The sequence below is a fragment of the Rhodovulum sulfidophilum DSM 1374 genome, assembly GCF_001633165.1.
GTDB lineage: Bacteria > Pseudomonadota > Alphaproteobacteria > Rhodobacterales > Rhodobacteraceae > Rhodovulum > Rhodovulum sulfidophilum.
This window is the reverse complement of sequence record NZ_CP015418.1, coordinates 3,071,740-3,183,884: the sequence shown is the minus strand read 5'-3', so window position 1 is coordinate 3,183,884 and position 112,145 is coordinate 3,071,740. Positions and strand designations below refer to the sequence as shown.

At 65.8% G+C, this 112,145-nt stretch carries 106 protein-coding genes and 6 pseudogenes (2 of these 112 only partly in view); 44 read left to right on the top strand and 68 right to left on the bottom strand.

The window, feature by feature from the left end; translation table 11 throughout:
• The 13 genes from A6W98_RS14915 to A6W98_RS14855 form a co-directional block, all read right to left on the bottom strand.
• Nucleotides 1-138, bottom strand: partial view of a heavy metal translocating P-type ATPase gene (locus A6W98_RS14915; protein WP_042462684.1) — the 5' end (the start) only. It extends 1,782 nt beyond the left edge of the window; the window shows 138 of its 1,920 coding nt (coding positions 1-138); it begins with the start codon at nt 136-138; its stop codon lies off the left edge, out of view.
• A gap of 300 nt (nt 139-438) precedes the next feature.
• Nucleotides 439-1,977: a nitrogenase molybdenum-iron protein subunit beta gene (gene nifK / locus A6W98_RS14910; RefSeq protein ID WP_042462682.1), complete on the bottom strand. Its 1,539-nt coding sequence runs from the start codon at nt 1,975-1,977 to the stop codon at nt 439-441.
• 95 nt (nt 1,978-2,072) lie between these two features.
• Nucleotides 2,073-3,545, bottom strand: coding sequence for a nitrogenase molybdenum-iron protein alpha chain (nifD, locus tag A6W98_RS14905; protein ID WP_042462680.1), 1,473 nt, complete (start codon nt 3,543-3,545; stop codon nt 2,073-2,075).
• Nucleotides 3,546-3,603: 58 nt separating this feature from the next.
• On the bottom strand, nt 3,604-4,479 hold the full coding sequence (gene nifH, locus A6W98_RS14900; RefSeq protein ID WP_042462679.1) for a nitrogenase iron protein: 876 nt from the start codon (nt 4,477-4,479) through the stop codon (nt 3,604-3,606).
• 389 nt (nt 4,480-4,868) lie between these two features.
• Nucleotides 4,869-5,702 carry an SIR2 family NAD-dependent protein deacylase gene (locus A6W98_RS14895; RefSeq protein WP_042462676.1) on the bottom strand — a complete coding sequence of 278 codons (834 nt, stop codon included), beginning with the start codon at nt 5,700-5,702 and terminating at the stop codon, nt 4,869-4,871.
• Nucleotides 5,703-5,707: 5 nt separating this feature from the next.
• Nucleotides 5,708-5,917, bottom strand: a complete 210-nt coding sequence (gene nifT / locus A6W98_RS14890; RefSeq protein WP_042462674.1) for a putative nitrogen fixation protein NifT — start codon at nt 5,915-5,917, stop codon at nt 5,708-5,710.
• Nucleotides 5,914-6,201, bottom strand: coding sequence for a nitrogen fixation protein NifZ (locus tag A6W98_RS14885; RefSeq protein ID WP_042462671.1), 288 nt, complete (start codon nt 6,199-6,201; stop codon nt 5,914-5,916). Before A6W98_RS14885 ends, nifT begins: the two co-directional genes overlap by 4 nt.
• Entirely contained in the window at nt 6,188-6,973 is a 786-nt protein-coding gene (locus A6W98_RS14880; protein ID WP_042462670.1) for a 4Fe4S-binding leucine-rich repeat protein, read from the bottom strand. Before A6W98_RS14880 ends, A6W98_RS14885 begins: the two co-directional genes overlap by 14 nt.
• 7 nt (nt 6,974-6,980) lie before the next feature.
• Complete coding sequence (locus tag A6W98_RS14875; protein ID WP_042462669.1) at nt 6,981-7,175, bottom strand: 4Fe-4S dicluster domain-containing protein; 195 nt, start codon at nt 7,173-7,175, stop codon at nt 6,981-6,983.
• Between the two features lie 33 nt (nt 7,176-7,208).
• A complete protein-coding gene (gene nifB / locus A6W98_RS14870; RefSeq protein ID WP_042462667.1) occupies nt 7,209-8,690 on the bottom strand; it encodes a nitrogenase cofactor biosynthesis protein NifB in 1,482 nt (493 codons plus the stop codon).
• Between the two features lie 265 nt (nt 8,691-8,955).
• Nucleotides 8,956-10,749 carry a nif-specific transcriptional activator NifA gene (gene nifA / locus A6W98_RS14865; RefSeq protein WP_052678084.1) on the bottom strand — a complete coding sequence of 598 codons (1,794 nt, stop codon included), beginning with the start codon at nt 10,747-10,749 and terminating at the stop codon, nt 8,956-8,958.
• 342 nt (nt 10,750-11,091) lie between these two features.
• The gene (locus tag A6W98_RS14860; RefSeq protein ID WP_042462665.1) at nt 11,092-12,135 is read right to left on the bottom strand and encodes a cytochrome-c peroxidase; all 1,044 of its coding nucleotides are present in this window, start codon (nt 12,133-12,135) and stop codon (nt 11,092-11,094) included.
• Between the two features lie 178 nt (nt 12,136-12,313).
• Nucleotides 12,314-12,808 (bottom strand): TagF domain-containing protein, encoded by a 495-nt coding sequence (locus tag A6W98_RS14855; protein WP_052678083.1) that lies wholly within the window; start codon nt 12,806-12,808, stop codon nt 12,314-12,316.
• A 748-nt stretch (nt 12,809-13,556) separates the two neighbouring features.
• Between A6W98_RS14855 and cobT the strand changes: the two genes are divergently transcribed.
• The 3 genes from cobT to cobC are packed head-to-tail and all read left to right on the top strand — an operon-like array spanning nt 13,557 to nt 15,852.
• Complete coding sequence (gene cobT, locus A6W98_RS14850; RefSeq protein ID WP_042462663.1) at nt 13,557-14,564, top strand: nicotinate-nucleotide--dimethylbenzimidazole phosphoribosyltransferase; 1,008 nt, start codon at nt 13,557-13,559, stop codon at nt 14,562-14,564.
• Nucleotides 14,561-15,349 (top strand): adenosylcobinamide-GDP ribazoletransferase, encoded by a 789-nt coding sequence (cobS, locus tag A6W98_RS14845; RefSeq protein WP_155734826.1) that lies wholly within the window; start codon nt 14,561-14,563, stop codon nt 15,347-15,349. The genes cobT and cobS overlap by 4 nt, the downstream gene beginning before the upstream one ends.
• Nucleotides 15,340-15,852: an alpha-ribazole phosphatase family protein gene (gene cobC, locus A6W98_RS14840; RefSeq protein ID WP_042462661.1), complete on the top strand. Its 513-nt coding sequence runs from the start codon at nt 15,340-15,342 to the stop codon at nt 15,850-15,852. The genes cobS and cobC overlap by 10 nt, the downstream gene beginning before the upstream one ends.
• Before the next feature lie 163 nt (nt 15,853-16,015).
• Here the strand turns inward: cobC and A6W98_RS14835 are convergent, their stop codons facing one another.
• Nucleotides 16,016-17,131, bottom strand: coding sequence for a THUMP domain-containing class I SAM-dependent RNA methyltransferase (locus A6W98_RS14835; RefSeq protein ID WP_042462659.1), 1,116 nt, complete (start codon nt 17,129-17,131; stop codon nt 16,016-16,018).
• Nucleotides 17,132-17,269: 138 nt separating this feature from the next.
• Here A6W98_RS14835 and A6W98_RS14830 point away from each other — a divergent pair, with 138 nt between their 5' ends.
• Together A6W98_RS14830 and A6W98_RS14825 are read left to right on the top strand one after the other, a co-directional pair.
• Nucleotides 17,270-18,043, top strand: a complete 774-nt coding sequence (locus A6W98_RS14830; RefSeq protein ID WP_042462656.1) for a hydroxypyruvate isomerase family protein — start codon at nt 17,270-17,272, stop codon at nt 18,041-18,043.
• A gap of 244 nt (nt 18,044-18,287) precedes the next feature.
• The gene (locus tag A6W98_RS14825; RefSeq protein WP_042462655.1) at nt 18,288-19,211 is read left to right on the top strand and encodes a sugar kinase; all 924 of its coding nucleotides are present in this window, start codon (nt 18,288-18,290) and stop codon (nt 19,209-19,211) included.
• A gap of 54 nt (nt 19,212-19,265) precedes the next feature.
• Here the strand turns inward: A6W98_RS14825 and A6W98_RS14820 are convergent, their stop codons facing one another.
• Nucleotides 19,266-20,213, bottom strand: a complete 948-nt coding sequence (locus A6W98_RS14820) for a 2-hydroxyacid dehydrogenase (protein WP_042462652.1) — start codon at nt 20,211-20,213, stop codon at nt 19,266-19,268.
• Between the two features lie 538 nt (nt 20,214-20,751).
• On the opposite strand from A6W98_RS14820, the gene A6W98_RS14815 reads away from it, so the two are divergent.
• Nucleotides 20,752-21,315 (top strand): hypothetical protein, encoded by a 564-nt coding sequence (locus A6W98_RS14815; protein WP_155734825.1) that lies wholly within the window; start codon nt 20,752-20,754, stop codon nt 21,313-21,315.
• A 285-nt stretch (nt 21,316-21,600) separates the two neighbouring features.
• Nucleotides 21,601-23,382, top strand: coding sequence for an IlvD/Edd family dehydratase (locus tag A6W98_RS14810; protein WP_042465218.1), 1,782 nt, complete (start codon nt 21,601-21,603; stop codon nt 23,380-23,382).
• Nucleotides 23,383-24,516: 1,134 nt separating this feature from the next.
• On the opposite strand, the gene A6W98_RS14805 is transcribed toward A6W98_RS14810, so the two are convergent.
• From A6W98_RS14805 to A6W98_RS14775, 7 genes are all read right to left on the bottom strand, one after another.
• The gene (locus A6W98_RS14805) at nt 24,517-25,449 is read right to left on the bottom strand and encodes a 2-dehydro-3-deoxygalactonokinase (RefSeq protein ID WP_042465216.1); all 933 of its coding nucleotides are present in this window, start codon (nt 25,447-25,449) and stop codon (nt 24,517-24,519) included.
• 5 nt (nt 25,450-25,454) lie between these two features.
• Nucleotides 25,455-26,525, bottom strand: coding sequence for an aldose epimerase family protein (locus A6W98_RS14800; RefSeq protein WP_081251958.1), 1,071 nt, complete (start codon nt 26,523-26,525; stop codon nt 25,455-25,457).
• Between the two features lie 174 nt (nt 26,526-26,699).
• Entirely contained in the window at nt 26,700-27,746 is a 1,047-nt protein-coding gene (locus tag A6W98_RS14795) for an L-idonate 5-dehydrogenase (protein ID WP_042462647.1), read from the bottom strand.
• 9 nt (nt 27,747-27,755) lie between these two features.
• Nucleotides 27,756-29,033, bottom strand: coding sequence for a TRAP transporter large permease (locus A6W98_RS14790; RefSeq protein ID WP_042462646.1), 1,278 nt, complete (start codon nt 29,031-29,033; stop codon nt 27,756-27,758).
• Complete coding sequence (locus A6W98_RS14785; protein ID WP_042462643.1) at nt 29,033-29,536, bottom strand: TRAP transporter small permease; 504 nt, start codon at nt 29,534-29,536, stop codon at nt 29,033-29,035. The genes A6W98_RS14790 and A6W98_RS14785 overlap by 1 nt, the downstream gene beginning before the upstream one ends.
• 130 nt (nt 29,537-29,666) lie before the next feature.
• Nucleotides 29,667-30,644 (bottom strand): TRAP transporter substrate-binding protein, encoded by a 978-nt coding sequence (locus A6W98_RS14780; protein ID WP_042462641.1) that lies wholly within the window; start codon nt 30,642-30,644, stop codon nt 29,667-29,669.
• Nucleotides 30,641-31,396: a GntR family transcriptional regulator gene (locus A6W98_RS14775; protein WP_042462639.1), complete on the bottom strand. Its 756-nt coding sequence runs from the start codon at nt 31,394-31,396 to the stop codon at nt 30,641-30,643. Before A6W98_RS14775 ends, A6W98_RS14780 begins: the two co-directional genes overlap by 4 nt.
• 102 nt (nt 31,397-31,498) lie before the next feature.
• On the opposite strand from A6W98_RS14775, the gene uxuA reads away from it, so the two are divergent.
• The 3 genes from uxuA to xylB all read left to right on the top strand — a co-directional run bounded on the left by uxuA (nt 31,499) and on the right by xylB (nt 34,648).
• Complete coding sequence (gene uxuA / locus A6W98_RS14770; protein WP_042462636.1) at nt 31,499-32,704, top strand: mannonate dehydratase; 1,206 nt, start codon at nt 31,499-31,501, stop codon at nt 32,702-32,704.
• A 124-nt stretch (nt 32,705-32,828) separates the two neighbouring features.
• Entirely contained in the window at nt 32,829-33,104 is a 276-nt protein-coding gene (locus tag A6W98_RS14765; protein WP_042462634.1) for a DUF3306 domain-containing protein, read from the top strand.
• A gap of 86 nt (nt 33,105-33,190) precedes the next feature.
• Entirely contained in the window at nt 33,191-34,648 is a 1,458-nt protein-coding gene (gene xylB / locus A6W98_RS14760) for a xylulokinase (RefSeq protein ID WP_042462632.1), read from the top strand.
• A 431-nt stretch (nt 34,649-35,079) separates the two neighbouring features.
• Here the strand turns inward: xylB and A6W98_RS14755 are convergent, their stop codons facing one another.
• On the bottom strand, nt 35,080-38,748 hold the full coding sequence (locus tag A6W98_RS14755) for a PAS domain-containing protein (RefSeq protein WP_081251957.1): 3,669 nt from the start codon (nt 38,746-38,748) through the stop codon (nt 35,080-35,082).
• Between the two features lie 254 nt (nt 38,749-39,002).
• The gene (locus A6W98_RS14750) at nt 39,003-40,094 is read right to left on the bottom strand and encodes an MraY family glycosyltransferase (RefSeq protein ID WP_081251956.1); all 1,092 of its coding nucleotides are present in this window, start codon (nt 40,092-40,094) and stop codon (nt 39,003-39,005) included.
• 590 nt (nt 40,095-40,684) lie between these two features.
• On the opposite strand from A6W98_RS14750, the gene A6W98_RS14745 reads away from it, so the two are divergent.
• The 3 genes from A6W98_RS14745 (at nt 40,685) to A6W98_RS21705 (ending at nt 43,385) form a co-directional block, all read left to right on the top strand.
• Nucleotides 40,685-41,932, top strand: a complete 1,248-nt coding sequence (locus A6W98_RS14745; protein WP_063490938.1) for an ATP-binding protein — start codon at nt 40,685-40,687, stop codon at nt 41,930-41,932.
• 608 nt (nt 41,933-42,540) lie between these two features.
• A complete protein-coding gene (locus A6W98_RS14740; protein ID WP_042462628.1) occupies nt 42,541-42,918 on the top strand; it encodes a hypothetical protein in 378 nt (125 codons plus the stop codon).
• Nucleotides 42,915-43,385 carry a hypothetical protein gene (locus A6W98_RS21705; RefSeq protein WP_052678080.1) on the top strand — a complete coding sequence of 157 codons (471 nt, stop codon included), beginning with the start codon at nt 42,915-42,917 and terminating at the stop codon, nt 43,383-43,385. The genes A6W98_RS14740 and A6W98_RS21705 overlap by 4 nt, the downstream gene beginning before the upstream one ends.
• Nucleotides 43,386-43,673: 288 nt before the next feature.
• Here A6W98_RS21705 and A6W98_RS21700 read toward each other — a convergent pair whose 3' ends face one another.
• Together A6W98_RS21700 and A6W98_RS14725 are read right to left on the bottom strand one after the other, a co-directional pair.
• On the bottom strand, nt 43,674-44,195 hold the full coding sequence (locus tag A6W98_RS21700) for a DUF1972 domain-containing protein (protein ID WP_052678079.1): 522 nt from the start codon (nt 44,193-44,195) through the stop codon (nt 43,674-43,676).
• Nucleotides 44,196-44,309: 114 nt separating this feature from the next.
• The gene (locus tag A6W98_RS14725; protein ID WP_231098452.1) at nt 44,310-44,996 is read right to left on the bottom strand and encodes an NAD-dependent epimerase/dehydratase family protein; all 687 of its coding nucleotides are present in this window, start codon (nt 44,994-44,996) and stop codon (nt 44,310-44,312) included.
• A 968-nt stretch (nt 44,997-45,964) separates the two neighbouring features.
• On the opposite strand from A6W98_RS14725, the gene A6W98_RS14715 reads away from it, so the two are divergent.
• The 5 genes from A6W98_RS14715 to A6W98_RS14695 all read left to right on the top strand — a co-directional run bounded on the left by A6W98_RS14715 (nt 45,965) and on the right by A6W98_RS14695 (nt 54,450).
• Nucleotides 45,965-47,017 carry a polysaccharide biosynthesis/export family protein gene (locus tag A6W98_RS14715; RefSeq protein WP_042462626.1) on the top strand — a complete coding sequence of 351 codons (1,053 nt, stop codon included), beginning with the start codon at nt 45,965-45,967 and terminating at the stop codon, nt 47,015-47,017.
• 9 nt (nt 47,018-47,026) lie between these two features.
• Nucleotides 47,027-47,455, top strand: a complete 429-nt coding sequence (locus A6W98_RS14710) for a low molecular weight protein-tyrosine-phosphatase (RefSeq protein ID WP_042462623.1) — start codon at nt 47,027-47,029, stop codon at nt 47,453-47,455.
• Nucleotides 47,452-49,674, top strand: a complete 2,223-nt coding sequence (locus A6W98_RS14705) for a polysaccharide biosynthesis tyrosine autokinase (protein ID WP_042462622.1) — start codon at nt 47,452-47,454, stop codon at nt 49,672-49,674. Before A6W98_RS14710 ends, A6W98_RS14705 begins: the two co-directional genes overlap by 4 nt.
• A gap of 931 nt (nt 49,675-50,605) precedes the next feature.
• A complete protein-coding gene (locus tag A6W98_RS14700; RefSeq protein WP_052678076.1) occupies nt 50,606-53,830 on the top strand; it encodes a PAS domain-containing protein in 3,225 nt (1,074 codons plus the stop codon).
• A complete protein-coding gene (locus A6W98_RS14695; RefSeq protein ID WP_237399086.1) occupies nt 53,827-54,450 on the top strand; it encodes a LuxR C-terminal-related transcriptional regulator in 624 nt (207 codons plus the stop codon). Before A6W98_RS14700 ends, A6W98_RS14695 begins: the two co-directional genes overlap by 4 nt.
• A gap of 358 nt (nt 54,451-54,808) precedes the next feature.
• Here the strand turns inward: A6W98_RS14695 and A6W98_RS21530 are convergent.
• Nucleotides 54,809-55,952 (bottom strand): annotated as a pseudogene (locus A6W98_RS21530) (IS3 family transposase).
• Nucleotides 55,953-56,607: 655 nt separating this feature from the next.
• Between A6W98_RS21530 and A6W98_RS14680 the strand changes: the two are divergent.
• On the top strand, nt 56,608-58,695 hold the full coding sequence (locus A6W98_RS14680) for a TonB-dependent receptor plug domain-containing protein (RefSeq protein WP_081251951.1): 2,088 nt from the start codon (nt 56,608-56,610) through the stop codon (nt 58,693-58,695).
• Here the strand turns inward: A6W98_RS14680 and A6W98_RS14675 are convergent.
• The 7 genes from A6W98_RS14675 to A6W98_RS14645 all read right to left on the bottom strand — a co-directional run bounded on the left by A6W98_RS14675 (nt 58,683) and on the right by A6W98_RS14645 (nt 64,530).
• A complete protein-coding gene (locus A6W98_RS14675; RefSeq protein WP_081251950.1) occupies nt 58,683-59,516 on the bottom strand; it encodes an ABC transporter ATP-binding protein in 834 nt (277 codons plus the stop codon). The genes A6W98_RS14680 and A6W98_RS14675 overlap by 13 nt on opposite strands.
• Entirely contained in the window at nt 59,504-60,496 is a 993-nt protein-coding gene (locus A6W98_RS14670; RefSeq protein ID WP_042462618.1) for a FecCD family ABC transporter permease, read from the bottom strand. The genes A6W98_RS14675 and A6W98_RS14670 overlap by 13 nt, the downstream gene beginning before the upstream one ends.
• Nucleotides 60,489-61,535 carry an iron ABC transporter substrate-binding protein gene (locus A6W98_RS14665; RefSeq protein ID WP_196760188.1) on the bottom strand — a complete coding sequence of 349 codons (1,047 nt, stop codon included), beginning with the start codon at nt 61,533-61,535 and terminating at the stop codon, nt 60,489-60,491. The genes A6W98_RS14670 and A6W98_RS14665 overlap by 8 nt, the downstream gene beginning before the upstream one ends.
• Entirely contained in the window at nt 61,532-61,993 is a 462-nt protein-coding gene (locus A6W98_RS14660; RefSeq protein ID WP_042462616.1) for an SAM-dependent methyltransferase, read from the bottom strand. The genes A6W98_RS14665 and A6W98_RS14660 overlap by 4 nt, the downstream gene beginning before the upstream one ends.
• Nucleotides 61,994-62,699: 706 nt before the next feature.
• The gene (locus A6W98_RS14655) at nt 62,700-63,614 is read right to left on the bottom strand and encodes a hypothetical protein (protein ID WP_155734824.1); all 915 of its coding nucleotides are present in this window, start codon (nt 63,612-63,614) and stop codon (nt 62,700-62,702) included.
• Nucleotides 63,599-64,006 carry a DUF6950 family protein gene (locus A6W98_RS14650; protein ID WP_042462612.1) on the bottom strand — a complete coding sequence of 136 codons (408 nt, stop codon included), beginning with the start codon at nt 64,004-64,006 and terminating at the stop codon, nt 63,599-63,601. The genes A6W98_RS14655 and A6W98_RS14650 overlap by 16 nt, the downstream gene beginning before the upstream one ends.
• The gene (locus A6W98_RS14645; RefSeq protein ID WP_063491320.1) at nt 64,006-64,530 is read right to left on the bottom strand and encodes a hypothetical protein; all 525 of its coding nucleotides are present in this window, start codon (nt 64,528-64,530) and stop codon (nt 64,006-64,008) included. Before A6W98_RS14645 ends, A6W98_RS14650 begins: the two co-directional genes overlap by 1 nt.
• A 93-nt stretch (nt 64,531-64,623) precedes the next feature.
• On the opposite strand from A6W98_RS14645, the gene A6W98_RS14640 reads away from it, so the two are divergent.
• The 4 genes and pseudogenes from A6W98_RS14640 (at nt 64,624) to A6W98_RS14625 (ending at nt 65,964) form a co-directional block, all read left to right on the top strand.
• Nucleotides 64,624-64,809 carry a type II toxin-antitoxin system HicA family toxin gene (locus A6W98_RS14640; RefSeq protein ID WP_211138697.1) on the top strand — a complete coding sequence of 62 codons (186 nt, stop codon included), beginning with the start codon at nt 64,624-64,626 and terminating at the stop codon, nt 64,807-64,809.
• A 16-nt stretch (nt 64,810-64,825) separates the two neighbouring features.
• The gene (locus tag A6W98_RS14635; protein ID WP_042461682.1) at nt 64,826-65,218 is read left to right on the top strand and encodes a type II toxin-antitoxin system HicB family antitoxin; all 393 of its coding nucleotides are present in this window, start codon (nt 64,826-64,828) and stop codon (nt 65,216-65,218) included.
• Between the two features lie 174 nt (nt 65,219-65,392).
• Nucleotides 65,393-65,743: pseudogene (locus A6W98_RS14630) on the top strand (hypothetical protein); the annotation flags it as partial.
• Nucleotides 65,743-65,964: a zinc finger-like domain-containing protein gene (locus A6W98_RS14625; RefSeq protein WP_042462606.1), complete on the top strand. Its 222-nt coding sequence runs from the start codon at nt 65,743-65,745 to the stop codon at nt 65,962-65,964. The pseudogene A6W98_RS14630 and the gene A6W98_RS14625, both read left to right, overlap by 1 nt.
• Nucleotides 65,965-66,050: 86 nt before the next feature.
• On the opposite strand, the pseudogene A6W98_RS21205 reads toward A6W98_RS14625, so the two are convergent.
• A pseudogene (locus tag A6W98_RS21205) lies at nt 66,051-66,179 on the bottom strand (integrase core domain-containing protein); the annotation flags it as partial.
• A 126-nt stretch (nt 66,180-66,305) separates the two neighbouring features.
• On the opposite strand from A6W98_RS21205, the gene A6W98_RS21525 reads away from it, so the two are divergent.
• Nucleotides 66,306-67,136 (top strand): hypothetical protein, encoded by an 831-nt coding sequence (locus tag A6W98_RS21525; protein WP_042462605.1) that lies wholly within the window; start codon nt 66,306-66,308, stop codon nt 67,134-67,136.
• A 31-nt stretch (nt 67,137-67,167) separates the two neighbouring features.
• Nucleotides 67,168-67,455 (top strand): annotated as a pseudogene (locus A6W98_RS22375) (hypothetical protein); the annotation flags it as partial.
• A gap of 81 nt (nt 67,456-67,536) precedes the next feature.
• On the opposite strand, the pseudogene A6W98_RS14615 reads toward A6W98_RS22375, so the two are convergent.
• Nucleotides 67,537-68,043, bottom strand: a pseudogene (locus tag A6W98_RS14615) (phage terminase large subunit family protein); the annotation flags it as partial.
• Between the two features lie 13 nt (nt 68,044-68,056).
• On the opposite strand from A6W98_RS14615, the gene A6W98_RS14610 reads away from it, so the two are divergent.
• Nucleotides 68,057-68,695, top strand: a complete 639-nt coding sequence (locus A6W98_RS14610) for a hypothetical protein (RefSeq protein ID WP_063491318.1) — start codon at nt 68,057-68,059, stop codon at nt 68,693-68,695.
• A gap of 21 nt (nt 68,696-68,716) precedes the next feature.
• On the opposite strand, the gene A6W98_RS14605 is transcribed toward A6W98_RS14610, so the two are convergent.
• Nucleotides 68,717-69,004 carry a hypothetical protein gene (locus tag A6W98_RS14605; RefSeq protein WP_081251948.1) on the bottom strand — a complete coding sequence of 96 codons (288 nt, stop codon included), beginning with the start codon at nt 69,002-69,004 and terminating at the stop codon, nt 68,717-68,719.
• Between the two features lie 413 nt (nt 69,005-69,417).
• Between A6W98_RS14605 and A6W98_RS14600 the strand changes: the two genes are divergently transcribed.
• Complete coding sequence (locus tag A6W98_RS14600; RefSeq protein WP_063490936.1) at nt 69,418-70,557, top strand: tyrosine-type recombinase/integrase; 1,140 nt, start codon at nt 69,418-69,420, stop codon at nt 70,555-70,557.
• Nucleotides 70,558-70,901: 344 nt separating this feature from the next.
• Here A6W98_RS14600 and A6W98_RS14595 read toward each other — a convergent pair whose 3' ends face one another.
• Both A6W98_RS14595 and A6W98_RS14590 read right to left on the bottom strand, forming a co-directional pair.
• Nucleotides 70,902-71,156: an NUDIX hydrolase gene (locus A6W98_RS14595; RefSeq protein WP_052678075.1), complete on the bottom strand. Its 255-nt coding sequence runs from the start codon at nt 71,154-71,156 to the stop codon at nt 70,902-70,904.
• A gap of 58 nt (nt 71,157-71,214) precedes the next feature.
• Complete coding sequence (locus tag A6W98_RS14590) at nt 71,215-71,967, bottom strand: SDR family oxidoreductase (protein ID WP_042462597.1); 753 nt, start codon at nt 71,965-71,967, stop codon at nt 71,215-71,217.
• A 370-nt stretch (nt 71,968-72,337) separates the two neighbouring features.
• Between A6W98_RS14590 and A6W98_RS14585 the strand changes: the two genes are divergently transcribed.
• Together A6W98_RS14585 and sigJ are read left to right on the top strand one after the other, a co-directional pair.
• Nucleotides 72,338-72,790 carry a carboxymuconolactone decarboxylase family protein gene (locus A6W98_RS14585; RefSeq protein ID WP_231098271.1) on the top strand — a complete coding sequence of 151 codons (453 nt, stop codon included), beginning with the start codon at nt 72,338-72,340 and terminating at the stop codon, nt 72,788-72,790.
• On the top strand, nt 72,777-73,730 hold the full coding sequence (sigJ, locus tag A6W98_RS14580; RefSeq protein ID WP_052678018.1) for an RNA polymerase sigma factor SigJ: 954 nt from the start codon (nt 72,777-72,779) through the stop codon (nt 73,728-73,730). Before A6W98_RS14585 ends, sigJ begins: the two co-directional genes overlap by 14 nt.
• 240 nt (nt 73,731-73,970) lie before the next feature.
• Here sigJ and A6W98_RS14575 read toward each other — a convergent pair whose 3' ends face one another.
• From A6W98_RS14575 to A6W98_RS14565, 3 genes are all read right to left on the bottom strand, one after another.
• Entirely contained in the window at nt 73,971-74,867 is an 897-nt protein-coding gene (locus A6W98_RS14575) for an alcohol dehydrogenase catalytic domain-containing protein (RefSeq protein ID WP_042465190.1), read from the bottom strand.
• A gap of 496 nt (nt 74,868-75,363) precedes the next feature.
• On the bottom strand, nt 75,364-76,605 hold the full coding sequence (locus A6W98_RS14570) for a glycosyl hydrolase family 8 (RefSeq protein WP_231098287.1): 1,242 nt from the start codon (nt 76,603-76,605) through the stop codon (nt 75,364-75,366).
• A gap of 328 nt (nt 76,606-76,933) precedes the next feature.
• Nucleotides 76,934-77,440: a ClbS/DfsB family four-helix bundle protein gene (locus tag A6W98_RS14565; RefSeq protein ID WP_042458029.1), complete on the bottom strand. Its 507-nt coding sequence runs from the start codon at nt 77,438-77,440 to the stop codon at nt 76,934-76,936.
• 795 nt (nt 77,441-78,235) lie between these two features.
• Here A6W98_RS14565 and hxsB point away from each other — a divergent pair.
• The 4 genes from hxsB (at nt 78,236) to A6W98_RS14560 (ending at nt 82,178) form a co-directional block, all read left to right on the top strand.
• On the top strand, nt 78,236-79,645 hold the full coding sequence (gene hxsB, locus A6W98_RS20440) for a His-Xaa-Ser system radical SAM maturase HxsB (protein WP_072071701.1): 1,410 nt from the start codon (nt 78,236-78,238) through the stop codon (nt 79,643-79,645).
• A complete protein-coding gene (gene hxsC, locus A6W98_RS20435) occupies nt 79,594-80,739 on the top strand; it encodes a His-Xaa-Ser system radical SAM maturase HxsC (RefSeq protein WP_319801174.1) in 1,146 nt (381 codons plus the stop codon). The genes hxsB and hxsC overlap by 52 nt, the downstream gene beginning before the upstream one ends.
• The gene (gene hxsA / locus A6W98_RS22370; protein WP_072071699.1) at nt 80,736-81,287 is read left to right on the top strand and encodes a His-Xaa-Ser repeat protein HxsA; all 552 of its coding nucleotides are present in this window, start codon (nt 80,736-80,738) and stop codon (nt 81,285-81,287) included. The genes hxsC and hxsA overlap by 4 nt, the downstream gene beginning before the upstream one ends.
• A 438-nt stretch (nt 81,288-81,725) precedes the next feature.
• Entirely contained in the window at nt 81,726-82,178 is a 453-nt protein-coding gene (locus A6W98_RS14560) for a hypothetical protein (RefSeq protein ID WP_207759075.1), read from the top strand.
• A gap of 164 nt (nt 82,179-82,342) precedes the next feature.
• On the opposite strand, the gene A6W98_RS20425 is transcribed toward A6W98_RS14560, so the two are convergent.
• The 10 genes from A6W98_RS20425 to A6W98_RS14515 form a co-directional block, all read right to left on the bottom strand.
• The gene (locus tag A6W98_RS20425; protein ID WP_081251947.1) at nt 82,343-83,197 is read right to left on the bottom strand and encodes a restriction endonuclease; all 855 of its coding nucleotides are present in this window, start codon (nt 83,195-83,197) and stop codon (nt 82,343-82,345) included.
• Nucleotides 83,198-83,629: 432 nt separating this feature from the next.
• Nucleotides 83,630-84,205 carry an HNH endonuclease family protein gene (locus A6W98_RS14555; protein ID WP_081251946.1) on the bottom strand — a complete coding sequence of 192 codons (576 nt, stop codon included), beginning with the start codon at nt 84,203-84,205 and terminating at the stop codon, nt 83,630-83,632.
• A 62-nt stretch (nt 84,206-84,267) separates the two neighbouring features.
• Nucleotides 84,268-85,074, bottom strand: a complete 807-nt coding sequence (locus A6W98_RS14550) for a DNA adenine methylase (protein WP_063490990.1) — start codon at nt 85,072-85,074, stop codon at nt 84,268-84,270.
• 369 nt (nt 85,075-85,443) lie between these two features.
• Nucleotides 85,444-85,773: a bacteriophage spanin2 family protein gene (locus tag A6W98_RS14545; RefSeq protein ID WP_042464309.1), complete on the bottom strand. Its 330-nt coding sequence runs from the start codon at nt 85,771-85,773 to the stop codon at nt 85,444-85,446.
• A complete protein-coding gene (locus tag A6W98_RS14540) occupies nt 85,770-86,279 on the bottom strand; it encodes a lysozyme (RefSeq protein ID WP_042464308.1) in 510 nt (169 codons plus the stop codon). Before A6W98_RS14540 ends, A6W98_RS14545 begins: the two co-directional genes overlap by 4 nt.
• A 4-nt stretch (nt 86,280-86,283) precedes the next feature.
• Nucleotides 86,284-86,496 (bottom strand): DUF7940 domain-containing protein, encoded by a 213-nt coding sequence (locus A6W98_RS14535; protein WP_042464306.1) that lies wholly within the window; start codon nt 86,494-86,496, stop codon nt 86,284-86,286.
• Between the two features lie 25 nt (nt 86,497-86,521).
• Nucleotides 86,522-86,809 (bottom strand): hypothetical protein, encoded by a 288-nt coding sequence (locus tag A6W98_RS14530; RefSeq protein ID WP_042461673.1) that lies wholly within the window; start codon nt 86,807-86,809, stop codon nt 86,522-86,524.
• A 70-nt stretch (nt 86,810-86,879) separates the two neighbouring features.
• The gene (locus tag A6W98_RS14525; RefSeq protein ID WP_042464304.1) at nt 86,880-87,725 is read right to left on the bottom strand and encodes a hypothetical protein; all 846 of its coding nucleotides are present in this window, start codon (nt 87,723-87,725) and stop codon (nt 86,880-86,882) included.
• Between the two features lie 7 nt (nt 87,726-87,732).
• A complete protein-coding gene (locus A6W98_RS14520; protein ID WP_063490935.1) occupies nt 87,733-89,919 on the bottom strand; it encodes a phage tail protein in 2,187 nt (728 codons plus the stop codon).
• 90 nt (nt 89,920-90,009) lie between these two features.
• Entirely contained in the window at nt 90,010-90,378 is a 369-nt protein-coding gene (locus A6W98_RS14515; RefSeq protein WP_042462583.1) for an HNH endonuclease signature motif containing protein, read from the bottom strand.
• Between the two features lie 206 nt (nt 90,379-90,584).
• Between A6W98_RS14515 and A6W98_RS14510 the strand changes: the two genes are divergently transcribed.
• The gene (locus A6W98_RS14510; protein WP_081251945.1) at nt 90,585-92,627 is read left to right on the top strand and encodes a pentapeptide repeat-containing protein; all 2,043 of its coding nucleotides are present in this window, start codon (nt 90,585-90,587) and stop codon (nt 92,625-92,627) included.
• 71 nt (nt 92,628-92,698) lie between these two features.
• Here A6W98_RS14510 and A6W98_RS14505 read toward each other — a convergent pair whose 3' ends face one another.
• The 8 genes and pseudogenes from A6W98_RS14505 to A6W98_RS14480 all read right to left on the bottom strand — a co-directional run bounded on the left by A6W98_RS14505 (nt 92,699) and on the right by A6W98_RS14480 (nt 96,836).
• A complete protein-coding gene (locus A6W98_RS14505; RefSeq protein ID WP_042462581.1) occupies nt 92,699-93,358 on the bottom strand; it encodes a hypothetical protein in 660 nt (219 codons plus the stop codon).
• A complete protein-coding gene (locus A6W98_RS14500) occupies nt 93,355-93,927 on the bottom strand; it encodes a hypothetical protein (RefSeq protein ID WP_042462578.1) in 573 nt (190 codons plus the stop codon). The genes A6W98_RS14505 and A6W98_RS14500 overlap by 4 nt, the downstream gene beginning before the upstream one ends.
• 258 nt (nt 93,928-94,185) lie before the next feature.
• The gene (locus A6W98_RS14495) at nt 94,186-94,803 is read right to left on the bottom strand and encodes a hypothetical protein (RefSeq protein ID WP_042462576.1); all 618 of its coding nucleotides are present in this window, start codon (nt 94,801-94,803) and stop codon (nt 94,186-94,188) included.
• A gap of 36 nt (nt 94,804-94,839) precedes the next feature.
• The gene (locus tag A6W98_RS14490) at nt 94,840-95,376 is read right to left on the bottom strand and encodes a hypothetical protein (RefSeq protein WP_063490934.1); all 537 of its coding nucleotides are present in this window, start codon (nt 95,374-95,376) and stop codon (nt 94,840-94,842) included.
• Nucleotides 95,376-95,648 (bottom strand): DUF2312 domain-containing protein, encoded by a 273-nt coding sequence (locus A6W98_RS22230; RefSeq protein WP_042465182.1) that lies wholly within the window; start codon nt 95,646-95,648, stop codon nt 95,376-95,378. Before A6W98_RS22230 ends, A6W98_RS14490 begins: the two co-directional genes overlap by 1 nt.
• A 138-nt stretch (nt 95,649-95,786) precedes the next feature.
• Nucleotides 95,787-95,984 (bottom strand): annotated as a pseudogene (locus A6W98_RS22225) (DNA translocase FtsK); the annotation flags it as partial.
• A gap of 433 nt (nt 95,985-96,417) precedes the next feature.
• Nucleotides 96,418-96,558 carry a hypothetical protein gene (locus A6W98_RS21510; RefSeq protein ID WP_168161834.1) on the bottom strand — a complete coding sequence of 47 codons (141 nt, stop codon included), beginning with the start codon at nt 96,556-96,558 and terminating at the stop codon, nt 96,418-96,420.
• Nucleotides 96,555-96,836: a hypothetical protein gene (locus tag A6W98_RS14480; RefSeq protein ID WP_042462572.1), complete on the bottom strand. Its 282-nt coding sequence runs from the start codon at nt 96,834-96,836 to the stop codon at nt 96,555-96,557. Before A6W98_RS14480 ends, A6W98_RS21510 begins: the two co-directional genes overlap by 4 nt.
• Nucleotides 96,837-97,384: 548 nt before the next feature.
• Here A6W98_RS14480 and A6W98_RS21690 point away from each other — a divergent pair.
• From A6W98_RS21690 to A6W98_RS14440, 9 genes are all read left to right on the top strand, one after another.
• The gene (locus A6W98_RS21690) at nt 97,385-97,552 is read left to right on the top strand and encodes a hypothetical protein (RefSeq protein ID WP_196760187.1); all 168 of its coding nucleotides are present in this window, start codon (nt 97,385-97,387) and stop codon (nt 97,550-97,552) included.
• A 237-nt stretch (nt 97,553-97,789) separates the two neighbouring features.
• Entirely contained in the window at nt 97,790-98,050 is a 261-nt protein-coding gene (locus A6W98_RS14470) for a hypothetical protein (RefSeq protein WP_042462568.1), read from the top strand.
• Nucleotides 98,051-98,107: 57 nt separating this feature from the next.
• The gene (locus A6W98_RS21190) at nt 98,108-98,260 is read left to right on the top strand and encodes a hypothetical protein (RefSeq protein WP_155734823.1); all 153 of its coding nucleotides are present in this window, start codon (nt 98,108-98,110) and stop codon (nt 98,258-98,260) included.
• Nucleotides 98,260-98,487, top strand: coding sequence for a hypothetical protein (locus tag A6W98_RS14465; protein ID WP_042462567.1), 228 nt, complete (start codon nt 98,260-98,262; stop codon nt 98,485-98,487). The genes A6W98_RS21190 and A6W98_RS14465 overlap by 1 nt, the downstream gene beginning before the upstream one ends.
• Entirely contained in the window at nt 98,484-98,744 is a 261-nt protein-coding gene (locus A6W98_RS14460; protein ID WP_042462565.1) for a hypothetical protein, read from the top strand. Before A6W98_RS14465 ends, A6W98_RS14460 begins: the two co-directional genes overlap by 4 nt.
• Nucleotides 98,745-98,762: 18 nt before the next feature.
• Nucleotides 98,763-99,053: a hypothetical protein gene (locus tag A6W98_RS14455; RefSeq protein ID WP_042462562.1), complete on the top strand. Its 291-nt coding sequence runs from the start codon at nt 98,763-98,765 to the stop codon at nt 99,051-99,053.
• A 5-nt stretch (nt 99,054-99,058) separates the two neighbouring features.
• A complete protein-coding gene (locus tag A6W98_RS14450; RefSeq protein ID WP_042462559.1) occupies nt 99,059-99,772 on the top strand; it encodes a hypothetical protein in 714 nt (237 codons plus the stop codon).
• The gene (locus tag A6W98_RS14445) at nt 99,769-100,062 is read left to right on the top strand and encodes a zinc finger-like domain-containing protein (RefSeq protein WP_042462558.1); all 294 of its coding nucleotides are present in this window, start codon (nt 99,769-99,771) and stop codon (nt 100,060-100,062) included. Before A6W98_RS14450 ends, A6W98_RS14445 begins: the two co-directional genes overlap by 4 nt.
• 147 nt (nt 100,063-100,209) lie before the next feature.
• Nucleotides 100,210-101,349: a tyrosine-type recombinase/integrase gene (locus A6W98_RS14440; RefSeq protein ID WP_063490933.1), complete on the top strand. Its 1,140-nt coding sequence runs from the start codon at nt 100,210-100,212 to the stop codon at nt 101,347-101,349.
• Between the two features lie 373 nt (nt 101,350-101,722).
• Here A6W98_RS14440 and A6W98_RS14435 read toward each other — a convergent pair whose 3' ends face one another.
• A complete protein-coding gene (locus A6W98_RS14435) occupies nt 101,723-102,625 on the bottom strand; it encodes an AraC family transcriptional regulator (protein ID WP_042462556.1) in 903 nt (300 codons plus the stop codon).
• 140 nt (nt 102,626-102,765) lie between these two features.
• On the opposite strand from A6W98_RS14435, the gene A6W98_RS14430 reads away from it, so the two are divergent.
• Nucleotides 102,766-103,521, top strand: coding sequence for an SDR family NAD(P)-dependent oxidoreductase (locus A6W98_RS14430; protein WP_042462554.1), 756 nt, complete (start codon nt 102,766-102,768; stop codon nt 103,519-103,521).
• 370 nt (nt 103,522-103,891) lie between these two features.
• On the opposite strand, the gene A6W98_RS14425 is transcribed toward A6W98_RS14430, so the two are convergent.
• From A6W98_RS14425 to A6W98_RS14400, 7 genes are all read right to left on the bottom strand, one after another.
• Entirely contained in the window at nt 103,892-104,308 is a 417-nt protein-coding gene (locus A6W98_RS14425; protein WP_042462552.1) for a DUF1284 domain-containing protein, read from the bottom strand.
• Nucleotides 104,305-104,895, bottom strand: a complete 591-nt coding sequence (locus tag A6W98_RS14420) for a biotin transporter BioY (protein ID WP_042462550.1) — start codon at nt 104,893-104,895, stop codon at nt 104,305-104,307. Before A6W98_RS14420 ends, A6W98_RS14425 begins: the two co-directional genes overlap by 4 nt.
• 483 nt (nt 104,896-105,378) lie before the next feature.
• Nucleotides 105,379-108,003, bottom strand: coding sequence for a pentatricopeptide repeat-containing protein (locus A6W98_RS14415; protein ID WP_063490932.1), 2,625 nt, complete (start codon nt 108,001-108,003; stop codon nt 105,379-105,381).
• A complete protein-coding gene (locus A6W98_RS21185; protein WP_155734821.1) occupies nt 108,000-108,317 on the bottom strand; it encodes a hypothetical protein in 318 nt (105 codons plus the stop codon). The genes A6W98_RS14415 and A6W98_RS21185 overlap by 4 nt, the downstream gene beginning before the upstream one ends.
• A gap of 390 nt (nt 108,318-108,707) precedes the next feature.
• The gene (locus A6W98_RS14410) at nt 108,708-109,325 is read right to left on the bottom strand and encodes a glutathione S-transferase family protein (RefSeq protein ID WP_042462542.1); all 618 of its coding nucleotides are present in this window, start codon (nt 109,323-109,325) and stop codon (nt 108,708-108,710) included.
• 246 nt (nt 109,326-109,571) lie between these two features.
• The gene (locus tag A6W98_RS14405) at nt 109,572-111,584 is read right to left on the bottom strand and encodes an ATP-binding protein (RefSeq protein WP_042462539.1); all 2,013 of its coding nucleotides are present in this window, start codon (nt 111,582-111,584) and stop codon (nt 109,572-109,574) included.
• A protein-coding gene (locus A6W98_RS14400) for an SIR2 family protein (protein ID WP_042462536.1) crosses the window boundary here: on the bottom strand, nt 111,571-112,145 show its 3' end. It continues 715 nt past the right edge of the window; only the last 575 of its 1,290 coding nucleotides appear in the window; the start codon falls outside the window, past its right edge — the gene reads right to left on this strand; it ends in the stop codon at nt 111,571-111,573. The genes A6W98_RS14405 and A6W98_RS14400 overlap by 14 nt, the downstream gene beginning before the upstream one ends.

Genomic DNA, 112,145 nt, shown 5'->3' with positions numbered 1-112,145 from the left:
CAGCGCGGCCGTGGCGGCCATATGCGGCCAGCCGGTCGCGGGGAACGGTCCCCAATGCAGCGCGGCGGCTGTCAGCATCCCGGCCAGGGTCACCCCGGTCAGGATCAGGCGGCGGGCATCCTCGGAGCGCGTCGGCATCGCGGTCGTCTTTCGATCTGGCTGGCGTCTGGCCGGATAGGCGCTCCGGTCCGGACACGGGCTGGCGGGGCTGCGTCTGCGGTATATCCGTTTGCGGTATATCCCTTTGCGGGGCATCGCGTCAGGCATCTTGAGCGGAACGCGACCATGCGCCTCTGTCGGCGTCCGGAGCGGGGTGCGCAAAGACATGCGGCCGGCCCGTAAGGACCGGCCGCAGGCCGGGGAGACGCTCCCGGGGATGCACGGAGCCCGGCGAGGGACCTGGCTTGGGACAGGATCGCCGGGGCCGTTCGGGATGCGTCAGCGGGTAAGATCGAACGAGATGTCGGTCTCGCCCAGGGTCCCCGTATTGGTGTCGAGCTTGTCGAAGATGGTGTCGAGGATCTTGACCAGAACCGTCAGCCCGCCCTGATAGCCGAAGGTCGGGAAGCGGTGGTGGTGGTGGCGGTCGAAGATCGGGAAGGTGAGCCGGATCAGCGGAATGTTCAGGTCACGCTCGATATACTTGCCATAGCTGTTGCCGATCAGAAGGTCGGCGGGTTCGGTCGCGAGGATCGAGCGCAGGTGCCAGAGGTCCTTGCCGGCCCAGACCTGGCAGCCCTTGCCGAAGGGCGAGCTGTCCAGCAGCGCCTGCATCTTCTTGGCCCAGGCCTTCGACCCGTTGGTGGCGAGGCAATGGGTGGGCTCGCCGCCGGTTTCCATCACGAACTTGGCCATCGCATAGACGAAGTCGGGATCGCCGTAGATCGCGTAGGTCTTGCCGTGCAGATAGGCCTGGCTGTCGGCCATCGCATCGACGAGGCGGCCGCGTTCCAGCGTCAGGCTGGCGGGAACCTCCTTGCCGGTCAGCTCCGAGACCGTCATCAGGAACTCGTCGGTGCCCGCGACGCCCATCGGGTAGTGGAGCGCGGCGGTCTTCTGGCCGACCTCCTCGCAGAATTCGAGCGTCCGCTTGGTGCAATATTCCTGCAGTGACAGCGTGGCCTTCGCGTTGACCGCGGCCTTGACGTCATCAAGCTTCGTGCCGCCGGCATACATCTGGAAATTGCCGTCCGAGGGGGTGTCGTAGACATCCGATACGTCGCACAGGACGGTGTAGTCGACGCCCATCTCGCCCAGCATCCGGTTCATCTCGCGGATATTGGCGACCGCGAAGCCGTCGAAGCCGGGGATGATGTTGATGCTGTCGGTCTCGCTCCGCTCGGCCCCCTTCCAGAAATGGGTCAGGATGCCCTTCTGCATGTTGTCATAGCCGTCCACGTGGCTGCCCACGAAGGCCGGGGTATGGGCGAAGGGCACGTCGAATTCCTCGGGGACCGAGCCCTTTTCCTTGGCCTGGATGATGAACGAGTTGAGGTCGTCGCCGATCACCTCGGCCATGCAGGTGGTCGAGACGGCGATCATCTTGGGCTGGTAGAGCGCGTAGGTATTGGCGAGCCCGTCGACCATGTTCACCAGCCCGCCGAAGACCGCCGCATCCTCGGTCATCGACGAGGACACCGCCGAGGCCGGTTCCTTGAAGTGGCGCGACAGATGCGAGCGGTAATAGGCGACGCAGCCCTGCGAGCCGTGCACGAAGCTCATGGTGCCTTCATAGCCCGCCGCCGCGAAGACCGCGCCCAGCGGCTGGCAGGCCTTGGCGGGGTTGATGACCAGAGCCTCGCGGGCGAGGTTCTTCTCGCGGTAGTCCCAGGACTTGGTCCAGTCGAGGATCTCGGTCACCTGGGGCGCGGTCGGCGCATTCTCGAACGTCGCCCGCTTGTTCTTGAACATTTCCTTGTATTCGGGCTCGTGGAACAGCTTGTTGTGGTCGAGCACCTTGTCTGCCGATTGGGGCATGGCTTGGGATCCTTCTTCGGGCCGTCCGCATTCCGAGACGCGGCCGAAAGGGTTGAGGGAGCGGGCGGGAGGTCTCGGCCCCCCGCCGAAGGGCGTCAGGCCGATTTCTTCCAGGGCGCGTCGAACAGGCCCCAGACCGGGTTGTTGATCGCGAGATCCATGTCGCGGGCGAAGATCGCGAAGCCGTCATAGCCGTGATAGGGGCCGGAATAGTCCCAGCTGTGCATCTGGCGGAACGGGATGCCCATCTTCTGCACCGGGTATTTTTCCTTGATGCCCGAGCCCACGAGGTCGGGGCGCATGCCTTCGATGAACTTCTCGAGCTCGTAGCCCGTGACGTCGTCGTAGATCAGCGTGCCTTCCTTGATGTATTCGCCGGTCCGCTTGTAATCGTCGCCATGGGCGAATTCGTAGCCGGTGCCGCAGATCTCCATGCCGAGATCGTGATAGGCGTCGACCACGTGGCGCGGCCGCAGCCCGCCGACATAAAGCATCACCTTCTTGCCTTCGAGGCGGGGCTTGTATTTGGCCAGCACCGCGTCGACCAGCGGCTGGTACTTGGCGATGACCTCCTCGGCCTTGTCCTGGACGGTCTTGTCGAACTTGGCGGCGATGGCGCGCAGGCTCGCGGCGATCTGCGACGGACCGAAGAAGTTGTATTCCATCCAGCCGACGCCGTAATTCTCTTCCATGTAGCGGCAGATGTAGTTCATCGACCGGTAGCAGTGGATGAGGTTCAGCCTGGCCTTCGGCGCGTTCTCGATCTCGGCCAGCGTCGCATCGCCCGACCAGGAGCCGACCACGTTCAGCCCGATCTCTTCCAGCAGCATGCGCGAGGCCCAGGCGTCGCCGCCGATATTGTAGTCGCCGATGATGTTGACGTCATAGGGGCCGGGCTCGTAGCTCGATTCCTCGCCGCCGTTGAACACCCAGTCGCGGATCGCGTCATTGGCGATGTGGTGGCCCAGCGATTGCGAGACGCCGCGAAAGCCCTCGCAGCGGACGGGAACGATGGTCTTGTTCACGTCCTTCTTCTTTTTCCTGGCCACGGCCTCGATATCGTCGCCGATCAGGCCGATCGGGCATTCCGATTGCACCGTGATGCCCTTCGACAGCGGGAACAGCGCGTTGATCTCGTCGATCGTCTTTTCCAGCTTCTTGTCGCCGCCGAAGACGATGTCCTTTTCCTGGAAATCGGTCGTGAACTGGAAGGTCACGAAGCTGTCGACGCCGGTGGTTCCGGTATAGTAGTTCCGGCGTTGCGACCAGGAATAGTGGCCGCAGCCGACGGGGCCGTGGCTGATATGGACCATGTCCTTGACCGGCCCCCAGACCACGCCCTTGGAGCCTGCATAGGCACAGCCGCGGATGGTCATCACGCCGGGGACCGACTTGATGTTCGATTTGACCGTGTCGCATTTTGACGCGATCTCGGTCTCGCCCTCGGGAGCGGGCGCCGCCACGTTCAGGTGCTTGGCGCGCTTCTTCTGGGCTTTGGCGGGGTAGGCCGAAAGGACCTCTTCGATCAGCTTTTCGGGCGCGATCGGATCGGGAATGTCTTTTGCCATCTGGCTGGCTCCTTGGGGCGGGGTGGGGGGGCCGATCTGCGTGCCGGCCCCGCGATACTCAGGCCTCGGCTTCGGCGATGGCGGCGAGCCGGTCTTCCTCGGACTGCATGATGCCGAAATCCATCAGCATCTCTTCCAGCTCTTCCATGGTGATCGGCGTGGGCACGACGCCCTGGCCCGAATTACCATGGATCTTGGTGGCGAGCTGGCGGTATTCCTCGGCCTGCTGGCTTTCGGGGGCGTATTGGATCACGGTCTCGCGCCGCAATTCGGCATGCTGCACGATATTGTCGCGCGGCACGAAGTGGATCATCTTGCAGCCCAGCTTGCCGGCCAGCGCCTCGGCCAGTTCCAGCTCGCGGTCGGTCTGGCGTTCGTTGCAGATCAGCCCGCCCAGCCGCACGCCGCCGGAATTGGCGTATTTCAGGATGCCTTTCGAGATGTTGTTGGCGGCGTAAAGCGCCATCATCTCGCCCGACATGACGATGTAGATTTCCTGGGCCTTGTTCTCGCGGATCGGCATGGCGAAACCGCCGCAGACCACGTCGCCCAGCACGTCGTAGGAGACGTAGTCCACGTCTTCGTAGGCGCCGTTCTCTTCAAGGAAGTTGATCGCGGTGATCACGCCGCGACCGGCGCAGCCGACGCCCGGCTCGGGGCCGCCGGCCTCGGTGCATTTGATGCCCTTGTAGCCGATCTTCATCACGTCCTCGAGCTCGAGATCCTCGACCGAGCCCGCTTCGGCAGCGAGGTGCAGCACGGTGTCCTGCAGCTTGGTGTTGAGGATCAGACGGGTCGAGTCCGCCTTGGGGTCGCAGCCGACGATCAGGATCTTCTGACCCATCTCGACCAGGGCGGCCAGCGTGTTTTGCGAGGTGGTCGACTTGCCGATCCCACCCTTACCGTAGAAGGCGATCTGTCTCAGAGAGCCCATGGGGATATCCTTTGTAGCTAGGTTCGTTTCCGTGTCGTGTCGCGAGAAGGCATCGCGGCCGCTCTCGGAAGAAACCAAGCAGGAAGCGTGCCAAGCGGGTGAGAAAATCAGAAGTTCATAAAAACAATGGGATATGCGGAAGGTCCCGGCCTTTCGGGGATGTGCCGAACGCGACAAAGCCCCGACAATTCCGCCCCGCTTCCGGCCGCGCGCCCGCATCCGGCGTTCTGTCATGGGTATTTGGGCCAAGAAGAACCAGAGGAGGGAGCTACCGGGGCCCGTTTCTTCTTGGCGGAAATACCCCAGACGAGGACGGCCCCCGAAGGGGCCGTCAGCTGAAACCATGCGCGCGGCACGCGCGCGCCGCAGAACCTGTCGCGGAACTGGGGTCAGGCGGTCGCGGCGAGCGCCTCGGCGACCCCGGCAAGCGGCAGGTCGAGCCGCTCGATCCCGAGTTCCTCGAGAAAGCGCGTCTCCATCCGGGTCAGCTTGCCCTCGATCACCGCGGCATGGCCCGGGGCCGAGCGTTTCGCGATCTGGCGGGCGAAGGTCCTGAGCATCTGGTCGTCGAAGCGGCAGCCGAGAAACAGGAAGGGCCGGCCGGTGCGGCGGGCCTGCACCTCTTCGGGGATCGGCGACTGGATGTCGATTTCTGTCAGGACCTCGACATAGTCATTGTCGGAGATCAGATAGGCATGGCCCTCGCGGATCAGCCCGTGCGGCTTGTAGATCAGCATCTGCCAGGCGGGATCGGGCTCTTCGCCGATCAGGTTGCCGGCGGCGTCATAGGCGCGGGTCCAGATCTCGGACCATTCGCCATGGCGGCTGACGCCCTGCACAAGGCCCCAGTCGCCGCGGCCCTCGGCGCCCGCGGCGTCGAGAAGCACGCCGTCATACCAGGCATCGACCACCAGCGGCGGACGGACCTGCGCGATCCAGCGATGCAGCGGCCCGGGCTCGGGACGCGCCGCGAAGGTCTCCTGGACGATGGCGTCGAGGGTGCGGCGAAACCGGCGGCCCTCGACATATTGCGCCACGGACCAGAGATTGCCCGAGGCGCGTTTGGGCGCGCGCACCCTGGCCTCGATCGCGGCGCAGAGTGCCTCGGGCGAGGCCGGCTGGTCGCCGCCCGCCATGGCGGCGACACCCGCGCCCAGATAGGGGACGCGGCGCCCGGAAGCGACCTCGTCGAGAAGGTCTGACAGTCGGTCTGCGGCGCCCATATTTCCTACTCCGTCGACAGGCGCCGGGCGTCGATCGTCACCGGCAGCGCGGGAGGGGTGTCATAGGCGGGCATGTCGAACACCCAGCCATTGGTCAGCCTGGCCCAGCCGCCCCAGATGCCGGGATGCTCGGCTTCGACGATGAGCTCTTCGAGGTCCTTCTTGGCGACATAGACTTCCATGCCCTTGGCGGTGTCGCGAACGGTGATCTTCATGCCGGTGTCTCCTTGGCGGGGGTGTCGAGGCTGACGAGTTCGTCGCGGCGCATGCCGACGATGGCGCGGCTGTCGATGAATTCGACCGCGTAGACGTAGAACTGCTGCAGGAAGGTGCCGATGTCGCGGACATAGCCCACCTCGCCCTTGCGGACGACGAATTCGCCGATCTCGCGGCCCGGCACGGTGCCGTCATTGCGGATATGCTTGCGGGCGCGGACCTTCTCGCCGGGCTGGAAGGCGGGCGGGCGGTAGATCTCGATTTCCCTGTCATCGGTCGACATCGCTGTTCCTTTCGGCGGGGGGAGGGGTGGCGAGCTCGGCCAGCCTTTCGGCCGCGGCCTGGCGCACCGGCTCCTCGGGATCGTCCAGCAGCCCGCGGGCAAGATCGGCCCCGGCACGCTCGGCCACGGCATGGCGGACCCTCAGATCGGCATCGCGGGCCAGCGGCGCCAGCCGGCCGGGGGCGATCCGCCGGGCGACGGCGCGGCGCACCTCCGGATCGGGGTCGGCGATCAGTGTCTCCAGCCAGCGCGGCGCCACCCGTTCGGCGACCAGCTTGCGGATCTCGGGGGCGGGGTCATGGGCGAGGATCGGCAGCACGCCGGGATCGGCCCGCCGGGCCGCGACCTGCCGCACGAACGGGTCCGGGTCGCGCAGGAGCGGCACCAGATCGGCAAAGGGCATCCGCCAGGCCAGCGCGATCCGCACCTCGCGGTCTGGATCCTCCAACGCGGCCTTCGACTGCGCGGCGGGCAGGCGGATCGCCGCGACCGCGCGCACGCCCGGGTCGGGATCGCCCAGCAGCGGGCGCAGGCGGAAGATGTTGGCGACCCGCGCGGCATGGGCGCGGGTCTCGGGATAGGGATCGTCGAGGCAGCTTTCGGCGGCCTCGGGGTTCATCATGAAGAACCGCGCAATCCTTGGTGCGTAGCGGTCGAACGCGCAGGACCAGCCGGGGCCGCATCGCCGACGGGCCAAGAGCCCGGCAAACCCGCAGGCGGCGCAGTCAAGCGCCTCTCCCTGCCAGTCGACCGGGTCGGGACCGCCGGCCATGGCGGGCTCAGGCCGGAACGCAGGTGTTCGGCACCGGGCAGACCGCGGCGCATTGCGGCGTGTCGAACTGGCCCTCGCATTCGGTGCATTTCTCGGCGTCGATGATATAGCCTTCGCCCTTGAACTTGATGGCGGCGTTCGGGCATTCGAATTCGCAGGCGCCGCAGACGGTGCATTGCGATTTGACGATTTTCAGGGCCATGGGCTGTCTCCTTCGGGTTGGTCTTGGCAGGGATCAGGCGCGTTCGGCGGACAGGCCGGGGCGCGCGGTTTGTTTCGAGTGCAGAACAGCGGCGATGGCCGTCTCGATATAGTCCTGGGCGAGGCCGTCGATGGCCTCGATACCCGCCTCGGCCAGGCGTTTCCTGGGGCCGTCTCCGATCTTCGAGCAGAGCAGGTAGGGCACGTCGCCCAGCACCCGCAGGATCTCGTCCATGCGGGCGGTGTCGCCATGCCCGCCGAGGCAGTAATTGTCGGCGCGGCGGTGGCCGACGAAGCGGATGCCCCGGGCATCGGCCTCGTAGATCTGGAACTCGGTCGCCTTGCCGAAATGCAGGTTGATGCGCCCCGAGCCGCGGGTGCAGACGGCAAACAGCGCGGGTTTCGCGGTCTCGGCGACGGCGGCCTCGGCCTCGGCCGTGGCGGCGGCGCGGTCGCGGCGTTCCTCGGCGACCCAGTCGCGATAGGCGCTCCGGGCTTCGGTCGCATCCCCGATCTCTTCGGGCAGCTTGTCGAGGGTGAAGTCCTGGCCGCGATCCTCGCCCAGAAGCCCGACCGCATCGGCGCGGCACTGGCGGCAATGGCGCATCAGGTTGGCACCGCCCGCGCAGGCATCCTGCACCTTCTTCAGCTCGGCGCCGGTCGGCCCGCGCTGGCCGGTCAGCCCGAAATGGGTGCCATGCGCCGGGTCCGAGATCAGCGGCATGATGTTGTGCAGGAAGGCGCCCCGGGCCTTCACGGCCTTGTTCACCTCGATCAGATGTTCGTCATTGAGCCCCGGGATCAGCACCGAATTGACCTTCACCAGCACGCCCCGCTCATGCAGCATCTCGAGGCTTCGCAGCTGCCGGTCGCGCAGGATGGTGGCGGCCTCGATCCCGCTGCGGCGTTTGCCGTCATGGAAGATCCAGGGGTAGATATGCTGCCCGATTTCGGGGTCGATGGCATTGATGGTGATGGTGACATGGTCGATGTTCATCGCCACGATCTCGTCGACATGATCGGGCAGGGCGAGCCCGTTCGACGACAGGCACAGCTTGATGTCGGGCAGGTCCTTCGCGACCAGCTCGAAGGTGGCCCTGGTGCGGCGCCAGTCATAGGCCGCGTCCCCGGGGCCGGCGATGCCCAGCACCGAAAGCTGCGGCACCGAGGCCGCGACCGCCAGCACCTTGCGCGCCGCCTGCTCGGGCGTCAGCCGTTCCGAGACCACGCCCGGGCGGCTTTCATTGGCGCAGTCGTATTTGCGGTTGCAGTAGTTGCACTGGATGTTGCAGGCGGGGGCGACGGCGACATGCATCCGCGCGAAGTAGTGATGCGCCTCTTCCGAATAGCAGGGGTGGTCCTTGACCTTGGCCCAGGTCTCCGGGTCCATGTCGGCCGGTCCCTGCGACGACCCGCAGGAGCCCGCGCTGCAGCCGCCGCCTTTGGCCAGCGCCGCGCCCATGTCCTTGCGGGACGCGACCTGCAGGCCGGAAATCGGGATCAGGGTGGCGGACATGGGCACGTCTCCTCGCAGAAATCGGGTTCCGTAAATCGGCTTCCATAAGGGTGGAAGCACAAAGCGTGCCAGGACCGGGCGATGCGGCAGTCCCCTTTTTTTATGGGGGCTGCGGCAGGGCGGTGAGGCGGGCAAGGAACATGGGGGGGCGACAAACGTATGAAACCCGACATTCGATGTCGGGGCGGATCGGTTTGCCGGTCCGGAATATATGACGGGCGGCACCGGTCCCGGGCCGCCCGTCATCCGCCTTGCGCGGTCAGGATCAGAATTTTCGAAGCGGGATGTCGTGTTTCTTCAGCGCATAGCCGATCTGGCGCGGGGTCAGGCCCAGCAGCCGCGCGGCCTTGGCCTGGACCCAGCCCGCGCGCTCCATCGCATCGATCAGACGCGCGCGCTCGTCCTGCGGCTCGGGGGCGAAGGCGGCCGGGGGGCGACCGGCGGGCGGGGCAACCGGCGGTTCGCCGAAGCCGGCCGGGCAGGCGGCGGCAGGCGGGCACTGGCCCGTGCCGCTGTCGATCACCGGCAGCGGCGTGCGCACCGCGGCGGCCAGCCCGCCGATGGGCGATTGCTCGCCCGTCTGCATCCGCCAGAGCTCGGCCGACAGGCAGGTGCCCTGATGGCAGGCCAGCTCCTGCGCCCCGATCTCGGTCCCCGAGGACAGCGCCGCGACCCGGCTGATGCAGTTCTCCAGCTCGCGCACATTGCCCGGGAACTGGCAGCGCGCCAGCGCCGAGACCGCCTGCGGCGTCATCCGCTTGTTCATGCCGTTCTGCTGGTTGAAGCGGTCGAGGAAGGCCTGGGCCAGCTGCGGCACGTCCTCCAGCCGGTCGCGCAGCGGCGGCAGCAGGATCGGCACCACGCAGATCCGGAAGTAAAGATCGGCCCGGAACGCGCCGCGCGCCACCGCCGCCTCGAGATCGCGGTTGGTCGCCGTCACCAGCCGCACATCGACACGCAAGGTCCGGGTGCCGCCGACCCGCTCGAATTCGCCCTCCTGCAGGATGCGAAGCAGCTTGACCTGAAATTCGGGGCCGATCTCGCCGATCTCGTCGAGAAAGAGCGTGCCCTTGTCGGCCAGCTCGAACCGCCCCTTCTTCTGCGCCATCGCCCCGGTGAAGGAGCCTTTCTCATGGCCGAACAGCTCGGATTCCAGCAGCGTCTGGCTCAGCGCCGCGCAGTTGACCTTGACGAAGGGCTTGTCCTTGCGATCCGACAGCGCATGCACCGCGCGGGCGAACAGCTCCTTGCCGGTGCCGCTTTCACCGCGCAGAAGCACCGGCGTCCGGGTGGTCGCCACCTTGCGGATCTGCGCGATCACCGACTTGATCGCGGGGCTGTCGCCGATGATGCCCTTGATCGGTTCGGCCGGCAGCGGCGCCTCGGCGGCGGCCTTCTCATTGGCCTGGCGCAGCGCCAGCCGCGCCTCTTCCATCAGCCGTTCGCGGTCGCGCGCGACCAGGCGGCGGAACTTGACCGACTGTTCGAGGATGGCGGCGACCATGGTCATCACCCGCTGATCCTCGTCGATATTGGGATAGAGATCCTCGGTCAGGTCGCGCCAGGCGCCGAGCACGCCGATCACATAGGGCGAATGCACCTGTTCGCGGATCGGGACAGCGATGAAGGCGAAGCGGTCATGCGGCGCCTGCGGCGGAAGCGCGTCGGGCCCGAGCTCGCTCGCCACGTCGCAGGACACAAGCGCCACCCCGGTCCGGAACACCGCCCTGGTGGCCCCGACCGGCATCGCGCGGCTGGTTGCAGGCGCGCTGGCCGCGCCCTGCGTCGTGGCCGCGATCGCAAAGGGATTGACCCCGTTCCCGCCGGCCCCGTTCCCGCTGGCCCCTGAGCCGCTGTCGTCAAGCAGGGCCAGCGCGCCCATCCTGAGGCCCATGAACGAGGACAACACGTTCAGCACCGAGGGCATGGCCGCGACCGGGTCGCTTGCGCCGGTCAGGATCTTGGCGGCCTCGCAGACCGTATCGAGCGGAAACCGCTCGTGAATATCGAATTGGGGCAGCGCGGGGCTGCCGCTTTGGGGAATAATGGAGGAAGGCATCGCGCATCTCTATGCTTCTGGTTGCAGAGTCCGATGCATCCCGGCGCTTGTCCATGGTCTTGTCCGAAACGGGACAAAATGACAGCTCATATTCCGTTTTTTCGAACCGGGCTGCCCGAAACGCAGACAGAAGATCTCGCGCTGCCGGATATTTCGGCATTCATGTGAAGTGATTCCGACAAGGCTGTGGCGATTCATGGAATAGGTCGGACCGGCCGCGGCCTGGCCGCCATCCGGGCTACCCGACAGCAAGGGGGCCGACAAAACCGGGGCGACAAAAGACCAAAAGGGGCCGACAAGACTGTCGGCCCCTGCAGGACGCCCCGAGACAGTCGGTCGGGCTCAGCGTTGCAGCACCTCGGCGGTCGGCCGCGGCGTGGTGGCGGTCTCGGGCGGCAGCACCGGTGTGGTGATCGCGGGCATGGTCCCGGTCAGGCTGTCGAGGAAGGCCACGATCCTCTCGGCCTCGGCATCCGAGACGTCCTCGCCGAGCTGGGCCGTGCCCATCACCTGTACCGCGGTTTTCAGGTCCCAGACCTTGCCCGAATGGAAATAGGGCGCGGTCAGCGCGACGTTGCGCAGGGGCGCGGCGCGGAACACGTATTCGTCGCTGGCCGTCGCCGTCACCGAATAGCGGCCCTTGTCGCCCTCGGGCAGGATGTCGGCGCCGGGTTTCTCGACCAGACCGAAGGGGAAGTAGCCGTTGCCGCCCAGGTTGACGCCGTTGTGGCAGGTCACGCAGCCCTTGTCGACGAAGAGCTGAAGCCCCTCTTTCTGGGTTTCGTCCAGCGCCATCTCGTCGCCGTTCAGGAAGGCATCGAACGGGGCGGGGGTGATCAGCGTGGCCTCGAAGGCCTCGATGGCGCGGGCCATGTTGTCGAAGCTGACGGCATCGGCCTCGCCCGGGAAGGCGGCTTCGAACCAGTCGATATACTGGCCCATGGATGTCAGCGTCGCGACGACATTGTCGGGCGTGTTCGCCATTTCGACCCCGGCCTGAACCGGCCCCTTGGCCTGGGCCTTCAGGTCTTCGGCGCGCCCGTCCCAGAACTGGGCGATGTTGAGAACCGCGTTCAGTACGGTGGGCGCGTTCCGCGGCCCCTTCTGCCAGCCATGGCCGATCGAGGTCTCGAGGTTGTCGTCGCCGCCGGTGGTCAGGTTGTGGCAGGAATAGCAGGAGAAGACCCCCGAGGCCGAGAGCCGCGGGTCGAAGAACAGCGCCTTGCCGAGCTCGATCTTCTCGGGGGTGACGCGGTTGTCGGCGATCTGGGGCACGGTCGAGGGCAGCGCCTCGAAATAGTCGAGGGCCATGTCGCGCAGGTCGGAGGCCGCGGCCGGGACGGCCAATGCGGTGGAGAGGAGGGCTGTTGCGATGAGGCGTGTCATGGAATGAACCGTTTTCTTGGATATCGCGCGTTATTGAAGTTGGAATAATTCGAATATTCAGCCTTGACCTGGATCAAGTTGCCGCCCGATTGCGGGGCGCTGCGTCGCTCGGTCGCGCCGGGCCCATGACGGCGGTGCGCGGCGGGGACCGGTGCTCGCCCGGCCAGAGGAAGAGGGCTCAGACCGCACCGATCGGGCCCATCAGATCGGTCAGGATCTGCGCGACCGGCCGGTCTTCCTCCGCAGGCGGGGCGGCGGTCCATAGACCGGGCTCGGGGGCGTCGCCGCTCAGGAGCGGCAGCGCGGCCAGCGCGGCGCCAAGGCTCGCGGGCGAGAGCGCGCCCGCCGTTGCCGCCTGCGCGGTCGGAAGCGCTCCGTCGCACCACCGGTCGGCGGCCTCCCAGTCGAGCCCGGGCATCCGGCAACAGGCCAGGGGAAAGGGCCGCCTCGACCGGTCGCGGCTGGGCAGGATCAGCGCGGTGAGCGTGCCCTTTTCCAGATCGAGCGTTGCCCGCAGCCCGGTCCGGGGCCAGCATCCGGGCCAAGCCGCGCGGGTCGCCAGATGCGCTGTCATCCAGCGTTCGAGCGCAATCCGCACAAGGCCGGGAACCCCCTGCGTGACGACGTTTCCGGCGCTCGGGATCTTTCCGAAATATCCGGTGGTGGGCGTCAAGCTCCCTCCGGTCTGGCGGTTTGCGGGAGGGCCCGGGGGACATTCCAGAGGGCTGACCGGTGCGCGGTCGGCATCCGGGCATACCTCACCGGCAGGCCGTTTGCGCGCGGGGCAGCGACGGTTTCCGCACCGCCGGGCCGCGCTGTTTCGCAAAAGCTGCGGCCGAGCGGGGCGCTGTCGGCGCGGGCGCGCGATGACGAAAGGCGCCGGGCCTTTCCCGACGCAATTTCAGGTGCGATGCCCCGGCCGCGCTTTGTGGCCCTTTTCCCGGCCTGTCTCCGCAACCGGGGCTGTGCCCTCGGGGCGTCGTCCGTACGAGAGCTCGCGGAGGGCAAGCGGGCATCCGGGGGCTGAGGATGCAGCGCAATTCGGGACATGGGGCGCAAAACAGGGCGTGCCCCGCAAGAGGCTGCGTCGCCGCAGAGGGACGCGAACAGGTTCAGATCGACCAATGTCCCGGATCCATGCCTCTGGTTCCAATAACCGGACTGTCTCAGACTCGGCCGGGTCACGCAACGGTTTCGGACCCGTCCTGCCTTGCCGCGCCCCGCCGGATGCCCGACCACGGTGTCCCTGATGCGGTTGCCGTCGGCCGCCCGCGGTCGCGATCACGCCGCGCTGCCCGGATCTCTGCGGCGGGCGGTTCCGGTGCGGCGCCATGCCCGCCATGCCCGGTCGCCGTTGCCGATTGCAGCGTCCGCCGCCCCGGCCTAAGACACGCCGCGACAGAAACGAAAGGTCCCACGGGATGAGCACCGATACCGATTTCGCCGCCGCGCTCCAGCACAAGATCGATTTCAAGACCAAGCCGCTGGGTTCGCTCGGCCGGATCGAGGATCTGGCGACGCTCATCGCTACCGTCCAGGGCACGCTGAGTCCGCAGATGAAGACCTGCGAGCTGACGATCTTTGCCGCGGATCACGGTATCGCGGCCGAGGGCGTGTCGAAATTCCCGCAGGAAGTGACGCGACAGATGGTGCTCAACTACCTGGCGGACGGGGCCGGGGCCAATGCCTTCGCCCGGGCCGTCGGGGCCGAGATGAAGGTCGTCGATGCCGGGGTGGCGGGCGCGCCCTTCGGGGTGGCGGAACTGATCGAACGCCGGATCGGCGCGGGCACGAAAAGCTTCCTGCACGAGCCCGCGATGAGTGCCGCGGAATGCGACCGCGCGCTTGAGGAGGGCCGCAGGCTGGGCGCCGAAAGCCTGGCCGATGCGGTCGCTTACGGCGAGATGGGCATTGCCAATACCGCCTCGGCTGCGGCGCTGGGCCACAAGCTGACCGGTGTCGGGCTGGATGTTCTGGTGGGGCGCGGCACCGGGCTTGACGATGACGGGCTGACGCGCAAGCGCAAGGTGCTGGAGGCCGCCGTCGCGCGGACCGGCGCGCTGGGGCCGAAAGAGGCGCTTGCGGAATATGGCGGTTTCGAGGTCGCGATGATGACCGGCGCGATGATCGGCGCGGCCGCGGCGAGGAAGGTCGTGATCGTCGACGGCTTCATCGCGACCGCGGCCGCGCTCGCCGCCATGCGGATCGCGCCCGCGACACGCGCCGCGATGGTCTTCTCGCACCGCTCCGAGGAACAGGGCCATGGCGCGCTGCTCGACGCGCTGGGCGCCGAGCCGCTGCTGCGTCTGGGGCTTCGGCTGGGCGAGGGCACCGGCGCGCTGCTGGCCTGGCCGCTTCTCAAGGCCGCGGGCGAGATGCTGAACACCATGGCCAGCTTCGACGATGCCGGCGTGACGGGGCCGCAATGACCCCGGCTGCCTCGCTGCGCGAAGAGGCGCGGCTGGTCGTTCTGGCGCTGCAATTCGTCACCCGCCTGCCGCTGCCTGCCGATGCGGGCTATACGCCCGACCGCATGCGCCGGGCGACGCGCTATTTTCCGCTTTGCGGCGCGCTGATCGGCGCGCTTCTGGGGCTGGTCTTCGCGGCGGCGGCGGCGGTCTTTCCTCCGGCGGTCGCGGCGGTGCTGACGCTTGCGGCCGGCGTACGGCTGACCGGGGCGCTGCATGAGGACGGGCTGGCCGACATGGCCGACGGGCTTGGCGGCGGGCTGACGCGCGAGCGCGCGCTCGAGATCATGCGCGACAGCCGGATCGGCAGCTATGGCGCGGTGACGCTGATGCTGGCGCTGGTGCTGAAGCTGGCCGCGCTCGCGGGGCTCGGCGCCGCGGCGGGGGGCTGGGCCGCGCTCGGAGCGCTGGTCGCCGCCCATGGGCTCAGCCGTCTGGCGTCGGTGCTCGTCATGGTGCGCCTGCCCTATGCGCGCGACGAGGGCAAGGCGGCCTTCGCCGCCGCCGGGCCGGGCCGGGACGGCATGGCCATCGCCTGGGCGACGGGCGGAGCGCTGATGTTGGGCCTCTGGATCGGTGCGGGGCTGGCCGCCGCGTTGACGGTGCTGGCGCTGACGGTCGCGGTAACGCTCTTCATGGCGCGGATGATGATGCGCCGGCTCGGCGGTCATACCGGCGACGGGCTGGGTGCGGTGCAGCAGGTGGCCGAGATCGCGGTCCTTCTGGGGTTTCTGGCATGGGCCTGATCCTGCTGCGCCATACCCGGCCGGATGTGGCCGAGGGCACCTGCTACGGTCGTACCGACTACCCGCCCGCGTCGAGCTTTGCCGATGAGGCGGCCGAGGTGCTGGCGGCGCTGCCCGCCATCGACCGGATCCTGACCAGCCCGCTGATGCGCTGCACCCGTCTGGCCGAGCATATCGGCGCGGCGCGGGGTCTGCCTGTCGCGGCCGATCCGCGCCTGATCGAGATCGATTTCGGCGCCTGGGAGGGCATCCCCTGGGCCGAGGTCCCGCGCGAGGGGCTCGATCACTGGGCCGGGCATTTCTACGAGTCGTGCCCCCATGGCGGCGAAAGCGTCGGCATGTTCTTTGCCCGGGTCGTGCCCTTTCTCGAGGAGATGAGCGGACCCGGGCGGGTACTCGCCGTCTCGCATGCCGGGCTGATGCGGGCCGCGCTGCATCATGCCGGTCGCGAAGGCGCCTGGCAGATGAAATTCCCCTATGGGAGCTTCATCGAGCTGCCCTGACGCCGCTTTTTCGTCAGTGGCCAGAGCGCGTTCCGCGCAGGCGTGCACCGGGAGTCTCCGCCGGGATCGTGGTCTTTCGGGTATTTGTACCAAGAAGAAGACGAAACCTGATTTCTTCTTGGCGAAAATACCCATGACGGAACGCTGCTCACGGGCGCACAGGTCAGGGCAGGGGCGCGGTCCGGAAAAGCCGCACCTTCAGCCCGCCATGGGCAACCGGCGGAGCGGGCGGCAGAAAGGGCAGGGCCGTTGCCCGCGCAAGCCCCTCGTCGCTGGTGACCAGTCCGACCCGCCAGCCCGCGAAACGGTCGCGAAGTGTCGCCCCGAGCGCGCCGTAAAGCGCGAAGAGAAGCTTTCTGTCCCCGATCCGCGCGCCATAGGGCGGGTTGACCATCACCAGACCGGCCGGGCCTTCGGGCCGGATCAGATCGCTGACCGCCTGGCGCCGGAAGTCCGTCCGGTCCGCGACGCCCGAGCGCGCGGCATTGGCGGTGGCCATCCGGATCGCGCCGTCATCGCGGTCTGACCCGAAGAAACGGGCCTCGGCCGGGATCGCGGGCGCAGGCGCCTTCATCGCGGTCCAGGCCCCGGCATCGAAGCTGGCGAAGTCTTCGAAGGCGAAGCTGCGGTCGCGGCCGGGGGCGAGGCCTGCCGCGATCTCGGCCGCCTCGATCGGGAAGGTGCCCGAGCCGCACATCGGATCGAGCACCGGTTCCTGCCCGTCGAAGCCGCAGGCGCGCAGGAAGAGCGCGGCCATTGTTTCGCGCAGCGGTGCCTTGCCGACCGCCTGCTTGTGGCCGCGCCGATGCAGCGGTTCGCCCGAGCTGTCGAGGCTGAGCGTCACCAGATTGTCGTCGATCCGGACCTTGAGCGCGATCGCCTCTTCGCCGCCGATGGGCGCGCCCAGCGTCTCTGCGATGGCGCGCTCGATGCGCTGGGCGGCGGCGCGCGCATGGTAGATCTTCGAGGCCCGGCATTGCACCTCGACCCGCACCGGCCGGTCGGGCCTAAGCACCGCCGCCCAGTCGACCTTCCGCGCCCGCTTGTCGAGCTGGGCGAGATGGAAGGCGCGAAAGGCGCCGATCCGGACCAGCACGCGCGAGGCGCCGCGCAGGACCAGATTGGCACGCCAGACCTCGGGCCAGCCCCCGGTCACGGTGACGCCCCCGGGGACCGCCACGGGCGTGGCAAAGCCCGCCGCGCGGGCCTCTTCGGCCAGAAGCGGTTCGAGCCCGGGCAGGGCGGCGAGAAAGATCTCGAAGGGGGCGGCGGCAGTCATCCGGGCTCCGGCACAGGGGGCAAGGCATTCGCGATACACCGGAAGCGGCGGGCAGGGAAGGGCGTGCTTGACAGCTCGGGTGCGGCGCCGCTAGCGATGAGGGCGGAACACGCGGTTCCGGTCGATCCGGAGAGGAACGTGAGGTTCTCTGCCAATCTGGGGTTTCTCTGGCGCGAGCTCGAGCTGCCCGATGCCATCCGTGCGGCCGCCGCCGCCGGGTTTTCCGCCGTCGAATGCCACTGGCCCTATGACACGCCGCGATCCGCGATCCGCGCGGCGCTGGACGAGACCGGTCTGCCGATGCTCTCGCTCAACACCCGTCCCGGCGATCTTGCGGTGGGCGAGTTCGGGCTTTGCGCGTTGCCCGGGCGGGCGGCCGAGGCGCGCGCGGCGATCGATCAGTCCATCGCCTGGGCTTCCGCGCTCGGGGTGCCGCAGATCCATGCCATGGCCGGATGCGCGCGCGGGCCCGAGGCCGAGGCCGCGCTGGCGGCGACACTGGCCTATGCCTGTCTCGAGGCCGCCCCCTATGGCATCGGCATCCTGATCGAGCCGATCAACCCGCATGACGTGCCGGGCTATGCGCTGGCCAGCACCGCCGAGGCGGTGGCGATGATCGAGCGGGTTGCCGCGCCGAACCTCCGGCTGATCTTCGACTGCTACCATGTGCAGCGCGCCGAGGGCGATGTCTCGGTGCGGCTCAGGGCGCTGATGCCGCTGATCGGTCATGTGCAGGTGGCCTCGGTGCCCGATCGCGGCCCGCCCGATCATGGCGAGCTCGACTATGGCCATGTCTTCGGCCTGCTCGAGCGGCTGGGTCACGCCACGCCGGTCGGCGCCGAATACCGACCCGACGGACCCACCGGCGACAGCCTGGGCTGGATGGCACGCTTCGCGGCCAGCGCTGGGTAGGGCGCGCGGCGGTCTGTGTCCCCGGCGTTCGCGGCCTTGCCCCTGGAGACGGTCGCGCGGGGTGTCGAGAGGGGCAAGGCGGCTGGGGTCCGGTCGGGCGCGAGGGCGGGGCTCCGGGGGCCGGTCTTCTGATGCCATGTGCGGCAGGAAATGGCGGGCCGGTCCCTAGCGGAGCGGGCGGAAAAGGGGATAGAAGCTGGATCGTTGCGCAACCGCCGCTTTGGCCAGGGCCGCAGGGAGACAGATGCCGGAACATTCCTTTCTCGCCATTGGCGAATGCATGGTGGAGCTTGCCCCGGACCGGGACGGGCTCTTTCGCATGGGTTTTGCCGGGGATACCTTCAACTGCGCCTGGTATGCCCGGCGGCTGCTGCCCGAAACCTGGTCGGTGGGCTATGCGACCGCCGTCGGGGCGGATGCGGTGTCGGACGACATGCTGGCCTTCATGGCGGCCGAGGGCATCGCGACCCAGGCGATCCGCCGGATCGAGGGGCGCACGGTGGGGCTTTACATGATCGCGCTGAAAGACGGCGAACGGAGCTTTTCCTACTGGCGCGGGCAGGCGGCGGCGAAGGCGATGGCCGACGATCCGGACTGGCTCGACCGCGCCTTTGCCGGACGCGACCTCTTGCATCTCTCGGGCATCACGCTGGCGATCCTCGCGCCCGAGGCGCGCGAACGGCTTTGCGCAGCACTCGGGCGGGCGCGGGCGGCGGGCGCGCGGGTGAGCTTCGACACCAATGTCCGGCCCCGGCTCTGGCGCGACCCGGAGGAGATGCGGGCCGGGCTGATGCTGGGCGCCTCGGTCGCCGATACGGTGCTGCCCTCCTTCGACGAGGAACAGGCGGCCTTCGGCGATGCCTCGCCCGGGGCGACGGTGGCGCGCTACCGCGAGGCCGGGGCGACGACGGTGGTGGTCAAGAACGGCGCCGCGCCGATCCGGCTTTGGGCCGAGGGCGCCGAGGCCGAGATCGCGCCGGTGCGGGTCGCGCAGGTGGTCGACAGCACTGCTGCGGGCGACAGTTTCGCGGCGGGCTTTCTGGCCGCGCGGGCGACCGGGGCAAGCCCGCCCGAGGCGGTCGCGCAGGCGGCGGCGCTTGCGGCCCGGGTGATCGGGCAGCGCGGCGCACTTGCCCCCGGTCTGTTTGCGGATGGGGCGGAGCCCTGAGCCGGCTTCGCCTCAGTTGACCGGGTTCCGTTGACGGGCCTCAGTTGATTGCCCTCAGTTGACGGGGCTCGGCAGCGGTTCGCCATCCAGAAAGGCACGGATATTGGCCAGTTGCAGTTCGGCCATGGCGCGCCGGGTCTCGACGGTGGCAGAGCCCGCATGCGGTTGCCGCACCACATTGTCGAGCCCCTGAAAACGCGGGTCGATGGCGGGCTCGTCGAGATAGACGTCAAGCCCGGCACCCGCGATCCGGCGCTGTTCCAGCGCGGCAAGCAGCGCCCCCTCATCGACCGTCGTGCCGCGCGAGATGTTGATCAGGACACCCGTCGGCCCGAGCGCGGCAATCGCCTCGGCAGAGACGTAATTCCGGGTCTCCTCGCCGCCGACCAGCGCCACGACGAGGAAATCGACCGCTTCGGCAAGGCTGACCGGATCGGCGTGATAGCGCCAGCCTGGGGTCTCCTTCTGTTGCCGCGAATGGTAGTGGATCTCCATCTTGAAGGCGGCAAGCCGGTCGGCGATCTCGCGCCCGATCCGGCCCAGCCCGACAATTCCGGCCCGCGCGCCCGACACCTTCCGGGCAAGCGGCATCTCGTCGTATTTGCCCCAGCGGCCGCTCCGGACCCAGCCGTCGCCGCGCAGAAGACAGCGCGCCTGTGCGAGGATCAGCCCCACCGCCATATCGGCGACATCGTCGTTCAGAACGTCGGGCGTGTTGGTGACGCGGATGTCGCGCGCGGTTGCGGCGGCCAGGTCGATGGCATCGTATCCGACGCCGAAATTGGCGATCAGCCCCAGCCCGGGCAGTGCGGCCATCTCACGCGCGCCGAATGGGGCCTGGCCCTTGTAGGCGACGGCGCGAAGTCGCTTGCGCAGGCCGGGGGCGAGCCCTTCGAGCGCGGCGGGGCTCTCGACCGAGACGGAGGAGACCGCGGTCGACAGTCGGGCGCGCTCGTCCTCGGTGAAGGCGGCGCCGCAGATCAGCAGGGGGGTATCGGTCATGAAGGGGCCTTTCGTCTGGATGGTGCGCGCAGTCGCGCGGGTGGGCGCTGAGGATGGCGGTCGCAGCGGCGCGGGACGGGCGCGGATGCCGGTTTCCGGGCGCGCCGCTGGCGGTCCCGGCGATATGCGGCTCTGCGATTGGTCTCTGCCTCGGCCGAGCCTGTCCCGGAGGCCTTGCTGTCGGGGAGGACGTGGAAGGCATCGCCCGGCGGCTTGGTGCCGTGCAGCCCGGAAGGCCGCGTGCCGGGCGATGGCGCTCACGCAGCAACGGGTCTTGAGGCCGGGCCGTGCCATCTGCGCGAATGTCGGGACCGTATGGCCGATCCGCCAGCCGGTCATTGCCTCGGTTCCGGCAGGGGCCCTTGGCCCTCCATCGGACGGGATCAGCGGGTCGCGAATATCGGGAGATTGTCGCGGGCGGGAGTGGTTCTCGCCCGACAATGCCGTAACATGAGAAAGGACTGAAAGGCATTTGATAATAATATGGTTTCAGGATCGCGATGGAACTCCTCCAGTCGGCCGGGTCGGGATGTTCGGAATGATCGGCCTGGTATGGGTCGGTGATCGGCCCCTGCTCTGCCCCGGTCTCGAGGACACCCCCTCGGCCTTTCTGCAGCGGGAACGCGACCGGGATCGCACCGGGATGGTCGCTGGCGTGTTGATGGGGCGCAAAGCCCGGATCGGGAGAGAGGCTCTGATGCCCGGGCTGGTCGAAGAGCGGGATTGCGAAGAAGGGGCCTGGTTTACCTTGGGGCAGGGGGACCACGGTCTCGGGATCGACCCCGTGGCGGTGCTGCGGGTCGGACGCCTCGGGCTGACGCGGCGCGGTACGGCCGCTGGCCGGAATGGCGTCAGGTGCTGGGAAGCGATGTGCCGGGACGACGGATTTGACGATGGGCATGTGCATGCGGAAATCGGGTTTGCGGAAATCGCTCGGGCGGATGCCGGGATGAACGTTGTACGGCCGCTGCACGGCCAACGCCCGGGCCGCCATCGTGAGGGTCGCGACCGGTCTCTGGCGCGACTGGCTGTCGGCGAATTGAAGATGCGTCATGGGCTTCCTCCCCGGGGCCGGGCCTTGCGGCAGCTTCCGATTGGATAGCCCAAGAGAAATCCCGGGATAAAGGCCTCCGTTCGGCCCGCGCGCCCTGCCTGGCGTTGCCGGGCCCGATCCGCCGGGGATGCTTCTGGAAACGGGGCCAGCCGATTGGTGCGGTCGGGACCTCTCCGGCCTTCGGGGCCGATTGGTCTTGCATCCGGCATGGCGTATCGGAATGCTTGTGCCGAGGGCCGCGACCGGCTTCCGGTCCGGGGCAGGCCCGCCGCCTTTGATGTCACGCATGGCGTCACGACCGGGGGCGCAACAGAGGACAAGCGGAGGATGGGCATGGGCGATACGCGCGCGAACAGACGGTTCCGGTCGCAGGAATGGTTCGACAACCCGAACAACCCCGGCATGACCGCGCTTTATGTCGAGCGCTACCAGAACCAGACCTTCACCCGGGGCGAGCTGCAATCGGAGCGTCCGGTGATCGGCATCGCCAATAGCGGCTCGGATCTGGTGCCCTGCAACAAGATCCACATCTTCCTGATGGACCGGATCAAGGCGGGCATCCGCGAGGCGGGCGGCGTGCCGATGGAATTTCCGGTGCATCCCCTGCAGGAGACCGGCAAGCGCCCGACTGCCGCGCTGGACCGCAACCTTGCCTATCTGGGGCTGGTCGAGATCCTGCATGGCTATCCGCTGGACGGGGTGGTGCTGACCACCGGTTGCGACAAGACCACGCCCGCGATGCTGATGGGGGCGGCGACGGTCGACATCCCGGCCATCGCGCTGAATGGCGGGCCGATGCTCGACGGCTGGTGGCAGGGCAAGCGCGCGGGCTCGGGCACCATCGTCTGGGAAAGCCGCCGCCTCCTGGCCGAGGGCAGGATCGACTATGACGAATTCATGGACCGGGTCTGTTCCTCGGCGCCCTCGCTCGGTCATTGCAACACCATGGGCACGGCCTCCACCATGAACGCGATGGCCGAGGCGCTGGGCATGAGCCTGACCGGCAATGCCGCGATCCCCGCGCCCTTCCGCGAACGGATGGCGATGGCCTACGAGACCGGCAGGCGGATCGTGCAGATGGTGCTGGACGATCTGAAACCCTCCGACATCCTGACCCGCGCCGCCTTCGAGAATGCCATCACCGTCAACAGCGCCATCGGCGGCTCGACCAATGCGCCGCCGCATCTGCAAGCGATCGCACGGCATGCGGGGGTCGAGCTGGACGTGACCGACTGGGAGCGGATCGGCCATGACGTGCCGCTTCTGGTCAACATGCAGCCCGCGGGCGAATACTTGGGCGAGAGCTTCTTCCGGGCCGGCGGGGTGCCCGCGGTGATGGCCGAGCTGGCCCGGGCCGGGCGGCTGCATGTCGGCGCGATGACCGCGACCGGCCGGACCCTGGCCGAGAACCTCGAGCGGGTCCGCTCCGCCGACCCGGACGTGATCGCGACCTATGACGCGCCGCTTCGGGCGCAGGCCGGGTTCAAGGTGCTCTCGGGCAACCTGTTCTCATCGGCGCTGATGAAGACCTCGGTGATTTCCGATGAATTCCGCGCGCGCTTCCTGTCCGAGCCGGGCCAGGAGGGCGTGCATGAGGCCCGCGCCGTGGTCTTCGAGGGGCCCGAGGATTACCATGCCCGGATCAACGATCCCGAGCTCGGGATAGACGAAAGCGCGATGCTCTTCATCCGCAATGTCGGCTGCGTCGGCTATCCGGGCTCGGCCGAGGTGGTGAACATGCAGCCGCCGGATGCGCTGGTGAAGCAGGGCGTCCGGCATCTGCCGACGGTCGGCGACGGGCGCCAGTCGGGCACCTCGGAAAGCCCCTCGATCCTGAACGCCTCGCCCGAGGCGGCGGTGGGGGGCGGGCTGGCCTTGCTGAGGACCGGCGACCGGGTGCGGCTCGATCTGAACGCTTCGCGGCTCGATGCGCTGGTCGACGATGCCGAGTGGGACCTGCGCCGCGAGGCCTGGGAGCCACCCGAAATCGTGAGCCAGACCCCCTGGGAAGAGATCTACCGCGCCAATGTCGGCCAGCTGGCCGAGGGCGGCTGTCTGGAACTGGCCACGGCCTATCGGCGGATCGCCCGCGATCTGCCGCGCGACAATCACTGAGACCAGGATGGCAGGCCGCATCGTCCTTTTTCGGGGCGCGGGGCGGCCGATTTCGGTCCTGTCCCGGTTGCGTTCTGCCCCTTGACGGACAGGATGCCGCGGTCGTGGTCCGATGTGGCGGAAGGAACCGCAGGACGGGCGAACGCTGCGGTCCATCTTGCGCGACAGAAGACATGTGATCGCGGGTCTGGCGCCGGAAGGGCACGGCACAACCGCGTGAGAGGGCCGGGACCGTCCGGGAGGGGGCTCTGCCCCCCGTCCTTCGGACGCCCCCCGGGGTATTTTCGCCAAGAAGAAGGAAACGGCGAGGGTGTTCAGGGTGCCGGACAGGGAGGCTTGCTGTCGGGACGGCTTCATGGGCCGGATAGTGGGGGGAGGGACGGCGCGTGGGTGCGGCGAGGACGATCTGAGGGGCTCCGGCGAGAGCGGCGGCGGCGTCTATAGCCCGACCGGCAGGACGGTGCCCGGTCGGGGTGTTGGTCAGGGCGTCGTCTGTAGGCGCAGGAGCGGCGTCGGCCATTTCGGCAGCGAAAGGCGCGGCGAGGGTGGGGAAGATGCCCCGGTTACCGTCCTTCTAGAGCGTCTGATAGCCGGTGATGTGACCTTTCGGCATCGCGTGGACATCCGGAGAGCGGGCATAGTGGGCGACAGCGCTCCGCCCGATTGCGTGGTCATTCGCGCGGCCGGAGCCGTTGGTCTTCCAGGGGGATCCCGGGCGCCGAGCGGCATAGTTCGTTCGTTTCGTTGGCGGCGACGGGGCGGGCTGGGCTTGTTGCGCAAAGCGTTGAGGAGGAGCCATTGGCGGATCCAGTGTGTTGGATCGGTGCCATGTAGAAGCTTTTGTCCACCCGCTATGGCAGGGTGAGCTGGTCGGACTGTTGCAGGGCGCGCGCCAGCGGGGGCGCTTTCGGTCCGGTTTGATCTTGACTGGGTCCGTGCATGCCGAAAAGAGTGGCAAACGGGGACGGCCTGAGATCACGGCCCATAGGGGGCTTTTCATGACGCCACAGCGGGGCGATGGTGCCCTCATTGGGACGCCCCCGTGTCGTCTGTGTCCCGGCGATGTGAGGTGGGCGGTCGTGGGGCTCCGGCGCCAGGAGGTTGTGGCGGCGGCCCGGGTCGCGCCGGAAAGGCTCAGAGCGTTGACGGCTGTGCGTCGGGCGCGGTCAGGACGACCGCTCCGGTCTGCTCGAATGTCGCGATCAGACCGGCCAGGGTCATCCGGTCATGCGCGATCGTCTCGACCTCGGCCCCCTGTTCGTCGAGCGCGGTGGCATATAGATGCGAGAGGCGTTCGCAGCCCATAACCGCGACCGGGCGCCCCTGCCACATGTCGCGCATCGCCGCGAGCTCGCTACCGATCAGAAGCCCCGACAGCCGGCCCCGGATCTGTCCCGTCGTCGGCGGGTCGAGCAGTGCCCCGGCGCGTAGGGAAAACAGGGTGCCTGCAATCCGCTCGGGGTGGCAGAAGGCCTCGTCGACGGCGGCGTGGAACAGGCGGTCGTTCCAGATGTCGTCGAAGGCGCGGCGCAGGATCGAGCCCCGCACCAGCAGCCGGTAGAGTTCGCCCGTGATCGCGGTACGGAAGGCCAGCACCCTGCCGTCGCAGAGCCGGACCCATTTGGGATGCGTCCCCGGCAGACAGAGCGTTCCGTCGAAATCCGGGCGGATGGTGAGGAAACCGGCAACCCGGGTTTCCTCGCCGCGCATCACGTCGGGCGGCTCGGTCTGGCAGAGCCCCGGCAGGATGCCGACCGAGAGGCGCGGATCGGTGCTGGGCGCGCGCACCGGCCGCCTGGCGCTCGGTCGGCAGGGCAGGCGCGCATAGGGCACCTCGATCCAGCCGCGCCGTGCCCCGGCCACACCGCAGACCAGGACCGGGGTGACCTCGCCCGGGGGCAGCATGCTGTCGGCCAGGGCCAGCAGGGCGGGCTCGAAATCGGCGGGGCCAAGGTGCTCCATGCTGAGATCCGAGGCGCCTTCGGCCTGCACCTCGTGCCCGGTCATCGCCCAGACCCTGAGCGAGGCGGGGCCCCAATCGGCGGCGAGCCAGTGCTCCCCGGCCATTTCCATCACCCGGGCCCGGGCGCGCCGATGCGGCGCGGGTGAAAGCGTGACAGTTGCCGGCAGGTTTCGCCGGGGCGCAACAGGACCGACGGATAATCGGGCCGGTTCGGGGCATCCGGCCAGCGCTGGGGTTCGAGCGCAAGCCCGGCATGGGCGCGATAGGGGCGGCCCTGATGGCCGGGAAAGGGCCCGGTATCGATCCCGCCGCCGTCATAGACCTGCAGGCCGGGCTCGGTGGTCGACAGATCGAGCGCGATGCCGGGCGCCGACAGCCTGCAGGCGGGACGCAGGCGGCTGGGCGCATCGCCGAGGCAGAAATTGTGATCGAGCGGTGCATCGCCGGGGACCCGCACCGGGCGCGGGCGGCGGAAATCGAAGCGGGTCCCGGCCACCGGCGCGGGCGAGCCGAGCGGGATCAGCGCGGCATCGACCGGCAGATAGGTCCCGGCCGCGATCTCCAGCAGATGGGCGTCGAGCGTGCCGCTGCCGTCGAGGCACCAGTAGCCGTGCGGGGCGAGATTGCAGAAGGTGAGGCCGCCGCTTTCGCCCTCGAGCAGGATCTCGAGCGCGCCGTCGTCCTCGATGGAATAGCTGGCCCGGAGCGTCAGCGGACCGGGCAGCCCGCCGGTGCCCTCGGGCAGCGACAGGCCGAGGCGGCAGGCGGTGGTGCTTTCGCTCTCGATCCGCCAGTTGCGGACCGAGCAGCCCGCGGGCCCGCCATGCAGCATGGTTCGGCCGGCCTCGTTGGCCTCGAGCGCCAGCCTGCGTCCCCCGAGCGGGGCCGAGGCCCCGGCGATGCGGTTCGCGACCGGGCCGACCACGGCGCCGAAATCGCGCATCGGGCCAAGATAGGGGGCAAGGTCGGGGCTGCCCAAGACCAGCGAATGGCCAATGCCGTCCAGCCGCAGATCCATCAGCGTGGCGCCCCAGGTCATGATCCGGGCGCGGGTTCCGGCCCGCGCGATCCAGAGCGCCTCGACCGGGCTGCCGTCCGGCGCGCGACCCAGTAGCCCCCGCCCGGTGGCGGGGTCGTCACTGCGTGCGGTGTCGAGGGCCGTATCCGTGGCGGAGGTCATGCGCGGCGCTCCTGGCTCGGCTTCTGCCGTAGCTCAAGCCTCTGCTACAACCGGGCCGTGTGCAAGTCCCTTCTTGCTGGAACGGAAAGAGGCCGGGCGCGCTGTGGCGCCCGTGCCCGTGTCTTGGGCGGATCGGCGACGGCTGCGGGCCGCCGGGAAAGGGGCGCGAAGGGCTCAGGGCGCCTCGAAGCTCAGATGCACCTTGACCGCGCGGGTCCGGTCGCCGGCGGCCTCGAAGGCCGCCTCGGCGTCTTCCAGCGGGAAGCTGGCGCTGATCATCGGGCGCACGTCGATCCGGCCCGAGGAGATCGCCGCGACCGCCTCGGCGAATTCGGGGTGGAAGCGGTGGGTGCCGCGCACCTGGATCTCCTTGCCGACGATCAGGTTCAGCGGCACCGGGGTCTCACCGGCGACGCCGACCTGCACGAAGATGCCGCGCGGGCGGAGCGTCGTGATGGCTTGGGCGATGGCGGGCGCGGCGGCCGAGCATTCGAAGACCACGTCGAACCGGCCCTTGTCGGCGGCATAGGCCTCGAGCGCGGCCGGGTCGCGGGCGATGTTGACGATCCGGCTGGCACCCATCTGCAGCGCGACCTCGAGCGGCACGTCCTGCAGGTCGGTCACCACCACCTCTGCGGCGCCGCCCTCGGTGGCGACGGCGGCGCAGAGCGCGCCGATCGGGCCCGCGCCGGTCACCAGCACCGTCTTGCCGGTCAGGTCGCCCGCGATCCGGCGGGCATGCAGGCAGACGGCCAGCGGCTCGGAACAGGCGGCCTGGCCGAGCGAGATGCCCGGGCCCACCGGCACGCATTGCGCGGCGCCGATGGCGATGCGGTCGCGGAACAGCCCCTGTTCATGCGGGACGCGCATCGCCGAGCCGCGGAAGCGCATCTCGAGGCAGTGATTGAACATGCCCTGCTGGCAATAGAGGCAGGTGCCGCAGGGCTGCGACGGGTTCAGCGCCACCATCTGGCCCTCGGTCAGCCCGCTCACCCCGGCGCCGAGCGCGATCACCGTGCCCGCCGCCTCGTGGCCCAGCACGATCGGTTCGCGCACCCGGACCGGGCCGAAGCCGCCATCATGGTAGTAATGCAGGTCCGACCCGCAGATGCCGCCTGCGCCCACCGCGACCAGCACCTCGCCGGGGGCGGGACCGTTCAGCGGCAGGGTCTCGATGCGGATGTCATGGGGGGCGTGGAGGCGGCAGACGCGGGTGTCCATTGAAGGCTCCTATGGGATCAGGACGGAAGGCAGCCAGGTCGCGATGGCGGGCACGTAGGAGACGAGCAGCAGCACCGCGATATTGGTTGCGAGGAAAGGCAGGACGGCGATCACCACCTGTGTCAGCGGTTGCCGGGCGATGCCCGCGCAGACGAAGAGGCAGACGCCCACCGGCGGCGTGGTCAGCCCGATCATCAGGTTCAGGACCGCGAAGGTGGCGAAATGCAGCGGCTCGATGCCGACCGCCTGGGCCAGCGACAGCAGCGGCACGAACAGGATGATGAGGGCGGCGATGGTCTCCATGAACATGCCGACGAAAAGCAGCAGCAGGTTGATGATGAGGATCACGAGGAACTTGTTGTCGGTGATCGACAGCACGCCCTGGGCGATGGCCTGCGGGATGCGCTCCGACACCAGGATCCAGCCGAAGACATTGGCAAAGCCCACCAGCGCAAGGATGCCCGCCGAAGAGACGGCGCTGTCGATGATCACCTTCGGCACCCGCCGGAACGGCAGGTCGCGATAGATGAAGCAGCCCACGAAGACGGCATAGACGCTGGCGACGATGGCGGTTTCGGTCGGTGTCGAGAGGCCCGAGAGCAGGCCGTAGATGATCAGGAAGGTCATGGCGAGGGCCCAGATCGCGCCGCCGAAGCTGCGCACGACCTCGCCGGCGCCCTGCCAGGGCTGGCGCGGGAAGTTCTTGCGCCGGGCGATGACATAGGCCGTGACCATCATCGCAAATCCCATCAGGATGCCCGGGACGGCCCCCGCCAGGAACATCTTGCCGACCGAGATCCCCGACAGCGCGCCGACGATGATCATCGGCACCGAGGGCGGGATGATCGGGCCGACGGTCGAGGAGGCGGCGGTGACGGCGGCCGAGTAATCGGCCGGATAGCCCGCCTTCTTCATGCCGGGGATCATGACGCCCCCGATCGAGGCGGCATCGGCCACGGCGGTGCCGGTGATGCCGCCGAACAGCATCGAGGCGGCGATATTGGTCAGCCCCAGCCCGCCCCTGATCCAGCCGACAAGGGCATTGGCGAAGCGCACGATCCGGTTGGTGATGCCGCCCTGGTTCATCAGGTTGCCGGCCAGGATGAAGCCGGGGATCGACAGCAGCACGAAGACATCCATGCCGGCATACATCTTCTGCGGCATGACCACCGGCGGAATGCCCGCCAGCAGCAGATAGCCCAGCGATGACAGGCCAAGCGTCACCGCGACCGGAAGGCCGATGACGAGGCCGCCGACGAACAGGCCGAAAAGAACCCAGACTTCCATCAGATATCCTCGGCCTTCTCGGGGGTGCCATCCTCGGTGCCGGTCAGCATTCCCAGCACGCGCAGCGCCGCGAACAGCACCAGCAGCGCCAGCATCAGGAACACGGTGACATGGACATAGCTCATCTTCAGCCCCAGCGCGGGCGAGCTCTGCATCCGGCCGATGCTGACGAAGCGCCAGGCATGGGGCAGCAGGTAAAGCGCCATCCCGCCGGTCGCGAGCGCCGACAGCAGCCGCAGCCGCCAGGGCCATCGCCCGGGCAGGGCCTCGCAGACGATGTCGACATTGACCATGTCGCCGCTGCGCAGCGACAGCCCGGCGCCGAAGGCGATCAGGAACAGCAGGGCGAAGCGGGTCAGTTCCTCGGTCCAGACCGGAGAATTCCCCAAGCTGCGGCCGATCACCTGAAGCAGCACAGCGCCGATCAGGACCGCGAAGGACAGGCCCGCGCCGATGCGGGCGAGGGCGGTGACGGTCGCTATGAAGCGTTCGGTCTTTGGCATGGGACCTCTTGGGCGCTTGAACACTCGGGTTCCGGGGCTCTTGGGGTTCGGGTCCCGGCCGGCCCCATCGCGGGGGGCCGGCCGGTCCTACTCGTTACGGACTGTCACTCGTCAAACAACGCGTGCCGGCTCATTCGGCGAAGATCTGCTCCACCACGGGCCGGATATCGGCGTCGACATTGGCCAGGACCGCGTCCTTGGCCTTTGCCGCGAAGGCGGCATTGTCGACCTCGACGAAGGTCATGCCATGCTCTTCGAGCCAGGCGCGGTCATCGGCGAGGCTCTGTTCGAACAGCTCGCGCTCATAGGCCTGGGCGCGGCTGGCGGCTTCCATCACCGCGGCCTGATCCTCGGGCGAGAGCTTGGCCCAGGTCAGTTCGGAGATGGTCAGGTAGATCCAGGAGCGCACATGGTCGGTGAGGTTGACGTAGTCCTGGACCTCGTTGAAATTGGCCGAGCGGATCAGCGCCAGCGGATTTTCCTGCCCGTCGATGGTGCCGTTCTGCAGCGAGGTGAAGACCTCGGAGAAGGCCATCGGCGTCGGCTGGGCGCCGAGCGATTTCCAGACATCGACGAAGAGCGGCACGTTCGGCACCCGCATCTTCAGCCCGTCCAGATCGTCGGGGCTCTCGATCGGGCGGTTCGAGGTCAGCTCGCGCGCGCCGCGGGCGAAATAGGTGATCGGACGGATCTGGGCGCGCTCGACGATCTGGGCCTCGATCTGCTGGCCGATCTCGCCCGAGGCGACCGCATCCATGTGCTCGATCGACTTGTAGGCATAGGGCAGGGCCAGAAGGGCCGCCATCGGCGCCCAGTTCTGCAGGCTCTCGCCGGTGATCGTCATGTCGACGGTGCCAAGCTGCATGCCGTTGATCAGGTCGATCTCCTTGCCGAGGCTTTCATTCGGATAGACCTCGACCGCGATCCGCCCGTCGGTCAGCGCCGACAGCTCTTCGCCGAATTTCAGCGAGGCCTTGTGCCAGGGATTGTCCTCGTTGGCGAGGTGGCCGAGCTTGAGCGTGATCTCCTGCGCCAGCGTCGGCGTGGCGGCCAGCCCCGCGATCAGCGCGGCCGCAGCCAGCCCGGGCAGTTTCCATGCGGATGTCATATCGGGTCTCCTCCTGTGGTCTCGTTATCGGTATCGGTATCGGTATCGGCCCACGCGCCATCGAAGAAGCCGGGATTGTCGGCCATGATCGTGGGCAGGTCATTCAGGATTTCGCGCAGATGCGCCCGCGTCGCGGCATCGGCGGCGGAGACATCGCCCTTGGCGATGCCCTCGACGATGGCCTCGTGCTGGGCGATCAGCTTGTCGACCGGAAACCGCCCCAGCGCCAGGAAGCGGACCCGGTCCATCTGCGATTTCAGCCCTTCCATCAGCGTCCAGGCCCCGGACTTGCCCGCCGCCTCGGCCAGCGTCCGGTGAAACTGCTCGTCGAGCTGGATGAAATCGCGCGGCGCGGTTCCGGCCACGGCGCGCTGACGCTCGATCTGCGCCCGCAGCCGGGCGATCAGCGCGGCATCGGCGGGGCGGCGGGCCAGCAGCCGGACGATATCGGCCTCGATCGCCTCGCGCACGAAACGGGCGTCGAGAACGGTGGAAAAGGCGATGGTGGTGACGATGGTGCCGCGTTGCGGACGGATCGACAGCAGCCCCTGTTCCGAAAGCTTGATGAAGGCCTCGCGCACCGGCTGGCGGCTGACCTCGCAGCTGCGCGCGATCTCGGCCTCGGACAGCCGGTCGCCCGGCCTGAGCACATTCCGGATGATCCGGTCGCGCAGGAAATGATGCAACTGAGGCGTGATCGGCCGGCTCGGATCGAGCACGCAGCGCATGTCCCTGTCGATGTGCTGATCCATGATTCGCCTCCCTCACCTCCAGAGCTACCATACTGCCATACTAGTCAGCAATCGTTCCGGCTGCTACACGTGGCCGCGAATGCGACTCGGAAAGGCAATGCAATGCGGCAGACATGGCGGTGGTTCGGCCCCAGGGACCTGGTTTCGATCGATGACGTTCGGCAGGCGGGGGCCGAGGGCATCGTCTCGGCGCTGCATCACGTGCCGACCGGCGCGGTCTGGACCCCCGAGGAGATCGCCCGCCGCAAGGCCGAGATCGGCACCATGGCGGATGGGACGGCTTCGGGCCTGACCTGGGACGTGGTGGAAAGCCTGCCCGTGTCCGAGGACATCAAGAAGCAGACGGGCGACTGGCGCGCGCATATCGAGGCCTATCGCGACAGCATGCGCAACCTCGCCGCTGCCGGGATCGAGGTGATCTGCTACAATTTCATGCCCGTGCTCGACTGGACCCGGACCGATCTGGCCTGGAAACAGCCCTCGGGCGCGACCTGCATGCGCTTCGATCTGACCGATTTCGTGGCCTTCGATCTCTTCATCCTGGGCCGTCCCGGCGCTGCCGAGGCCTATGACGACGCTCTGCGCGAGGCCGCACGGGCCCGGTTCGCCGAGATGCCCGAGGCGGCGCGCGACGCGCTGGCGCGCAATGTTGTGTTCGGTCTGCCGGGCGCGGCCGAGCGCTTCACGCTTGAGGATGTGCGCGCGCATCTGGCCGAATATGCGGACATGTCCGAGGCCACGCTGCGCGGCCATCTGGTCGATTTCCTGTCCGAGATCGTGCCGCTGGCCGAAGAGCTGGGCCTGCGCTTCTGCTGTCATCCCGACGATCCGCCGGTGCCGCTGCTGGGGCTGCCGCGGATCATGTCGACCGAGGCCCATTACGCCGAGGTGCTGGCGGCGGTCGACAGCCCGGCCAATGGCGTGACGCTCTGCTCGGGCTCGCTCGGGGCGCGGTCCGACAACGACCTGCCCGGGATGATGGAGCGGCTTGGCGACAAGGTGCATTTCCTGCATCTGCGCAATGTCACGCGCGAGACCGGTGCCACCTTCGGCTCGTTCCACGAGGCCGAGCATCTGGGCGGCGATACCGACATGGTGGCGCTGGTCGAGGCCGCGCTTCGCGAGGAGGCCCGGCGCCGTGCCGCGGGCCGGGCCGACTGGTCGATCCCGTTCCGGCCCGATCACGGCCAGGACATCCTCGACGATCTGGGCCGCCACGCCCAGCCCGGCTATCCGGCCATCGGGCGGCTGAAGGGGCTGGCCGAACTGCGCGGCATCATCGCGGCGCTCGGCCCCCGGATCGGCTGACGGACCTCCCGGCCCGGATTGCCAGACCGGCCCTTCTCGGGCAGTCCTGACGCTGGGGAAGGGGCCGCATGCGGCCGCCGGCCCCAGGCCGGGACGTGCACCGCCATGGGCGAAGGGGGCAGCGATGGCGCGGGAGGAGAAGACGGGGCCGGGCCATGTGCCGCGGCCCCGGATGCCCGACATGAGCCGCCCGCCGCCTCCGACGCCGCGGGCGGGCAAATCTTCGATGGCGCGCGATGCGGCGGCTGCGGGGCCGCTCGGGCTTGGCGCCGATGTCTCGGCCTTTCTCGATACGGGCGTGCCCGGCCAGCTTCATCGCGAGGCGATGCGGCGGCACTGGCATTCCGACCCGATGCTGGCAAGCCTCGGTGCCTGCGATCCCGATAAGGACAAGCCCTGACCCGGAGGCCCCGGCGCGGCCCCGAAGCGCCGGGCTGGAAAGGCCGGTTCGGGGCGGCTAGGCTCGGCCGATCAGGGGAGGGTGGCATGGTCTTCTCATTGGGGCTGGATCTGGGCACGACCGGGCTCCGGGCGCTTTTGCTCGATGACGAGGGACAACCGGCCGGATCGGCCGAGCGGCCCTGCGCGGTCGCGCATCCGCATCCGGGCTGGTCCGAGCAGGACCCGGCCGACTGGATCGCCGCGCTCGAGGGCGCCATGGCCGAACTGGCCGACCGTTTCCCGGAGGCGCTGGCCAGGGTGCGCGGCATCGCGGTGTCGGGCCAGATGCATGGCGCGACGCTGCTCGATGCCGGGCTTGCCCCGATCCGTCCCTGCATCCTCTGGAACGACACCCGCAGCCATGCCGAGGCGGCGCGGCTCGACGCGCTGCCGGGGATGCGCGAGATTTCGGGCAATATCGTCTTTCCGGGCTTCACCGCGCCCAAGCTCGACTGGGTCCGCCGCCACGAGCCCGAGGCCTTCGCCCGCATCGCGAAGGTGCTGCTGCCCGCGGGCTTTCTCAACCTCTATCTGACGGGCCGGGCAGTTGCGGACATGTCCGACAGCGCCGGAACCTCGTGGTTCGATACCGGCCGTCGCGATTGGTCGGATGCGTTGCTGGAGGCCGGGCATATGCGGCGCGACCAGATGCCCGAGCTGGTCGAGGGCTCGGCCCCGGCGGGGAGGCTGCGGCCCGAGCTGGCGGCGCGCTGGGGCATCGCGCCCGGCGCCGTGGTGGCGGGGGGTGCGGGCGACAATGCCGCTGCCGCCTGCGGCACCGGCGCGCTGGCCGAGGGGCAGGGGTTCGTCTCGCTCGGGACCTCGGGGGTGTTGCTGGCGGCGCGGGACGGTTACCGGCCCGAAGCGGGCAAGGCGCTGCACACCTTCTGTCATGCGGTGCCGGGGCGGTGGTATCAGATGGGCGTTATGCTGTCGGCGACCGACAGTCTCAACTGGTTGTCGCGGATCACCGGCCAGGGCCCGGCCGAACTGACCGCCGCGCTTGGCGAGACCTTGCGGCCGCCCGGGCGGGTGCGGTTCCTGCCCTATCTCTCGGGCGAGCGGACGCCCCATAACGATGCCGCGATCCGCGCGGCCTTCACCGGGCTCGGGGCCGAGACCGGTCGCGACGATCTTGTCCGGGCGGTGCTGGAGGGCGTCGCCTTCGGGCTGCGCGACAGTGCCGAGGCGCTGCGGGGGGCGGGGGCCGCACCCGCGCAGCTGCTGGCGATCGGCGGCGGCGCGCGCTCGCGGCTCTGGCTGCGGATGATCGCGACGGTGCTGGGCGTGCCGCTCGAGGTGCCCGAGGGCAGCGAGCTTGGCGCGGCGCTGGGCGCGGCGCGGCTGGGGCGGGTGGCCGCGACCGGCGCGCCGCCCGAGACGGTGATGACCCCGCCCGTCATCGCCGCGACCATCGCCCCCGACGAGACCCTGGCCCCTGCCTTCGACGAGGCCTACCGGCAGTTCCGGGCCGCCTATCCGGGGCTTCGGGCAATTCAGTAAGCCGGAGCAATCCCCAAGGTGCGTGCCGCTCGGACCCCGCGCAGACATCCGGCGGGGACGGGGGCAGAGACCGGAACAAGGCTGCAAAGGAACCGTCTCGTCCGCGCCAGCCCGGTGTGAGCAATGGGCGTTCGCGACTAGGGGGAAGGATGCAGGGTCATGTGCCGACAAGGCGATGCCGGTCCTGTCGCCTGGCCGCCGGTTTAAGAAACGCGGATCCCGGACACGGGCGGAGAGAGCTGCTTCGTGCCGGGAGCGGTGGGGGCATGCCCGGGAAAGGCAGCCCGGCGGAGGCAGCCGGGCGGTGTCGAGCGGCCCGGGCCGCGGCCGGGGATGAACGGCTATGCCGCGGTCGGGCAGGCGCCGCCGGTCCGATTCTGCCCTTGTCAACACGGATCTGTCTTCGCGACCGGTTGTCGCCGGGCGGGGGCTCAGCGGTCGAGAATGGCGGCTTCGGCTGCGGCCAGAAGATCGGCGCTCGAGATCGGCTTGCCGAGGACGGCGGCGAATTCGCGTCTGCTATGGCCCTCGCCATGTGTGCGCCAGTCGGTATGGGCGGTCATCAGCAGAACCGGAAGATCCGGGACATGGGCATGCACCTCCCGTGCCAGCCGCGCGCCGCTCATGCTCGGCATCGCGTAATCCGTGACCAGCAGATCCCAGTGCCGGGGATCCTCGCTCACCGCCTCCAGCGCGTCCTCGGCCATGGTGCAACTGGCGACCTCGGCCCCCGCATTCTCGAGAATGGCCGAGATCACCCGCAGCACGTCGGGATTGTCGTCGGTCACCAGGACCATATGGCCGTCGAGCCGTCCGCTCAGCGGTCGGGACCGGCGCCGGGAGCCGTCCGGTGCCGCAGGCGCGGCGTTCCTGTCCGAGTCGAGCGGCCAGAACACCGAGAACCGCGCACCCGAGGTGCCGTCACTGGTCAGGGCGATGGCGCCGCCATTCTTGCCGACGATGCTCGGCAGGATGGCCAGCCCGCTTCCGCAATCGACCGCGCTTGGGCTGAAAAGGCGCGGGGCGAAGACCCGGCTGCGGGCATCGGTGTCGAGGCCGGGGCCGTCATCCTCGACCTCGAGCAGGCAATAGGCGCGGGCCGGGTCAAGGCTGCCGAATGCGAGTGGCGGCTTCAGCTCGGCGTCGCTGGCGATGCAAAGCGCGATCCGGATCCGGCCGCGTCCGGTCGGGTACTCTTCGGACAGGATCGAGTCGCGGGCGTTGGTCAGCAGGTTCAGCGCGACCTGCATCATGTCGGTCTGGACCGCGTCGACCATTACCGGCCGGGCGGGCAGGTCGAGCTGCAGCTCGACCGCGCCGCTGCCATCGGCCAGCAGCAGATCGACCGCCGCGCGCACCGGCCCGCGCATGTCGACCCTCTCCCGCAACGGGGGGCGCATGCCGAAATCAGACAGCCGCCTGAGCAGCCCGCTGGCCTGCCCGACCGCAAGCTGGATGCGCTGGACATTGGGTCCGACGATGCCGCTGTCCGCGATCAGGCTGGCTGAGCCCGAGATCGCGGCCAGAAGGTTGTTGAAATCATGCGTGAGCCCGATCGAGAGATGTCCGATCAGCTCGCGCTGGCGCGCCACCTGCAGGTCGTCGCGAAGCCGAGCGAGTTCCCGGTTTGCGCGCACCCGTTCTGAGAGATCGCGCGCGATGCACAGGATGCCGCCGGCATGGCGCCGGGTCAGCGAAAGCTCATGCAGCACCCGGCTGCCATCGGGCCGCCGGTACCAGACCTCGCCGCGCCAGTTGCCCCGGGCGTCGAGCGCGGGCAGCGCCGTTCCGGTCATCAGCTCGGGCGTCTCGCCATCGTAAAGCTCGGTCCAGGTCCGCTCGCGGCATCCCTCCGTGGCGTCGAGCCCGAACATGTCGCGATGGGCGGGGTTCATGTACAGGAAATGACCGTCCGGTCCGGCGATGGCGATCGCGTCGCGCGAGAGGTCCATTGCCGCCAGACGGTCGGCCTGGGCGCGTTGTGCGAGCTGCTTGAGTTCGGTGATGTCGCTGCGCAGCCCGACATAGCCGCCATCGGGGGTGCGGCGCTCGATCACCCGCAGCCAGCGCCCGTCGGCCAGGTGCTGCTCGCTTTCGTCATAGGGGCGCCGGTGGCGGGCCAGCCGTTCGGCCAGCATCGCCTCGCCATTCCGCGAGTCGCTCGGATACTCGCCATGTGCGAGCCCGTAGCGCAGGATGGCCTCGAAGGTCTGGCCGAGCTCGATCGCGGGGGCGCTGTGCGGGTAAAACTGGCGGTAGCGGTCGTTGAAGAGGATCAGCCGATCCTGGCTGTCGAAGAAGGCGAAGGCGTCGGGTAATGTCTCGATGGCCTGCACCACCCGCTCTTCGGCCTCGCGCGCCCTTCGCGCGATCTGCGCCAGGCGGTCCTTGTCGCGGCGGCGTTCGGTGATGTCGGACAGGATCCACATCCAGCCGTCGCAGAGCGGCGTCACCGCGACATCGAACCAGACCTTGGTGCCGCCATGGTCGAGAAACGCGGCTTCACCGGCGAATCCGTTGTCTGCCTCAAGCTGCTCGCAGACCTGATCGAGGCGCGTTGCATCGGACCAGACCGCCCCGAAGGCCTGCCGCGGCGACAGCCCGGCCAGCCTGTCCGCCGGGCGTCCGATGTGCTCTTCCGTCGCGCGGTTGGCCCAGGTCAGGCGGTGCGAGCTGTCGGTCAGGAACACCTCCCTGGTCATGTGCTCGACAACCCGGCCGAGCCGGTCGCGCTCGCGGCGCTGCGCGATTTCCTGGGTCACGTCCCTGATGAGCAGCACATAGCCGGGGGAGCCCTGCGCGCGGGCGGGTGCATGCGTCGCGGCCGAGAGGGTGTAGATTTTCTGTCCGGCGGCCGGCACCGGGGGGTGGACCAGTTCCGGGAGGGCCGCAAAGCCCGCGGCGTCGGCCCGGTCGAGAAGCGCATGGATCGCCTCGGCGGTGGCCGGGGGCAGGCAGTCCTCGGGCCGGAAGCCGAGCAGGCCTTCGATGCGGCCACGGACCGACCTGCGGCTATGCGAATGGATATGGGTGTAGCGCCGTGTGGCATCGAGCTCGATCACGGTGTCGGGCAAAAGGTCGAACACCGCCCGCATCCGGTTGCGTTCGCCTTCGAGAAGGGCGCGTTCCGCTTCGGCCAGACGGCGTGCTTCCTGTTCGCGCACCAGCAGTCCGACCGCGTCGGTCAGGCAGGAAAGCGCCGCGATGTCGCGACGGGCGAAGGGGCGCTGCCCGGCTGCGCGGTCGATGCAGAGCACCCCGCCGAGCTCTGCGCCGTTGCGGAAGGGCAGGATCAGCCTGGCGCCTATCCCGAGCCGCCCGAGCGCCGCCTTGTCCTCGAGCGCGACCGGCCGCATGGAGGTGAAGGTCTCGATCCGCCTGGCGAGAAAGGCCGCCATCTCGGCATCGGCCGGTATCTGCGCCGGGCCGGCCTGCGTATCGGGCGGTTTCCAGATCAGGACGGGCCGGACCGTTCTTTTGCGGTACTGCCATAACACGCAGCGCGAGGCGCCGAATTGGGTGCCGATCGAGGCGATGATGCCGGCCGCGGCGGTATGGCCACCTTCCGCCGCGGCCGGCATCGCGCTATCGCACAGCCCGAAGGCTGCGTTGAGGGACGTCTCGGGGGGCGCGGCGGGTCTGGTCTGGGCTCTGGCCATGCGGGCATCGGGGCTGCCCGGTAGAGCATGGACCAATGCCCTGCCGGTGTGTTCGAGAAACGGGATCTGGGTGTCGGTGAAGACGCCCGGCCTCGGGTCGAGGCAGAGCAGCGCGATGTCGCAGGGGCCCGACGGGCAGGGCCGGACCAGCAGCAGGCTGGACATGCCGGGCAGCAGGGCGGCCATCTCGGTCAGTCCGGGGTTCTTTTTCAGGTCGTCCTGGCGCCATGCCCCAAGCAGGCCCCATTCGGCGGGAAAGCTCCGCCCCTCGAGGCCGACCGGAGCTGCGGCGGTCACACGTAACCGGCCGTTGGCAGCCGGATCGGGGCAAACCAATGCCACTTGGCCGCAGCCGAGAACGGCCGCGACGCCTTCCAGGAACGCGCGTTCGGGCAGGGCTTCGGGGCCAGTCTGGGCCTGATCTTCGGGTGTCGGTTTCATTGCGGACCGTGGAAACGGTCGGCCCGCTCTAAAGGCATGTCGGCCTTTGTTGCGGGACAGGGTCTATAGGGGCATGAATGCGCGGATGCACCGGGTGAGATGGACGCGGACGGTGCGAATCTGTTCATCAAGAAAATCTAGACCTGCTACCGCGGGGCACGCAAGGTGCCTGTCCGAACAGTTGGCCCCCGACTGTGCGCGACCTTCCTCGGCCGGGTTCGTGTGATCGAGGCCCACAGGGTTGGGATCGGCGGTCAGATCCGAGCGCCGGGAGTTGCAGGCCCGCTCGTGCCGGCGATCCGCTTTGGGCGCTTGAGCATCCGGATGCCCAGAATGTAGGTCAGTGCGAAGAGCAGCGCGTAGAAGCCCAGTGCCCGTGCCGCCGCGCCAGGCGCGTTCCACAGCACGACCCCGGTCAGGACCGGCGCCGAGGCCAGCACCCAGATCACTACGCTGGTCGCCGGGTTCGAGACAAAGCGCCGTTGCCGCCCGAGCCAGAGGATTTCCAGAGCGCGCATCGTGAACTGGTGGAAATGCAGCCGGTCCGGCTGATCGGTGCGCCGTCCCGCCAATGTGCGGCGCAGCATCGCGAGGAATGTGTCTGCCACCGGCCAGAAGAAGATCAGCAGCATCGCCCAGGCCGAGGCCTCTTCGACCCGGTCGAGCAGCAGGATCGACATCCAGGCCAGCAGGAAGCCGGTCACATAGGCGCCGCTGTCGCCGAGGAAGATCGCGCCGAAGGGAAAGTTGAAGACCAGAAACCCGAGCAGCGCGGCTGCGATGAGAAAGGCGGCCTGGGCAAGATCGGCCTGGCCCGCGTGCAGAGCGACCAGCCCCAGGCCCATGGCGGTCAGGCTGCCGATGCCGGAGGCCAGCCCGTTCATTCCGTCGATCAGGTTGAAGGCGTTGACGATGCCGACGACGGCGAAGCTTGTGAACAGGATGGCGACCGGTGCGAACCGCAGCAGCGCATCGGCAGCCGCGAGATCGACCCGCTCGATCCAGAGCCAGAGCAGGGCGGTTGCAAGCAGGCTCGAGGCCGCGGCCGCGGCCAGACGCCGCAGCGGCGTCATCGGATGTCCAATATCCTCGAGCAGTCCGACTACGAACAGAGGAAGCGCAGCGGCGATCAACGCGGCATAGGCCGGCAGGATGTCACCGGGCAGGGTGGCCGCCCCTGCGGCAAGCGCGAGGTAGACTGCGATGCCACCGCTGCGCTGGGTCGGACGGCGATGTGAGGCCTGCACGGCGGCGATATCATCGCGACGGGCGGGTGAGAGCGCGCGCGGTCGGGTGAGCAGCAGCGCGGCGCAGCAGAACGCGGATAGCAGGAATACTAGGAACATGAACAGGATTGCTTTGGGGGGAACAGACTTGGGAAAGGATACCGGAGAAGCACAGCGCGTTTTGGTCCTGCCGGGAACCTGGGCAAAGGAGAGTGGGGGGCGCAAATGGCCCTCTCTTGGAACAAAATTGCTGCAATGCCGACGCTCGGGCGTTTGGATGAGGTGGCGACACTACTGATTGTCTTTATGTGATCCGAAAGGTACGGTATCCGTCATCGGGTGATCCGTTTGGCGGATATATTTCCGGCTAACTGCATCAAAAGGGCATGTGCTGATTGTTTCTCATAGCTAATGGGTAGTATGAGATACCAACGCGCCATCCGGACTGCCGGCCGGGTCGGTGACCGCGCAGGTGTCTGCCTCTAAGGTACGGGTATACCTACCTTGACGGGCCAATTGCCCGCGGAGTTGTCCCGATCTGTCGTTTGGAGCCCGAAGCCGCATTCCGACCTTTCGAAAGCGTCCATGTGATTCGTCCGATGTTCAGAGTCCGTCTCGAAAGGAAAACCGCTGCTGCCGCTCCCGAGCGTCCGAGCGGGGTCGCTCCGGGCGCCGAGATGCGCCCTCATCTGCGCCGATATAGCGAGTGTATGAGCCAGATCCCTGACCACGCCTCCGATCCCGCGGTGCAGGATATGCTCGACGAGGCGCGTGAACTGGTGGATGCCCTGCGGATCTATGTGCTGTTAGACCAGCTCCCCGATGTCGTCTCCGCGGCGCCAGACAAGACAGCACAAGGCAAAGCAGCACAGTGCAAGGCGGAAGCAGGCGGGATCTGGGTCGATACCGACCGGATCGATCGCCCTCCGATCCGGGTGCTGCCGACATGCGAGGCTGCGCGGCTTCTGTCGCTGCCGATCCCGGAGCCCGCTGGCGGTGCCGATCTGGGGTTTCTGATTCTCGAGACCAGACCCTTGGGCCGGATGCTGTCCTCCGACGAGTTGCGATGTCTGCACCGGCTCGCGCGGCGCTTGGGCGAGATCCTGAATGCCCGCCGTCCGCGTCTTGCCGCCGGGGCCGCGCCGGGCGCCGAGTGCCGGGGGGCGCTGCTGCATGGACTAGGGACGGCGCCCCGCAAGGACGGGGGGGCGGCGGGTGGAGACGGCCGGACCCGCAGTCCGGGGCCTGCCGGGGGCGACGCTCCGCCGGGGGCGGAGCGGCATGCTCAGATGACCGAGAAGTTCGTCCATGACATGGCCAATCTCGTTGCCGTGATCGACGGTTCCGCGCGGATGCTGAGCGAGGAATTCGGCGGCTCCGCGCATCTGCATCGTATTCTGGAGGCCAACCGCCAGATTCTGGCGATCATGGAGACGCTTCGCGCGGCGGGCCGCAAGGAGCTCCGGCATCGCTGGGTCGATCTGGGCTGTCTGCTCCGCGCTGCCACCGATTTGGTGCAGGCGGAATGGCCCGAGGGGATATGCCTCGATCTCGATCTGCCCGGGCATGAGGCGCTGGCGCTGGCCGACCCGGTGCAGGTCTCGCGGATCGTGCTGAACCTTCTGTGCAACGCACGCGACGCGGTGGCGCGGAAGACGCCGGGGCGGGCGCCGGAGGGCCGGGTTCGGCTGAGCCTGCGACGCCAGTGTGACCGGCCGGGCGCCGAGGACCGCGCCTGGTACGAATTCTGCATCGTCGATGACGGTATCGGCATGGATGCCGATACCCGGCGCAACATGTTTCTTCCGCATTTCACCCGCAAGGGCGGGGCCGGTAGCGGGCTCGGTATCGCGTTTCTCGATTGTCAGATCCGCGAGCTGGGCGGCCGGATTTCGGTCGAGACCGCGCCCGGCCAGGGCACCACTATTCGCATTTTGTGGCCGGAAGTATTCCCATGATAGAGCTTGTATTGCAGTCGGATGCCGGTGCGGTTTTTGTCTTCCTGATTTTGAGAAAAGCTCTCGATCCCTGATTTGTAATGGCTCGAATTTGTAATGATCCTATATTTTCGGAGCAAAATGCGCGGCCCTCGTGAGGGCCGGGGTGGTCCGCCACAGTGATCAGACGGGCCGGGTGGCCATCAGGCGGACCATCCGGATGCGCCCGGGCCTATCCGAATTGATAGTCTCCTATGGGTGGACGGCTGTCGAGGCGTCCGAAAGTGGCACAAGATCTGTTAGAAGGGCTCAAAAGGAGGGGGTCTCGAGGGAGCCGGAAATTGACTCCCCCGAGATAAATGTCAAGTCCAATGCCGGAGTACGTTGGGGGTAACAGCTAATCCCGGCAGTCTTCGTGGGTGGCGAAGATGGTCTCAACAGTTGTAGGGATACCCTGTCATTCACCGGATCGCAAACCCCCAGAGACCGAAAACGGGTCGCGAACGGGCGGGCATTAGTGGCGCTTGATATCCGATCGGGTGTCTGTGAGTGCAGGAGGCTAAATCAAGGAATTCAAATTGATTTCTTTTTTGTTCTAGATAATTAATTCCCGTGTTCGAGGAATTTAATTGGGGCTCATGGTGTCAGCTATCGCCGATGGCGGCAAGTGGTGGGCGATGGCATTCGTCATCTGGGTTTGTGTCGGAGTATTAAAGATGAAACGGTTTGCCTTGGAACGGACGGAATGCGGCGCCGAGCGGGTCGGGATGTCGGAACGAGGCAGGCGCCCCGGTCCCATCTTTTCCATGATGGTCGTTTGCGTTCCCGCCGGATGGCTGACGCTGATCTCTGCGCTTCTGCTGGAGCACTCGTTGCTGGCGGCGGTGGCCGCGATGATCGCGGCGATGTGGGGGCTCTTCGTTCTCGCGCTGGCGGTCTTCCTGCTGGCTGACGCGCTTGAGATTCGCGGTGGCGGCCGACGGGAAGGCGATGCCGTGCTGGAGTGAGCGGCAGGCCCGTCCGGTCGGATGCGGCGCAGGTGCGTCCGGTCCTGGCCTGCGTGTTCAGGGGGTACCGCGTTCCGCTGATCGATATCGGCCTGCGCCCCGGTCTGCGGCTGGTCTGGCTGCAGCGCTTTCCCGAAGGCCGGAGCGGGTTGATCGCCTGGCTCCGCTGTGCCGGGCTCGACGTGGTGACAGTGCCCGGGCTCGACCCCGCGCAGGAGGAGATCGAGGGCAGCGGCCGCTATCTGGCTGCTGTGATCGTCAGCGCGGAGGATTTCGCCGGTTTGCCGCTGGCCGAGGGCCTGGCGGCATTGCGCCGGAGCGCTCCCGAATTCCATCTGATCGTGCAGATTGGCCCTGCAGCTCCTCAGGCCGCGACTTTGGGCGCGCTGGCCGACGGGCTTCTGGCCGAGCCCGCGGGCCCGGCCGATCTGGAAATTGCGCTTCGCCGTCTCGCCGCCCGCGGCTGAGGGCGCTGCTGTCCGGGACGTCTTGCTCCCGGGCGCCGGTCTGGCGCGCGGCATCTGGATGCCGGGCGAGGGTGTTCCCCGCCCGGATCAGATCGTCGGGCGTGTCGAAGTAAAGCGCCGCATTCTCGGTTGTCTCGCGATTGAAGATGCAGCCATGGGCCAGCACCGGCACGCCGAATTGCATCATCTCGACGGGTGCCGGATTGGTGTCTCCGGCGGAATGTCCATGCGCTTATAGCGCGGTACGGTCGCGGATCGCGCGCAGCCGCGCGGGGTCGTAGACCGGATCTAGGGATGGGCGCCGTAGCGGGCCTTCAGCTCCCGGCCATAAGCGCTGGCATCCCAGTTGCCGACGAAGACCAGCGGCGCGCTCAGCCGCGACCAGGCCTCCAGCACCAGGGCGACGTTGTTTTCGGGCTCGATCCGGCAGAGCGCCAGCGCATAGCTCTGGGGCAGGGCCTTGGCTCCGACCGGGCCGGGGGCCGTGGCGCGGGCATGATCGCCGCCATAGGGAATGGTGTGACAGGCCAGGCCGTAGCGTGTGGCGACATGGCGGGCGATGGCGGCATTGTCGGCGATCACCTCGTCCGAGAACCGCACCGCCGCCCATTCCGAGGCGCGCAGCACGGCCCGCGCCAGCCGCCCCCATTTCGCGCGCTGCCATTCGATGCCGTCGATATTGGTCACGATCCGGGCCCGGCCGAAGCAGCGCACCAGTGGCAGCGCCAGCGCCCCCGACACGCCCAGGAGCAGCAGCCGGTCATGGCCGCAGAGCACCGCGTCGACAAGCGAGACGGCGTCGTAAAGCATGCTTTGCGCGCCATTGGCCCGCAGCGGCAGATAGCACAGCCGGGCCCCGCGATAGCGCGCGGGCCGCGAGGCGAAGGCGCTGGCGGCGCAATAGACCGTCAGGTCGGGCGGGGCTCATGACGCTTTTCCCGATGATGTGGGGCAGGGTGGGCGGTGTCGGGCCAGCGCGGCCTCGGTCGCCTGGAAAGGGGCGCGCAGCCAGTCCGGCAGCGGCGTCGGCGCGAGTTCGGCGCAGGTCCAGGCCCAGGTTTCAGCCAGCCCCTCGCAAAGCGCGATCTCGGGCTGCCAGCCGATGGCCTGCCGCGCCGCCGCGATGTCGAGCACCACGCGGGGGATGTCGATGTTGCGGCCGGGCCGGATCTCGGGCGTGACCTCGAGCGTCGAGACCTCGCCGATCAGATCGAGGATCTCGCGGATCGAGCGGCCTTCGCCCGCGCCCGCATTGAAGGTGCCGCTTGCGCCGGTCTCGGCCGCGGCGACGCAAAGCCGGGCCAGGTCGCGGACATGGATGAAGTCGCGCACGATGCTGCCATCGCCCCAGAGCTGCATCGGCTCGCCGCGGGCAAGCCGCCCCATGAAGGTACCGATCACGCCCTGCACCCCGCCATGGCCCTGACGCGGCCCATAGGGCTTCGAGGGCCGCAGGATCACGGCCTGCAGCTCGTGCAGCCGCGCTTCCATGCGGATGAACTGCTCGATCGCGACCTTGACGATGCCATAGGAGGAAATCGGCTCGAGCGGATGGGCCTCGGGCACCGGCAGATGCTGCGGTACGCCATAGACGGTGCCGCCCGAGGACAGATAGAGCAGCCGCCGCGGTGGGCGTCGACATCGAAGGGGTTGCGCAGGAAGTCGATATCGATCCGGTCCGGGTCCCAGAACGCCTCGGTCTGGGCCGCCATGAAGCGGCTGGCGAAGAGGAAGATCGAGACATTGCGGCGCCAGAGATCGAGCCGGTCATGGATATAGGCCTCGATCATGCTGGCGGCGCTGACCGCGAGAGAGCCGTGACAGCAGCGGTTGACCAGCGCGCGGTGAAAGCGCCCGCCCCGGCATTCGGTGCAGACCCGGCCATGGTGGAACAGCTTGTAGTTCGGGCAGAGGTGCTTGTAGTCGTTGCAGCTCAGCACCACCGGCACCCCGGCCTCGCGCGCCGCGTCGAGGATGGCGGGTGTCAGCCGCACGTAAATCGCGAAGGCATGCACGATGTCGGGCCGTAAGGTCTCGATCATCCGGGCGAAGGCGTCGCGGGCGCGGGTATTGTAGATCATCGCGGGCAGCCGGGCGGCACGCGCCGCGATGCTTCCATGGCGGTAATCGGCCGCCTCTGGAAACAGATCGGCATGAGGCGCCTTGAGCCCGTCTTCGGCGGCCGAGAAAGCGCCACCTCATGGAGGAACACCTCGGCGCCGCTCTGAACGGTGTAATTGTTACGGGCGAGCAACACTCTCACCTTGGTCCCGTTCCCGTCTGCACCTTTGCGGCCGGCGTCGCCGTCTCGCCCCGGGGTGCTGGCAGAACAGCAGGCATACTTTTTCTCTTTCGGGTATTCTGCGACCCATTGGGGCGCAAGACCCTCCCTTTGCGTCCTGCCATCGCGCCGGAATTGCCGTTACTCCGGCATCGGAGCGAGCCAGTCCGACCCGTTCGCCGCCCGGTTGTGAAGGTGCCGCCGGGCAGGTGCTTGGGGAGGTGCAATCCATGCGCTGAGGCTTCGCGACCCGGAAACGGCACTGAGGACCCTGCCGATGACGCCACGACTGGCTCCCATGTTCTTCTCTCTCGCGCTTTGTGGCGTCCTGTCGGGCTGCGCCACCGGTTTCGTGCGGTTTCCGGTCACCGAGGAAGAGCAGAGCAAGCTGCCCGCGGATGTCCAGGTGATCCGGCTCGACAGCAGAAACATCGCGAGCTTCTCGCAGCCGGCACGACCGCCGCAGCCGACGACCCTGCCTCCGGCCCGGGACTGGGATTACCGGATCGGCGAGGGCGATGTGCTGAGCGTGGTGGTGTTCGACCATCCCGAGCTGACGCTGCCGCTGGGCGACGAGCGCGGCGCGCTCGATTTCGGTTTTCGGGTGCAGTCGGACGGGACCTTCTTCTATCCCTTCATCGGCCAGGTTCCGGCTCGCGGCCGCCGCCCCGAGGAGGTGCGGGCAGATCTGACCCGGCAGCTTGCCGACTATATCTCCGACCCGCAGCTCGAGGTGCGGGTCACCGGTTTCAACTCGCAGCGCGTCGTCGTGGCGGGCGAGGTCGGCACCCCCAACCGGCAACCGCTGACCACCATACCGCTGACCCTGATCGAGGCGGTGAACGCGGCCGGCGGGCTGACCGAACTGGCCGATGCGGAGCGCGTGACGGTGCAGCGTGGCGGCCGACTCTACAATGTCAATCTTGACGGTTTCCTGACCGCCGGGATCGCGCGCAACAACCCGCTGTTGATCGCGGGCGACACCGTGGCGGTTCCGCGACGCCGGGCCAAGGAGGCCTATCTTCTGGGCGAGGTCGATACCCCCTCGCCGGTCGACCTGTCGCAGGAGCCGATCACGCTGACCCAGGCCGTGGCCCGCAGCGGCGGCATCGACGAGCTGCGCGCCGACGCCCGCGGCCTGTTTGTCTTCCGCGGCCGCGAGGAGGGGATCACCGTTTTCCAGCTCGACGTTTCGAGCCCGGGCGGCATGCTGCTGGGGACCCGCTTCCTGCTGGCGCCGCGCGATGTGGTCTATATCACCCGTTCGCCGCTGCAGCGCTGGAACGACACCATCACCGGCATTCTGCCGACGGTGCGCACGGTCGGCCAGATCGACGATATCGGCGACTGACCGGAGTGCATGAAACTGCGTATCCTCACGGTCTGCACCGGCAATATCTGCCGATCGCCGGTCGCGGCGGCGCTGCTGCAGGCGCTGCGGCCCGGTGCCGGGCTTTCGTCGGCCGGGCTCGCGGCGGAACCCGGCCGGGTCGCCGATCCGCTGACGGCAGAGGTAGCGCTGGATCTGGGGGTCGACCTCTCCGGGCATCGCGCACGGCGTTTTTCGGCCGCGATGGGCCGCGAGGCCGATCTGATCTTGGCGATGGCGCCGCGCCATTGCGAGGACATCGTTCGGATTGCGCCCGAACTGACGGGCCGCACCTTTCTTCTCGATCACTGGTGCGGTGGCACTGGCATTCCCGACCCCTACGGAAAACCCCGCGCCTGGCATGAGAGCGTCGTCGACGCGATCCTGCGGGCGACAGAGAGCTGGGCTGAGAGACTATGACCGAGCCGTATCCCCGATCCACCACGCCGCCCGCGGCCACCACGCCGCAGCAGGACGACGACATCGACCTGTCGACGCTCTTCGCTTCGGTCTGGGCGGCGCGCGGGGCGATGCTGAAGGGCGCGGCTGCGGCGCTGGTGCTCGCCGCCGTGATGCTTCTGTTCAGCACGCCGAGCTATCGCGCCACCGCGCTTCTGCAGCTCGAGGAGCGCAGCAACCAGTTGATGCTGCCGACCGACATGGCCGATCTTCTGGAGACGTCACCGCGCGCCGCGACCGAGATCGAGATCGTCGGCTCGCGCCGGATCCTCGGTCAGGCAGTGGCCGCGCTTCATCTCGACTGGAGCGCCCGGCCGATGCGGCTGCCGCTGGTCGGGGGCGTGCTGGCGCGCACCGGGCTCGGGCTGCCCCAGATCGGCTTTCTGACCCGCTACGATACCGGCGATGCCGGGATCGCGCTGACACAGCTCGCGGTGCCGCCGGACTGGGTGGGGCTCGAGCTGACCGCGATCCGGACCGGGCCCGAGAGCTTCCGGCTGACCGATCCGGAGGGCCGGGTCCATGACGGTCGGGTGGGGGTGCCGCTGAGGCTTTCCGAGAAGGGCTTTACCATCGAGATCGGGCGGCTCGACGGCGAGATCGGGCGCGGCTTTCGTATCGTCCAGGTCTCGGTGTCGGATATGGTGAGGCGCCTGCGCGGGATGCTGGGCGTGTCCGAGAAGGGGCGCGATACGGGTATCCTGCAGCTGTCGCTCGTCTCGGATGACCGGCGCCGGGCGGCGCGCGTGCTTGATGCCGTCACCGAGGCCTATGTCCGGCAGAATATCGACCGCAATGCCGCAGAGGCCGCGAGCAGCCTCGATTTCATCCGCGAACAGCTTCCCGAGGCGGTCGAAAGGGTGCGGCAGGCCGAGCTTAAGCTGAATCGCTTCCGTGAGCAGGCCCAGGCCATCGATCTTACCGCCGAGGCGCAGGGGCTTCTGGAACAGTTGCGGGTTCTTGATGCCGAATTGCGGCAACTCGACACCAAGGAAGACGAATTGCAGCGCCGCTTTACGCCGAACCACCCCGAATATCGCAACCTGCTGAACGAGCGTGCCCGCGCCGAGCAGCGCCGCAAGCGGCTGGAGGACGAGGTGGGAGCGCTGCCCGAGACCCAGCGCGAGGTGCTGAACCTGACCCAGGAGCTGGAGCTCGCGCGCGAGATCTATACCCAGCTTCGGGTGCGCGAACAGGAGGTCGCGGTGCTTCGGGCCAGCGCGGTCGGCAATGTGCGGGTGATCGACAGCGCCGAAACCGCGCCCGATCCGGTCAGCCCGCGGGTGGGGTTGACGCTGCTGGTCGGGCTCGTTTTGGGAGCGGTGGCGGCGCTGGCGTGGAGGCTTCTGGCGCAGGCGATCCGCCGGGGCATCCGTGCGCCCGAGGAGATCGAGGCGCTTGGGCTTCCGGTCTTCGCCACGGTGCCGCTGGTGAGCGACATGCCCCGGCAGCGGCCCGGCACCCCACCGCCGATCCTTGCCCGCGACATGCCGCGCGGCCTGGCGGCCGAGGCGTTCCGGTCGCTCCGCACTGCGCTGCGTTTCGGCCTGATCGATGCCGAGCGCCGCAGCATCGCGATCACCGGGCCGACGCCGGATGCGGGCAAGAGCTTCGTCTCGCTCAACCTCGCCATGGTGATGGCCCAGGCCGACCAGAGCGTCTGCCTGATCGATGCCGACATGCGGCGCGGCGAACTCGCCAGGCGGCTGGGCCTGCCCGACGGTCTGCCGGGCCTGTCGGACTATCTCGCGGGCGACACCGAGCTTGACGCGGTGCTGCGACCCGCTCCGGTCGGCGGTCTGAGCCTGATCCCGACCGGGATCTACCCGCCCAACCCCTCCGAGATGATGATGCGGCCGCGCTTTGCCGAGATGATCGAGATGCTTGGCCGCCGCTTCGACTGTGTCATCGTCGACTGCCCGCCGATTCTGGTGGTGACCGATGCCGTCATCGTCGCGCGTGCGGTCGGCGCCACGGTTCTGGTGGCCCGCCACGGCTCCACCGCTCCGGGCGAGATGGCGGCCGCGATGCGGGCGCTCGACGGGGCCGGACGGCCGGCGCATGCGGCGGTGCTGAACGGGTTCGAGCGCCGCCATGCCCGCCCCGGACGAGAAGAGGGATATTACGGCTATGGCTACGGCTACGGTTACAGTTACGAGGCCCCCATCCAACGCGACTGATGTTATGGGCGTCCGGATGGGCATGGCGGCTATCCTGACGCGCCGTTGCCTTCTTACCTCCCGCCGGACGTAATTGCACACTGACGTGCAATTACGTCCGTGATGCGCCTCGCAGCTGCCGACGCGCTAAGAGTGAGGGAAGCAAGATGAACGAGGCCAGCGGTCTCGCGACAGGGAGGCCGTGGCTTGCAGGGCGTGTCGTCTCTGCCGTTCGGAAACGGTCACGGCGTGGTCGGTCCGGCTCCGTGCCTTCCGATGTCCCGGGGAAAGCGTGGGGAACCGAGCGGCCCTTCCTTTACGACTGTCGTTCTCCTGTCCGGACGCGGATGAGCGAGCTGATACTGATCCTGTCGGCCACAGGGCGGGGGGCGGGCGCAGGGTAGGGGCGGTTCGGGCCCACCATATTGCCGATCCCCTTCCGATTTTCGCGACCGCCAAGGTGTCGACAGAAATGCCCTCCCAACCGCTTTCCTCTGCCGGACGGAATGGCCCGGCGGCCCGCGCCGGTCGGCTGTGGCTTCCAGTACGCTGCAGAGCGTCCACGCTGCGGCGGTGCCCGGACTTGGAAAATGCCCGGGGCGAGCGGCGTTTCGTCGCAGCGGCGTTTCCAGGAGGGGGGCTTCCGGCCCCTCGGGGGCCAATCCGGCGCAAAAGCAGCCTATCTTTGCCGACTGGGTTCCGTGGATCATTGAGCCGCCAAGGCGCTCGCTGTACTGGTGGGGCTCGCCGCCGGTCTCCCCCCACTTCGTGCCCGGCGATTTACATTTTGCAGCGTCCCGCTGGGAGACAAAAAATGTGTCCCTCGGATACTGCGTCGTCGTCCGATCCCGGCACCCGGCGCCCCCATTCGGAGGTCGCGGAGGAGACAGCGGCGCATTCTGGAGCACTGAAGACCGCTCGCAACCGGTTCCGGCTTGCGGACGGTACGGTCATGCAATGGACGCTGGAACAGATCTGCGCCATCCTGAAGGTGTCGGAAGAGGGGCTCGGCGCGGCCATCGCCGAGGTGCTGAACGAGTTGACCGCGGCCCTCGGGGCGACGCGGGCCCAGTTGTTGCGGCCGAGTGCCGACGGGCGCTGGCTGATCCTCGAGATGGTCTGGCAACGCGAGCCCGGGCCCTTCACCGGCCTGGTCCGGATCGAGGCTTCGGCGCTTCCGGCCGCCTGGTGGGCCGCGTTCCAGGCCGAGGCCCCCCTGGTCTGCGATGATCTTGCGAATTGCGATCCGGCCCTGTTTCCGGCCAATTCCGCCGCCCTGGCCGGGATCGGTGCGGTGCTGGCGGTTCCGTTCAGCCTCGATGGCCGCTTTGCCGGGGCGCTCCTGCTGTCGGCTCCGGCAGGCCGGCTTCTGCCCGAGGCGGTTCCGACCGAGGCGCTCGCCGCGCTTGCCCAGACGATAGGGTCTCGTCTTGGCTGTGCCGATCTCGCCATGCCCCGGACGTCGCGGCCGCTGTCGGACGAAGCCGGCGGCGTGGCGCCTGCGGCCGATGCGGTGTCGACGGCCGATACCGTGTTGACCTTCGACGGCGACGGACGGGTAACCGGGTGTTGCAGCCGGGATGACCGCGCCGTGGCCGACGGGCTGGAGGGGCTCGCCGGGATGATGCCCGAGGATTTCCTGCTGCCCGAACAGACCGCCCGGCTGCGCGCGGCCTTCGATCACTGCCGCATCGGGGGCGCGTCGAGCCCGTTTCCGCTGCGCCTGCCGACCCGGGCCGGGCCGCGCGAGATGCGGGCGATGGTCTTCGAGCGGGCCGCCCCGGAAGCGGCGCCCGAGGGCGCTCCGGCCGGTCTCGGTCTCCTGCTGCAGGATGTTTCCGGTGCCGGGCCCGATCGGCGGCATGCCGGGATGTGCGCCCGGGCCATGGAGGCGATGAGCGTTCCGGCGGTGATGACCGACGCATCCTGTCGCATCGCCTGGATGAATGCCGCCTTCGAACGCCGCACCGGCTTCGGCTTTTTCGAAGCGCTCGGCAGCACACCCGCAGAGCTTCTTCGGATCGAGATGCCGGTGCCCGGCGATGGCGACCGCCTGAGCGCGGCGCGTCTCGCCCGCCGTCCGATCCGTATCGAAATTCAGTGCCGGACCAAATCGGGCGCGGCGATCCTCCTCGACGTCTCGATCGTGCCGCTCTTCGATGCGGCGGGCACCTGTCTCGGAACCTTCGCGACGGCGATCGACATCAGCGAACGCCGGGCGCGCGAGACCGCGCTTGCCGGGGGCGAAGGGTCGGTCCGCACCGCCCGGGACGCACTGGTGAACGCGCTCGAGGCATTGCCGGACGGCTTTGCCTGTTTCGATGCCGAGGACCGTCTGGTGATCTGCAATGCCCGGTTCCGGGATATGCTGCCGATGGCGGGTACCCCGATCGTGCCGGGCCTGGGCTTTCGCGAGCTCTTCGAGAGCGCTTTGAGGCAAGGCATGCCCCGGGGCGATCCGGAGCAGCGCGCCCGCTGGATCGCCGGGCAGGAGACGGCTCGATGCTGCGGCGCGCGGATTCTGGAGGGCGAGCGTCGCGATGGAGGCTGGCTGCGCCTGAGCGACTTGCCGACCTCGGATGGCGGCCGCGTCGTGTTGTGCACCGACATCACCGCGCTCAAGCGCGACGCCCGGCGGACGCGCGAGAAACTGGTCGCGGCGATGGACGCGTCGGTCGACGGCGTCGCCATCACCGACAGCGCCGGGGCGTATCTCTACATGAACCGGGCCTGCCGCGAGATGCTCGGGATCGGCGCCGGGGCGGATATCCGGGCCCATGTCTGGCAGGAGTTCCATTCCGAGGAGGAGGTCGCGCGCATTCGGGCGGTCTCGGAGCGGCCGTTGCAGACCCGCGGCATCTGGACCGGCCTCGTGGTAGCACGCAGAACCGATGGCGGAAGCGTCGAGCAGGAAGTATCGGTGACCCGGCAGGCCGATGGCTGCAAGCTCTGCATCAGCCGCGACGTGTCCGAGCGCCGGCGGGTCGAACGCAACGCGCTGCGCCTGCGCGAAGAGCTGCAGCTCGCGCAGCGCCGTCAGGTGATCGCCCAGGTTGCAGCCGGGCTGATGCATGACTTCAACAACCTGCTGGCGACGGTGTCCGGCTCGGCCACGCTGTTGCGCAACGGGGGCGATGCCGAGAGCAATATCGCCCGCATCTTGGCCGCCAGCGCGCAGGCCGGGGCGCTGGTCAACCGGCTGGCCTCGCTGGAGCAGCGCGCGCATCGTCCCGACCTGATCGATCTGCGCGATCCGCTCGAGGAGGCGGTCAACCTGGTCCGGGCCGGTGCCGGCAGCGGATTGTCGCTGACGCTTCGCCTGCCGAGCGAGCCGATGCTGGCGGTCGCCGACCCGACCGATGTGATCCAGGTTTTTCTGAACCTTTTGCTGAACGCGCGCGATGCGATCTGCTGGCGGACCCCGCAGGCCTGCCGCGGTGAGATCACGGTGACCGCCGAACTGGCCCATGGTCGTGCCCTGCGCCGCAAGCCTCGGATCGGCCAGCTCTTGCCGGATCGGCGCTATTTCCGTATTTGCGTTAGCGATAACGGCTCCGGCATCGGCTGGGCGGTCCGGCGGCGTCTGTTCGAGCCATATTTCTCGACCAAGGGCAACGGGGGCACCGGTCTGGGCCTGTCGATCGTCGAGGGTGCGGTGACCGAAAATGGCGGGGCCATCGGGCTGCAGAGCCGCCGCGGCTGCGGCTCCCGGTTCAGTGTGTTCTGGCCCGAGGCCGGAGAGGAGCCGCATGAAGACCTGTGCGCGGCAGGGCCGCCCTGCGGCCGGCTGGCCGGCCGCAGGATATTGCTTTCCGACGGCGATCAGGAGGCGTTGCGTATCCTGTCAGTCTATCTTGAAACGGCCGGCGCCGAAGTGGCGGCGAGCAACAACCCAGAGGATATTCTGGAGGCCGTCCGCAGCGATCCCGAGAATTGGGATCTTCTGGTGACGGATTTCGACATGCCGAGGCTGACCGGAGCCGATCTGGCTGCCGCGGTGCGGACATATGCGCCGGACCTGCCGGCTCTGCTGGTCACGGCCCTGCCCGACCGGCATCTGCGGTCGGGAGCGGCCCGCCGCGATCTGTTTTCCGGTGTCCTCGGCAAGCCGGTTGCCTCGGTCGATCTTGTCGCCGGGGCCGTGGCTGCGATTGGAGGAAGACAGACAGAACGATGACGATTAAGGTATTGGTTGCTGACGATCACGAACTTCTGCGGGACACGCTGGAGCTTTATTTTCAACAGTCCGACGGGGTCGATGCCGACTTCGTCGGCGACTATCCGTCCGCGCTGGAAAAGATGCAGGGAGAGACGGAATACGATCTCGTTCTGCTGGATTACAGCATGCGGGGCATGAACGGGCTCGAGGGGCTGAAGGCCGCGCTCGATGTCGCCGGATCGAACCGGGTGGCGCTGATGTCGGGCATCGCTCCGCGCGATGTGGCAGCCGAGGCGCTTAACCTCGGGGCGGCGGGGTTTGTGCCGAAGACGCTCTCGGCCAAGTCGCTGCTGAGTGCGGTGCGCTTCATGGCCGAAGGCGAGCGCTATGCGCCGATCGACTTTCTGATGGGCGAGGATCAGACCAGCCTGGCGAATCCGCTGGCCGAAAAGCTTCTGAGCCGCGAGGTGCAGGTGTTGCGGCGGCTTCGGGCGGGGATGTCGAACAAGGAGATCGCCCGTGAACTGGGCGTCACCGAGCCGACGGTCAAGCTCTATCTGAAATCGCTTTTCCGCAAGATCAACGTCAATAATCGTACCCAGGCCGCGTTGTTCGCGCAGGAAAACGGTTTGTTCTAGGGAGGTAGCGCCCCGGTTCCGAAGCGTTCGGCTGGGCACGGGGGGCAGGTTTTGCCGCGTCGGGCTTGTCGGTGCGCTCGGGGCAGGACGCTGTCCGGCGGGACCCGTATGGTTCGGGTCGCGCTGAGGCGCGAGCGGCGGCATGCCAGAACTGAAACGGCAAACGCTGCCGCTACCCGGCCTCGGATGTTTCCTCCGAATGCTCGGGCCGGCGGGCTGCCTCATGTCCGATGCGACAGGTCATCCCCCTCGATCAACTACGTTGCCGAAGATGCGACAGCAGAAGTTCTGAAGGAGATTGTCATGGATGGTGCGGAGACCTGCTCGACTGACCTGCTCCCCGTAGAGTCCGCGGTTATTAGTTGGCTCTGTTCAGGTTTTGGTCCTCTACTGACCGTTGGTGATACTCCCGCGGGGTGAGCCCGTGGAGGCTCGAATGCGGGCGGTGGTGATTGTAATCCTCGCGCCAAGCCGCGATCAGGTCTCGGGCATGGCGCAAGTTGGCAAACATGTGCTCGTTCAGGCACTCGTCACGCAGTCGGCCATTGAAGCTTTCCACGGTGAGCGTCGCAGCGCCATCGGTTCGAGCGAGCCGCGAACGTTTTGCATTGGCTTGCCAGGGGCAATGTAGTGCCACTCGACCTTGCGACCCTCCTGCCATTTCAGGATGGCGTTCGACGTCAGTTCCGTTCCGTTGTCGCTGACCACCATGCAGGGGGAGCCGCGCAGTCGGGCGATGTTGTCCAGTTCACGCGCCACGCGTTGCCCGGAAAGGGACGTGTCGACCACGCAGGCCAGGCACTCCCGGCTGAAGTCGTCGATGACGCACAGAACCCGGAAACGACGCCCGTCTGACAGGCTATCCGACACGAAGTCCAGCGACCATCTTTGGTTCGGGCCTTGCGGGGTTGCCATCGGCGCACGGGTGCCAATCGCCCGTTTCCGGCCACCACGCTTGCGCACCGTCAGGCCCTCTTCGAGGTAGATCCGATAGAGTTTCTTCCAGTTCACTTTCCAGCCCTCCCTGTTCAGCAGAATGTGCAGGCGCCGATAACCGAACCGCCTGCGTTCCCCGGACAACTCTTTCAAACGCTGACGCAGTCCTTGGTCCTGCGGCCTGCTTGACCTTCGCCGATAGACACGCGGATCAAGCCCGGCCAAGGCACACGCCCTCCGCTGGTTATAGTTCTTCTCTGTCATGGCCCAGTCCACGGCACGTCTCCGAGCACCGGGCTTCAAAAGTTTTTTCCCAGCATTTCCTTGAGTGTGGCGACGTCGAGTATGTGCTCCGCCAGCATCTTCTTCAGCTTGGCGTTCTCAGTCTCCAGGGCCTTCAGCCTCTTGGCCTCGGACACTTCCATGCCGCCATACTTCGAGCGCCATTTGTAGAAGGTGCCATCGCTGATGCCGTGCTTGCGGCACAGTTCCTTGGCACCTATCCCGGCCTGATGCTCCTTCAAGATGCCAATGATCTGCTCTTCGCTGAAACGGCTTTTCCGCATCGTCTGTCTCCTCGTTTGGAGAACAGGCTAACCTCAAACCGCGGACTGTTCAGGGGAGCACGTAACGACGATAGGTTTGAGCCATGGCTTGAACGGCCGCTTCCGTGATCCGCGGGCGGCACGGGCTTGAGGTGTCGAACAGCGGCTATCGGCAGATTGTGTTGACAAACTCCGGCCGCGGTTGAGAGTCCGTCTGAGTTTGGAACACCGTTCTTCACAGGGGCCGCAAAGGTCCATTTACGAGGCGGGATCGCAGAAAAGCGGAACCATGTCCCGTGAGCTTGTGCCCTGCGGCCCCGCAAGCGAGTTTTTCAACAGTATCGGCAGGGAGCAGCAGGCGGACCGACCGCGCGCTTGGCGGTTGACGTCGCCTGGACGCTCTCTGCCGCGCAGCGTCTCCGAACCGGTCGTTTGTCCTCGGTGCGGCAAGCTGTCCCTTACGGAAGTCCGCAGTGCGGTGGTGCCGATGCCATCACCGAGGCGCCCCGCGGCTGACCAATGAGGGACGCATCTGCTCTGGCGACGGGCATTGGACCCGCTTCGTTCCCCGTGCGTGACCTCAGGCTGTCACAATCGCTTTCGTTATATAGCTTGATAACATAACGAATCAGCGGCGGCGCCGTGCGGCGGGGTCCGCAAGAATTGGGGGACAGACATGTCATTGCTTTTACGGGTGGTGGGAACCAGCTGTCTGGTTTCGTGCGGCTTCGGCCTGCCGGCCCTTGCCCAGCAGTCTTCGGACGGACCGGACGAGGTCTTCGCGCTTGGCGAGATCGTGGTCCGGTCGTCGGACGAGACGACGCAGGGGGGCACCAGCAGCACGATCAGCGCCGAAGAGATCAAGCGGACCAACCGCGCCACGCTGGACGACGCGCTGCGCACGCTGCCCGGCGTCTCGGTCGGCAATACCGGCGGGTCGCGCAACGAGCGGCTGATCTTCGTGCGCGGCTTCGACCGCTTTCAGGTGCCGCTTTACGTCGACGGGATCCGCGTCTACCTGCCTGCGGACAACCGGCTCGACTTCGGGCGCTTTCTGACGCCGGATCTTGCGGAAACCCAGATCCAGAAGGGCTATGTCTCGGTGCTGAACGGGCCGGGCGGCATGGGCGGCGCGATCAACCTGGTCACGCGGCAACCGACCGAAGTCTTCGAGGGCGAGGCAAGGGTCGGGCTGGAAGCCGGCAACCGCGGCGATGTGACGACCCGCACCGGTTACCTGTCGCTGGGCAGCCGGATGGACCGGTTCTTTGTCCAGGGCAGCTACCTTACGCGCGACAACAACGGATACTACCTGTCCCGCGACTATACGCCGACGGAAGTGCAGGGGTCGGGACGCCGGGACTATTCCGACAGCGAGGACAGCCGCCTGAACCTGAAATTCGGCTTTACCCCCAACGCGACCGACGAATACGTGCTGAGCTATACCCGGCAGGAGGGCTCGAAGAACGCCCCCTACAATGTCGATCAGCCGGTGCGGGGCATCACGCCCGCGCCGCTGCCGGTCGGCGCCAGCTATCAGCGCGACTGGGAATGGCCGGAATGGGATCTCGAGGGGCTGACCTTCTATTCGACCACCGATCTGGGCGGCGGCGCCTGGCTGAAGACCAAGCTCTTCCACCACCAGTTCGACAATGTGCTTTCGGCCTATGACGACTACACCCATAGCAGCCAGACCGTCGGGCGGGCGTTCGACAGCACCTATGACGACACCGCTTGGGGCGGGACCCTCGAGCTTGGCTCGGATATCGGCCCACGCAACACGCTGACATCGGCATTCCACTACCGCTATGACCGGCACCGCAACACTCAGCTGTCGCGTCCCGACATCAACAGCGTTCCCGACCCGACCGAGACCAGCCGGGAACGGACCCTGTCCTTCGCCCTCGAGGACCGCTTTCAGATGCGCGAGGATCTGAGCCTCGTGGGCGGGCTCAGCTTCGACCGGGCCGAGGTTCTGTCGGCGAGCCGCACCAGCACCGATTATGGCGATCCGGTCGGGTCGTCCGATGCCGTGAACTGGCAGCTTGCGGCGATCTGGACGCCCGGGGCGGGCGGCGAATACCATGCCAGCCTGTCGTCGCGGACCCGCTTTCCGACCCTCTTCGAGCGCTACAGCACCCGCTTCGGAACCGCCGTGCCGAACCCTGACCTCGACGCCGAGCGCGCCTTGACCGCCGAGATCGGCTATCGCGGCGATCTGGGGCCGGTCGCGGTCGAGAGCGCGCTGTTCTACAGCGAGATCGACGACACGATCCAGTCGCTGAATGTCGGGGTCGGCCTGACGCAGAACCAGAACGTCGGCGACGGGACCTATGCCGGCTTCGAGATCGGCGCCCGCACCGACCTGACCGGCAGTCTGGCGCTGTCGGCCAACTACACCTATCTCGACCGCGACATCACCGACCCGATCCGCCCCGGCCTGAAGGCCACGGACACGCCGCGCCACAGCGCCTATCTGCGGCTCGACTGGCAGGCGACCGCAAGCTTCTCGATCGCGCCGTCGCTGGAACTGTCCAGCTCGCGGCTTTCCGACAGCGCGATCCAGCCGGCCGATCCGACCGATGTCTCCTATACCCGGAATGCCGGGTTCGGTCTGGTCAACCTCGCCATGGAATGGAAGGCCAGCGACCGGGCCAGCATCGTCTTCGGGGTCCGGAACGCCCTCGACAAGAATTACGAGCTGGTCGAGGGCTTTCCCGAGGCAGGCCGGGCGTTCTACCTGACCACGGCCTACACGTTCTGACCGGCGGAGGCCCCGGCAACGGGGCCTTCGTCTTCCCGGCCGGAGGGGCCGGAAAAATGCAGCCGGCCTCCGGGCAGGGCGTCGCGCCGGACCGGAATGTCGTAAAGACGTGTCATCCGCGCGGCGGTCATGACCTCTGCGGCAGGCCCCGCCGCCAGAATGCCGCCGCGTTCGATCAAGAGCGCCTCATGGCCCAGATCGGCGGCCTGATCGGGATCGTGGGTGCAGAGCAGAACGCCGATCCCGCGCGAGGCGAGCCCCTGGATCGCCCGGCCGACCCGGATGCGGTTGGCGAAATCGAGGCTGGCGGTGGGCTCGTCCATCGCGACGGCCTCGGCGCCCTGGGCGATGGCGCGGGCGATCAGCACCATCTGCCGCTGTCCGCCCGACAGCCGCGTGATCTCGACCGGGCCGAGATCGTCGATCCCCAGAAGGGCCAGCGCCGCCTCGGCGCGCGCGATCTCGGTCGCGCGCGGCCGCGCGAACGGGCCAAGCCGCGCCGCCGCCCCCATCAGCACCAGATCGAGCGCGCGCCAGGCGAACGGGGTGGCGAGGGTCTGCGGCACATAGGCCAGCCGCTGGGCGATCTCGGCCCGGCTGAGATCCGAAAGCGGGTGCCCGCCCAGAAAGACCGCGCCTCCCAGCGGCTGCATCAGGCCCAGCAGCGTGCGGAAAAGCGTGGTCTTGCCGACCCCGTTCGGCCCGAGAAGACAGAGGATACGCCCGCGGTGAAGGCCAAGGCTGACCTCTTCGAGGAGCGCCCGCCCGCCATGCCCCACGGCCAGCCCGCGGGCTTCGACCAGCGGCGTCACTCGGCCCATGTCCGTCCCCCTCGCGCCAGGAGCCACAGGAAGACCGGCCCACCCAGGACCGCCGTGAGAATGCCCAGCGGCACCTCCTGTTGGGCGATGCACCGGGCCGCCGCGTCGACCAGCACCATCAGCGCGGCCCCCATGGCCAGCGCCACCGGCAGCAGCCGGTCGAAACGCGGGCCGGTGATCAGCCGCGCCATATGTGGCACCATCAGCCCGACCCAACCGATCACGCCCGCGACCGATACGGCGGCCGCGGTCACCAGCGTGGCCGACAGGATCACCAGAAGCCGCAGCCGTCCAGCCTCGACCCCCAGGGTTCGCGCCTCGTCATCGCCGAGCGCCAGCAGACCGATCCGCCAGCGCAGCGCGATCAGCGGAAGAAGGCCCGCGACGATCGCGGGCAGGGCCGCGGCGACATCGGCCTGCTTGATCCCCGCAAGGCTGCCCATCAGCCAGAAGGTGATCGCGGGCAACTGGTCGTCGGGATCGGCCATCAGCTTGACCAGCGAGATCCCCGCCCCCGCGATGGCCGCGACCGCCATGCCGCACAGCACGACCACCAGCACCTGTCCCATGCCGCGCAGCGCCAGCGCGATGGCCATGACCAGAGCGATGGTGCCGATCCCGAAGGCGAACCCCATCAGCTGGATCGCCAGTACCGGCAGGCCCAGCAGGATGCCCAGCACCGCCCCCAGCCCCGCGCCCTGCGACACGCCCAGAATGTCCGGAGCCACCAGCGGGTTGCGAAAGACCGTCTGATAGGCCGCGCCCGCCGCCGCCAGCGCGGCCCCGATCAGGGCCGCCGCCACGACCCGCGGCAGACGGATGTTCCACAGCACGATGGCCGCCTGCGGATCGGGCGGCCGGCCGATCAGCGTTTCGGCCACATCGACGGGCGACAGCGGGTAAGGCCCCAGCATCGCCCCTGCCGCCAGCGCTCCGGCCAGACCCAGCGCCAGAAGCGGCGCCGCCGCGCGCTCACTCACCGGGATGCCCGGACCCCAGAAGCCCTGCCAGCGCCGCCCGGTCGGGCGTCACGCCGTAAAACAGCGTGTAGAACCGGGCCACCTCGGCCTCGATGTCGGGTGCGGCCGCTTCGGGATAAAGCTTCTGCGCCAGCCATTTCAGTCCGATCAGACGGTTGACCGAGGGCGGACTGTCGATAAAGCCGAAGGGCGCCGCCGGGGCCAGATAGACCCGCCCGTCGCGCACCGCCGGAATTCCCTGCCATTCGGGCATCGTGCCGACATGCGCCGCGAAATCCGCGTCGATGGTCACGATCACCTCCGGCGCCCAGGCCTGCACCTGTTCGGGCGACACCGTGGCGAGGCCGTCCGGTCCGGCCGCAACGACGTTCCGGCCACCGACGCGGTCAATGATCTCGGCGTTGATCGAGCCCCGCGCGGCTGTCTCGATCCCCTCGGGGCCGCGCGCCAGATAGACGGTTGGGCGCCGGTCCTCGGGAATGGCCGCCAGGATCGCGTCGATCCCGGCGAAGGTCGCTTCGGCATAGGCGGCCAGGGTCTCGCCCCGCTGGGTCTCGGCCAGCAGCTCGCCAAGCGTGCGCAGGGTGGCGGGGATCGTCGGCAAGGACCCGTCGATCAGGGCATAGGGCGTGCCGGTCTGCGCCTGCACCCGCCGGGCCAAGTCGCGATAGGTGGCGTTCACCGTACCGTAATCGACGATCAGGTCGGGCCGGGCCGTCAGCAGCACCTCGAGGTTCACCGTGTCACCCTTGCCGGTCAGCCGGCCGAGCGCGGGCAGATCGCGCGTGCCGGGCCGCAGGAAAGGCATATCCTCGGCCCCCGGCGCGCGCGGCCAGCCGACCATGGCATCGGGTTTCAGCGTGTAAAGCAGCGTGGCTGCAGGCGGCCCCGCCGCGAAGACGCGCCTGGGGTCGGCCGGAACCTCGATCTGGCGGCCGGTGGCGTCGGTGATGGTGCGCGTTTCCGCGGCCGCGGTCAGTGCCGCAAGCCCCATGGCAAGCGCCCCCGCCATCAGCGCGGTGAGGCGAAGTGGCATCATGGCAGAAGCCCGAATTCGGGTTTGAGATCGACCAGCGGCGTGCCGTCGATGCAGTCGAGGCCGCGCACGGTCAGGACGTTTCCCTCGACGCGCAAGAGCCGGACAAGCGACGAGGCGATGGGGTTCGGCCGAAGCGGCGAACGCAATGCGAAGGTTCCCAGCGAGCCGTCGCCGAAGAACGGGTTCTGCCGCACGACATCGCGCCGCGACAGGTGCATCCAGTAAAGGACCTGCATCCGGTCCTTGCCCGCGACTCCCTCGAGCGCCGAGAGCCAGCGGGCGTCCAGCACGATCCGGCAGTCGGGTCCGTTCACCGGGTCGCCGCGTCGCGGGCACTCGGCGCGTTGAGCCCAGGGCGTGCGGATGCGGCCGATGAACCACAGACCGGCGTCGAAGGCGTCGGGTACGGGCACGCATTCCTCATGCGGGCGCAGAGTTTCGGAGGCAGCCAGGGTCATGGCCGTCGATCCGCTTGTGCCACGGGGTCCGTCCCGTGGAAGCAGCGGCCGTAAGGCCCTGCGGGACGCGAGACGCCCCTGCTCGTTCCGTCACGTTCTTTCGGTGTCATCGTGCTTCGATCTCCTGCCATCTTTTCGGCCGGTCCGGGCAGAGGCGCCCTCTCGGCAGCGCGGCCAGCATTCGCTATGTTGCAGAACTATATAGCGTTGCGCTAAGCAGCAGGGTCAAGGGCGCTTTCACGCCGACCGGTGGCCTCACGGTCGGGTCCGACGGGTCTGCCTGACTTTTGGGCGTCTTGCCGCTACACTGGCATACGGGGCTTCAGCGACGTTCTGCCCGCCAAAACGGGTCATCCGGATCTGCGCCTCCATTTCGTGGCGCGGCGGATCAAGCGGGGCGAATTGCTCGTCGTGGCGTGTTCTACCCCCTCAAGGGCGGCCACATCTTGCGCAATTACTCAGGAGACGGTTCATCGAATGGCTCTTCGCCGGCATCAAGACGAAGGGGCAGAACCTCGAAGATACCCGCCTGACGCACGTGCGAAAGTTAAGCCTTTTGATTGCAGGCACTGCACGCGCCATCGCGTTGGTATGCCGAACCGCCGCCAGACGTATCGGCCCGAAATATCCCGCCAGGAAGAAGCGTAGCCACTGCGACAAATCTTGGTTCGGAACTGGCTTCGATGAACTTCGCCACAGTCTGCGATCAGAGCAGGGCGACCCGACCCTCGATCGAAAATTCGTTGTCCCGAGACGGCTGAGGAAGAGAGTCGCGTGGTGTGTGAACTTCGGTTTTCATGACGCGGCGCTTCGGGTTCTTACCGCACGGCTTCTGTCCCGGGCGCATTGACCCTTTGGTGCTGTATTTGACCTGGCCGTCGCGCGGATCGTAAACGCGCTTGCCGCGGGCGCGGACCCGGATCTGGGGCGCACCGCTGGGGAAGAGATCGCGGTCGTAATCGGCCTCGAAGTAGACATAGGCCACGCCGCGCAGCCGATGCGCCTCGGTCCATTCGCGGGCCGCCGCGACATAGCGGGCCTCGGCCGCCTGATCCTCGCCGCCATTGTGGACGCGGAGGCGCACGCGGCCTTTGTAATCGCTTCCGACCTGGCCCCAGTGATAGGGATCGCCGCTGCCCGCGGCTTCATCGCGGCGGTATTGCGCCTCGGTCCAGACCAGGGTCTCGCCCAGCCAGATCTCGACCGCGCCGTCGATCTCGTGGCAGGCCAGCGGCATGATCGAATGATAGCGCCGATGCGGCTTGCCCCCGGCCTCGGTGGTGGCGCGGGCGACAATCGAGCCCCCGAGCATGCGCTCGCCATAGAGGATCCGGCCCGTCGTCACCGGCTGGATCCGGTTCAGCGTGATCTCGTCGCGGGTCTTGGCCTTCGGCTTCTTCGCCATCGCCATCTGGATGCCGGTCAGCACGGCCGCGAGCGCGGCCTGGCCCATGATGGCGGTGGCGGTCAGCCCGGCCATCCAGCCGCCCGCCGCAACGCCAAGGGCGGCCACCACTGGCGGCATCGCCGCCGCAGGGGTCGCCGGGAGGATCAGCGCCAGACTGGCCAGCAGGACCAGCGCCAGCGCTGCGGTCATGCCCCGGATCAGTCGATACGCCATGCCGCCTCCGCGGTCAGGACCGGGCGGCGCACCAGGCCGTTCCGGCCCATATGCTGCGCATAGCGCCCCGTCACCACGCCCATGGCGCCCGGCATCGCGCCCTCGCAGGCGGTCATCACCCAGTCGCCGCGCCGCGCGCCCGCGACCGGCAGCCGCTCCAGATGCGCGTCGACCAGCGCCTCTATCGACTGGAAGCCCAAGGACACCAGCACCTTGGCGGCCCCGTATTCCGAGCCGTAATCGGGAAGCCCCGGGATCGGATCTTCCCAGGTCATGCTCCGGGCGACGGCCCGGCAGAAGCCCAGGCAATCGGCCGTGCCCCAGGCAAAGGGCCGGTCTTCCCAGTCCCGCACCGCGGCCGACAGGCGCCGCTCCCAGCCCGCGCGCCGCATCAGCTCCGCCCCCAGGTATCTTCGCGGTTCTGGATCGCCTGGACCAGGCCGAAGCCCTTATCGCCCGGGAAGCGCTTTTCCTGGTCCTCGGGCAGGTAATAGAAGGGGAACTTGCGCCCCAGCGCCATGCTGCGCGGCTCGAGCGCCAGCGTGGTGGTGGCGGTGTCGGGGCCGTCATCGCTCGCCATGGTGTCGGCGACCCCGTCGAAGAGCACATCGGCCGTCTCGATCTGGCCGGTCTCGTCGAACAGCGCCAGGAACACCGTCACCCGGCGGCGCTGGAACTCCTCGAGCTCGGCCAGCGCCACCACCTCCGGGTCGAGCCCGGAAAGCGTGATCGACAGCCCCGGAATGCCCTCGCCCGAGGTCGCCTGCGCCTCGCCGACCGAGAGCATCTGCCCCGCGCCCAGATAGGTCACGCCCTCCCAGTCGACGGTTCCGTGCCCGGTGAAAATCGCCAGATCGCCGGTATCGAACCGGCAACGCACCAGCAGGCCCAGCATCCGATCTCCGCTCGCGTCCATCACAGCGCCTCCATGCGTATTTATATGCGCTACGCCCTTGCGCGAACCGGCGGTTAGGCGTATTTATGTGCGCATCTTGAGTGAGGGGTGGACATGCTGGAGACCAACAGCCGCAAGATCGTCAAGCGTCTCGAGCAAGACGGCTTCGAGCTGGTGAAGGTCACCGGGTCGCACCACAAGTTTCGCAAGGGCGACAGGATCGTGACGATCCCCCACCCGAAGAAGGACCTGCCCATCGGCACGGTCCGCAACATCTACAAACAGGCCGGTTGGCTGTAACCGAAGGGAGAGCCCCATGCGTCACTACATCGGCGTCGTGCACCAGGAAGACGACAGCGCCTTCGGCATCCATTTCCCCGACGTGCCCGGCTGCTTCTCGGCGGCCGATGCCCTCGACGATCTTCTGGCCAATGCCAGCGAGGCGCTCGCGCTTCATCTCGAGGACGAGATCCTGCCCGAGGCGCGCAGCCTCGATGCCGTTCGGGCCGATAGCGACGTGGCCCGTGACCTCGAGGCCGGGGCGTTCCTTCTGGCGGTGCCGTTCTTCCGGCTGAGCGGGCGAACCGCCAAGGCGAATATCACCATGGATGCGGGGCTGCTGGCGGCCATCGACCAGACGGCGAAAGAGCGCGGGCTGACCCGCTCGGCCTTCCTGGCCGATCTGGCGCGGCGCGAGATCACCGGCTGAGCCCGGGATCACAGCGCCTCTCTGATTTGCAATATGCGTGTCCTGATCCGGGACTGGCTGCCGCTGTAGCTGGTCTCGGGCCCGGCCAGTGCCCAGGTGCCGAAGGGCGCGCGCATGGCCACCGGATCGCCCGGGGCGACGGGACGGCGCAGCCGGGGCCAGAGCGTGACACTCTGCCGGAAGGCCGGTGTGAACCGCCTCGCCGGTGGCGTTCAGCGCCAGCATCGTCGCGTAAGGCATCTGCTTGCGCTCCACATCCCGAAACCCCAGATCGTGCAGCCCTGGTGGTTCGGCGAGCCGGTCTTCAAGGCCACGGGGCTCTACCTGCGCGGCCTCGCGCCGCTGAGCGCCACCAACCGCCTGACCCCGCCCGCGCCCGGCACCGAGGCCCACAAGCGCTGGAGCGCGGTCCACCGGGCCTCGCCCGGACCCGACCGCTGGAAGATCAGATCCCGCACCTTCGACGGCCTCGCCGCCGCCGCGGCGGACCAATGGGGTGCAGAAACAGGAAAGGAGGCCGCCTGATGGCCGAGACCGCACCCGACCGGATCGAGGAGATCGAGAGCCTTGCCCGGCACAATTGCGACGAGCTGGCGGGGCTGACCGCCGCGCTCGAGGAGCTCCGCACCCGTGTTGCCAGACTGGAAGGCGCCGACGCCGCCCCGGCAGCCCCGCAGAACTGCCCCACCTGCCGGGGCAGCGGGTTCATTCGCGACTATTGGCACCCGTACGTGGGCGTCCGGTGACGGCAAAGCTCAATTCCTTCCCCAACGCGCGTCCCGAGAGTTATCTCCTTTGCCGGTTTCGGTGGCGAGGTGGGCGGATGTGCGTCCCAAGCCGCGATCACGATCCGCGCATGGGGCAGGTGGCGGAACAGGGTCTCGTTGAGCCGTTCGTCCCGCATCCGGCCGTTGAAGCTTTCGACGAACCCGTTCTGCATCGGCTTGCCCGGCGCGATGTAGGCGGTGCGGTACCCGATGGCGGAAGCTCCCGGGAGCGCCTTGCGCCCCCTCCTGCGACAGCCCGTATGTTGGCAAGACCTCCGGAGCCCGTCACGTTGCGGTGGTGGAGGATCGGAGGCGACAGAATGACTTGGATCATCGATCAGTTGATTGCGTTCCTGGCTGAGCTGCGCGGGCTGTCGTTGCTGTCCCAGGTCCTCACCCTGGCCGGCATCCCCAGCGTCATCGCATTTTTGTTCGGCATTCCGGCTTGGTTGATGACCCGCAGGGTTCGCGACGCGGTTGCCAACTTCGACGCCGTCGAGGCACAGTTGAAAACCGCGCGGCGGGAAGCGGCTAGGCTCAAGGCCGAGGTCAACGCCCTCGAGGCGCAGACACCAGAAGCCTTCCTGGCAGACCACAGGCGCGACATCGAGAACCGGGATGACGAAGGGGCCATGGCGCGTGCGGAAAAGTTCGTCAATCGGCAGAGAGAGGCATTGCTGCTAGCATTCCGCACCCGAATGGACGAGGCAATCGGGCAATCTGTCGAGGACGGGGCGCCGGCCTTCGCGACGGCACGGCTCTGGGCCCAGGCAGCGCGGGCCCTGGCGCCCGGCGACAGGATGCTGGGCATGCTGATCGACGAGCTTGCCGAAGCAGAGGCTGTCGCGGCTTCGGGCGCTGGCGTTCGGCTGAAGGGGGATGCGGATCGGCAGGACCGGGCGACGCGCATGGACCGGCTGCCGAGTGATCTGGAGGCGTTGAGGGCCGCGTTCTGGCGCGCGCGCGCCCGAGGTCACTACGCGGTTATGTTGGTCCTCGCCGAACATGGGCTGACATTGACGAGGCGGCGGCCGTTCGGCGACGGGTCGCAAGAGCATCTCGGGTTCCGTTTCTGTCGCGCTGCGGCTTGGTTGCTGGGGGGGGCGCGCGCAAGACGCCGGTGCCGAGCTAGAGGCGTTGCTGCCGCTTGAGACCCAGGTTCTGGGCGCGCGGCATCCCGATGTGCTGACGACGCGCAGCTTCATCGCTTGGTGCCGGCGGGAGACCGGGTACGCGGCGAAGGCGCTGGAAGAGTTCGAGGCGTTGCTGCCGCTTGAGACCGAGATTCTGGGCGCGCGGCATCCCAATGTGCTGGCGACGCGCAGCTCCATCGCGGCGTGCCGGCGGGACACCGGGGACGCGGCGAAGGCGCTGGAAGAGCTCGAGGCGTTGCTACCGCTTCAGACCGAGGTTCTGGGCGCGCGGCATCCCGATGTGCTGACGACGCGCAGCTACATCGCGGCGTGCCGGCGGGAGACCGGGTACGCGGCGAAGGCGCTGGAAGAGTTCGAGGCGTTGCTGCCGCTTCTGACCGAGATTCTGGGCGCGCGGCATGCCACCCGCGAATTCCTTGGACAGCATGGTGTTGCCCGCGTCGCGCGACCGGGCGGGTTTGACCCGCTCCCGCAGCTCGGGGCTTTCGTCGATCAGCGGATCGATCCGCTGGCGCGAGTTGCGCTTGGCCAGTTCCACCGTCGGCTGGACCGCCAGCATCGGCCCCGGCGCCTGGTGGATCGCGAACCCGATCCAGTTGTTGCCCGCCTCGGTCGCGCCGACCTGTGCCGCTTTCATGAACACGATCCGCTGCGTGGGATCGCCCGGCGACAGCCGGTCCATGATCTCGCGCATGTAGGGTGTGCGCACCGTCCGGTACCGCCCGGGCTCGGCCGAGGCGCGACCCGAGAGCATCCGGTGCCGGTCCGCCCATTCCGAGACGGTCAGGTCCGGGTCGGGCCGAAGCCCGTTGCCCCAGGCCTGGAGCAGCGCCTCCGCCCCGTCGAAGTCATCTTGATTCCGCTGCACATCTCGGCTCCTATTCCCTCTGAAGTTAAAGGCGATGAGGGGCACTCGGATGGAGAAGGTCAGGGGAGAAATTACATCAATCGATGGCTACGCTCACAACTCAGAGATTTACCTGACGCTTCGGCTTCCAGGCGGCCACATCATTAACATCCACTACAGCTATGACTGCGAGGAAATAGCGGAAGGACTACACGAAACCCTCTCCATAGGCGATTTGATTTCATGCGCTGTGGAAGAGGACTTGGATCTTGAGCAACGGCAATCTTACACCGGTTGTGGCGTCATTAGGCAACACGATCCTACAGATGTACTCGACGACGTTTTTGAGGATTTTCTGGGCAGTGCGACTGATCAGCCTTTCAAGAAAGACGAGATAGCCCTCATCTCGATATTCTGCGCCGAGGCTGCGGAGGCCGTTAAGCGCGAGTTCAAGACCAATCCCGAGCAAAACAGAGTTATTGACGCGGAATTCTCTGAGTTGGCCTCTGCGGCACGGTCGGAAACCAAACAGTCTTGGAAGAAGAGATTCCTAGCCGCGATCATCAACATAGGCTCTGCGATCGCCATTGATCAAGCAATAGGCACGTCATTCATAGTAACATTTGCAGCTATCCTTAAAGAGGTCATTAGAGGAATTACAAAAAGGTACTTTCTCGATGAAAAAGGGGGGCGAAAGGGCATCCAATAGCTGCCGCATACAAGCGGCATTTTACAGTGCGATTCGGACCTCGGCGAGTTCGTCGAGGTGGGCGCGTACATGTCTCTCCAGCACCTTCTGCATCGCGGCTGGCTCCACGGCGATCTGCTGGCCCGTCGCGTCGCTGCACGAGGCCGAGAGCTCGGCCGCCATCAGCGCGGCGGCGCGTGCAGGCCAGTTCACCCATGCGTCCCGTTCCTCCCGCGCCAGCCGGAACACCAGCGCCAGCGCGCGCGCCCGCTCGATCAACTCCCCCTTCAGCTTCTGCAGACGGATGCGCCGCTCCTGCGCCTTCAGCACCTCGTTCGCGGTCTTGGCCTGCAGGAAGGTCGTGCCGCCGCCGACTGCCGGGACCGCAAGCCCCTGTTCGCGCAGGGTGTCGCCGACAGCGGCGACCGCCGCCTCGGGGACGGGCTTCAGCCCCGCAGAACTGCCCCACCTGCCGGGGCACCGGGTTCATTCGCGACTATTGGCACCCGTATTGGGACAACGGCTACACGGAGACCGACTGTACGGCCTGCGGGGGGACGGGGAAGCTGACGGCCGGAGGCGCGGCCGATGGTTGAGCGCCTGCTGTCGATCCCGGAAGCGGCGCGCGCACTCGGGGTTCCGAAAGAGAGCCTGCGGCGGGCGGCCGACACCCATGGAAAGACCATCCGCATGGGGCGGGCGGTCAGACTGCACCCCGGCGATCTGGAGGAATTGATCGAACTATGCCGCGTCGTCCCGAAGGTGCCCGTCTGTATTGGAGAGAGAAGTCAGGACAGAAACCTTATTGGGAGATCCGCGATGCCGGAGGGATCCGTCTCTCGACCGGCACGAGATGCCGCGAAGAGGCTGAAGCTCAGCTCGCGGCCTATATCGAGCGCAAGAGCCGTCCGACCGGTCCCGTAAACCCGGACGAACTGAGCATTTCCCTCTGTCTCTCCATCTACGCCGAAGAGCACGCGGCCTTCGTCGCCGCGCCCGAACGTATCGGCTACGCCATCGAGGCGCTGGATGAATTCTGGCGCGATCTGCCCGTGTCTTCGGTCACCGGCGCGATGTGCCGCCGGTATGCGGCAACCCGCCAGCGCAGGTTCCGCGATGGACGCACCGCTCCCGTCAGTCCCGGCACGATCCGCCGCGAGCTGAACGTCCTGCAGGCGGCCATCAATCACTGCCATGGCGAAGGCTATCTGATCACCGCGCCCAAGGTCACGTTGCCGCCCCGGCCTGATCCGGTCGAGAGGTTCCTGACCCGCCAGGAGGCCGCCTGGCTGATCCGCGCCGCGCGCAATCTCCGCAGAGACGGACGCCATCTTGCCGATTTCATCCTGCACGGCCTCTATACGGGCAGTCGGAAGGACACGATCCTCGGCATGCATATCGACACGCCCAGCGTTTCCGGCGGCCATGTCGACACCGTCCGCGGCATCCTCTACCGCAAGCCGATGGGCAAGGCCGAGACGAAGAAGCGGCAGCGTCCCGCCCGGCTGCCGCCGCGCTATCTCGCGCATCTCCGGCGCCAGGCCGCGAACGGGCGACGATTCGTGGTCCAGGACTGCGACGGATACAGGGTCGGCGACATCCGGAAGGGCTGGGCACGGGCGGTGCGGCTGGCCGAGGAGCTGGCGGCCGGGCAGGGGGTCGAGATCGATCTCACCATGCCCGACGGCAAGGGCGGCCGGAAATACATCACGCCGCATGTCCTGAAGCACACGGCGATCACCTGGGCGGTGCAGCGCGGCGCGTTTCTTCCTGACGTTGCCTCATACTTTTCGACATCTCTGGAAACCATCGAGCGCGTCTACTGGCATCACAGCCCCGACCACCAGAGGAGTGCCGTCGAGGCGATGGACCGCAGGAAATGAGGCCCGAAACCCCCTGTCTGGGACTGGAGCGGGACTTCTCGAAACGGACAGCGCCGCGAAACTTCTGTAAGTATCTGATTTATTTGGCGCACCCGAAAGGATTCGAACCTTTGGCCTCTGCCTTCGGAGGGCAGGGGGAGCGCGAATATTCGTGTTAAATTCCTCAAATGTTCTTTATTTGTATCCATTTCGCGCCGTGTCATTTGACGCAAACCGCACCGAAACCGCACCGGAGCTTTCAAAAGTAGGCGTAGGAAGAGGTTCGGCGCGATGATTGGGCGGAACGATGGACAAGTATGCACGAATAGAGCCGCAAAGGTCCGGAGAGCGGACGGAGCTGCCGCTTATCGCTTGCTTTTCAGGAGTGCCTTCAGACCTGTCGGATAGAGTTGAGGCTGGCCAGGACCGTCCAGCTCTTCTAGAGCAAACCATTCGGCGAAACACTCCACACCGCTATCCTCTCGAAACGCGATACGGGTCTGTCCGGCGAAAGCCTCACGCGGAAACGTCACGTCGAAAATTGCCAGAATCTCGTGCCCGAGGCTCCCCTCGTGAACGTAGATGTTTTCAATGAAAGTCGGGCTGCCAACGATTTTCACCGTTATCCGGGAGGAGCGGACGCTGGCGCTTAATTGGCCAGTGTCCGCTTCGTGTGCCTTAGAGTTTGTTGATCGAGTTTCCTCCATCGGCGATCATTGCGGTTCCGGTCACGAATGACGCATGATCGGAAAGGAGGAAGAGAGCCGCCTGCGCGATCTCGGATGGATCAGCCATGCGCTTCAGCGCGTGGAAACCCCGCACGACCTCATGAACAGCGGCATCCTCTCCAGCCATCGGTGTCATGGTGCCTCCAGGCAGGAGCGCGTTGACGCGGATGTTCTCGGGCCCATGTTCCGCCGCCAAAACCTGGGTCATGCCGATCAGGCCCGCCTTTGCCGCGGCATAGGCGCCCATGCCAGGCAGCCCGATCATGTGGCCGACGAAGGAGGAAGTGAAGACAATCGAGCCGCCGCCGCGTTTGCGCATTGCCGGTATCTGATACTTTGCCGCATAGAATCCGCTGTTGAGATTCACCGCCATCACTTTGTGCCAGTTGCTCTCATCCATGTCGGGGATCGGTCCCATGTCTCCTGTTGTGCCTGCATTGTTGAACGCACCATCAAGACCGCCGAAGCGCTCTTCGGCGCGTTTCACCAACTCTTCTGCATAACCGCTCTCTTCAACGTCCCCGGCGATGAAATCCGCTTCGCCACCGTCAGCCGAAATCTCGTTGACGGTTCTCTCAAGCAGGTCAGCACGGCGCGCACCGAGGACAAGTCTTGCGCCCTCCGCCGCGAAAATCTTTGCCGCCGCAGCTCCGATGCCGCTGCTTGCGCCGGTAATGATGATTGTCTTGCCTTCTAGAAGCATTTCCGTCTCCGTCTGATGAAGTGTCGGGAACTGCTTAGGCAAAGCCTTGCCGCTCAATCGACCCGCTTCTTGCGCAAACACCCTCGTTTGAGGGGCGAAGCCAGCCTTCGCCTATGGCGCTGCATTCGGGAGGCTGGGCTCGGAGCGGACCTGCGGTGGCGCAGCATGGCGCCGGAGCGCCTCGGGCCGCCCGCGGATCACGATAGCGGCCGTTCATCCCCGTTGCAGCATGCACTCTGGCCGCCAAGGTCAGGAGGGCGGACGAAGCGGGCATGCGGGCGCTCAACACGCTGCTCCTGGTGTCACAAATCTCGATCCTGTCTCGTCTTGTGAGTATAGACAGAGAACGGAGACAGCGATGACCCCTCGTATGAATTACTACAAGGCCGCGCCGGATGCGATGAAGGCGATGATGGCGGCCGAGGAGACGATAAAGGACCTATCCCTGCCTGAAGCCCTGCGTGAGCTGGTCAAGATGCGCGTGTCGCAGATCAACGGCTGCGCTTTCTGCCTTGACCTGCATGCCCCCGCCGCGCGGCAGGCCGGTCTGTCGCAGCAGAAGCTGGATGTCCTTGCGGCTTGGCGAGAAAGCCCGGTCTTCGACGATCGCGAGCGTGCCGCGCTGGCATGGGCCGAGGCCTTGACGCGCATCGAACAGACCGGCGCACCGGATACCGACTACAGGCTTCTGGCCGCATCCTTCGATGAGCGTGAACGGGTCGAACTGACCTTCGTGATCACCATGATCAACGCATGGAACTGCTTTGCCGTCGGCTTTCGCCAAGTCCACACGCTGCGCGAGGCTCGAGATGCGGCAGGCTGACCCGCATAGTCAGATCTTCGAGGGCGAGCGCCGGCGTCTGGCGGGGCTCGCCTACCGCATGACCGGATCGGTGGCCGAGACGGATGATATCCTCCAGGACGCCGCGTTGAAATTCCGTGACGCCGATTTGTCCGGCATCGACCGTCCGGCCCGGTGGCTTTCGACGGTCGTGATGCGACTGTGCCTCGACCATCTGCGCTCGGCACGGGTGCGCAGGGAAACCTATGTCGGGGCATGGCTGCCCGATCCGTTGATCGCCGATCATGCCCCCGGCGCGGAAGAGGAGTGGATCCTGACCGAGGATGTCGGCATCGCGCTGATCCTGACCCTCGACAGCCTGACACCCGAGATGCGGGCGGCGTTCATTCTCCGCGATGCATTCGACTACAGTTTCGAGGAAATAGGCCTGCTCGTTGACAAGACCCCCACGGCGTGTCGGCAACTCGTCTCCCGGGCGCGGCGCAGGCTGGCTGGGGCCGAACCTGCCGATCCACCGTCGAGCGAAACGGATCATCCGCTCGTCACCGCCTTCTGGGAGGCAAGCCGGCAGGGCGATATGGATCGTCTGCTTGCCCTGTTTGCCGAGGATATCGAGGTTCACACCGATGGTGGCGGCAGAGTGAAAGCGGCCATCAACGTGCTGAACGGGTCTCGCAACGCTGCCCGCCTGTTCGCCGGCCTTGCCAGAAAGCGGACACTTCCGGTCGGGCCCTGTCCTCCGCTTCGGTGGATCAACGGCTCGCCCGGTTTTGTGTCCATTGAAGGGGGCGTCCTGCAGACCACCGCCCTCTCGATCCGGCGCGGCCGGATAGAAGCGATCTGGATCATGAGGAATCCCGACAAGCTCAAACATCTGCGCTTGCAGATGTCGGCGCGGAGGTTCCGACGAACCGGCGTTGACGCGTTGGCCGATGCATTCCCAACCACAGACGTTATATGAGCCGACTTGCGACAGAATCCTATTGGTGTGGAATGTGGTCGTGAAGCTCGAAGCCGACCTGCGGCAACCCGACGCGACGCACGAGCGCCTCGGGCCGCCCGCTCGGGCGCTCGCTGCCGATAGCCGCCGTTCGACACCTCAAGCCCGCGCCGCCTGCGGATCACGGAAGCGGCCGTTCATCGCGGTTGCAGCATGCCCTGTAGCCGCCAAGGTCCGGAGAGCGGACGTTGCTGCCCTTAGTCAGGCGAGACTGGACAGATCGAGTATCGGTTTCTGGCCATCCGGTTTTTCGGCCTCCGCAAAGGCCTGCCGCCACTCCCGGGCTGGGAAAACCCTTGGGGGTGAAGGCGGGGCCTCTGCGAGCAACGTCCAAATTTCGGCAAATGCAGCCTGCATGCCCCGTCCCGCCAAAACCGGGAAGTGATCCCGCATGTGAAACCGGTGATAGGTCGCCCTGATCCCGGCCCCGATATTGACCGGCTTGCCCGTCAGAAGGCCGTAGGCAACAAAATCCGTTTCTGCGCGCATCCGTTCCAGAATACATCTTGCGATGTCGCCGCCGAGAGCGTCGAATGCGACGTCGGCTTGGGCAGAGGCGGTCAAAATGGCGCTAATATTGGCTGTCGAGATCGGTTCGATGCCCACCCGGTGCAACCGGTCTTTTCGGTTCTCCGAACGATAGATCCCCATGACGAGCTTGGCTCCCTGGCTTATCGCCCAGCGTCCCAAGTGTTCGGAACAGCTCGATCCCGCGCCACTGAGGAGCACCACCTTGCCACGGACAGGCCAGAGCCGAAGCATCGTGGCAGCGGCCATCGGATTGATATACGCCCGCGCCGCAACGAGGTCGGAAACCGCGTCGGGCACCTCCACGGCATGATGGGCGGGACAATCCACCAGGGTCTGCCAGGTGCCTTCACCGCGCAGGGGCAGAACACGACGACCAACCATGTGAGAGAGGCCGTCCGGAGCTTCGACCACGCGCCCGACACCTTCGTATCCCGCGACGGCCGGCAGCGAAATCCGATGGGCATAGGCCCCCGTGATTGGTATGAGATCGGAGGGGTTGACCGGCACATGTGAGACTGCCACGCGAAATGAGCTTGGAGGGCGTGGCGGCAGTTCGCGATTGAGCATTTCAAGCGTCGACCGAGGTGCCCCGAAAGCTCTGTAGATGAATGAGGTCCGCATGGGGTGCGGGGGATTTTTCCAAGGCATGTCTTGCCTTAGCCCATAACATGACTGTCGGCAAAGGGCTCGGAGCGGACCTGCGGCGGCGCAGCATGGAGCTGGAGCCCCTCGGGCCGCTCGCTCGGGCGCTCGCTGCCGATAGCAGACGTTCGAGCCGGGCACGACGGATGAGCGCAGGCAGCCCTAACCGGACGTGCGTCCTCCATCCGACGAAGTTCCGCTCTACGTCCTTTCATTGACCATCGCGACCCAAGCCTTGAGCCGCCATGCATCATGACTGGGCAAATTCTACCGTTTCAGTCCGGGACATGAACCGTGGTATCTGGCCTGCGCTCTAATTTGTGCCGAAACGGTGTGGATATCCTCCTTCAGGAACGCGCAAAGCCACGGCTTTTTGCCGTACTTTGCCGTCGGGATAACGTCAGCAAACTGTGAGGGCCGCTCACATCTCTGCAAGATCGATCATCGCGAGAAGCTTGAGAGTGTTGCCGAAGTAGTCTCCGTCCTCGATAGGAATGGCGGCCATGGCGGCCCAAAGAGCGTCCATCCAGACCTGATCTGAGTCCGGATCGCCGCTGCCAGCAATCGCCCCGGCGGCGAACATGGAAATCCAGCCGGGTTCTCCTGTCCACCGGCCATCCTGCGGGATGCTGCCGTCGAGCCGGTAGGTAGAGGCGATCCGGGACGGGTCCCCGCCGGTTTCGGTGCGGATCCATGCATTGATCCGCCGTAGGCGATTGGCCGCGCGAGGATCGCCGCTGACCCGGTAATCGGCCGCCAAACGATAGGGGTAGCGCAGGGCATTCCACGAATAGAACCCGTCGTAGTCCCCTTCCAGGAACTCCGCCGGGGCCGGCCGCGGATCGTCGGGCATCCCGACCATGAAATCAGGCACGAGACCGGTGCTTTGCGCGTAGGTCTCGGAAATCCGGCCCCAGACGTCATAGCCGGTGCTCCGGATCTCGGTCCACCGGGACGCATCGGGACCGGGCGCGTGGGTAAAGACTGAAAAGTTGTAGGGCATAAAATCCGAGGATCGGGAAGCCGCGTCATAGACCTCATAGCGCGCCCAGTCTCCCAGTTTGACGAGATCGTGACGGCTGATTTCACGGGCCAGAATGGCCTCACGGACCTTTGCGGCATCCTCGGCGTAGCCGCCCCATGTTTCCTGCGCCAATTGCAGCGCCAGTGCGATGTCGATGTCGCCGTCGCTGGCCGTAGTCCCGCCTTCGGGCGCGTCCTTGCAATCGCGGGTCTGGTTCCACGCCATCAGGCCAGGCCCGCTTTCGGCGGGGTGAAGCCGGAAATAGGCAAGCATCCCGTCAAAAAGAGGTTTTGCCTGGCTGTCCCGCCCCGCCATTCTGACAAGGGCGAGCATACCGTAGCCATGGGCCTCCGACACGGTGAGCGTATTGGGCACGCTATCGCCATAGGTCGGCTTCCCGTCGCCTGCTATATCGACATAGGCGCCGCCACAGCCCTCACTCAGATATACGCTCTTCCAGTCCTGCCAGAAACGATCCAGTGCGGCCCTGCGGCGGTCTTTGTCCACCGAAGGATAGATGACCGATGCATCTCCCGGCAAGACGGTCAAGGGTGGGCTAGCGGCGACGTCGTCGCCCCACACGATCAATGCCGGACATGCGATGATTGAGTATCCCAATCTCGACCAGATGCGTGTCACTTGGCGTTTCCTTTTGTAGCCTGCCTGCATGATAGTCTGAAAGATCGCCTATACTGCGGCGAAGTTCATTTCGCGCCCTCCGCTGCTCAGCGCCGCGAACGGCAGGGAGCGCCTAGGCGGTGTCACTCAGGCGCACCGCAGCAATGCCGCGTTGCCGCAGGACGCCCGAACGACTGGCGCCGCCCTCTCGGGCGCTTGCTGCCGATAGCCGCCGTCCGGTCCCCCCAAGCCCGATCCGGCAGCGGATCACGGAAGCGGCCGTTCATCCCCGCTGCGGCATGCCCTGGAGCTGCGAAGGTCCGGAGAGCGGGACGAAGTGGCCGTTCGCCTAGCTTACAACCTTCAACCATTTCCTGATGCGCACGCGCGCATTCGCGTAGGGCGACGAGGTATTGAACTGGACCATCCGCCCCTTCGTCCACTTGCCATACCAAGGGTGGCCATAAAGCTCGTCGTTCGTCCGGGATGAAATCGTTTCGACCAGCCTGAGATTGGTTGCCGCAAGGCCGGTCAGGAGCTCATGCCAGTCGAGATGCTGGTAATCCGCATAGAATTTCTGGGCCAGTGAGCCGAGTTGATTCCACTTGAAACCGGTTTCGGGAAGCTCCAAGGCCTCGCCACGATCATCCCGATCCAACCATTTCAAAACGAGTTCATTCCAGCCAAGCAGATAGGCCACCAGATCGGCGGGGCTCATCATCGTTCCAGCGGCATGGCCCTCCATGGAGGCCGTGCGTGCAAGCTCCGGTGGCACGCGCTCTAGGTCGTATATCAGGTTGCCGAATGTCGTTGAAATCGCATCCAGAAGTTCGGCTTTCGATACCGGCACGCCCATACTGTTCCCTTACGCATTTTGATCCGAAGTTAGGCCCGACGCGCATCATTGCCAATGATAGATACGGGCTCGGAGCGGACCTGCGGCGGCGCAGCATGGAGCTGGAGCCCCTCGGGCCGCCCGCTCGGACGCTTGCTGCCGATAGCTGACGCTGGGCAAGAGCTACCATCGGCCATTGGCCAACCGCAGAAGCGGACATCCGCTTGGCTGATCTAACCGACCTCGCGAGAGGGACAGGCTGCCTAAAGCGATCACGTACGCGAACTGCAGATAACCACTCGGAGTCATCACACGCCTATCGTTGCGCTTGACACCTCACAGGGTCCCCTTTCTCATGGATGCGAACAAGGCGGTGCTTGAGCTGGGGCGACTCTTTCACCTCTTTACTACATGAAACGAAGTAGCTTTTAGTGGGTTGGGTCAGAAGCGGACACAGAGCGTGGCTGCGCACTGATCTGGAGTCAATTTGAAATTCCTCCCAATGAAACAACAAAATCTCGGTGACTGAGGGTATTCCTAGATGCCAAGCCTGACGAACCAAATTCTGGATTCCCGCGCTACCTGGGAGGTTCGCATCGCTCCTGAACTATCCAAATTTAGCTCTGACGCGCTCTCACGCCTATCATATTTGTACCCTTCGGCGAGATTCGACGTCTCGGGAGAAGTCATCGTCGTCTGGAATATTGATTATAGCGAAGAAGTTCGCAGGGATATATTCTATGCCCTTTACAGATCTAAAATTGCATCTGAAGGCGCCGCGCTCCGATCCCTCCTTTACAATGCAGTGCTCGGCCAATGAGGGTCTGGCCGCTCCGATTTCGCAACATGCCGTCTGGTGGAGTTCTATTTGGGGACGACTCGGGTGGATATTTTTGCGCGGACGCCGAATTTTTGAGCCGCTACGTTCATGGATCTCTAACAAGTTCAGACTTTGATTTTTTGTACCGAAATGGGCAGGCCTTCGAAAATTTAAACGATCTTTCCTTTGTTGGATTTGCGGCCCGTTGGGCGCGTCGAATCAATTTACCCAAGCCCCTAGGTTTTGTGATTCTTGCGCCCACACTTAGGTGTGATATGTCATGCTCCTATTGTCAAGTTTCGCGGGCGCCGGAGACGGCTTCGGCATTCGATTGGTCAGAGCAAGATACCATCAATGCACTGAGCTGGATAGATCGCACGGCAGGCGATAATATTAAAGTCGAATTCCAGGGCGGGGAATGCCTTCTGCGGCTGGACATCCTAGAGCGTGTCCGTGATTTTTGCAGATCTCGGTTCCACATTTCTGAGTTCGTTGTTTGCACCAACCTACAAAACGTCTCCGAGGCAGCTTGGTCTTTTCTTGCACCCGAAGATACTTTTATTAGCACATCATTTGATGGAACGCCTGCCCACCATGAACTCACGCGAACACGCAACTCCAAGGAAACCGAAAGATTTCTTTCAAACCTTCGGCGCGCCACTACTTCTTTCGGGCCGGGAAAAGTTTCAGCGCTGCCGACATTAGATCCAGACGCGCTTCCATCTCCGGAAGACGTTATTCAAAGCTATACGCAGTATGGACTAAATTCCATATTCCTGAGGCGAATCAATCATCAAGGGTTTGCTCGGAAGCGCTTTAGGTTTAGTGAAGCGCCGGATCGTTGGCTTGAATATTATCGACGTTTTATCGCCGCTGTAGTCCGTCACAACTCCAAATCCGAGGTCCCATTCGAGGAATTTTATATTGCACATTTGATCCGGAGAATTCTGCGGGGGGAGGGGAACGGTCACGTCAATCTTAGAAACCCGAACTGGCTAGCCAAAGATTATGCGGTCATAGACTATGATGGTCGAATTTATCCATCCGACGAAGCGCGCATGATTACGCGTGTCGGGCAGATTGACCTCTCAATAGGGCACATTCATTCCGGGCTGGATGAAGTGAAGTTAAACCAGCTTCAAGCCAATGCCTCTAATTTTCAAGATCCAGATTGTCAGCATTGCGTGTTTCAGCCGTACTGCGGGCTAGATGTATTCGATGATCTGTCGCGATACGGGCGGATCGACGTTCCTAGACCGCAAACGGACCACTGCCGACTGCACCAGGGCCTGTTTGATATTGCCTTCGAGATGATTTACTCAAAAGATCAGAGCACTCGCGAAACTGTCAGGAAATGGCTCGGAGCTGCCAGCCTGCCATCAGATGTGGCACCAAGCCCGCTATGATACCACTTCGCTTATCTTGCTCGCCTATGCCTATAAGTGAGCCACTCGTCTTTCGTTTAAGAACTGACTCTACGAGTGCAGTTTTTTCGGAGAGCTCTCTGGATGCGTGGATCACAAAAGCCAACGGAGTTAACGCAGAGTTCGATCTGAATGGATTTGGGCTCTCAGTTAAAATTTCGAATATTGAAGAAGTTGACCGGGATGTCGTTCTGTTGCTTCCGGGAAAGAACGTAATTCATCGGTTAATTAGAGCAAAGTCACAGCACAATACTCTCCTGATAACGGAGCGCTGCGATCAAAAGTGCATTATGTGTTCCCAGCCCCCAAAGGACTCTCATGTTGACATGTTTGGCGTTTTCAAGGAGGCCCTTGATTTAGCACCTAGAAACACCATCATCGGCTTGTCCGGGGGGGAGCCCCTACTGTTCAAATCCGAGCTTTTTAATTTACTTGAGTACGCGCGTATATTTCGCCAAGACATCTCATTCCACATTCTCACCAATGGAAGGGCTTTTACGGATTTTGATTCTGAAAAAATAGAAAGTATTGGCGTTGATCGTGTCCTGTGGGGCGTGCCGATATACGCAGCTAGACCAGAAATCCACGACGCAATCGTCGGCGTCAGCGGTGCATTTGAACAGCTCACTCATAGTCTGGCGACATTAGCTCGGACCGGAGCGCGCATCGAAATTAGAACCGTCATCATGAATGGGAATATTGAGCACCTGGAAGATCTCGCATCGTTCATCGCGCGAAAATTGCCCTTCATTGATGTCTGGGCCATTATGCAAATGGAGAATATTGGGTACGGAAGGATGGTGTGGCGGCAAGAGTTTTTCGATAGCTCACTTAACTTCGATCCGATTGCGCGAGCGATTGACACTGTCGAAATCCGCGGGGTATCTGCAAACCTGTATAACTTCCCGATCTGCACTATCCCTACAAGCTACAGGGCTTATGCGGTAAATTCAATATCAGACTGGAAACAGAAATTTCTCTCCGAGTGTTCCGCTTGTGTGGCAAGATCTGATTGCTGCGGCCTATTCGAGTGGCACCCCAAAGACGGTGGGTATAATAGATTGGGATTACTATGAAGCGTTTCATTATATCAACGTTAACTGCTGCCGGATTTCTACCAGGTGCCGTTCAAGCGAGCTTACCGCCGACGGATGGGATCGCCTTGAAGCCCAGTAAGTCTTTACTGTCAAAATTCACTATTGAGCACCTCTATACGCTCGCAGGGCATCGCAGCCACTCAAGTCATAGATCGCATTCATCCCACAGATCTCACTCGAGTCACCGGTCATCGACCGGAGGTTATAGTTATTCGCCGCCAACCTATTCACCTCCGACCTATTCGCCGCCCCAACCAGCCGCTCCCTCTCCATCTTTTAACTCGACATCGCCAAGAAGCCCGAGCTCACCCAAAACCCTTCCGGGTAACTCTGGGAAATTTACGGAAATTGTTAGACTGGTGCAAACAGCATTGCTTGCCTACGGTTACTATGACGGTCCGATTGACGGCGTCATCGGGACGAAATCTCGATCTGCTCTTTTGGCCTTTCAGAAGGCATTTGGCCTCAGTCAAACCGGAAACATTACTCCGGAGACCCTCACCGCTCTTGGCATTGCGGCGCGTTAGGCTTTGCAGTTCTTTGGGGTTTTCGTGTGAGGTTTTGCGTCCGAGAGGGGTTTGAAGATTTTTGTGGACTCTCGGGCCTTGCAATACGTCGCGCGTTCTTTTGGGGCGTGGATATCGGGCAGTGAGGTGAATCTGCTAAGTTATATCTAACACTCGCTCCAACAAACTGCTGCGAGGTTTCCAGCACAGGTCGTTAACCCATCAGGTGTCCGCTTTGGGGAAAGCCCGTGAGATCTGGCCAGTGCCTCGAACGTCGGGTCCCCGCCCTCATCCTACCGCCAGCTATGCTCAGGCCAAACCACCTTGCCTTTGCGCGTTGCCGTCGCCCTATGATCGGTCTATCTTCTATTCATGCAGAAATCGCGTCAATTTCACGGCCTCACTACGGGTGTCACACTCGAGAAACAGGCGCGATCCATCCTCAAGCAGACTCAGGCAATGACGAAAGCCGATACGCATAAATTTGGTATACGTCACGCGGAACATTCTGGCGTCGAACCAATGCTCTTGGCGCTGTCTATGGAGTTTGCGCTGAAGGCTTGGTTTGTTTGGGATCACAACAGCCTCAAGACCAAAAGAACCCATGATCTCTTGAAGCTGTTCGAGATCCTTGACGACACCAGTAAGGAACGTCTCGATCGCGAATTCAGGAACAATGTGGCACCGCATCACCCAAATTTTTCCGTATTGGACTACGGAATTAGAGACGTGCTTTCCCAGCACGCTAAAGCTTTCGTTGAATGGCGATACATTCATGAAAAGCGAGAGCAGGGGGTGTCATTCGACTTCACCACCTTCCTGGCAACGTTGGAAATGGTGCTGGATGAATTCTCAACGCTGTACCGGGAAGAGGTGATCTGCCCGCGGCGTGAAGTCCCGCCTCGGCCTTAATAAGCTCCCAAGCTCGCGTTCCTCGCGCAGATGCGGCGAACGACCGCTATCCGGCCCAAGCGACCAGGGACGCTCGCTGCCGATGGCGGACGTTCACGCAGGGCACTACAGATGACCGCAGGCGGCCCAGAACAGACCGTCTTTCAGCTTCAGTCAATCTCGCCCTATTGATGAATCAACTCATCAAGGTGAGGGAGATCATCGACACGAAGCAGTATAACTCCGGTGCTCTGCGCCAAAACGGCGGCACTTGGGGTGAATCCTACAGTTGTAATTACTGCCGAAAGAGAAATCCCCAAGTGCTTTGCCCCGGAATATACCTCTTGAACAGCCCTATTCCCAACCTTTCCAGAGTATCGCTTGGCTTGTATCGCGATACTAGTTTCGCCCTTGGTGGCGATGAGATCAACCCCCTGGTCCCCAGAACCCTTTGTGACCTCAGTGTTCCAGCCAAATTTCTTTAGTGACGCAGCCAGCCATTCCTCAAACTCATATCCATCTTCTGGAAAGCTCTTCGCGTCAAATTCGGCAGGGGCGTACCGGCTGTCCAACTGTTGGATCGAATTCATTACAATGCTAGCAGCAACCCCATCAGGAAGAAGGTGCCATTCCTTGCTTATTGAGTTTAGAAAGCGCTCAATCTCGGATTGACGATGGTCTTGAACAGTGGCGCCATACTCGTTAAGTATCAATGATCTTCTGATATTTTTGCTTAGCTGCACATAGTGCTTTCGCACGGCATCCATTATAGAAGACTCTATGCGATGGGTTTGGGCCGCAATTCTTAATCTCACTTTTTCCTTGTTCTCAAAAATCTTTTTTTGAAGCTCAGGGGAAGTGTTGTGAGGGCCTCTGTAGTAGTCTTTTCGATTTGGGGAGGCGCCATAATTTGACGCCCCCCCGTCACCCTCAGACTCGCGTTTTCGCTCTGCCACCTCGGCAAGTTTTTTTGCCAGCCTATCAGAAATAGTATGCTTCTCTGAGCCAACTCTGCGAACCAATATTTCCCCCAATTTCATAGTCGAAACGAATCACGCCGGGATAGTGTCAGGTCAGTTGAGGATGGCCTGCGAGGCTGTCACGGCAACGATGTTTGCGCAATGTTGATACGCCAAACAGCGTGTGTTTTAGTTGGAAGATGCATCATCTTTCCAGTCGAGGCTAGTACGAAGGCACAGCGCCAAAAGCACTACTTTGCTGACGGCTTGCCACCCCGTCGGGCAGTTCTGCTGCTTTAGACTAGATGCTAGTCGATGTTGCATGCGTTCACTGTATGCTACCGGCGCTCAGCTTTCAGGCGATGAGGCCCAAGTCACAGCTGCAGCGGAGGTTGGGAATGTCCGCTGTCCGACCTTGGCGACCTGAGTGCATGATGCAGCCGGGATGAACGGCCGCTTCCATGATCTGCGGGCAGCATGTCCTCGAAGCATCGAACGGCCGCTCCCCGCCCTTCATGTCCCACACAGCCGCCCGGTCAGCGCCACCAGTTGCCGCTCCTCCGCAGCCGAATGCACAAGCCCGTAGCTTGCGGCGATCCGCCTGAACCGCAGCACATACTGACAGCGGAAGCCCGGATCGGGCGGCAGCCAGTCGAGCGGCCCGCGCGCGCCTTTCGAGCGGTTCGCCGAGGCGCTGACGGGCAGCAGGTTGACGGGATCGCGGGCGAAGCGGGCGCGCTTCGCGGCGGGCCAGCTGGCGGCACCATGGGCCCATGCATAGCGCAGCGGCACGATATGATCGATGTCGAGATCGCCCGCCTCGGTGACCACCTGTCCTGTATAGGGCGCGAACCAGCGGCCGTGGCGCACCGAGCAGCCCGAGGGCGCGAGCCGCACCGGCACGGTGGAGAGAGCCGCCAGCAGCTCGGCGCGGGTATCGAGGCAGTTGCCGTCCGGATCGGTCCAGCCCGAGCCGAAGGCTGCGCGCTCATAGGGCAGGGCCGGTGCAATGCTCTGCGGCGCCTGCGCGACCGGCGCGCAGGTCAGGAGCGTCAGGCTCAGCAGGAGCAGGGACAGAAGACGGCGCATGGGGCAGACCTTTTACCGGGCGCCCCCAAGATCCGGTTAAACGCCGACCGGGCCGGGGGAACTCATACGAGCCCCACCCTGACCTCGCGATTGGCGATGATCAACTCCCGCGCGGCGGTCGCGCCGCTCTTCGAGACCGAGTAATTCAGCCGCACCTCCTCGATCACGAAGGCACCGAACAGATCGCGGATCTCGGGCCGGTCGTTGATCGACAGCAGGAAGGCGCCCTCGATCCGGCCCAGGCGCTCGGCCAGCTCGGCGAACTGGTCGCGGTCGAAGAGCCCCTTGCCGTAATCGTCCTCGCCGCCCCAATAGGGCGGATCGAGATAGAACAGCGCCTGCGGGCCATCATAGCGGGCCAGCACGTCCTGCCAGGGCAGGTTCTCGAAGACCACGCCGTCGAGCCGGGTATGAGCGGCGTCGAGCAGCGGGCCGATCTTGGCCAGGCTGAACAGAGGCCCACTGTTCGGCGATATGCCGAAAACCCCGCGGAGCTGCCCGCCGAAGGCCAGCCGCTGCAGATAGAGGAAGCGCGCGGCACGTTCCAGATCGGTCAGCGTGGCCGGATCGCAGGCGCGGAGCCGCTCGAACTCGCGGCGCGAGGTGATCTGGAAGCGCATCACCTCCATCAGCTGGGGATAATGGCGCTGCAACACGCGGAAGAGATTGGTGATCTCGCCGTTCAGGTCGTTCGCCACCTCCAGACGCGGGCGCCAGCTTCGGCGCAGGAAGACCCCGCCCATGCCGAGGAAGGGCTCGACATAGGTGCGGTGCGGGATCGCCTCGATCCGCTCGATGATCCGCCGGTTGAGGGCCTTCTTGCCGCCCATCCACGGGGCGACGGGGGTTGCGGGGACGGTTTTTCGCATTTCGTTCATGTCAGGAACCTGTTCTAGGTCCGCCCGCTCTCGCGAGAGCCGGGCGACAGATTCCCTCTCGGGTGTCGGCGCAGCATCTGTTGACGCAGGCTGCGTGGTGAGGCGGTGCTACAACACCGCCTTGCCCCCGCCCGTAAGCGGGGGGAATTCAGTTGCGTGAGAGAAGGAAAGGGTGGCACCCCCAAGCGGGCACGCGAGAACGGGGCGACCCCCGCGGGCGTTGGGCCTGCGAGGGTCTAATTTAGTTTCAGTTCTTTGATAAGTTTAGTGGGCCCTTGCCTGGCCAGTTCCGTTGTTATAGCGGATACCCTAACCAAAGGTTGTCTGTATTATAGATAACTCGCCTTATGGTTGTATTTCTCATGATCGCCTTCCCCTGACCGCTTCGCCGATCCGCCGCCCGATCTCGCCGGGCGAGGGGGCGATCCATCCGATCAGGGCGACCAGCACGATCCAGGGCGGAATGACATTGACGATGACGGTCTCGACGCGGTCGGCGCGGAGGCGGTTCTCGGATTGCTCCTGGCGGATCTCGCGGGCGCGGGGCCGAAGGATGGAAGGCGCGTTTTCGACCTTCTGGCCCTGGACGTTTTCGGCCCCGGCCTGGACGTTGGCGGCGACGTTTGGCCCGAGCGGCACGGGCAGCCCGCCGCATCCGGCCAGCAGCAGCGCCGCGAGGAGCGCCCTCATGCGCCGTCCCAGCGAAACGGCACGTCGGCCGGAACGCCGTCGAGCCCCTCATGACAGAGCTGCCGGGCCTTGTTGCGGCGGATCAGGAGGCCGCGAATGCCCTTGCCGCCCGCGAAGCGCCAGCGCGGAAGCTCGTCGCAGGCGCCGCGCAGATCGCCCGCATTGAGCTTGCGGATCAGGGTCGAGCGCGCAGCCGCGCCGAGCCCGACATTATAGGCCCAGTCCAAAATGCCCACATAGCTCCGGGCCGGGATCAGGTCCTCGACGGGATCCGCGATCAGCCGGTCGAGCCCGGCCTCGAACTCCGCGAGCCTCCCGGCGAACATCGCCCGGCACTCGGCGGGCGTGTAGCTGTCGCCGAGCGCGACGCCCCGGGTCTCGCCGAAGCAGACGGTCGGCATGCCGACGATGTCGAGATAGGCCTCTGTCTTCAGGCCCTCATTGCCACCGACGAAGCTGAGCGCGAGGGCGGTGGCGGCGGCGCCGCGTTTCAGGATCCTGCGCATCGGTTCACTCCATCCTCTGGGCGATCAGCCGGGCGGCGAAGGCGGCCGCGGTCACCAGCGCCGACAGCCCGGCAAAGAGGCCGCGCGGGATGCCCAGCAGATCGGGCGAGGCGAGCGAGAGCCCGGCCTCACAGCCCGAGAGCAGGCCCGCGATCAGGATGAGACGGATCGACCAGGCGCGCCGGATCAGCGCGCGCCAGTGGGGCACGAGGTGCATTTGGGGCTCCTTTCGGGGGAATAGCTCAGCGCGGGACGCGCTGCAGGACGGTCTTGATGTCGGCGCGAAGCTCGCGCAGCAGCGCGTTGGTCTCCTCGCGGTCGCGCTGGCGGGCGGCGAGATCTTCGGCGCGCTGCCGCTGCCAGCGGGCCTCGAGGGCGCGGATCTCCTCGGCGAGCCGGGCGGTCTCGCGGTCGAGCGCGGCGGTATTGGTCCGCGCCCGGGCCTCGAGCCGTACCGACCAGACGGCCAGCCCGAGCAGCGAGAGCATCACCGCCCACCAGTCCCGGATCTGCGTGGTCAGTTCCTGCATGGGGCCTCCGGCGGATGGGCGCGCGCGGTGTTGGTGACGGTCATGGCGGGCCTCGTCATGGGAGGGCAGATCAGCCGGTGAGGTGTTCGCGGCGCCTGAACAGGCGGACGCGGCCGGTGCGGAAGACCTCGTTGATGCGTCCGCCCTCGGCCCAGCGGACCCGGACGGCACTCAGCGCCGAGGCCTCGGGGGCGCCGGTCGGGACGGCAAGATCCTCCATCCCGGCCTTCAGCGGCGCGTCCCAGATGCAGCCATGGACCAGCCGGGGCTGGCGCGGCATGGGCAGCCGCAGCATGCCGGAACAGACGTCATCCCTGCGGAAGCCCGCCCCGGGGAAGGACGTGAAGGGCGACCAGGTGCCGGTGACCTCGGGCCGCACCGAGATCTGCAGTGTGGAGGTGGTCTTGTTGGTGGCGACGGCCTCGAAGACCAGCGCATATTCGTATCCGTCCTCGAACTCGGGCGTCTCCACGTTCTGGATGCTGCCTGCCTTGTCGTAGCTCCAGATCAGGCCGGTGGCGCCGTCGCCGGGCCGGACCATGTCGAAAGGGTGCCAGCCCGGGATCACAGCGTCGGGGGCGTGGGCCAGGATCGCGGCGCGCAGGATCGCCCCGGTCACCGCGCCGTAGATGTCGGAAAACGCATCCTTCGCCTGGGCCTCGGTCAGCTGGTTCACCCCGGCCGGAACGAAGCTGCCGGAGGCGAAGGAGCCCAGCGTGATCCAGCCATTGTTCGGGACATTGCGCATCTTCAGGGCGCGGGCGTCGGTATCGACCCAGAGCATGCCGGCCGCCGTCTCGGCGGGCGGGGTGGCCCCGGCATTGCCGCTCTGGATCGCGGAAAGCACGCCCTGCAGCATGGCGAAGGCCTGGGCCTTGGTATGGCCGGTGTCGAGCAGATAGGTGGCTTGGGTCATGTCATCCTCATGCGGCCTGGAGGGCGGTCACGGTCAGGCCCGTGATGCCGATGGTGTAATCGGGGCTCTCGACGCCCAGGACCGCGCGGAAGCGGAAGGCCCGGCCCGAGTAGTCGGCGGCATCGAAGCTCTGCCAGGGCCCCCAGCGGGCGGCGTCGGGGGCGTCATCGGTAACCGAGACCTGCAGATCGACATCGCCATAGGCATCCGTCGAGCCGAGCCAGAGCCGCGCATCGGGCGGCGTCCACATCGCCGTGCCGGAGGGCTGCCAGAACAGGTCCCGGGCCTCCGAGATCAGCAGCTCGATATCCGAGATCAGCCGCACCGGCTGGACCGCGCCCAGATCGATCCGGCCCGCGAAGGCATAGCGCGCGCGGGTCTCGCCCGGCGCCATCGCCAGCACGCCGCCTGCCGCGCTGCAGCCGGTGGCGGTTCCGGCAAAGCCCGGGGCCTCGGCCAGGGTGGCGACGGTGGTGGTCGGGATGATCGAGGCGGCGCGGACCGCGATCCCCGAGACCGGGCCGGGCGTGCCCATCGCATCATAGGGGCGGGCCAGATAGGTGCCGGATTTGAGCGGCAGGGTCGCCTCGGTGACGCCGCCCGAGACCGATTTGCCGATGCCGGTCGAGCTCTGCCAGCTGGCGCCCGCCTGCGCTCCCGCGTGGCGGAACTCGATCCGGCCGCCCTGGCGCACGTCGAGCGAGGGATGCCGGTCCCAGCGCAGCATCGCCACCGCGCCGCCCGAGGCCTGGACCGAAAGCCCGGTGATGGCGCCCGGCGGGGCGTTCTCCCCCTGCACGGCGGCGGCGCCCGCCCAGGCCCAGTCCGACCAGATGCCGCGCGCGTTCCGCCCGCGCACGCCGAAGGCATAGGTGCCGGGCGCGACATCGTTGATCATGTCCTCGGGCGTATCGGTGAGCCCGCGCAGCGTGGGCTCGGGGGCCGAGACCGGGCGCCAGGCGAACTGCCAGGTGTCGACGAAGGGATTGTCGGTGGTGGCCGAGAGGCGCACCCGGGTCTTGACCCCGCCGCCGCCGCGCGTCTCGTACAATTCCTCGGTCATGGTCGGCGCCGAGACCACCGGTTTTGCGGTCGGCGAGGGCAGGGTGGGCACACCGCCCGCAGGCTTGGGCATCTCCTCCGAGGTCCGCCAGTCGAAGATCGCGGGGCCGGTCTCGATGCAGCTCAGCGTGACGCGGACCCCGTCCTCGCCGATATGGACGGTGCGGCCGGTGACCTCGAAGGTCTTGGCCGTCCAGCCCCGGCGCGGCAGCGAGACCCGGATATTGTCGCCGAGCCGGACGGGCCAGGCGGCAAGCGAACAGGGCAGCGTGACCTGCTTCTGGCGGCGGCCCTTCAGCAGTGCCAGCTTCATCAGCCGCTGGCCGCGGGCAAAGCCGGTCTCGCCGGGCAGCTCGCCCATGTCGAGCACCAGCGGCTCGCCGTTGTCGGCCGCGATATAGGTGGTGCTGTCCAGCACCGGCAGGTCGGTCACGACATGCTCGTTTTCCGGATCGGCATATTGCGCCTTCACGGTGTTGAACTGCTCCTCGAAGGGCTTGCGCGCGGTGACCTGGATGCCGCCCGTCAGCATGTCCTCGGTGACGGTGAAGGCGGGTTCCTCCCAGGCCGCGCCCCCGACCGTCAGGCGGCCGCGCTCGCAGGTCCACCAGCCGCCCCAGGACGAGGACAGATCGTTCAGGTTCGCGGCCGCGGTGGCCTCGGTCTCGAGCACGCCGTTGAAGGCATAGCGGTCCTCGGTCCTGCCCGAGGCCAGCGGCACCTGTTCCTCGGCGAGGTTGGCCAGGGCGAGGATCGTGTCCTCGTCGAGATCCCCGGGGCGCCAGCCCGGCCCGCCGCGGAGCTGCGGCGTCAGCATGTAATCGCGCAGGCAGAGCGCGGGGTTGTGGCCCTCGCGCGCCCGCTTCATCAGCACGTCGAGACACATGCCCTCGACCATCAGCCGCCCGTGCTGCAGCTCACGGGAAAAATACTTGCGCAGCGTCTTCTCATCGCAGCCGAGCTCGATCGCGATCATCTCATGGGACCAGCCCGCCGCCCGACGCGCGGCCACAAAGTCCTGATTTGCCTTGTCTTTCCGGAAGCAGGGCCGCCCCCGCCGGTCGCGGAGCGGCTCGACCGGGTTGCCGAATAGATCCACGGCCCCGGGCTCGGGGGAAAAATCGTCTGTCATCGGGAAAAAAATCTCCGACTGGGAGAGGCGCCGGTCTTCAACTTCGGAACTTCCGGAGTTTTGACCCACCCCCCTCGGGGGCTGTCGGGCTCAGTCGCCCGCCGCCCGTTCCGCGCGTTGCTTCGCGCCGTCATGCCAGGCTTTTGACACGGCCTGCAGGTTGTCTTCGTCCCAGAACAGCGCCGGATCGCCCCGGTGCGGACGGATATGGTCGATCACCGCGCTGTCGGGCGCGGGCGCGCGGCCCAGGAGCGGCACGCCGGTCTGCTCGCAGACATGGCCCGCCCGCGCGAGGATCTTGCGCCGGAGCTTGCGCCACCGCGCCGTGCGATACCACGCCCGCCACGGCTTCACCCGCTCCCGCGCGCGATCCTGCGCCCGCGCATCGCCCTGGGCCGGTCCGATCCGCGGGGCAGGGGAGGCCAGTCGCGGCGGCATCGCCGTCAGTCTTGGGGGCATCGGCACCTCCCGTAAACGCAAAGCGCCCGGGGCGGGGTCTCCGCTCCGGGCGCAAATTGGGTGACGGCACTATGTCAACGGGGGCAGAGGTTCGTCAAGAAAATTGTTTCTAGGGGCGGGCGCAGATCTGATATGGATATATTGCGCAGATTGCGCGGATCGGATGCCTCGCTGCGCATTCTCACGGGCAACTAGGAGCGCCCGGTATGCGAAAACGCGATTCTTACAGAGCGCGCAAGAGCGCCCTTAAGAACAAAACTCGGCCGGTGAGTTCCGAAGCGGGGGCTTCGGTTGCTCGGATCGATGCTCTGACGCGAAACGCGCGCCATACTTGGTTTGTCCTTCTCGGCCTTCTCGTCTTTGTCGGCATCACGCTGATGAGCGTGGAGCATATAGACTTCTATGGCATCGACCGGACCACCAAGCTTCCACTGGTCGATGTCCAGGTCCCCACCCGGTACTTCTTTGTTGCGGCTCCGATCCTGACAGCGGCTTTCTACATCTACTTTCACCTGCATCTCATCAGGCTATGGGATGCCTTGGGGGCGGCAGATAACAGGATCGGAGACCAACCTCTCGTCGATGCCGTCATGCCTTGGCTGGTTACCGATGCGGCGCTGCATCTTCGAAACAGATGGCGGGCTGATGAATGCTGTACGCCGCGTGCGCTGGACAGACCGGCGACCGTCCTGAACCTGGCGTTGACATGGGGCTTCGGTCTGATCGTGCTGGGCTTTCTCTGGTGGATGTCCATGCCTGCTCGCACGTTCTGGCTGACGGCAATTGCCTGTATGGCTCTGTTGGCTGCGGCTGGGGCTGGGTTGTCGAGCCTGAAGTGCCTTTTCGAGAAAATGAGTGCAGAAGAGCATGCTTGGCACAGATGGTTATTTGCGCCACGCACGCTGATCGGCGTCGGCCTCATCGCCTTTTTCGCTAGTTTTCTGCGTACGGGGTGGTTGGTTGACGGGTGGGCGCCGCTAATCCGGCTGCTCGCCCCGATAGATATGACTGGCCTTGCGATCGTGGAGAAGCCTCCCGGATGGCTCCCTAGAGACATCGCAAAAGCTGATTTCTTCGCGGATTGGTGTCAGCGCGAAGGTACTGATTGCCTTCGGAGCGGGCTTTCGAAAAATCACCGAGACCTGTTTGAGAGAGAGTTTCGACGACGCAGAGAGGCCGCGCTTTCGGATCTACGCAAACCTCAATGGCACCAGCCCGGCCAACAGAAACCGGATTTCAGAGGAGCGCAGTTGGCTGGCACGTTCTTGGCGGGAGCGGAGCTCAGATGGACACATATGGAGGAGGCGGACCTCAGATGGGCCCAGATGGAAGGGGCGGATCTCAGATGGTCGCAGATGGAGGGGGTGAACCTCAGATGGTCGCAGCTGGAGAGGGCGGACCTCAGCGGAGCGCGGATGGAGGGGGCGAACCTCAGGGGAGCGCAGCTGGAGAGGGCGGACCTCAGCGGAACGCGGATGGAGGGGGCGAACCTCCGCGGGGCGCGGATGGAGGGGGCGAACCTCCGCGGGGCGCAGATGGAGGGGGCGAACTTCCGCAGGGCGCAGATGGAGGGGGCGAACTTCTTCGAGGCGCAGATGGAGGGAGCGGACCTCGGCGGGGCGCAGATGGAGGGGGCGTACCTCCGCAGGGCACAGATGGAGGGGGCGGACCTCAGCGGGGCGCAGATGAAGGGGGCGAACCTCAGCGGGGCGCAGATGGAGGGGGCGAACCTCCGCAGGGCACAGATGGAGGGGGCGAACTTCTTCGAGGCGCAGATGAAGGGGGCGGACCTCTTTGGGGCGCAGATGGAGGGGGCGAACCTCTTTGGGGTGCAGATGGAAGGGGCGGACCTCAGTATGAGTTTCTCGACAGGTGTGCGGTTCGAACCCTTAATAATCCAGTCGGCGAACCTGAGAGCGGTCACAAATGATGGCGGCGCTCTCAGGTTCGCCGATTTCAGAAGCGTCACCTTCAATGAAAAGACTGATTTCAGAAACGTGTTTCTTGACGGAAGTGTGCAGATAACCGACGGCTTCCGAAAGCAAATGGGCGATCCATGCCAGTGGCACGCGGATGTGTTGAACGACGAAGAGTTTTTCGGTCGTTGGCGGGGGTGGGTCGAGGCTTCCGGAAAAGGTAAAACTTACTGGCCGTGGGTATCACCGGCGGGTTTGTCGGACGTTGCTGCGATCCCGCCTCCGGATGGTTGCACTTGGAAAACCGGCTCCATTTCCGACACATCTCAGTAACGCGTTGACGTTTGAGCTTCGTGCTTTCCGGAAGCGGGGCACCTCGTTAGAAGGGTAAGAACACTTGAGCCTCACCGCCACGGCGTCATGGGCGGCATGTCGCGGGTAATGCGGATCCGCGCGAGATCGGCGGCCGCGAGCGCCGCCTGCACCTCCAACAGGTAGCCCCACCAGTCCAGATAGGCCCGGCGCGCTGCCGCGATCCGGGCCGGGGACGGTTCCCAGACGCAGGGGGTGTAGCGGGCGCGGTCCTGGACGATCACGCCCTTGCGGTTGCAGCGGGGGATCGGCTGCCAGCCGTCCGGAAGCTCGGCGCTGTCGCAGGCCCGGCCATAGGCGCGGTGCTGGTTCTGCTGCCATTCGACCGGGCGAAGCCGCGGGCGGGCATCGGGCATCCAGTCAGGGGTACGGCCCGCGCGGGCGAGATCGGCGACGAGGGTCGCGGCGTACCAGGGCAGCACGTTCCGAACCACGGTTGCGATCAGCTCGGCATCGTCATGCGGGCGGGACCGGCCGCGGCTGGTATCGACGCGCGTGCCCAGCTGGGCGCGTTCGAGGGCCACGTATTCCATGCCGAAGGGGCGCCAGCCGGTGCCGCCGACCGCCTCGATCTCGTCATGGTCGAGCCGGGCGCATTCGGTGCCGAAGGCCCATTCCAGAGCCTCGCGAACCGGCATCGCCCGGCGGATGCGCGGTGCAGGCCGCACCGGGGAGCGGAGCGCGGCCGTCATGCCGAGGCCCCCGCGAGATCGGCGATGCTGCGGCAGTGGGCGAGGCGCGCCTCGCGGTCCCGCAGCCAGGCGGCCTCGGCCGGGGAGAGCTGCCCGGGACCGGCGCCCGCCAGATGCGCGTGGCGGCGCAGCGCCTCGCCCGCCGCCTGGCGGATCTGCCCCAGCGCATAGCTGCGCGGCCAGCGGCGGTTGTGGCGCAGATCGTCCAGGAGTTCCGGCGCCCAGCCCTCGGCCAGCGCCTGCCGCCCCACCGCATGGGCGAAGACCGCCCGGATCAGCGGCGAGGCATCGTCGGCGGGCGGCTGGATCTGCGCCGCCGCCTTCAGGATCGCATTGGCGATCGGGAAGCGGTCGCGGTCCTTGCCGCCGGGCTGGGCCGCCGCCATCTCCTCGAGCGCGGCCAGGTTCGGCGCGCTCATATAGGCCAGCCGCTTGGCCAGATCCGCCAGCATCTCCTCGAACTGCGCCTTGGTCATCGCCCCGGGCTTCACCAGCCCCCGCCGCAGCAGGGGCTCGACCAGCAGATCCCGCACCCGCTTCTCGCCCTCGGCCTGTTCCCTCGCATCCATCTCGGCTCCCTTCTTCTCAGCCTCGCCCCGCCTGCCTGCCGCGCGCCCCCGTCCGGGGCGGCGCGACCGGGGTGTCTCTTCTCGTCTCTTCTCGTTTCCTCTCCTTTCAGCGGTGACGGAAACGGCGCAAAAAAAGGGGACGGCCCGGCGGAAACACGGAATGTTCCGTGACTTTCCCGGTCGGTTCCGTGATTTTCCGTGATTGTTCCGGAATATTCTGTGACGGTAACGGAATGTCACGGATCGACCCTGGCCGGTTCATCGGGCCATCTCCGCGCTGAACTCGTCGAGCGCCCGGCGGATGAAGCCCTCGCGGCGCTGGGTCTCGGGATAGCGCTCGGCCAGCCAGTCATCGAAGCGGTCGAGGAATTGCGGCGCGCGCAGAAGCTGCCCGGCCCCGATCCGCTTTTCGATCATCTCGCGCAGATCCTTGAGCCGCTTGTTGCGGCGGCGCTGTTCGGCCTCGGCGCGGTTGCGGCGGCTGCTGGCCAGCGCCTCGACCGCGACCTCGGTCACCACCGGATGCGCCAGCCGGATCTCGCCATTGTCGCAGCGCACCCGCGACCAGCCATGCAGCGGCGTCATCTCGCGCTCGCAAAGCTGGTGCCAGCGGTCGACCGTGATCCCCAGCGCCTTGGCCAGCAGCCGCTCGTCGGTCGGCAGCGTGCCCACCGGGGTCTCGTCATGGGCCTCGCAGATCAGCAGGAAGCCGTACCAGCCGACCTCGGGCTCGGCCAGCTGGCGGAACTCGCTCTTGCGCCAGCGCTTGAGGTTCCACTGCACGAAGAAATGGGAATCGAGCCGGTCCTCGCTGGAGATCGGGTAGTCCGGCAGCCCGCCGGTCTCGACCGGGGCCAGGTGGCGAGGCGCGGCCATCACGCGGGCACCCGGTCCGGGCGCGTCAGGTCCGTGCTATCCATGATGAAGCTCCTCCATCGGTTCCGGGCGCGCAGGCCCGTTCGGTGACGATTTGCGGGCCTGCCGGGCGCTCAGCGCCATCGCGGCGGCCAGAATGCGTTCCCGGGCGGCGCGGCCGCCCCGGGTCAGGGCATGGGAGAGATAATCGTCCGAGAACCCCAGCGCGCGGCTCGCCTTGCGCTGCGAGGCAAAGCGCAAGCCCCCGATCTCGAAGGGTTTCGGGGCGCGGCCGGGGCGGCGCTGCGGTCGGCCGATCCGGTCGGGATCGCCATCGGCCAGTGCCCGCCAGACCGCCTGCGGCGTCACCCCGAAGCGGGCGGCGGCGGCATGGGCGTCAGTGAAGACCTCGCCCCGGATCCGCACCGGCATCGGCGCGAGCCCCTTGCGGCCCGTGCCCACCCGGTCGAGCCGCCCCTTGCGCGCGGCCGAGCGGATCGCCTCGGGCGTCACCCCCAGCGCGCGGGCGGCGCTGGCCGCATCCGGATAGGTCGTGCCGCGGATCGTCAGATCGGTGTGAACCCGCGTGGCCATCACATCCCCAGGGCCTCGCGATAGAGCTGCAGCACCGCCTCTTCCTCGGCGATGTCATCGGCATGCCGCTTGCGCAGCGCGATGAGCCGACGCAGCGCCTTGGTGTCGTAGCCGCGGGCCTTGGCCTCGGCCATGACGGCCTTCTGCTGATCGCCGATGGCGGCCTTTTCCTCGGCCAGGGTCTCGAAGCGCTCGATGAAACCGCGCAACTCGTCGGCTACGACCCGGTAAGTCCGGTTGCGCACCGCCTCGTCCTCGGCGGTTTCCTTCATCGGCGGCCGCGGCGGGGCGGTGAAGGTATCGAGCGGGATCGGCCCGGTCGTCGCCCCGTTCGGGCCGGTGAGCGAAACGGTCGGGCCGTCTGCCAGCACTGCCAGGGAGGGCGGCAGGACATCGGCGGCCACTTCGCGGCGACCGACATGATCGGCAGCCGTGACGATGCCCTCGGCCTCCAGCGCCTCCATCAACCCCGCCGCCCGGCTGAACCCGATGCGCAACACGGCTTGCAGGTTCGACACCGACGCCTTGCGCGACTCGACGATGTGCTGCGCCGCCCGAACCGTCAGCGGGTCGACCGCCAGCTCTGCCGCGCCCGGATCTTTCAACATTTCTGCCCCGACGCTCATGCCGCATTCCCCCCAAAGGGGCCGGGCAGCCCGAGGGGAAAAGACGTGCTGCCCGGCCAGTCGTCAGGGAGGGGCCCGGCGTCCGGCCGGGCGGCGGAGACGGGACGACGGCCCCGAATGGCGGTATAGGTCAAGAAAACGCGGGGGCTCGCTACCGTGTCGCTCGCGACAATCGCGCGGCGCGCTTTACGGCAGCTTGCGTCAGATTTGGCAGCTCTTTCCGAAGAGATCGCACGCAACGCAGAAGAAGAATGACCCCAGCTGCAAGGGCGATGTTCAGCACGACCTGGGCCACAAGCATGGCGGTGAACATGGAAAACCTCCTGTTCCGGTGAAGGTGTGGCGTCGGGGGTCTTGAGGGCGACGCGCGCAGGGGGCGGTTGGGTGCGCTCGCCGAAAGACCCCTGCCGCGCCGTCATCGCGAGCCCCCCTTGAACCGTGCCAAAAACTTTTCGGCCCGCGCCTCGAAGACGCGGGCGGCGGCGCGGGCTCTGCCCGCGCGCACCTGGTTGAAGCGTCCGGCGATACGCCAGTAGATCCGAATTGCCAGTGTCATGCCGTTTGCTCCGGGTCGAAGAGTTCGAAGACTGTCTCGGCGCCCGCAAGCGCCAGCACCGCCACGACGTAATGCAGCCCCGGCGCGTTCTCGGAACGCAGCCAGTTCCGCACCGTGCGCGGGTTCACAGGCCGCTGCGCCGTGTTCAGCGCCTCGGCCACAAGGTCGGCCAGCTGGGCCTCGCTCGTCGCCTCGGGGAATGACCGCCAAAGCAGCGAGGCGAACCATTTCCGCTCCCGCTCCTGCGGGTCGCGGAACTTCTGGAAGGACTTTTGCATATGACTTCCTCCAATATGACCGCATGGGTCGGTCATTGCTGAAAAGAGGACGGGAGAGGGTGTGGAGGGCATCAGGCCGAATCCTCCGTATCAGGAGCTAGACCACCGCTTTTTGACTGAGGGGAGGCGGGGTGGATTGCACCGCTGTCGGCCATGAAAGATCTGATCTTCCGTTCCGTTTCCGGCCAGACACGCCCCCCGCACCTGAGCCGAGAAACAAGCTCGGAGTTCCCGACAGCCCGCTTTCCGAAATAACTCGCGCCCATACCTGTATTTTCGAGGAATGAGTCGATGTCGGACAGGAGTGCAGAGTGCTTAATCATGCCGCCACAATATCCGCTAAAGAGGATGTGTCAAGCATCCGCGATAAAGGACGTGCGTTGTGCTCCTCTCCAGCGGATATTTGTCGAATGTTGGACACTAGTTGGCGCGAGAGGCTTCGCGTCGCCATTCAAGACGCCGGAAAGTCGATGCGGGCCGTTTCCTTGGCCTCGGGGAACGGCCCGGGTTACGTCCATTCGATCCTATCGGATGGCAAGGAGCCGACCATGGACAACCTGGCGGCGGTTTGCGACGCGATCCCTGTCAGTCTTATCTATATACTGTATGGCCTTGATGTGTCTGATGAGGATTTCGAAATCCTCCGCGCGCTTCGTGAGTACCCTGAAATAAGACAGGGCATCTATCAGATCATTCGCGCAAAATCATCCTCCTGATCTCCGCCAGGATTTCGAGCTTTTTCGCCTTGGTCAGGCCTCTCAGGCGCCTCAGGTACTCATCAACAAGCATATTCTGTCTCCGATAGGGATCGCGCGTTCACCACGTTCGTCACCGAATGACAGATTCGGACGGTGCTCTCACCGCGTAATATCCTCTAACGCGGACATGGTGTGTTGACTATCCTCTTTGGCGGATGCACGTTGCTCTTACTGCAACCGCAAAAGGGGAGACCTATGAAGACCATCCTGACCACCGCCGTACTGGCCCTGCTGGCCGCGCCCGTGCTTGCCGCGACCGACACCACGGAAGACCAGGCGACCGCCGTGTCGCCTGCCTCCGCCCCGGATTGCTTCGCCCCGATCCAGGGCACCAATGCCTTCCAGCGCAGCAACGCGCCGGGCTGCGTCTATTACACCGCCCCCACCGGCAATGACCGCGACCCCGCCGCGTCCGGCGAGGGCGAAGGCGAGGGCGGCGAAAGCTCCGACACCTGAGCATCGGTGCCCCGCCCCGCGCGGGCGGGCATCCCATGCCCAGACCCGGAGGACACCATGCCCCGCATCCCCAAAATCCCCGAGCTTCCTGCAACTTACGGCTTCGGCACCTGGCGCGATGCGCTGCTCGGCCTGTTCATCGGCCTTGCTTTCATCGGCTCGGCCGGGGGCGGGCTCATGCTGGCCCGGATCGCGAAGGCCAGCCTCTGATGGCCGCGATCCTCACCATCGCCCCGCAGATCGCCGACCGGCTCGCGGCCGAGGCCGCCGCCGCCCGTATCGAGGCCAACACTGCCCGCGTTGCCGCCAAATCGAACGCGCGGGACGGCAAGCCGCTGCTCGCCCGCGCCGCTTTCGCCCGCGCCGAGCGGCTGCAGGGCCGGGCCGTCACCCTCGGCGCCCTGGCCGCGCAAGCCCGGGCAGGCGGTGCCGCATGAGCATCATGGACGCCATCGCCCCGCCGCCCGACGCACTGGCCGAGTTCGTTGTCGAATGGCGTGGCGCATCGCCCGAGGTCCGCCTCGCCGCGATCCGCGGCGCGCTCCGTCGCCACGGGATCGAGATCCCGGCGCTCCCGGGCCGGGTGGCGTTCTACGAGATCCAGCTCTTCGGGCTGACCGCCACCGGCCGCGACGAGGCTGAGGCCGCCCAAAACTGGATGGAGGCGGCCACCCGCCTTTGTCCCTTCGACTGAGTTCACAAGGATATCGCCATGGCTGATGAAACCATCGCCCGGGACATAGCCCGTGACGCCGAACCGGAATGGATCCTGAAATTCTCGATCAAGGGCGGCGATACCGTCGAATGGATTGCCGCGAAGTCGACCGTCTTTGGCGCTCTGGAAGAGCTGAACAAGCGCGAATGCGAAACCGGGCCCGTGGGCTGGGTCTTCCTCCCGATGGGGGCGATCAACATGAGCGAGGTTCGGTACGTCTCGATCCACCCCCGCCCGCGCGAGACCAAGCCCAAGCCCGCGCGGCGAGCGCGCTTCACCTGGGCTTGAGGCGAATGTCGCATCCCCTCCGGATCCTGATCGGCTGCGAGACCTCGGGCGTGATGCGCCGGGCCTTCGCCGCGCGCGGGCACGATGTCTGGTCCTGCGACCTGCTTCCGGCCGAGGATGCCACCAACCGCCACATGATCTGCGATATCCGCGACGTGCTTCACTTCGGCTGGGATCTGCTCGCCGTCATGCATCCGCCCTGCACGCGGCTCTGCAATTCGGGCGTCCGCTGGCTGCATGTGCCGCCGACCAACGCCCCGGCCGAGGCACGCCCGGACGAACGCACCGCCTGGCCGGATCTGTCCGAGGACACCCGCCGCGCCATCATGTTGCGGCTGCTCGACGAGGGCGCCGCGCTGTTTTCGGCCTGTTGGCGTGCCCCGATCCCGCGTGTGGCGGTCGAGAACCCGGTGATGCACCGGCACGGGCGCGCGCGGCTACCGGCCGATCTGCCGAAGCCGCAGATCGTGCAGCCCTGGTGGTTCGGCGAGCCGGTCTTCAAGGCCACGGGGCTTTACCTGCGCGGCCTCGCGCCGCTGAGCGCCACCAACCGCCTGACCCCGCCCGCGCCCGGCACCGAGGCGCACAAGCGCTGGAGCGCGGTCCACCGGGCCCCGCCCGGACCCGACCGCTGGAAGATCAGATCCCGCACCTTCGAAGGCCTCGCCGCTGCTGCGGCGGACCAATGGGGCGAAAACGCAAGAAAGGAGGCCGCATGATGGCCGAGACTGCACCCGACCGGATCGAGGAGATCGAGAGCCTTGCCCGGCACAATTGCGACGAGCTGGCGGGGCTGACCGCCGCGCTCGAGGAGCTCCGCACCCGTGTTGCCAGACTGGAAGGCGCCGACGCCGCCCCGGCAGCCCCGCAGAACTGCCCCACCTGCCGGGGCAGCGGGTTCATTCGCGACTATTGGCACCCGTATTGGGACAACGGCTACACGGAGACCGACTGTACGGCCTGCGGGGGAACGGGGAAGTTGATGGCCAGAGGCGCGACCGATGGTTGAGCGCCTGCTGTCGATCCCGGAAGCGGCGCGCGCACTCGGGGTTCCGAAAGAGAGCCTGCGGCGGGCGGCCGACACCCATGGAAAGACCATCCGCATGGGGCGGGCGGTCAGACTGCACCCCGACGATCTGGAGGAATTGATCGAACTATGCCGCGTCGTCCCGAAGGTGCCCGCCTGTATTGGAGAGAGAAGTCAGGACAGAAACCTTATTGGGAGATCCGCGATGCCGGAGGGATCCGTCTCTCGACCGGTACGAGATGTCGCGAAGAGGCTGAAGCTCAGCTCGCGGCCTATATCGAGCGCAAGAGCCGTCCGACCGGTCCCGTAAACCCGGACGAACTGAGCATTTCCCTCTGTCTCTCCATCTACGCCGAAGAGCACGCGGCCTTCGTCGCCGCGCCCGAACGTATCGGCTACGCCATCGAGGCGCTGGATGAATTCTGGCGCGATCTGCCCGTGTCTTCGGTCACCGGCGCGATGTGCCGCCGCTATGCGGCAACCCGCCAGCGCAGGTTCCGCGATGGACGCACCGCTCCCGTCAGTCCCGGCACGATCCGCCGCGAGCTGAACGTCCTGCAGGCGGCCATCAATCACTGCCATGGCGAAGGCTATCTGATCACCGCGCCCAAGGTCACGTTGCCGCCCCGGCCTGATCCGGTCGAGAGGTTCCTGACCCGCCAGGAGGCCGCCTGGCTGATCCGCGCCGCACGCAATCTCCGCAGAGATGGACGCCATCTTGCCGATTTCATCCTGCACGGCCTCTATACGGGCAGCCGGAAGGACACGATCCTCGGCATGCATATCGACACGCCCAGCGTTTCCGGCGGCCATGTCGACACCGTCCGCGGCATCCTCTACCGCAAGCCGATGGGCAAGGCCGAGACGAAGAAGCGGCAGCGTCCCGCCCGGCTGCCGCCGCGCTATCTCGCGCATCTCCGGCGCCAGGCCGCGAACGGGCGACGATTCGTGGTCCAGGACTGCGACGGATACAGGGTTGGCGACATCCGGAAGGGCTGGGCGCGGGCGGTTCGGCTGGCCGAGGAACTGGCGGCCGGGCAGGGGATCGAGATCGATCTCACCATGCCCGACGGAAAGGGTGGCCGGAAATACATCACGCCGCATGTCCTGAAGCACACGGCGATCACCTGGGCGGTGCAGCGCGGCGCGTTTCTTCCTGACGTTGCCTCATACTTTTCGACATCTCTGGAAACCATCGAGCGCGTCTACTGGCATCACAGCCCCGACCACCAGAGGAGTGCCGTCGAGGCGATGGACCGCAGGAAATGAGGCCCGAAACCCCCTGTCTGGGACTGGAGCGGGACTTCTCGAAACGGACAGCGCCGCGAAACTTCTGTAAGTATCTGATTTATTTGGTGCACCCGAAAGGATTCGAACCTTTGGCCTCTGCCTTCGGAGGGCAGGGGGAGCGCGAATATTCGTGTTAAATTCCTCAAATGTTCTTTATTTGTATCCATTTCGCGCCGTGTCATTTGACGCAAACCGCACCGAAACCGCACCGGAGCTTTCCAAAGTAGACGTAGGAAGAGGTTCGGCGCGATGATTGGGCGGAACGATGGACAAGTATGCACTCAGGCCGCCAAGGTCCGGAGAGCGGGACGAAGCTGACGCTGGTCTATCCGCAGAAGTGCATGCCGAGCACTCAGGCGACGGTATTCGCGATGCGTATGTCCCTCCCAGGAGGTGCATCGAAAAGACGGCCGTATTCCCGAGTGAACTGCGTCACGCTGGCGTAACCGACCGTGTGGGCGGCCTGTGCGATCTTCGCGCCCTCTGACAGCATGAGCCGCCTCGCTTCAATCAGGCGAAGCTGTTTCTGGAATTGGAGCGGCGACAGGGTCGTGATGGCGCGGAAGTGCTTGTGGAACGCGGGCTCACTCATTGCGGCGGCCTCCGCGAGTTCCTCGACCCTGATCGGACGGGCGTACTCCCGCCGCAGGATATCGACCGCGCGCGCGATCCGTCCCGCGTGGCTGTCCGGCACCCCGAGCGCAGCGATGGCCGGGCCGTGAATCCCCATGAGAAGCCAGTAGTGCAGCTCGCGCAGCAGGCCGTCGGCAAGCACTGGCAGTGCCTCGGGCCGATCCAGCAGACGCGCAAGGCGAAGGGCGGCATCGATGACCTCTGTGTCAATCGGCTCCACCCTCACTGGCGGCGCTTCACCCGATCGCAAGGAGACAGCCGGACGCAACGCACGCAGGATCACGGGATCGAGTTCGAGGACGAGCGCATAGTAGGGTGCCGCGATACTGGCGTGGGTAATCCGGCTGACTGTCGGGATGTCCGCCGCGACGACCATCGCCTGCCCCGGCGCGTATTCGAAGCTCGCGCCCAGCGTGGTCACGCGCTTCCGTCCCTGCAGCAGCATAGCGATCACGGGCTTCTGGACGGCAACCATCAGCTCTCCCGGGTGCAGGGCACGCACTAAGGTGAGGCCCCGGGCCGGGGTCGGCGCCGAACCGTCTGGCCCGGCATTGGCGTCGGCGAACCGGCGGCAATGGACGAGCAACTGAGCAAGGGGGAAACTGCTTTGGGCAATGGTCATGCGATATATTATGGCCGGAATCGGCCTGTCGGGGAAGGGGTGAATGGAAACAGGCAAGTCATGGCGAGATTCAGGCAACTACAAGCGCCGGCGCTCTTTTATTTCAGAGTGACACCATGACACCCTGAAAGGACACTCCCATGAGCAAGATCGCTCTCGTCACCGGCGCCAATCGCGGCCTCGGTCGCAACACCGCTCTCGCCATCGCCAAAAGCGGCGGCGACGTCATCGCCACCTATCGCTCGAATGCCGGGCAAGCACAGGAGGTCGTGACCCTCATCCGCGAGATGGGGCGCCAGGCCGTGGCGCTGCCCCTCGACGTTGCCGACACCGCAAGTTTTCCAGCCTTCGTCGAGAGCCTGCGCTCGGAGTTGCGCAAAATCTGGGGTCGCGACGGCTTCGATCATCTCGTCAACAATGCCGGGCATGGCGAATTCGCCCTGATCGAGGAGACCACCGAAGCGCAGTTCGATGGCCTGTTCGCAGTCCATGTGAAGGGCGTCTTCTTCCTCGCTCAAGCCCTTCTGCCGCTCCTGGCCGACGGCGGGCGGATCGTGAATTTTTCGTCCGGCCTGACACGGATCTCCTTCCCCGGCTTCGCGGCCTATTCGGCGGCAAAGGCGGCGGTCGAGATGCTCACGGTTTACATGGCGCGGGAATTCGGAGCGCGTGGCATCGCGGTGAACACGGTCGCGCCAGGCGCCATCGAAACCGATTTCGGCGGCGGACTGGTCCGCGACAACCCCGAGATGAACGCTCAGTTCGCGGGGATGACGGCGCTCGGCCGCGTCGGGCTGCCGGACGACATCGGTCCGATGATCGCCAACCTTCTGCGCGAAGATAACCGCTGGGTCACCGCACAGCGCATCGAGGTCTCGGGCGGCCAGACGATCTGATCACCCTGCATGACGCGCCGGTTCCCTCGGCGCGTCATTTCACTGGCCGATCTATGTTGCGAGACTGGAGCGTGACGGGCCTCGCCTCGCCTCGCCCCCTTTGGGCTCGGAGCGGACCTGCGGCGGCGCAGCATGGAGCTGGAGCCCCTCGGGCCGCTCGCTCGGGCGCTCGCTGCCGATAGCGGCCGTTCGACACCTCAACCCCGCGCCGCCCGCGGATCATGGAAGCGGCCGTTCATCGCGGTTGCAGCATGCCTTGGAGCCGCCAAGGTCCGGAGAGCGGGACCAAACTGCCATTGCCGCAGCTTTTGCGTAGTCGCTGGCAATGCAACGAAAAGCTGTTCGTCAATCGCGGCGTACAGGCCCTCTATCAGAGGAAAGCTCCAGGATATCCCCCTTCGGCAACCGAGCTGCAGAGGGGGTTCCAATCGCATCCGCCGCAGGCTGATCTTATGCGACCGGCCGCGAATTCCCGGCGAAAGCGTTGGATGACTGCTTCGTCCAGGCTCAGCCGCGTCCCCGGTTCCAACGGGAGCGCTAGAAGCTCCCCAATGTCGTCAGCGGCCGCCCGGTCCCGGGCGACCACACTCTTTCGATGGCAATGCGGTTCCGACCCGTCGAGCAGCGGGGCGCAGATCTCGTCAGGGCCATCGACGATCACCACATCTTCTCCCGCACCGATCCGGCCGATGATCACCGCAAGGTTCGCCGTGAAGGCAGGGGAATATCCCTCGCCTACGTGCGTGAGGATGCAAAGGAGATGATGGGGGCGCAGCCGAACGGTCATCCGCCCTTGCGGGTCATCCGGCCGCAGATCAGCTTGAGCACCATTGCCCCGAGCGCGGATTTCAGCACCGCGCCGAGTAGGAACGGCATCACACCGGCCACGATGGCCTGTTCGGCACCCACAAGGGTCGTCAGCCAAGCCGCACCCACGGTGAGACAGACGAGATTGGCGGTCAGCATGGCAACGAAGGCCAGGCCGACGCGCTGCCCAGTCCAACCGCGTTCGGCGAGCCAACCCATGATCATGCCCGCCACGGGGAAGGCGAAGAGGTAGCCCGCTGTCGGTCCGACGAAGTGATGCGCCCCTGCAGCCCCACCGGCCAGGACCGGCAAACCCGACGCGCCTTCGATCAACCACGCCGAAATCGTAATGCCGCCGAGCCGCCAGCCATAGAGCGCGCCGACCAGCGCGACCGCGAAGGTCTGCAAGGTTACCGGGACGGGGAACATGGGAACCTCGATATAGGACGAGGCAGCTAGCAATACCGTGCCAAGGATAACAGCGCCGATCTTCCAAGCGAGGGGGCGGTTTTGCAGGCCGAGCGGATTAAGAGCGGCCCCGGCAGGGGCGGTGGTCGACGCGGTCATGCGAACTTTCCTTTTTGATTACAAACAACGTTTGCTTCCTGATAGTTTACCCAGCCCCGAAGGTCGAGAAAGGGCTCGGAGCGGACCTGCGGCGGCGCAGCAGGGCGCCGGGGCGCCTCGGGCCGCCCGCTCGGGCGCTCGCTGCCGATAGCGGCCGTTCGACGCCCCATGGCGTCGATGCTTGACGAATCGCGGAAGCGGACATCCGCTTGATCAATGGAAAAGCTCTCAACCAGCGACGCAAACGGCCCTCAGCCGCCCTTGCCTTGACATCGGTATGCCGCGGCGCGGCCCGTCAGAGCTACCATTCGCTGCGCCTGCGAAGCCGGGCATCCGACGTAACCATGCGGCGTGGGGTCGCGCGGAAATCCGACAGATGTCGTAGACCAGCCCTCCCCAGACATTCGTGCCGCGCGCAGCGTCAGAAGCCCTTCAGCGGAGCGGCTTCATCCCTCCGGCGCAATGCAGCTGATTAGAAACGTTTCAATTCAGATCTGTTGCAAAGACATTACGACGAGCCAACTGCTGCCACATCCGTTCGTCCGGTTCCCAACCGGCCTTGCGCATATCATTCAGAAGGCGCAACCGCGTCGCCCTGTCAGGGGCGTTCAAGATCACGTGCTGCCAGATCAGAAGGTCCGGCTGCGGCCCATTCTTGCACAATCCATCCAAGATCGGCTTGAGGTAGCGGAAGTCTCTCGTCTTCACCATAAGGCAACCAAACATCTGTACGTCCATCTGCCCTCCCATCCGCCTGAAATCTCCCGCAATTTTCTTCGCGTCAGTAATCGAGGCCGCTGACTTCATCAACGACGTGACGATTTGCTTGTTCGGTTTCACACCTTTGCGCAGCATGTCGCGCCATAGCCTCATCGCAGCCAAATGGCTCGGGGCCTTGGCGATGAGAGTGTTGAAGGTGACCTCGTTCGGTTTCACACCCGCCGCCACCATCTCGGCCCGCACGGCCTCGGCCAGGGCGAAATCCGGGGCCTTGGCGATGAGAGTCGAGAAGGTGACCTCGTTCGGTTTCACACCCGCCGCCACCATCTCGGCCCGCACGGCCTCGGCCTGGGCGAAATCCGGGGCCTTGGCGATGAGAGTCGAGAAGGTGACCTCGTCCGGTTTCACACCCGCCGCCACCATCTTGGCCCGCACGGCCTCGGCCTGGGCAAAATCCGGGGCCTTGGCGATGAGAGTCGAGAAGGTGAACTCGTCCGGTTTCACACCCGCCGCCACCATCTCGGCCCGCACGGCCTCGGCCTGGGCGAAATCCGGGGCCTTGGCGATGAGAGTGTTGAAGGTGACCTCGTTCGGTTTCACACCCGCCGCCACCATCTCGGCCCGCACGGCCTCGGCCTGGGCGAAATCCGGGGCCTTGGCGATGAGAGTGTTGAAGGTGACCTCGTTCGGTTTCACACCCGCCGCCACCATCTCGGCCCGCACGGCCTCGGCCTGGGCGAAATCCGGGGCCTTGGCGATGAGAGTCGAGAAGGTGAACTCGTTCGGTTTCACACCCGCCGCCACCATCTCGGCCCGCACGGCCTCGGCCTGGGCGAAATCCGGGGCCTTGGCGATGAGAGTCGAGAAGGTGAACTCGTCCGGTTTCACACCCGCCGCCACCATCTCGGCCCGCACGGCCTCGGCCTGGGCGAAATCCGGGGCCTTGGCGATGAGAGTGTTGAAGGTGACCTCGTCCGGTTTCACACCCGCCGCCACCATCTCGGCCCGCACGGCCTCGGCTTGGGCGAAATCCGGGGCCTTGGCGATGAGAGTGTTGAAGGTGACCTCGTCCGGTTTCACACCCGCCGCCACCATTTCGGCCCGCACGGCCTCGGCCTGGGCGAAATCCGGGGCCTTGGCGATGAGAGTGTTGAAGGTGACCTCGTCCGGTTTCACACCCGCCGCCACCATCTCGGCCCGCACGGCCTCGGCCTGGGCGAAATCCGGGGCCTTGGCGATGAGAGTGTTGAAGGTGACCTCGTTCGGTTTCACACCCGCCGCCACCATCTCGGCCCGCACGGCCTCGGCCTGGGCGAAATCCGGGGCCTTGGCGATGAGAGTCGAGAAGGTGACTACATCATACTCCGGCATCCCGGTGGTGCGAGCAATAGCAAGGGCTTGCATGAAATTCTGTTGAAGATGAATAGTTAGGTTGAACCGACGCACTTGCAGCACGTCTATTTCGTCGCGGAGGGCCGGGGTGGCGGCGGCGCCATGCGCTTCCTTTAAACGCCGCAGTGCCCCCAACCGGTTCTTCGCCTTCCAAATTAACTCCGCGTCGAGCAGAATCAGCCGCGCTTCGGCATCAGCGGCATCCTTGTGCTGGCGCTCAGCCTCCGCCTTTGCCGTGGCCGCTTTGTGGCGGTGCCCTTCCGCATAGGCGAGCGCCTGATCCAAGCTCGCACGGGCGGTGAGGGTATCGCCCGTTTTCAATGCCGCCTCGATATTTGCGCTGATCTCGGGCAGGGAGGGAAGGCTGTTTCCCATGGCACGCAAGGCGACCAAGACATCTGCGGTGGTGTCCCGGTCGGTCAGCAGAGAAAACAGCATGTCCCTTATCTGGCTAATGCCTTGCGTCTGCTCCTCAAGCATTGAGGTCTGAAGCTTCTGTTTAGCCTGCAGGCAGGCCAGAATTTGCGCCGTTGCCATCTCATGCGCCGGGCGCAGGGTATCGCAGATTGATGGATCGAGAAGCAATCGACGCACTATCGGTGCGACCACCCGACGAAAACCGTCCTGCGCAGTGGCGTTCCGATGACTGGGATCGGCCGGGCAACCCTTCAGCAACTGTTCCGTTATCGTATCGGCGTCGCGGGCGCAGGCCATGATTGTTTCTGCCGATATCGCCGCCCCCTCGATCATTTGAGGAACCAGCCGACGCTGTGTTTCGGACAGGTGGGTGTCCTTAAGTGCCTCTACAAGTTCCTGTTCCACACTGCGGACAATACTGTCAGTGCTGTTCGGCCAGTTCTTGGCAAGCTCGAGCAATGAACCGACCCCAGACATCGTGGAACCTGCCACGGCGATGGTGCCTGTGCCCGTGGCTGCCCCTACTGCAGCGACTAAAATGTTCGCCGCATGGAAATATTTGCCAGCGCGAATTGTCATTGCTGCCTCCTCTTCAGCGCAAACCATAGCTGCGCGGGCAACCGTTGTGCAGTGCGGGCGAGCATGACTCCGTTTTTTAGCCAAATACGCGGATGCAGTGCCATCATCACGGTGATCTGATAGTCTGTTTTGGTCTGGCTTGCGTTGAAGCGTGAACAAAACAAGCCCCCCAGAAAGCGAGCGTTCGCACCAGATGCGGCGAAGGTCGGCTGCCCGTCGCGGGCTTCGATGCAAAGCTTCATGAGATCCCCCGGATCGTGCCAAAATCGCAAATCAATACGAAAGAGTATTCCGCAGATGCGCTTTTTTCTCAATCACCGCCTTGCACGCCATTTGACCGCGCGCAAAGCGTCCGGCCGAAGGCGATGCCAGCCTTCGGATTCGGTGGCCACGGCCAGGGGCTCTAAAGACCTAGGACTTCTTCGCGATCATAAGCCGGGACTGCTCTTCAGCACACTTCCCGCCACCTGCAGGCGACAGCGTCCCGAAGGTCCGCTTCGGGGAAGCCCGCGCGATAATGGGCGAAGGCCTCGAACGTCCGCTCCCCGCCGCCACCGTACTCGTCGCTTCCGGCCCGGAGCGGACCTTTGCGACACCGTCGGCTGCCGCGGCGCAGCTTCCCCGAAGCGGACCTCCGCGGTTATGCGCAGCATTGGCGGGCAACGAACGTCAGGTAGGCGGACAAAGCTGCCGCTCCCTGCAAATCAGGTCAATTCTGTCATAACTGCCTTGCGATAGGCTTCGCGCTGCGACAGGCGGTCGTACCACGACTCAAGCGCAGGCAGGCCGGGGCGCTCGATGGGCATATTGAACCAAGCATAGGCAATACAGCCCAGCGGGATATCTCCGATCCCCAGGATTTCCCCAGACAACCATGGTCTCTCGGCGAGAGCCTCGTCCGCGACTCTCATCAAATCGGCACACTGTTTCTGTCCTCGCAGCATCGCTGTTTCATCGCGCGCCTCCTGCGTGCAACGAACCAGATTCCAAAACAGATCGCGGAAGGGGACAGCGAATGAAAGGGACGCCCAGTCCATCCACTTGTCGGCAACAGCCCAGGTTCGTGCATCCGCCGGGGCAAACTCACCGTCACCATACTGCCGGGCGAGGTATCGGACGATGGCATTGGATTCCCAGAGTACCAGCGATCCCTCCTGGAGACAGGGAACAAGTCCATTTGGGTTGAGCGCACGAAACTCCGGTGTGGACACAAGGCCGAAAGCGCCACCTGCGGGGACATGCTCGTATTGCAAACCCAGCTCTTCCGCGCACCACAGCACTTTGCGAACGTTGGTTGAATTGTCACGTCCCCAGATTTTCATGACTTATCCCTTGTTGATGTTTGCGCCTATACGCCGACGTTTATTGGCAGGAAAGGGCTCCGAGCAGACGTGCGGCGGGCCAGGCCAAAGGCTCTGGTCAGGTGCCCTGTCGCTGCCGGCCCGAACTTGCCGTCCGCCTTCGTCATCTGATGCTGCGACGCAGCCCGTCAAACCGGACCTTTATCCATGGTGAAGCATTCAGTGAACTCTCGTGCTACATATTTTCAGGTATGGACGTCGAAGAAGCTAAACTTTCCAATGCAAACTCGGATTCTGGGGGACATACCAAAGGTCGCGAACCTGTGTGTCATCGCTGTTCGGCGTGGGATCCGCATCTCTGACACGGAAGGTGGTTGGGATTTTCACTGCGCTTCCGAAGATCAGTGCATGCTGTTTGGGCAGAGATGGTAACCGCTTCAGAACTGTTTCCGAGATGAAGGGCGTCATCTGTTTGATCTGCGAAAGATCGTCAGGGTTTTGGATGCGATGAACGATGAAGTTGTTGCATTGCGATAAAACTGTCTTCGAGAGCTCGCTTGGTCGCTGCGAGGCGACGATCAAGAAAGCCCCGTATTTTCGACCTTCCTTGGCGATCCGCTGGAAGGTGATGCCAGCATCAATGGCGAAGCGGCTTGGGCGCTCTGAGATGTAGCGGTGCGCCTCTTCGAGGATCAGATGGACAGGCATCTTGTTTCTGGGTGTTGCGCGGCGCATTCGGTCGAAGATCAGCCGTGCAACAACGGCAGAGGCGAGTTCGATGATCTCGTCAGAAGCATCGTTCAGGTCGATGATGCAAAGCTGCCGCTCTTTCCGGTAGCGCCCTCCGTCTCTGGCAATGCCCAAGAGTCGATCCACGAAATGGGTTGGCTCCCTATCGTGTTCTTCTAATTCCTCGACAGAGGCCCTTAGGAATTCGAATTCTGGGTTGTCAGAAATCGACTTCAAGCGTGTCACCATCTGGGAGCAGTAGTCTCTAATCTGCCTGTTTCCGTTTGCCTCTTCATAGTGAAGCGCGAGGTCGAGCGCCGCCTGTAACCGCTCGAAGGAAAACGGCTTATTTGCATATGTAGGCAACACAGGCTCGTCTTGAACAAACTCAGAAAGGAATTCAGACAAGCCGATGGCATCGGCTAAGGAGCCGTAATTAACTCCTAGTTGATGCCTGATCTGCGGAATGCTGATCTCATCCGTTCTGAAGGATGCAAGAATCGCGACGAGGCGATCTGATTTACTTGGACTGCTGGCATCGGTCTGAAGAATTGCCAGCAAAGTCTTGGCGAGCACGTGATTTCTTATTTCAGAAATGCCAGCGGCGTCCTCGACGATACCACTTTCCTGCTCAGCGAAAAGTGTAGTTAGACCGAGAGCTGTGCGAAGAGCGGGCTGCTGCGACCGCTCGCTGGCGCGCAACAGAAGCGCCCATTCATCGACCGTCATGAACCAATGCGGCAGTCGGAAGCGGCTTACTTCTTCGTTCCCTAAGAGACTCCTCCTGGAAACCCCGATCTCTTCACCTGGGTCGGTGGCTTTGAGAAAGCTTGAATTGATAGACAGCGTTAGGTTGTCGAGCGCTTGTCGATACTCGCCGTTGACATCGAAGATCACGAAAGACGCGCCAAGCGCGCCGAAGGCGTCTGGCTTCATGAAGACAGACTGGAAAATCGAGGCAACAGTGCAAGATTTTCCGCTTCCAGTATTGCCAAGGACGGCGACGTGTCCCCCAAACAGGGCATCAATCTGCGCTTTAACAGGGTAGTCTTTGAACACGGCCGAGGTGCCTATCTCGATAGTATGGGGGACCGCTCCCTCCTTTTCAGCGCCCTCAGCGTCGATCTTTGTCTGCCGATCTGCCGGTTGCTCCACGTTGAAGATGCGGTCCAAGTCTTCATCGCGCGCATAAAGGGCGTCTGCATAAAGCGGGGGAAACGTCGAGACACCGAATTTGAAGGAGCCGCCCTGGACAGGCATGGAGCCGACCGGAACCACGTCTAAGAACTTTGCCGCTGTGGCTTTGTCCATTTCTGGGCCGTTGCCATAGGCTGGCGAAAAATCCTTTTCCCTGAGACCGATAACCTCCAAGACGACATACTCGGATTGGGTCGGCACCATGAGATATGACCCGAGGGTCGCGACATAGTGGACATCATCAAAGCCAACGACTGTGAAGTTGTCGCTGCCCCTATGCAGCTCGACAACCAGACGATCCGCTGAAACGCTAACGATCTTGCCTATGGCGCGGCTTGCATCATCTCTCGCCATTGTTGCCATCCTGCTGTTTCGAAAGCAGCTTCTTGAAGACCTTTTCGATGGCCTGCTCTTCTTTCTGGTCAGCGCTCGTTGGCATCAAGTCCTGCACGATACTGTCGAAGTAGTGCGCCTTCTTTCCCGTCTCCTCGTCGCTGCCCCAGATGAACCAAATCCTTGGGTCTCCTAATGCCGCGAGCTCTTTAGTTACAGGATTGTTGGTGTCTTCTGGGTTGAGGAAGGCGATCAAGCGGAAGCCCGGGAGGGTCAGCCCTTGAAAGATAATGTTGTTGATGTGCTCATCCCCAAAACTGAAGCCCATGACGAAGAGGACACTCTGATCTTGAACGATCTGACGTTGGAATTCGCGGAACATGTCCGAGTAGGGCGAGCCAAAGCTCGCTGTCTGCTTAGATGGTGTCGGATAGATCATGACGCGATCTTCGGTGGGATCGAGCCTTCCAGCAGACTCCCGGATTGGGAAAAGGCCTGTCTCTTCCTCCGTCCAATTTACGGATCCGTGAAGCTTGCAGAAATACACATATCCGTCCACTGCCGCCCACCTCTTAGAGGAAA

Coding starts and splice junctions, on each gene's coding strand:
- cobS (WP_155734826.1), top strand. CDS start 14,561: ATGACCCCGGCTGCCTCGCTGCGCGAAGAGGCGCGGCTGGTCGTTCTG.
- A6W98_RS14715 (WP_042462626.1), top strand. CDS start 45,965: ATGTTCTTCTCTCTCGCGCTTTGTGGCGTCCTGTCGGGCTGCGCCACC.
- A6W98_RS21690 (WP_196760187.1), top strand. CDS start 97,385: ATGGACAACCTGGCGGCGGTTTGCGACGCGATCCCTGTCAGTCTTATC.
- A6W98_RS14750 (WP_081251956.1), bottom strand. CDS start 40,094: ATGTTCCTAGTATTCCTGCTATCCGCGTTCTGCTGCGCCGCGCTGCTG.
- A6W98_RS14625 (WP_042462606.1), top strand. CDS start 65,743: ATGGCCGAGACCGCACCCGACCGGATCGAGGAGATCGAGAGCCTTGCC.
- A6W98_RS14515 (WP_042462583.1), bottom strand. CDS start 90,378: ATGCCCCCAAGACTGACGGCGATGCCGCCGCGACTGGCCTCCCCTGCC.
- hxsB (WP_072071701.1), top strand. CDS start 78,236: ATGAGGGTCTGGCCGCTCCGATTTCGCAACATGCCGTCTGGTGGAGTT.
- A6W98_RS14575 (WP_042465190.1), bottom strand. CDS start 74,867: ATGCTCAATCGCGAACTGCCGCCACGCCCTCCAAGCTCATTTCGCGTG.
- cobC (WP_042462661.1), top strand. CDS start 15,340: ATGGGCCTGATCCTGCTGCGCCATACCCGGCCGGATGTGGCCGAGGGC.
- A6W98_RS14535 (WP_042464306.1), bottom strand. CDS start 86,496: ATGCACCTCGTGCCCCACTGGCGCGCGCTGATCCGGCGCGCCTGGTCG.
- A6W98_RS14490 (WP_063490934.1), bottom strand. CDS start 95,376: ATGGCCACGCGGGTTCACACCGATCTGACGATCCGCGGCACGACCTAT.
- A6W98_RS14665 (WP_196760188.1), bottom strand. CDS start 61,535: ATGATGCCACTTCGCCTCACCGCGCTGATGGCGGGGGCGCTTGCCATG.
- A6W98_RS14755 (WP_081251957.1), bottom strand. CDS start 38,748: ATGAAACCGACACCCGAAGATCAGGCCCAGACTGGCCCCGAAGCCCTG.
- A6W98_RS14810 (WP_042465218.1), top strand. CDS start 21,601: ATGGGCGATACGCGCGCGAACAGACGGTTCCGGTCGCAGGAATGGTTC.
- A6W98_RS14470 (WP_042462568.1), top strand. CDS start 97,790: ATGAAGACCATCCTGACCACCGCCGTACTGGCCCTGCTGGCCGCGCCC.
- A6W98_RS14675 (WP_081251950.1), bottom strand. CDS start 59,516: ATGGGCCGAGTGACGCCGCTGGTCGAAGCCCGCGGGCTGGCCGTGGGG.
- A6W98_RS14565 (WP_042458029.1), bottom strand. CDS start 77,440: ATGGGCGTGCCGGTATCGAAAGCCGAACTTCTGGATGCGATTTCAACG.
- A6W98_RS21510 (WP_168161834.1), bottom strand. CDS start 96,558: ATGACACTGGCAATTCGGATCTACTGGCGTATCGCCGGACGCTTCAAC.
- A6W98_RS14775 (WP_042462639.1), bottom strand. CDS start 31,396: ATGGATCAGCACATCGACAGGGACATGCGCTGCGTGCTCGATCCGAGC.
- A6W98_RS14660 (WP_042462616.1), bottom strand. CDS start 61,993: ATGACCCTGGCTGCCTCCGAAACTCTGCGCCCGCATGAGGAATGCGTG.
- A6W98_RS14600 (WP_063490936.1), top strand. CDS start 69,418: ATGCCGCGTCGTCCCGAAGGTGCCCGTCTGTATTGGAGAGAGAAGTCA.
- A6W98_RS14695 (WP_237399086.1), top strand. CDS start 53,827: ATGACGATTAAGGTATTGGTTGCTGACGATCACGAACTTCTGCGGGAC.
- A6W98_RS14530 (WP_042461673.1), bottom strand. CDS start 86,809: ATGCAGGAACTGACCACGCAGATCCGGGACTGGTGGGCGGTGATGCTC.
- A6W98_RS14795 (WP_042462647.1), bottom strand. CDS start 27,746: ATGGACACCCGCGTCTGCCGCCTCCACGCCCCCCATGACATCCGCATC.
- A6W98_RS14405 (WP_042462539.1), bottom strand. CDS start 111,584: ATGGCGAGAGATGATGCAAGCCGCGCCATAGGCAAGATCGTTAGCGTT.
- A6W98_RS14825 (WP_042462655.1), top strand. CDS start 18,288: ATGCCGGAACATTCCTTTCTCGCCATTGGCGAATGCATGGTGGAGCTT.
- A6W98_RS14585 (WP_231098271.1), top strand. CDS start 72,338: ATGAATTACTACAAGGCCGCGCCGGATGCGATGAAGGCGATGATGGCG.
- A6W98_RS14545 (WP_042464309.1), bottom strand. CDS start 85,773: ATGAGGGCGCTCCTCGCGGCGCTGCTGCTGGCCGGATGCGGCGGGCTG.
- A6W98_RS14410 (WP_042462542.1), bottom strand. CDS start 109,325: ATGAAAATCTGGGGACGTGACAATTCAACCAACGTTCGCAAAGTGCTG.
- A6W98_RS21525 (WP_042462605.1), top strand. CDS start 66,306: ATGACTTGGATCATCGATCAGTTGATTGCGTTCCTGGCTGAGCTGCGC.
- A6W98_RS14590 (WP_042462597.1), bottom strand. CDS start 71,967: ATGCTTCTAGAAGGCAAGACAATCATCATTACCGGCGCAAGCAGCGGC.
- A6W98_RS14640 (WP_211138697.1), top strand. CDS start 64,624: ATGCTGGAGACCAACAGCCGCAAGATCGTCAAGCGTCTCGAGCAAGAC.
- cobT (WP_042462663.1), top strand. CDS start 13,557: ATGAGCACCGATACCGATTTCGCCGCCGCGCTCCAGCACAAGATCGAT.
- sigJ (WP_052678018.1), top strand. CDS start 72,777: ATGCGGCAGGCTGACCCGCATAGTCAGATCTTCGAGGGCGAGCGCCGG.
- A6W98_RS14445 (WP_042462558.1), top strand. CDS start 99,769: ATGATGGCCGAGACTGCACCCGACCGGATCGAGGAGATCGAGAGCCTT.
- A6W98_RS14885 (WP_042462671.1), bottom strand. CDS start 6,201: ATGTCGACCGATGACAGGGAAATCGAGATCTACCGCCCGCCCGCCTTC.
- A6W98_RS14805 (WP_042465216.1), bottom strand. CDS start 25,449: ATGGCCGGGGAGCACTGGCTCGCCGCCGATTGGGGCCCCGCCTCGCTC.
- A6W98_RS14745 (WP_063490938.1), top strand. CDS start 40,685: ATGAGCCAGATCCCTGACCACGCCTCCGATCCCGCGGTGCAGGATATG.
- A6W98_RS14465 (WP_042462567.1), top strand. CDS start 98,260: ATGGCCGCGATCCTCACCATCGCCCCGCAGATCGCCGACCGGCTCGCG.
- A6W98_RS14820 (WP_042462652.1), bottom strand. CDS start 20,213: ATGACCGATACCCCCCTGCTGATCTGCGGCGCCGCCTTCACCGAGGAC.
- A6W98_RS14480 (WP_042462572.1), bottom strand. CDS start 96,836: ATGCAAAAGTCCTTCCAGAAGTTCCGCGACCCGCAGGAGCGGGAGCGG.
- A6W98_RS14420 (WP_042462550.1), bottom strand. CDS start 104,895: ATGACCGCGTCGACCACCGCCCCTGCCGGGGCCGCTCTTAATCCGCTC.
- A6W98_RS14780 (WP_042462641.1), bottom strand. CDS start 30,644: ATGACATCCGCATGGAAACTGCCCGGGCTGGCTGCGGCCGCGCTGATC.
- nifD (WP_042462680.1), bottom strand. CDS start 3,545: ATGGCAAAAGACATTCCCGATCCGATCGCGCCCGAAAAGCTGATCGAA.
- A6W98_RS14815 (WP_155734825.1), top strand. CDS start 20,752: ATGATCGGCCTGGTATGGGTCGGTGATCGGCCCCTGCTCTGCCCCGGT.
- A6W98_RS22230 (WP_042465182.1), bottom strand. CDS start 95,648: ATGAAGGAAACCGCCGAGGACGAGGCGGTGCGCAACCGGACTTACCGG.
- A6W98_RS14860 (WP_042462665.1), bottom strand. CDS start 12,135: ATGACACGCCTCATCGCAACAGCCCTCCTCTCCACCGCATTGGCCGTC.
- hxsA (WP_072071699.1), top strand. CDS start 80,736: ATGAAGCGTTTCATTATATCAACGTTAACTGCTGCCGGATTTCTACCA.
- xylB (WP_042462632.1), top strand. CDS start 33,191: ATGGTCTTCTCATTGGGGCTGGATCTGGGCACGACCGGGCTCCGGGCG.
- A6W98_RS14495 (WP_042462576.1), bottom strand. CDS start 94,803: ATGGCCGCGCCTCGCCACCTGGCCCCGGTCGAGACCGGCGGGCTGCCG.
- A6W98_RS21700 (WP_052678079.1), bottom strand. CDS start 44,195: ATGCTTTACGACGCCGTCTCGCTTGTCGACGCGGTGCTCTGCGGCCAT.
- A6W98_RS20425 (WP_081251947.1), bottom strand. CDS start 83,197: ATGAAATTGGGGGAAATATTGGTTCGCAGAGTTGGCTCAGAGAAGCAT.
- A6W98_RS14505 (WP_042462581.1), bottom strand. CDS start 93,358: ATGACGGCCGCGCTCCGCTCCCCGGTGCGGCCTGCACCGCGCATCCGC.
- A6W98_RS14650 (WP_042462612.1), bottom strand. CDS start 64,006: ATGCGGCGCGCGGGCTGGGAGCGGCGCCTGTCGGCCGCGGTGCGGGAC.
- A6W98_RS14655 (WP_155734824.1), bottom strand. CDS start 63,614: ATGGCGTATCGACTGATCCGGGGCATGACCGCAGCGCTGGCGCTGGTC.
- A6W98_RS14785 (WP_042462643.1), bottom strand. CDS start 29,536: ATGCCAAAGACCGAACGCTTCATAGCGACCGTCACCGCCCTCGCCCGC.
- A6W98_RS14645 (WP_063491320.1), bottom strand. CDS start 64,530: ATGGACGCGAGCGGAGATCGGATGCTGGGCCTGCTGGTGCGTTGCCGG.
- A6W98_RS14460 (WP_042462565.1), top strand. CDS start 98,484: ATGAGCATCATGGACGCCATCGCCCCGCCGCCCGACGCACTGGCCGAG.
- A6W98_RS14710 (WP_042462623.1), top strand. CDS start 47,027: ATGAAACTGCGTATCCTCACGGTCTGCACCGGCAATATCTGCCGATCG.
- A6W98_RS14440 (WP_063490933.1), top strand. CDS start 100,210: ATGCCGCGTCGTCCCGAAGGTGCCCGCCTGTATTGGAGAGAGAAGTCA.
- A6W98_RS14705 (WP_042462622.1), top strand. CDS start 47,452: ATGACCGAGCCGTATCCCCGATCCACCACGCCGCCCGCGGCCACCACG.
- A6W98_RS14635 (WP_042461682.1), top strand. CDS start 64,826: ATGCGTCACTACATCGGCGTCGTGCACCAGGAAGACGACAGCGCCTTC.
- A6W98_RS14435 (WP_042462556.1), bottom strand. CDS start 102,625: ATGACCATTGCCCAAAGCAGTTTCCCCCTTGCTCAGTTGCTCGTCCAT.
- nifH (WP_042462679.1), bottom strand. CDS start 4,479: ATGGGCTCTCTGAGACAGATCGCCTTCTACGGTAAGGGTGGGATCGGC.
- A6W98_RS14800 (WP_081251958.1), bottom strand. CDS start 26,525: ATGACCTCCGCCACGGATACGGCCCTCGACACCGCACGCAGTGACGAC.
- A6W98_RS14790 (WP_042462646.1), bottom strand. CDS start 29,033: ATGGAAGTCTGGGTTCTTTTCGGCCTGTTCGTCGGCGGCCTCGTCATC.
- A6W98_RS14415 (WP_063490932.1), bottom strand. CDS start 108,003: ATGACAATTCGCGCTGGCAAATATTTCCATGCGGCGAACATTTTAGTC.
- A6W98_RS14425 (WP_042462552.1), bottom strand. CDS start 104,308: ATGACCGTTCGGCTGCGCCCCCATCATCTCCTTTGCATCCTCACGCAC.
- A6W98_RS14680 (WP_081251951.1), top strand. CDS start 56,608: ATGTCATTGCTTTTACGGGTGGTGGGAACCAGCTGTCTGGTTTCGTGC.
- A6W98_RS14880 (WP_042462670.1), bottom strand. CDS start 6,973: ATGGCCGGCGGTCCCGACCCGGTCGACTGGCAGGGAGAGGCGCTTGAC.
- nifB (WP_042462667.1), bottom strand. CDS start 8,690: ATGTCCGCCACCCTGATCCCGATTTCCGGCCTGCAGGTCGCGTCCCGC.
- uxuA (WP_042462636.1), top strand. CDS start 31,499: ATGCGGCAGACATGGCGGTGGTTCGGCCCCAGGGACCTGGTTTCGATC.
- A6W98_RS14540 (WP_042464308.1), bottom strand. CDS start 86,279: ATGCGCAGGATCCTGAAACGCGGCGCCGCCGCCACCGCCCTCGCGCTC.
- nifT (WP_042462674.1), bottom strand. CDS start 5,917: ATGAAGATCACCGTTCGCGACACCGCCAAGGGCATGGAAGTCTATGTC.
- A6W98_RS14525 (WP_042464304.1), bottom strand. CDS start 87,725: ATGACCCAAGCCACCTATCTGCTCGACACCGGCCATACCAAGGCCCAG.
- A6W98_RS21190 (WP_155734823.1), top strand. CDS start 98,108: ATGCCCCGCATCCCCAAAATCCCCGAGCTTCCTGCAACTTACGGCTTC.
- A6W98_RS14895 (WP_042462676.1), bottom strand. CDS start 5,702: ATGGGCGCCGCAGACCGACTGTCAGACCTTCTCGACGAGGTCGCTTCC.
- A6W98_RS14520 (WP_063490935.1), bottom strand. CDS start 89,919: ATGACAGACGATTTTTCCCCCGAGCCCGGGGCCGTGGATCTATTCGGC.
- A6W98_RS14500 (WP_042462578.1), bottom strand. CDS start 93,927: ATGGATGCGAGGGAACAGGCCGAGGGCGAGAAGCGGGTGCGGGATCTG.
- A6W98_RS14875 (WP_042462669.1), bottom strand. CDS start 7,175: ATGGCCCTGAAAATCGTCAAATCGCAATGCACCGTCTGCGGCGCCTGC.
- A6W98_RS14765 (WP_042462634.1), top strand. CDS start 32,829: ATGGCGCGGGAGGAGAAGACGGGGCCGGGCCATGTGCCGCGGCCCCGG.
- A6W98_RS14610 (WP_063491318.1), top strand. CDS start 68,057: ATGGAGAAGGTCAGGGGAGAAATTACATCAATCGATGGCTACGCTCAC.
- A6W98_RS14455 (WP_042462562.1), top strand. CDS start 98,763: ATGGCTGATGAAACCATCGCCCGGGACATAGCCCGTGACGCCGAACCG.
- A6W98_RS14550 (WP_063490990.1), bottom strand. CDS start 85,074: ATGCGAAAAACCGTCCCCGCAACCCCCGTCGCCCCGTGGATGGGCGGC.
- A6W98_RS14555 (WP_081251946.1), bottom strand. CDS start 84,205: ATGCGCCGTCTTCTGTCCCTGCTCCTGCTGAGCCTGACGCTCCTGACC.
- hxsC (WP_319801174.1), top strand. CDS start 79,594: ATGGCTCGGAGCTGCCAGCCTGCCATCAGATGTGGCACCAAGCCCGCT.
- A6W98_RS14700 (WP_052678076.1), top strand. CDS start 50,606: ATGCAATGGACGCTGGAACAGATCTGCGCCATCCTGAAGGTGTCGGAA.
- nifA (WP_052678084.1), bottom strand. CDS start 10,749: ATGCCTTCCTCCATTATTCCCCAAAGCGGCAGCCCCGCGCTGCCCCAA.
- A6W98_RS14450 (WP_042462559.1), top strand. CDS start 99,059: ATGTCGCATCCCCTCCGGATCCTGATCGGCTGCGAGACCTCGGGCGTG.
- A6W98_RS14835 (WP_042462659.1), bottom strand. CDS start 17,131: ATGACTGCCGCCGCCCCCTTCGAGATCTTTCTCGCCGCCCTGCCCGGG.
- nifK (WP_042462682.1), bottom strand. CDS start 1,977: ATGCCCCAATCGGCAGACAAGGTGCTCGACCACAACAAGCTGTTCCAC.
- A6W98_RS14560 (WP_207759075.1), top strand. CDS start 81,726: ATGACGAAAGCCGATACGCATAAATTTGGTATACGTCACGCGGAACAT.
- A6W98_RS14430 (WP_042462554.1), top strand. CDS start 102,766: ATGAGCAAGATCGCTCTCGTCACCGGCGCCAATCGCGGCCTCGGTCGC.
- A6W98_RS14510 (WP_081251945.1), top strand. CDS start 90,585: ATGCGAAAACGCGATTCTTACAGAGCGCGCAAGAGCGCCCTTAAGAAC.